Consider the following 86,123-nt stretch of genomic DNA (forward strand, 5'->3'; position numbering starts at 1 on the left):
CCTCGTCGACGAAGCCGTCCCACACGTCGACATAGGTGATGCCGGCCTTGGCCGCGCCCTCACGGTACAGCGAATCCAGGAACAGCGTGTCCGCGGTGCCCTTCGTTCCGCGAACTGCGGGCAGGCCGACCCAGAGCACCGGCACGCCCTTGGCCTTGAGGATGTTGGCGAGCTCCTCGATCTTCTTGCCGTAGAGCTCGACCCAGCGGTCGTCGCGGAATTCGTAGAGGCCGTTCGGGTTGCGCGCGGTCTTCTCCGGCGCGGCCGCGGGCGTGTCGGCATTGTCGGCATCGTCCTGCGGCAGATCGGCATCGGCAGGCTTGTCGTCCGGCTTGGCCGCGGTATCGGTGCCGGGCTTCGTCTCGCCGGGCTTGGCGTCGCCCGGCTTTGCTGGCGGCTTGGCGCGCGCCCCTTTGTCGTTCTTCTTGTCTTTGTCCTTTTCCGCGGCCGCCTTGTCGGCGACGGGCTCGCGGATCGCGGAGCGGTCGTTGAGGCCGAGCATGACGACGATCACGTCGGGCTTCTCGGTCTCGAGAATGCCCCTGGCCGCCGCCGCCCAGTCCGCGGGCTCACCCTTCGGCTGATACTTGATGAGGCCCGACGTGGTCTTGTGCTTGCGGATCACGCCCATGTCGGGCTGCTCGCTGTAGGCGTCTTCCAGGCCGTAAGCGAGCCAGTCGGCCATGGCATCGCCGATCACCAGCACGTTCTTCTCAGGGATGGTGTCGCGTTTCGCCGGCGCCGGTGCGCGCGAAAAATCCTGACGCGGCGCCTGCGGCTGTTGCGGCGGGTACGGTGCGAAGAAGTCGCCGCCGAACCATCCGCCGCCTCCGCCGCCGCCCCGCGGTGGCGGGGCCGCGCGCTGCGGCGGGCCGCCGAAACCGGGGAAGTTGAAGAACTGCGCGGAGGCAGGTCCTGCGACCGAGACCAGGATCGCAAGCGCCGTCCCCAGCGCGATCAACGGGCCGGTCTCGGTCAGCACCTTGAACAGGGACTTCTTCGACATGCGATCTCGGGCGCGCGCGAGGGGATTGGAAGCAGCTTAGTATAATAACGGAATCAGGCCGCAAACGGGCAGATTCTCTTTGCAGATTCTTCTCCATAGGCCGGGGAACAGCCGCCGCCGTCAAGGCTGCCTGCCAAAATCCTGCCTCAGGGTTACTTTCGGCGCGATTTTACCGCCCGCGCAGCCGGTCCAGCACGTCCGATGAGGCAAATCCGTCGGCGGGGACCCCGATCGAGGCCTGGAAGTTGCGCAGGGCTTCCCTTGTCTGGCCGCCGAACTGGCCGTCCGGGGTTCCCTTGTAGAAGCCGCGCTGGGCCAGCAGCTGCTGCAGTTCCAGCCGCTCTGTGCGCGCCAGCTCCCGCTCCTGGCGCGGCCAGGGCTGTACGAAGGGCTGCCCTCCGCGCAGGCGATCGGCGAAATCCATAGGCCTCGGCCGGGTTGTACTTCATGATGACGCGGTAGTTCTGCAGCATCAGGAAGCCCGGTCCTTGCGCGCCGGCCGGTGCCAGCAGATAGGCTTTTTCCGCCGGGTGCGGGAAGGGCTGCCCCGTCGCCCGCTTCAGCCCAAGCTTCTCCCATTGCGCGATCGTCATCGCCTTGGCGCGGTCGGCCAGCATGTAGTTGAAGCCCTGGGGCACGACGACCTCGTAGCCCCAGGTCTGGCCGGACTGCCAGCCGTCCTTCTTCAGGTTGTTGGCGGTGGAGGCGATCAGGTCGGTGGGATTGTCGACGACGTCGCGCCTGCCGTCGCCGTCGCCGTCCACCGCAAAGCGCTTGAAGGCGGTCGGCATGAACTGGGTCGGGCCGAAGGCGCCGGCCCAGGAGCCGCGCAGCTGCTCAGGCCTGAGATCGCCGCGGTTGAGGATCTCCAGCGCGGAGAGGAACTCGTCCTTGAAATAGGCCTGGCGGCGGCCGATGCAGGCGAGCGTCGCGGTCGATTGCAGCACGCTGCGGTCGCCCATCTGCGTCGAGTAATTGGACTCGATGCCCCAGATCGAGGCGATGATGTAGCGGTCGACGCCGGTGGCCCTTTCGGTGGCGTCGAACTGCGCCTTGTACTTGGCGAGAATTTCGCGGCCCTTGGCGAGGCGGTTGTCGTTCACCAGGATGTCGAGATAGTCCCAGATCGACTTGGTGAACTCCGGCTGCGAATCCATGAGGTCCATGATGCGCAGGTCGGGACCAAGGCCTGCGGTGAAGCGCTGAAAATTCTCCTGCGTGATGCCGCGCCGTGCGGCATCGGGCCACATCGCGGCGACGCAATTGCTGAAATTGCCGGCGGCCTCGCGGATCGCGGCGGCCGTCATCAACGGATGGCCCGAGGCGCCGTCCTCGCCGCTCCAGGGTTGAGCGCCGCCGGGGCCGGGAGGCGCTTGCGAAGGTGCCGGATTGGCGCCCGAGAAGATGCCGCCGAACAGGTTGGACAGGCCGTTCTGCGCCTGGGCGTGCGCGCAGGCCGGCAGCAGCGAAGCGGCAGCGACCATCGCTGCGCCGGTCAGAAATCCCGCCCGTTTTGCCAGCCCTGCCATCGTTTGCATCATGTCCCACCCGTCGGCCTGAAAAAATCCGCCACAGGAGGCCCGGTTAGCGTTGCCAATAGCTTAACAAAGGTGAAATTTTGGTGACGGGCTTTTTCTTAACTCTGACCGGGCGAGGCCCCACATCCGCCTTTGTTGCCGGCTGCAAACAGGCTAGCAAGAAGCCATTGCTCCCGTCACATGTGCCCCCAGGTATTCGATCAATCACATGAGAATTCGCAAAGCTGTATTCCCCGTCGCCGGCCTCGGCACCCGCGTCCTGCCTGCCACCAAGGCGATGCCGAAGGAAATGCTGACCATCGTCGACAAGCCGCTGATCCAGTACGTCTATGACGAGGCGAAGGAAGCCGGCATCGAGCACTTCATCTTCGTCACCGGCCGCAACAAAAATGTCATCGAGGATCATTTCGACCGCATGTTCGAGCTCGACACGACGCTGGCCGCGCGCGGCAAGAAGGCCGAGCAGGACATCCTGGCGCAGAACCAGCCGGAAGCCGGCGCCGTCAGCTTCACACGGCAGCAGGCGCCGCTCGGCCTCGGCCACGCCGTCTGGTGCGCGCGCGACATCGTCGGCAACGAGCCGTTTGCCGTGGTGCTGCCCGACGAGCTCGTGCTCAACACGCCCGGCTGCCTGAAGCAGATGATCGAGATGGCATCCTCGCTTGGCGAGAAATCCAATCTGATCGCGGTCGAGGCGGTGCCCGATCACCTGACCCACCAATACGGCATCTGCGGCGTCGGTAAGCGCAACGGCAAGATGTTCGAGGTCGACGGCATGGTCGAGAAGCCGGCCAAGGGCACGGCGCCCTCCAATCTCTCGATCACCGGCCGCTACATCCTCCAGCCGGAGATATTCAAGATCCTGGAGACCCAGGAGCGCGGCGCCGGCGGCGAGATCCAGCTCACTGACGCCATGATCGGGCTCGCCAAGACGCAGAAATTCTACGGCGTCGAGTTCGAGGGCGAGCGCCATGATTGCGGCTCCAAGCCCGGTTTCCTGCGCGCCAACATCGCCTACGGCATGAAGCGTCCGGAATTGCGCGACGGGCTGATCGCCGAGATGAAGAAGTATCTGGGGCAGTAGGCGGCTATACTCCTCGGTGTCGTCCCTGCGAACGCAGGGACCCATACCGCGTGATCCATCGCTCGCGTTCGGTCGAAGTACCGAACGACCGGTCTTCGCCAAACTCTTGCCTGTGGTTATGGATCCCGGCGTTCGCCGGGACGACACCGATGGTGTGGCGGATTGCGTCGCGCCGCACCACAGCCGTGGAGCAGCCTCACGCCACCCGCGACAGCTTCGGAATGCTGGCGACCACCGACTGGTTGCGCCCGGCAGCCTTTGCGGCATAGAGCGCCTTGTCGGCGGCGGCGACCAGGACCGGCCAGTCCATGCCGGCCGCGGGCACGAGGCTGGCGATGCCGCAGGAGACCGTCGAGGCCGCCTGATCGTCGGACCAGCCCTGCACCTTGAGGCGGATCTTCTCGGCGACCTTGAAGGCGTCGTCGGCCGAGGTGTTCGGCAGCAATACGGCGAATTCCTCGCCGCCGTAGCGCGCGGCGCAGTCACCGGCGCGGCTCACGGAATCTGAAATGCAGATGGCGATGCCGACCAGCACCTGGTCGCCCGCCTGATGGCCGAACGTGTCGTTGTAGGCCTTGAAATGATCGGCATCGATCATCAGGAGCGCGAGCGGCGCCTTCTGGCGCATCGCGCGCCGCCATTCGACGTCGATGACGGTATCGAACTTGCGGCGGTTCCTCAGGCCCGTGAGCGCATCCGTCGTCGCCATCTCCTCGAGCTTGCGTTCGGCCTCGGCGCGCCGCCCGATCTCGCGCGCGAGCACGAGCGTCGATCCCAGCACGAACAGCGCGAGTGCCAGCACCACGGCGCCGATGCGCAACGCCTCCCTCTGCCAGAGTGCGAACACTGCGGCCAGGGGCTTGCCTGCCACCACGAACAGCGGTCGGCTGTCGCCGCTGCGGACATAGAGCCGCGGTGTCGGATCGACCGGGCCCTGTCCGGAATAGGAGGCGCCGGCCCGGAGATTGTCGGCCTTCCAGCTCCGGCGGTCGTTCAGGTTCGTGCCGATGACGTCGAGATCGAACGGCCGCCGCATCATGATGGTGCGGTCGCGCTTGAGCACGGTGATGGTGTCTTCAGGGTCCAGGTTCAGCCGTTCGAACAATTCGTGGAAATAGCTGAAGCGGATCGAGCCGGCGACGACGCCGAGGAAGCCGCCGTCGGTATCGCTGATGCGCCGGCTCAGCACGATGGAATAGGCGCCGCGGAACAGCATCGGGCGGCTGATGAAGAGCCCGGCTCCGGGATTGTCGCGGTGGACCGTGAAATAGTCCTCCTCGCTCCGGTTCTCGGTGAGGGGATCGAGCGTGGAAGCATCGATGATCAGCCGGCCCTCGGCATCGAACATCTGGATGGCGCCGAAATGCCGGGCCGTCGTCGCGTGGTCGAACAGGATCAGGTGGCGGATCGTCTTGGAGACCGTCGCGAGCTCGGGCAGCAGCATGTTGCTGGCGACCGCCTTCAGCGACAGGTCGTAGATTTCGATGTTGCGGCCGATGTCGGACTCGATGGTGGTCGCGAGGTTCTCCAGCGTCTGGCGGGCGAGCGCCTCCTCGCCGCGGCGCATGTCCAGCATCACATTGACGCAGACGGCCGAGAAGCCGATCACCGTCACCACGGACGAGATGATCAGCAGCTTCGCCGAAATCCGCCACGGCCGCCGGGCCGTGATTCCGCGCCATCCAAAGGGCATCGTTCGCTCCCGCTACCAGTGGATGCGCCCGAAAAGCTTGCGTAGTGTTTAAGGCAGGACGGCGCTACCGCAATGAGTTAAGAATCGGTGTATGGGTCGAACGGTTTTTGGCAGATCGGACGGGACTTCGGACGAGAGGACGCTTGTGAACGACTACGACGCGTTGCGCGACTATCTGATGCGGCAGAAGCAGGAGGAGTTCGTGCTGAGCTTCGAGCAGATCGAGGAGATCATCGGCGCCGCGCTGCCGCGCGCGGCCCATCGTGCCTCCTGGTGGGACAGCCTGCGCAGCCCCGACATCCAGATGCCGCAACGCGAAGCCTGCCTCGCCGCTGGGTTCGTGGCGACGCGGATGCCGGACGGTGCGAGCGTGCGGTTTACGAAGAAGAAGAACGATCGGCGGCGCTAGAGCATTTCATGTTTTGATAGAAGCGTATCCAGCGTTTTCGAAGTAGTTGCTGCATTCGTTGGGTTGGATGGTTGTGATGAGGTCGCCGATATGGCGGCAAATGTCGTCAACCGTGCGTTTCTGGGCGGAACGCATCCAGTGCTTGATCTTGGCGAAGGTCTGTTCGATCGGATTGAGGTCGGGGGAGTATGGCGGCAGATACCAGAGCCTGGCGCCGGCCGCTTTGATCAGGCTGCGCAGGGCAACAGACTTGTGGCTGCCGAGATTGTCCATGATGACGATGTCGCCCGGCTGAAGCTGCGGGACGAGAACCTGCTGAACATAGGCGCGGAAGCATTCGCCGTTGATTGGGCCGTCGAACAGGCAAGGGGCAGTGAGACGGTCACAGCGCAAGGCGCCAAGGAATGTCAGCGTCCGCCAATGACCATGTGGCGGGAAGCTCCGCACCCGCTCGCCTTTTGGCCCCCATCCGCGTAATGGAGCCATGTTGGTCTTGATCCAGGTCTCGTCGATAAAGACCAGGCGTCGAGGGTCGAGATTGGCCTGCCATGAGCGCCAGCGCTGGCGTCTACGTGCGATGTCGGAGCGAGCCCGCTCGAGCGCGAGCAGCGTTTTTTTTTGAACCGCAGCCCTTCGCGGCGCAGGAACGTCCAAACCGCATTGTGGGAGACCTTGACCCCGCGCGCGGCGAGTTCGTCCTTGAGGGCGTGCAGCGTCAAATGCGGCGTCTGACTGATCCTCTCCTTGATGAAGGCGCGATGCGGCTCAAGAACGGGCTTGCGATGGCCGCCCATCTTGCCAGGGGCCACTGAGCCGGTCGCTCGATAACGTTGCGACCACTTCACAACTGACGACACCGCAACGCCAAACCGCGATGCCACCGAACGGCAGCTCTCGCCCTTTGCAACCGCCGCAACCGCCCGTTTACGCAGATCATTGGATATCGGTCGGACCATCGGATGCTGGCCTCCAGCCCAGCCAGCATCTTGAATCATATTCGTCCGAAATCGGGAATCTGGAGGGTTCTGTGAGGTCGCGCTCACGCGAGGGCGCGGCAAGCGCTTGTAACGCGACCTCATTGAAGCCGGATTGAACGAAGCCGCGGGAGAATATGCACGGTGGTGCGGCTATGGGGATAGTTTGAGATCGCGGGTTGCTATCGGCAGACTGCGGAGCTGACGCGGCGACGTTTTGGTTGCGCAATGGCGGCAACTTGAGACAGAGAGCATTTTACCGGCTGTAGCGATCGATGGCCCGCTGCATCGAACAATTTCCATCGCGCTGTTTGGCCGCACGGATTCGGCAGCGTCTGCGATGATCGAGACGATGGGATCATAATGACGAATGACGATCTTCGTGCACGGTATAAGTTGGCTCACGATGTGTCGCACCGGTACGATTGGGTGGGAGCGCCGGAACAGCTGAAGCTGTGTCGAAAGCGCTCGATGATGCGCATGACGCCACCACAATCAGGGCAGGCGGGAGCCTTGGCCCACGTCAGAGCGTCCGAATCCACAGGCGACGGCTCGCCATCGTTTGGCGGTGTCCGCTCACGATCGAGAAGTTTGCGGCAAAGAGCAAGTTTGGCAGCGCGATGGCCGTTGGCCATGAAGCCGAAGTGGCGGATGCGATGGAAGCCATCGGGCAGCGTGTGAAGAAGGAAGCGGCGGATGAACTCGTCGGGCTTGAGCTTCATGATCTTTGTCGCGCCATTCTGGCGGTAGTCCTTCCAGGTAAAGGCGACGTGATCCTCGTCGAGGGCGACGAGCCGGCTGTTGGCGATTGCAACGCGATGGGTATAGCGGCCGAGATAGGCCAGCACCTGCGCGGGGCCGCCGAACGGCCGTTTGGCGTAGACGACCCAGCTGATGCGCCGCATAGCGACGAGGTGAGCTGCGAAGGCGGCAGGCTCGGCCAGGGATGCGAGATCGCCGAAGAAGTTCAGGGTGCCGGCGTCGAAGGCGGCGGTCAGACGTTCGAGGAACAGGCGTCTGAACAGCCGGGCGAGCGGTTTGACGGCCAGGAAGAAGTTTGGTCGGCTGGCGATCCAGTGCGCGCTATCGGGCGAGAGGCCGCCGCCCGGCACGACGCAGTGGACGTGGGGATGGTGCGTCAGCGCCTGCCCCCAGGTGTGGAGGACGGCGACGACGCCGATCCCGGCGCCGAGCCGGCGTGGATTGGCGGCGAGCGTCGACATTGCCTCGGCGGCGGCTTTGAACAGGATCGCATAAACGATGGCCTTGTTCTGAAAGGCGATCGCGGCGATCGGAGCCGGCAGTGTGAAGACGATGTGGAAATAGGGAACCGGCAGCAGGTCGGCTTCTCGCGCGGCGAGCCACGCGGCTCGGGCTGGCCCCTGACACTTCGGACAGTGCCGGTTGCGACAGGAATTATAGGCGATCCGCGTCATGCCGCAGTCGTCGCAAGCCTCCATGTGGCCGCCGAGCGCCTCGGTCCGGCACGCCACGATCGCGCTCATCACGCGCCGCTCGACCCGACCGAGATGACCGGCATGTACACGGCGATAGGTGTCGCCATGCCGGCGCAGAATATCGGCGATCTCGATGGCGGGCCTGTTGCAGCGGCTGTCGGGGCGGATCATCACCCGCATCCCGCCGCGGCCAGCGACAGGCGATCGAGCGGGCTCTGCGTCGCCCGGATCGTATCGGTGGCGACCTGCGTGTAGCGCGCTGTCGACGACAAATTATTGTGCCCGAGCAAGACCTGGATGATCCGGATATCGGTTCCGTTCTCGAGAAGATGCGTCGCGAAGCTGTGGCGCAGCGTGTGGAGCGTGACGCGCTTGGTCAGGCCCGCAGCCTTCACCGCAGACCGACAGGCGGCGTGCAACACGGTCTGATCGATCGGATGATCTTCGTCACGACCAGGGAACAGATAAAGCCGCGGCCGGGCGAGCCGCCAGTACGTGCGCAGGATACCCAGCAGCTGGGGCGACAGCATCACGTTGCGGTCCTTCGCCCCCTTGCCGTGGCGCACCTGGATGACGCCGCGGGCGCTGTCGATGTCTTCGATCCGCAGTCCCGCGACTTCGGAGGCCCTGAGTCCGGCCGCATAGGCCGTGGTGAGCGCGGCGCGGCTCTTCAGGCTGGACACGGCCTCGAGGAACTGAACCACTTCGTCGGCGCTGAGCACGACCGGCAGCTTGCGCGGTTCTCGCGCATAGGGAATGCGCTCCGGGATCAGTGCCTCGCCGAGCGTGACGCCGTAGAAAAACCGTAGCGCACAGACGATCTGGTTCAGCGCCGGCCATGAGATGCCGGTCGAGACCAGATGCACCTGGAAGGCGCGGACGTCTTCCAGCTCTAACCGGTCAGGCGATCGGCCAAAATAGCGGCTGAACTTCGAAACCGCGCTGATGTAGGATCGTTGCGTCGCCGGCGACAGATTGCGGACGGTCATGTCTTCGATCATGCGGCGGCGAAGAGGGCTCAAATCGGCCATCTCATACTCCTGTCTGAGGGGGTGGGCTCCAACACCCACATCCTCTCAGCCAGGAGGCGATCTACGCCACCTTGCCCCTCACGCCGCGGCAGCGGCTTCGTTCAATCCCTCCCGATTCAATCAAGCCATGAACCGCTCTAGCGCGGCTGGCGACGCTGCCGACCCTCCCCTGGAGGGGAGGGTGAGATAGAGAGCTTCAGCTCGCCGCTTCCAGCCGCACTTCCGTCAGCAGGCGCATCGCCGCGTCCGCGTCCATCGGCTCGCCGAAGGCGAAGCCTTGCGCGTATTCGCAGCCCATCTGGTAGAGCTCGACCGCATCGGAATCGGTCTCGGCGCCCTCCGCCACCACGTCCATGCCGAGATCGTGCGCGAGCGCGATGATCGACTTCAGGATCACCGGGCGGGTGCCACGGCTGGTGGTGCGCACGAAGGACTGGTCGATCTTGATGGTGTCGAGCGGGAAACGCTGGAGATAGGCCAGCGAAGAATGGCCGGTGCCGAAATCGTCGAGCGACAGCCCGGTGCCGAGCTCGCGGATCCGCGTCAGCATCTGCGCCGCGTGCTCCGGATTCTCCATCACCAGCGATTCCGTCAGCTCCAGCTTCAGCGTGCCGCGCGCCACCGAGGAGCGCGACAGCACGGTGCGGATGTCATGGATCAGATCGTGGCGCAGCAATTGCCGCGAGGAGACGTTGACGGAGGCGAAGATCGGGTCGCGCGAGCGCATCGCGCGCTGCCACACCGAGAGCTGCTTTGCCGTCTGGTCGAGCACGAACATGCCGAGGTCGACGATCAGCCCGGTCTCTTCGGCGATGGTGATGAATTCCGAGGGCGCCATGCGGCCGAGCTTCGGGTGATCCCAACGCGCAAGGGCCTCGAAGCCGGCGATCGAACGATCCTCCAGCCGCACGATCGGCTGATAAAGGATGGTGATCTCCTGCCGCTCGATGGCGCGGCGCAATTCGCTCTCCAGCGTCAGCCGGTCCGTCTTCCGCGCACGCATGGCGGGCTTGTAGACGTCGATGCGGTCGCCGCCGATGCGCTTGGAATGGTACATCGCCAGCTCGGCGTCCTTGATGATCTCGTCCGTGAGCTGCGTCTGAGGGTCGGACAAGGCGAGGCCGATCGAGGCGGTGAGAAAGATCTCGCGGTCGTTGAAGGCGATCGGCGCGCGGATGGTCTTGCGGATGGTTTCGGCGAAGGCGGTGATGCGCGCCGGGTCCTGTTCGGACAGCAGGATCAGGCCGAACTGGTCGCCGGCCAGTCGCGCCAGCGTGTCCTGCGGCTTCAGGATGCGGGTGAGGCGGCGGGCCAGCGTCAGCAGGATGGAATCGCCGACCGCGATGCCGACGGAATCGTTGACCTGCTTGAAGCGGTCGAGATCGATCACCATCAGCGTCGGCCGCAGCGTCGGCATGGTCTTGGCGAAGTTGGCGACAGCACCCAGCCGGTCCATGAACAGCTTGCGGTTGGGCAGGCCGGTGAGGTTGTCGTGCACGGAATCGTGCAGCAGGCGTTCCTCGGCGTTGCGGAGCTCGGTGACGTCGGTGAGCGTGCCGACGACGCGCGAGACCTCGCCGTCGGAGCCAACCACGGGGCGGGCCTTCAGCGCGAACCACATGAAATGACCGTCCGGCGTGCGCAGGCGGAAATCCTGCACCAGCCGGCCGCGGCGCTGGTCGAGCACGCTGTCGAGCGCGGCGCGGAAACGGTCCTGGTCGAGCGGATGCAGCACTTCGAGCCAGGACGCCGCGGGGCCTTCCAGCGTGCCGCGCTTGAGCCCGAGCAGGGCCTCGGTCTCGGGGCTGGTGAACACCTTGTCGGCGGACACGTCCCAATCCCAGATCAGATCGCCGGAGCCGGCGAGCGCCAGCGCCCGCCGCTCGATGTCGGAGACGATGCCGGTGGTGGCGCCGCCGCCGGCGAAGGCGTGCTGCATCACCGTGAATCCGATCAGCATCACGATCAGCACGAGGCCGCCGAGCAGGGCCGGGCCGACGATGTCGTTGGTGACGGAGCCTGCGACGGTCATGCCAGCCGCGACCACCCAGACCACCAGCAGGAACCAGGTCGGGATCAAGAGCACCGCGCGGTCGAAGCCGTGGGTGGAGAGATAGACGATCAGCGCAAAGCCGGCGAAGGCGATCAGCACCAGCGAGATGCGCGCGATGCCGGAGGCCACCGCCGGATCGAACAGCGCCAGCGCCACCAGGGACCCGAGGAAGGCGAGCCAGCCGATCGTGATGTGGGAATAGCGCACGTGCCAGCGGCTGAGATTGAGATACGCGAACAGGAACACCAGCAGCGTTGCCGCGAGGATGGCCTCGCCCGCCGCGCGCCAGATGCGCTCGGCGTTGTTCGACATGTCGAGCACCTTGCCCCAGAAGCCGAAATCGACGCCGATATCGACCAGCACCGCCCAGGCCAGCGCCGCGGCGGCCGGGAACATGATGCTGCCCTTGACGACGAACAGGATGGTCAGCACCAGCGCGAGCAGGCCGGAAATGCCGATCACGATGCCCTGGTAGAGCGTGAAGGAATTGACCTTGTCCTTGTAGGATTCCGGCTCCCACAGATAGAGCTGCGGCAGCTTGTCGGTGCGCAGCTCCGCAACGAAGGTGACGACCGCGCCGGGGTCGAGCGTGATGCGGAACACGTCGGCGGTGGCGCTTTCCTGGCGCTCGGGCCGGTCGCCGATCGAGGGCGTGATGGTCGCGATGCGCGACAGGCCGAGGTCAGGCCACAGCAGCCCCGAGGAGACGATGCGATAATGCGGGGCGACGATCAGGCGGTCGAGCTGGTCGTCGGTGTTGTTGGCGAGCGCGAACACCACCCAGTTCTGCCCGCCTTCGCGGGCGCGCACCTCGATGCGGCGAACGATGCCGTCGGTGCCGGGCGCGGTGGAGACCTGGATGCGATCGGCATCGCTGCGCTGATGCTCGAGCACGCCGGTGAGGTCGATCGCGGGCGCGTCGCTGCGGACGCTGACGGCGTCCAGCGCGCGCGCGGGATACGCGGCGACAAGAATCATGAGGCCCAGCGCGAAGGGCGCGAGGCACCTGATCAGACGCAAGGTCAATTCTCCGCGTTCGACGCAAACTCTGAGTGCAAGGCGAATCTAGAAGGCGATTCAAACCGGACCGAAGTGGTTCGGCGCGTCGCGATAGATGCCACGAAAGCGAGGAAAATCAAAGGGTTTCCGGCCTGGCCTGTGGGCCGGCGGCCTAGGCCTCCAACACAATTTTGCCAATATGTGCGCTGGTTTCCATGCGCCGGTGGGCATCCGCCGCCTTTTCCAGCGGGAAAGCGCTGTCCATGACCGGCTTGATGCGGCCTTCGCGCAAAAGCGGCATCACTTTCGCCTCGATCGCGGTCACCATCGCCGCCTTGTCCGCATTAGTACGGGGGCGCAGCGTCGAGCCGGTATGGGTCAGGCGCTTGACCATCACCTTGGCGATGTTGACGCTGACCTTGGGGCCGTTGAGGGTGGCGATCTGGACGATGCGGCCATCGACCGCCGCGGCATCATAGTTGCGGTCGACATAGTCGCCGGCGACCATGTCGAGGATCAGATTGACGCCGACGTTGTTGGTCTCGGCCTTGACCACGGCGACGAAGTCCTCGGTCTTGTAGTTGATGGCACGGTCGGCGCCCAGCTTGAGGCAGGCGTCGATCTTGTCCTGCGATCCCACGGTGACGAACACCTTCGCGCCGAATGCTTTCGCAAGCTGGATCGCCATGGTGCCGATGCCGGAGGAGCCGCCGTGGATCAGCAGCGTCTCGCCGGCCTTGAGGCCGCCGCGCTCGAACACGTTGTGCCAGACCGTCATCAGGGTTTCCGGCAGCGCGCCGGCTTCCTTGATCGACAGTGCTGGCGGCACGCTCATCGCCTGGGCATCCTGGGCGATGCAGTACTGCGCATAGCCGCCGCCGGCGACCAGCGACATCACCTTGTCGCCAACCTTGTGCCGCCTGGCATTGCTGCCCACCGCCACCACTTCGCCCGCAATCTCGAGGCCAGGCAAGTCGCTGGCGCCGGGCGGCGGCGGATAGGCGCCGGAGCGCTGCGCGACGTCAGGCCGGTTCACGCCCGCGGCTTCGACCTTGACCAGGATCTCGTCCGGACCGGGCTGCGGAACGGGGCGTTGTTCCGGCACCAGCACCTCCGGTCCGCCGGGCTTGGAGATGGCGATCACGGTCATTTGCGCGGGCAGCTTGTCCATGATGGGTCCTTGAGCAAAGGTGCGGGATGCAACGAGACCCTTGCTTAGCCAGCGCGGTCCAAGCTGGCAACCGCCTCGGCATTGTGGTCCGTGCGAACGCAGGAGGAACGAGGATGGCGATGGAAGACGACGACCGCCCGCGCAGGAAGATCACGCACGAGATCGGCCAGGATCTTTCGCTGTTGTCGGTCGAGGAACTGACCGAGCGCGTCGCACTGCTCAAGACCGAGATCGCAAGACTGGAGGAAGCCGCCACCAGGAAGCGTGCCTCGCGCGATGCGGCGGATCACTTTTTCAAGAAGTAGTGGTCGCCACACAACGACTGTCGTCCCGGACGCGTGGGCCGAACTTTCTCCGTGTCGTCATTCCGGGGCGGCGCGTCAGCGCCGAGCCCGGAATCCATAGCCACAGGCCGTTGAGACGGGCACGCTGATAGTGGCCGGCTACTCCATCCGCGTGTGGTTATGGATTCCGGGCTCGCGACTTCGTCGCGCCCCGGAATGACGACTTAAGATTGTTCCGCTCCGCACTCGGCCGCTGGCCGACATGGCTAACGAACTCTCAAAAAATTAGCTCGTTTACGGTCGATTAAGCTTTCGGGTTTATGACTGGAACTGTCCTCGTTTGGACACCGAGTGGCTCCTGTCCACTCTGTTTGACGCCTCCCTGTTATCAACTTTCAAAGCCGCCGGTCTCCGGCGGCTCTTTTTTTTGGCGCAAAGCGGAGCGGATGCCGCTTCGCGTCGAGAACACGCGTCGAAACAAGAGTATCCCCTCAGTTGCACTTGCGAGGAATGACCCGCGGAAACCATATCCGCGCTTGTCACTGGACTCCGCGCTCCGCACGCGCAATGATTTGTTCATCATAAGCCGGCGCCAAGCCGGACAGTCAGACAGTTGCGTAAGGGGCGTTAACCATGGAACGTTTGCAGGCCGAAGGCGCTCTCGTTCAGCTCAGTGAGCGGTTCACCAATTCTGCGGCGTTCGGCGTTCTGTTCCGTGAAGGCATGGACCTCGTCGAAGAGACTGCCGCCTATCTCGACGGCGCCGGCCGCGTCGAGGCCAAGGCACTCGATCGCGCCGTCAGCCTCACCTATGCGACCGAGAGCATGCGCCTCACCACGCGCCTGATGCAGCTTGCTTCCTGGCTGCTGCTGCACCGCGCGGTGAAGGAGGGCGAGATGACGCTGAGCCAGGCCAACCGCGAGAAGACCAAGGTCAAGCTCACCGCCGCCGATCCCGGTCCCGCCGACACCGTCGAGAAGCTGCCCGCGCAGCTCCAGGACCTGATTCATCGCTCGATGAGCCTGCAGACCCGCGTGCGCCGCCTCGACAGCACGATCCACACCCCGCCGGCCGAGCACGTGGCGATCGGCAACCCGCTGGTGCCGCACCTTAACGCGCTGAAGGCGGCGTTCGAGCGGTAAGCTATTTCATCGTCGTCCCGGGGCGCGCGAACCCGGAATGACGGTGCGGCAGAAACAAAAACGCCCCCGGCTTGCGGGGGCGTTTTCGTCTCCAGCCTTGCGGCCGGCTCAATCCTTTTTGAGAAAGCCCGAAAACTTCTTCTGGAAGCGCGAAACGCGGCCGCCGCGGTCCATGATCTGCGTGGAGCCGCCGGTCCAGGCCGGATGCGACTTCGGGTCGATGTCGAGGTTCAGCGTGTCGCCTTCCTTGCCCCAGGTCGAGCGGGTCAGGTACTCGGTTCCGTCGGTCATGACGACCTTAATCGTATGATAATCCGGATGAATTTCGGCTTTCATGGCAATTCCTCGGCGCTCCGGCGCCTTCTTGGGTGGTTAGCGAATGACGGATTTGGGGGGCTCTATACCGCACGAACCCCCGCAAAACAAGCCGTGCCGGCCGTCGAACCGGGTTTGCCCCTAGGGGACTTCCCGGATTTGCCACTACCCTTGCACCAGCCTATTGGGAGCAAACCAATGCAATAGGTCGGATATCATGAGCGCAGTGGAACGGCTTGATGACCAGCATGTCGATCGGCCCGCAATGAACGCCGCGGACATCCCGTCGATCGAGGCCGAGCTGATCGAAGAGCCCGCCAAGGGCCGCGCCAAGCTGCGGCCGCTGCTCGCGCTCGCGCCCTATGTGAGCCGCTATCGCGGCCGGGCGGCGCTGGCCTTCGTCGCGCTCACGGTCGCCGCGCTGACGACGCTGCTGGTGCCGATCGCGGTGCGCAGGATGATCGATTTCGGCCTGACGCCTGAAGGCATCGAGCTGATCAACAGCTACTTCTCGGTGATGCTCGCGGTGGTGGGCGTGCTCGCGCTCGCGAGCGCGGCGCGCTACTACCTCGTGATGACGATCGGCGAACGCATCGTCGCCGACCTCAGGCGCGACGTCTTCGCCCATCTGCTCTCGCTCTCCCCCGCCTTCTTCGATTCCGCCCGCAGCGGCGAGCTGATCTCGCGGCTTACCGCCGACACCACCCAGCTCAAATCGGCCGTCGGCGCCTCGGTCTCGATCGCGCTGCGCAACATGATGATGTTCCTGGGCGCCGCGGCGATGATGGTGATCACGAGCCCGAAGCTGTCCGGCTTCGTGCTGCTGGCCATTCCCCTGATCGTGCTGCCGCTGGTGGCCTTCGGGCGCTGGGTGCGGCGCCTGTCGCGCAATGCACAGGATACGCTCGCCGAAGCCTCGGCCTATGCCGGCGAGCTGGTCGGCGCGATCCGCACCGTGCAGGCCTATACCAGCGAGCAATTTGCCGAGAAGCGTTTCGGCGGCGAGGTCGAACAGGCCTATGAGGCCGCTCGAACCTCGACCCAGGCCCGCGCCGTGCTCACGGCCATCATCATCTTCATCGTGTTCGCGAGCGTGGTCGCCATCCTCTGGATCGGCTCGCACGACGTGCTGAGCGGCGCGATCACGCCGGGCCGGCTCGGCCAGTTCGTGCTCTATGCCGTGTTCGCCGCGGCGGGCCTCGGCCAGCTCAGCGAGGTCTGGGGTGAGGTCTCGGCGGCCTCGGGCGCGGCCGAGCGCCTGTTCGAGATCCTGCACGTGAAGCCCGAGATCACCGCGCCCACGGCGCCGCGGGCGCTGCCGGTGCCGGCGCGCGGCGAGGTCGGTTTCGATCAGGTCAGCTTCGCCTATCCGGCGCGGTCCGACGTCAAGGTGCTCGACGCCGTGTCGTTTACCGTGCGCCCCGGCGAGAAGGTCGCGATCGTCGGTCCCTCCGGCGCCGGCAAGAGCACCATCTTTCATCTCTTGCTGCGCTTCTACGACCCGCGCAGCGGGACGATCTCGCTCGACGGCGTGCCGGTCAAGTCCGCCGACCCGCGGGATTTCCGCGCCCGCATCGCGCTGGTGCCGCAGGACTCGGTGGTGTTCGCAGCGACCGCCCGCGAGAACATCCGCTTCGGCCGGCCCGATGCGAGCGATGCCGAGGTCGAGCGCGCCGCCGAACTGGCGCATGCCGCCGAGTTCATCCGCCGCCTGCCCGAAGGTTTCGAGACGGCGCTCGGCGAGCGCGGCGTGACGCTTTCCGGCGGCCAGCGCCAGCGCATCGCGATCGCGCGCGCCATCCTGCGCGATGCGCCGCTGCTGCTGCTGGACGAGGCCACCTCCGCGCTCGACGCCGAGAGCGAAACCCTGGTGCAGACCGCGCTGGAAGAGCTGATGCGCCACCGCACCACGCTGGTGATCGCGCATCGCCTCGCCACCGTGCTCTCCTGCGACCGCATCCTGGTGATGGACCAGGGCCGGATCGTCGAGCAGGGCACGCATGCCGAGCTCGTGGCGGCGAACGGACTTTATGCAAGGCTGGCGCGGTTGCAGTTCGAGGGGGCGTAGAGGGTCAACACTGGAGAGGACGCCTACGGCTTCCATTCCATCTTCAGCACCGGCCGGCCCGAGGTCGGGTTCACGTCGTCGCCGGCATGGGTAAAGCCATTGCGCTCGTAGAAGCGGATGGCGCGGGCATTGTCCTTGTTGACGAGCAGCGTGATTCCTGCCGGCGAGAGACGCTTGGCCTCGTCCACCAGCAGCCGCGCTGCATCCGAGCCCCAATGCTCCGGATCGACCACGAGCTGGTCGAGATAGCCTCCGCCATCGATCGTGACGAAACCGATCGGCGCACCGTCCTGCTCCGCCACCGCGATCGAGGCCTTCGGCACCAGGTCCTTGCGCCAGCGCTCGCGCCACCATTCCAGCCGTGCCGCGAAGTCGATCTGCGGATAGGCCTGCTGCCAGGTGCGATGCCAGAGCTCGATCGCAGCGGTTTCGTCCTCGGGGCGGTAGGGGCGAAGCTGGAGCGCGCTCACTACCGCTCCGTCAGCTTCAGCTCGATGCGGCGGTTGCGCTTGTAGGCCTCCTCGGTGTTGCCGGGATCGAGCGGCTGGAATTCGCCGAAGCCGGCCGCGACGAGACGCTGGGCGGGCACGCCGAGCGAGATCAGGTATTGCACCACCGAGATCGAGCGGGCCGCGGACAGGTCCCAGTTCGACTTGAAGTTCGCGCCGCTGACCGGGCGCACGTCGGTATGGCCGTCGACGCGCAGCACCCAGGGAATCTCGTTCGGGATCTTCTTGTCGAGCTCGATCAGCGCGGTCGCCAGCGTGTCGAGCTCGGCGCGGCCCTCGGGCAGCAAGGTCGCCTGGCCGGTGTCGAAGAACACTTCGGACTGGAACACGAAGCGGTCGCCGACGATGCGGATGTCGGGGCGGTTGCCGAGGATGGCGCGCAGGCGGCCGAAGAATTCGGAGCGGTAGCGCGACAATTCCTGCACGCGCTGCGCCAGGGCAACGTTCAGGCGAGAGCCCAGATCGGCAATTCGATTTTGCGATTCCTTGTCGCGCTTCTCGCTGGCATCCAGCGCCTCTTCCAGGGCCGCCAATTGCCGGCGCAGCGCGCTGATCTGCTGGTTCAACACCTCGATCTGTGCCAGGGCCCGCGCCGAGACGGCCTTCTCCGAGTCCAGCGCCTTGCCGAGTTCGGCGGTCTTGCCTTGCGCGTCGTTGCCGGCGGCAGCAAGGCCGTCATAGAGACCCTTGATGCGGTCGCGCTCGGACTCGGCCGAGGCGAGGCCCGCCTTCAATTGCGAGACCTGGTCGTCGAGGCTGAGCTTGCCGAGCTTCTCCAGCGACAGGAGCTCGTTGAGCTGGGCGATCTTGGCGTTGAGCTGCTCCAGCGCCTTGTCCTTGCCGGTGACCTCCTGCGACAGGAAGAACTGCACGACCAGAAACACCGACAGCAGGAACACGATCGACAGCACCAGCGTCGACAGCGCGTCGACGAAGCCGGGCCAGTAGTTGAAGGCGCCTTCGCTGCGGCGGCCGCGCGCTAGAGCCATTTACGTCTCCGTTTCCCTCGTGTCCCGGACGCGCCGCAACGTGCAACGCTGCTGCGCAGAGCCGGGACCCATTTCCCGTCTCCGGACCCCGGCTCTGCGACGCACCGCTTTCGCGCCGCGCCGCGTCCGGGGCACGCGAGCGTCTAACTCTTCTCCGGCTGACGCGCGATGCGCTCCAGCAGGCGTCGGATCTCGCGGTTCTGCTCGCCCTGGCCGTCGGCCCATTCGCGGATCATCTGCTGCTCGGTGCGCATGTGCGAGACCAGCGCCTGGATCGCCTCGGCAAGGCTCGCCATTGCTGCCGTTGTGCCGCGGCTGGCGCTGCCTTCATCGAACACGGAGCGCAGCCGTTCGACCGCGGCCTGGAGCTCGCCGCTGGCGACGCCGCCGCCTGCCGCAACGGGCGCTTCGCCGTTGCCATATTCGCGCACGGTGGTGGCGAGCCAGTCTTCGAGGTCGGTGTAGAAGCGGTTTTGCGCCTGGCTCGATTGCAGGTCGAGGAAGCCGAGGATCAGGGAGCCGGCGAGGCCGAACAGCGAGCTGGAGAACGAGATCCCCATGCCGCCGAGCGGGGCGGCGAGGCCCTCCTTGAGCGTGTCGAACAGCGAGCCGGCATCGCCGCCGACCTTGAGCCCGTCGATCACCTTGCCGACCGAGCCGACCGTCTCGATCAGGCCCCAGAAGGTGCCGAGCAGGCCGAGGAAGACGAGGAGGCCGGTCATGTAGCGCGAGATGTCGCGGGCCTCGTCGAGGCGCGTCGCGATGGAATCGAGCAAATGCCGCATCGTGGTCTGGGTGATGGTCATTCGCCCGGAGCGCTCGCCGCCGAGGATCGCCGCCATCGGCGCCAGCAGCTTCGGGTGCCGGGCCGGTGCCAGGCCGGGGTCGGCGATGCGGAAATTGTTGACCCAGGAGACTTCGGGATAGAGCCGGATGACCTGGCGGAAGGCCAGCACGATGCCGATGAACAGCACTGCCCCGATCAGGGCATTGAGCCCGGGATTGGCGAAGAAAGCCTGGATGATCTGCTTGTAGAGCACCACGCCTACCAGCGTGCACAGCACCAGGAAGACCAGCATCCGCACCAGGAAGACGCTGGGCGAGGACAGTTTCGTGTACTCGATATCCAAGGTGGAGCGGGAAGTGCCAGACGGCATGGCCGGTATCATCCGTTACGTAAGCTTGCTTGCGGTGCGCACTATGGCACAGCGCCCGCCCAAAAAAAGCGGCGGATGCGCCAATTTCGGGGACAGCCTGGGGAACCCGGACCGGAAGCGGCGCTTTGATGAGCAGGTATCTGCAGAAGCTCGCCATTCGGGAGGCGTATGAGCGTCGTTTCCGCGATCATCGGGAGTGCCGAACACGTGCCGCTGCCGGATGTGGTCATCCGTGCCGCGATCCAGCGCTTGTGCTCCCGCACGGCGAGCCGCCTGTCGGCGCTGGGCGCCGCCGAGGATGCCGCCTTCGCCGGGCGGATGATGCTGCGGCCGGTTGCCGAGGGCGCGGGGGCCCGGCACGACGAGGCGCCTGCTTCCTTCTTCGCCGAAGTGCTCGGCCCCAACCGCAAATTCTCCTCCTGCTTCTACAAGACCGACGCGAGCACCTTGCAGGAGGCGGAGGAGGAGGCGCTGCGCCAGACCGTCGAGCATGCCGGTCTTGCCGACGGCCAGACCATCCTCGAGCTCGGTTGCGGCTGGGGCTCGCTCTCGCTGTGGATGGCGCGGCAGTTTCCGCATGCAAAGGTGACGGCGGTGTCGAGCTCGCAGGCACAGCGCGCTCATGTCGAGGACGAGGCGCGGCTCCGCGGACTCCTGAACCTGCGCGCGGTCACCGCGGACATGAACGTGTTCGCGCCCGAAGGCCAGTTCGACCGCATCGTCTCGGTCGAGATGTTCGGGCAGATGATGAACTGGCGCAAGCTGATGACACGCGTGCAGTCATGGCTCGCATCGGAGGGGCGGTTCTTCATGCACGTCGCCACACATCGCGCAGGCTCGCAGCTGTTCGACCGGCTCGACCGCCACGACTGGATCGCGCAGCACGTCTTCACGGGCGGGCTGATGCCGAGTCATCACCTCGTCAGGCAATTCGACGATATCTTTGCGATCGAGAAGGAATGGTGCTGGAGCGGTACGCATTACCAGCGCACCGCCAACGACTGGCTCGCCAATTTCGAGGCGCATCGCGGGCCCATCGAGGCGTCCTTGCGCAGGGTCTATGGCGAGGAGACTGCTCTTTTGATGCGTCGCTGGCGCTGGTTCCTCCTCGCAACATCCGGCCTGTTCGGCTACGCCGGTGGAACCGAATGGGGAATCAGCCATTATCGGATGAAAGCCGCCGAGTGATTGCGGTGTTCGGTCGCAGCACGCGGCGGTGGAACTGGATTCACAATCAGGTGAGTCGCTAAAAGGCAGCTGAAGTCAACGGGTTAGGTCGTGTGACAATGAGCCGCCTGCAACACGCGTTGCGTCGCAGCAAGTCCATATCTATTTTGAGGCCATCGGCGCGCGAAAGGAGTCCAGGACGGGCCCACGGAGCGTGAGCAGTATCAACAACATCGGGGCACCACATTTCATGTCAGGACTTCGCGCGCGATCGGCATGCGTTGCATTGATGCTCGCGGCCCTTGCGCCGCTCCTTGGTGCTTGCGACGAATCCAGCTCCGCCGTATCCGCCGCCCAGCCGGCCGCCCCTGACGTGAGCGTCGTCGTCGTCAAGCCGCAGCCGCGCGCCGTGGTGCGCGAACTGCCGGGCCGCATCGCGCCGACGCGCGTCTCGGACGTGCGGCCGCGCGTGTCCGGCATCGTGGTCCAGCGTCTGTTCCGCCAGGGCAGCGAGGTGAAGGCAGGCGATCCGCTCTATCGTATCGATCCGCGTCCGTTCGAGGTCGAGGTGATGGCCAACGAGGCCGCGCTTGCCAAGGCCGAAGCGGCGTTGCTGCAGGCCAAACAGCAGGCGCATCGCATCGCCACCCTCACCAAGGATCGCGCTGCCCCGGAAGCCGAGAACGAGAAGGCGATCGCGGCCGAACGCCAGGCCCATGCCGAGGTCGAGGGCCGCAAGGCCGAGCTCGCGCGGGCCAAGCTCAATCTCGACTATGCCACCGTGCGCGCGCCGATCGACGGCGTGGTCGGTGCGGCGCTGGTCAGCGAGGGCGCGCTCGCGGTGCAGAACGAGACCAATCTCGCCACCATCCAGCAGCTCGATCCGATCTATGCCGACTTCACCCAGTCGGTGAATGAACTCAACCAGCTCCGCCGTGCCTTCGAGACCGGCGACCTCGATCGCATCGCCGCCGATGCTGCCAAGGTGCGCCTGGTGCTCGACGACAACACCATCTATTCGCTCGACGGCAAGCTGCTGTTCTCCGACGCCAAGGTCGACGCCCACACCGGGCAGGTGACGTTGCGCGGCGAGTTCCCCAATCCCAGGCGCGAACTGCTGCCGGGCATGTATGTCCGGGTCCGAATCGACCAGGGTCTCGATTCCGACGCGATCGCGGTGCCGCAGCAGGCGGTCCAGCGCAATGGCGGCGGCGGCAGCGAGGTGTTCGTCGTCAAGGACGACAACCACATCGTGGTCCAGCCGGTGCGCACGGGATCGGTGCAGGACGGACTCTGGTTCGTCACCGAAGGCCTGAAGGCCGGTGACAAGGTCGTAGTCGAAGGTTTCCAGAAGTTCGCGGCCGGCGACAAGGTCAAGCCGCAACCCTGGTCGGAGGTGGAAGCGACCGCGGACAACCGGCACGCCCAGCAGCTCACGCGGTAACGCGCTATGCCGAGCTTTTTCATCGACAGGCCGATCTTCGCCTGGGTGGTCGCGCTGTTCATCTGCTTGATCGGCGCGATCGCGGTGCCGCTGCTGCCGATCGCGCAATATCCGATCATCGCGCCGCCCTCGATCTCGATCTCGACCAGTTATCCCGGTGCGTCGCCGGAAAACCTCTACAACAGCGTCACGCGGCTGATCGAGGAGGAGCTCAACGGCGCCTCCGGCATTCTCAATTTCGAATCGACCAGCGACTCGCTCGGCCAGGTGGAGATCATCGCCAATTTCCAGCCCGGCACCGATACCAACGACGCCTCGGTGGAAGTCCAGAACCGCATCAAGCGCGTCGAGGCGCGCCTGCCGCGCGCGGTGATGCAGCAGGGCATCCTGATCGAGGAAGCCTCCAGCGCGGTGCTTCAGATCATCACGCTGAGTTCGACCGACGGCAGCCTGGATGAGGTCGGCCTCGGCGACTTCATGATCCGCAACGTGCTGGGTGAGATCCGCCGCATTCCCGGCGTCGGTCGCGCCACGCTGTACTCGACCGAGCGCAGCTTGCGCGTCTGGGTCGATCCGGCCAGGCTCGTCGGCTATGGGCTGACCGCCGATGACGTCAACAAGGCCATCGCCGCGCAGAACGCGCAGGTGGCCTCCGGCAGCATCGGTGCCGAACCTTCGACGTCCAGCCAACGCACCTCGACGCTGGTGCTGGTCAAGGGGCAACTCTCCTCGCCGGACGAATTCGGCGCCATCATCCTGCGCGCCAATGCCGACGGCTCGACCGTGCGCCTGCGCGATGTCGCGCGCGTCGAGGTCGGCGGGCTCAGCTACCAGTTCAACACGCGCCTCAACGGCAAGCCGACCGCGGGTCTGTCGGTGCTGATGTCGCCGACCGGCAATGCGCTGGCGACCGCGAGCGCGGTCGAAGCGAAGATGAAGGAGCTGTCGCGCTTCTTCCCGGCCAACATCACCTACGAGATCCCCTACAACATCACGCCCGTGGTCGAGGCCTCGATCAAGAAGGTGCTGACGACGCTGGTGGAAGCCGTGGTGCTGGTGTTCGTCGTGATGTTCCTGTTTCTGCAGAACATCCGCTACACCATCATTCCGACCATCGTGGTGCCGGTGGCGCTGTTGGGCGCCTGTTCCACGCTGCTGCTCGCCGGCTACTCCATCAACATGCTTTCGATGTTCGGCATGGTACTTGCGGTCGGCATCCTCGTCGACGACGCCATCGTCGTGGTCGAGAACGTCGAACGCATCATGGCCGAGGAAGGCCTGCCGCCGAAGGAAGCCACGCGCAAGGCGATGTCGCAGATCACCGGCGCCATCATCGGCATCACCTTGGTGCTCATGGCGGTGTTCGTGCCGATGGCGTTCTTCCCGGGCTCGGTCGGCATCATCTACCGCCAGTTCTCCGTCACCATGGTCGCCGCGATCGGCTTCTCCGCCTTCCTCGCGCTGTCGCTGACGCCGGCGCTGTGTGCGACCCTGCTCAAGCCTGTCGCCAAGGGGCACGGTCATTCCAGCAATTTCGTGTTCGGCTGGTTCAATCACATGCTGGAGGCCGCGCGGTTCCGCTACGCGGGTACGGTCGGCTTCTCGCTGAAGCGCACCGGACGCCTGATGCTGGTCTATGCCGCGCTGCTGGTCGGCCTGTCCTGGGCCTTCGTCAGCCTGCCCGGCGGCTTCCTGCCCGTCGACGACCAGGGCTTCGTCACCACCGACGTGCAGACGCCGTCGGATTCGTCCTACGCCCGCACCGAGGCCGTGATCGAGAAGGTCGAAAAATATCTTGCCGCACGGCCGGGAGTCAAAGACGTCACCTTCCTCACGGGCTTCAGCTTCTCCGGCCAGGGCATGAACACCGCGCAGGCCTTCATCACGCTGAAGGACTGGTCGGAGCGCGGGCCCCAGGATTCCGCCGCGGCGATCGTCAACGACATCAACCGCGACCTCTCATCGATCCGCGACGCCAAGATCTCGGCGCTGCAGCCGCCGCCGATCGACAATCTCGGCAACTCCTCCGGCTTCTCGTTCCGCCTTCAGGACCGCGGCCAGAAGGGCTATTCGGCCTTGATGCGCGCTGCCGACCAGCTGATCGCGGCGGCCAATGCGAGCCCGGTGCTCCAGAAGGTCTACATTGAAGGCCTGCCCGAGGCAGGCGTGGTCAATCTCATGATCGACCGCGAGAAGGCCGGCGCCTTCGGCGTCACCTTCGAGGACATCAACAACACGATCTCGACCAATCTCGGCTCGAACTACATCAACGACTTCCCGAACCGCGGCCGCATGCAGCGCGTCGTCGTGCAGGCCGACGCGCGCGACCGCATGCGGACCGAGGACATCCTCAACTACAACGTCAAGAACAGCCGCGGCCAGCTGGTGCCGTTCTCGTCCTTTGCCACGGTGGAATGGGCCCGCGGTCCGACGCAGATCGCCGGTTTCAACTATTATCCGGCGGTGCGCATCTCCGGCGAAGCGAAACCCGGCTTCACCTCGGGCGATGCGATCGCCGAGATGGAGCAGCTTGCCGACAGACTGCCGCGCGGCTTCGGCTATGAATGGACCGGACAATCGCTCCAGGAAAAGCTCTCGGGCTCGCAGGCGCCGTTCCTGCTGGCGCTCTCGGTATTCGTGGTGTTCCTGTGTCTGGCCGCGCTGTACGAGAGCTGGACCATTCCGCTCGCGGTGCTGCTGACCGTGCCGCTCGGCATCGTCGGCGCCGTCGTCGCCGCCATGCTGCGCGGCCTGCCCAACGACGTCTACTTCACCGTCGGCCTGATCACCATCATCGGCCTCGCCGCGAAGGACGCGATCCTGATCATCGAGTTCGCGAAGGATCTGCGCAAGGAAGGCAAGCCGCTGGTGGAAGCCACCATCGAGGCCTGCCGCCTGCGCTTCCGCCCGATCCTGATGACCGGCCTCGCCTTCATCTGCGGCGTGCTGCCGATGGCGATCGCGCATGGTGCCGGCGGCGCCAGCCAGCAGGCGCTGGGCAGCATCGTGATGGGCGGCATGATCGCGGTGGTGATCCTGGCGCTCCTGATGGTGCCTGTGTTCTTCGTCTCGGTGCAGCGCGTGCTGGGCGGGGACCGGGAGCCGGCGGCGGCAAAGGACCATGAGGCCTACGGCCCGCCGGCGCGGGCGCATACCGGGCACTGACAGTTCTTTCCCGTCATTCCGGGGCGCGCGTAGCGCGAATCACGATGCGCAATTGCGCATCTGAGAATCCATCGGGCCGCAATCACAGTCGATGAATGGATTCGGGGCCCGCGCCCAGTGGCGCGCCCCCGGAATGACGGCCGAGTGTGGAGCGCGAGCTCCCGCCTTAGGCCGCCTTCCTCAAGATTTTCACCAGCTCCCCATGCACGAACTCGTTGCCGCACACGACGTGCCCGGTGACCAGCGCATCGCCCGGGGTGTCGATGTCGCTCACCGTACCGCCCGCCTCGCGCACCATGATCTGGCCGGCGGCAATGTCCCACGGCTGCAGGTCGCGCTCCCAATAGCCGTCGAGGCGGCCGGCGGCGACGAAGGCGAGGTCGAGCGAAGCGGCGCCGAAGCGGCGCAGGCCCGCGACGCGATTCTGGATCGCAGTCATCTCGCGGCGGAATTCCTCGTGGTCGCCTCGGCCGATATGGGGCAGGCCGCAGGCCACCACGCATTCGTTGAGCTGGCGGCGGCCGGCCACGCGCAGGCGCTGGTCGTTGAGGAAGGCGCCCTTGCCGCGCTCGGCGATGTAGAGCTCGTCATTGGCGGGGTTGTAGATCACGCCGGCGATGATCGTGCCTTCACGCGCGAGGCCGATCGAGATCGCGAACTGCGGAATGCCGTGCAGGAAGTTGGTGGTGCCGTCGAGCGGATCGACGATCCAGGTGTGGCTCTTGTCGGTGCCTTCGCGGGTGCCGCCCTCTTCGCCGATGAAGCCATAGCCGGGCCTTGCCTTGGCGAGGTCCTGATAGAGGATCTCCTCGGCGCGCTTGTCGGCGAGCGAGACGAAATTCGCCGGCCCCTTCAGCGAGACCTGGAGATGCTCGATCTCGCCGAGATCGCGCTTGAGGCTGCGGCCGGCGCGGCGCGCGGCCTTGACCATGACGTTGATAGTGGCGGAATACAGCATGAGCTCTGGACTTGATCGGGGGCGGGGGATCAGGGGCAGGGACGGGACGTCGCGCCTGTTTGAGGGATTGGGTGCCCTGCGAGGGCGCTTGCGTCAAGTCATTGCGTCAAGTCATTTGGTCCCGAGCCATTTCTTGGCGGCGGCCTCGGCCTTGGCCCGATCCTCTGCGGGCAGATCGGATAATTGCTTGTCGAGTTCAGGGTCGCCCTTGCCGGCCGTTTTGGCCACCAGGTGCCATTTGAAGCCCTCGACCTTGTCCATGGGCGTACCCACGCCGTTGATCAGCACCCATGCCAGCCGGTTCTGCGCGATCGCGCTGCCCTGGCGGGACGCCTTGCGGAGCAACGCGACGGCCGCCGGCTGGTTCTTCGGCGTGCCGGTGCCGTTGAACATCGCGATCGCATATTCGACCTCGGCGTCGACATTGTCGGCGAGCGAGGCGGCCTGGAGCAACCGCACCGCGCGTTCCGGGTCCTTCGGCACACCGGTGCCTTCCTTGTAGAAGGTCGCGAGCGCGTATTGCGCCTCGGGCAGGCCTGCATCAGCGGCCTGGCGCAGCAGTTCCGCCGAGCGCTTGACGTCCTGCGGCAGGGTCTGGCCGTCCAGATAGAGCAAGGCGAGGTTATAGGCGGCCTTGGGCTCGCCGAGCTTGGCGGCGGAGGCCATCAGCTTGACCGCCACGCCCTTGTCGACAGGGCCGCCACGGCCCGACATGCGCAGCATGGCGAGCGCGAACATCGCCTCGCGATCGCCAGAATCGGCGGCGCGCTTGTACCATTCGGCCGCCTTGGCGTAGTCGCGCCGGATGCCCATGGCGTTGGAATAAAGCTCGCCGAGCATGGTCATCGCCTTGGGATCGCCGGCTTGTGCACGGGTGGTGGCGAGCTCGAACGCCGTCTTGTACTGGCCGCGCTGGTAGGCGCCGTAGACAAGATCGACGTTGGGATCGTCGGTCGGCGGTGGGGGGATCACGGTCGCGGCCGGCTTGGGCGAGGGGGACGGCTTGGGGGAGGCCGAAGGTTTCGGCGCGGGAGCGGCCTCCTTCTTCTTGGTGATCGTGTGCGGCCTGGGCTTCTGTTTTTCGGCGGGAGTGCCCGGCGTTGCGGCCGGCGGCGTGATCTGGAGCTGCGCGGCCGCGGGCGCCGTGAGCAACAGCGCGGCCAGCATGGTGATGTGCGGAAGCTTCATGTCGGGCGCTGGCCGTGCTCCTGACCCGCAGGATCCTGGCTCGCCGGCGCCGTCGCATGGGCCTTCTTGATCGCAGCGTCGGCCTCGACCAGCGCGGCCTTGGGCCCGCGCGGATCGGTCCAGATGAAGTCGCCGACCAGCACGAAATCGGCGCCGCTGGCGGCGAAATCGTGGGCCTCTTCCAGCGACGTGGCAAAGCCGACGCAGGGCGGCTCGAACAGCTCGGCCCACCAGTCCAGCCGTTCGGCGATGGCCTGGGATGACGGGCGCTGGCCTTTCTCGTCAGGCTCGCCGAACAGCACATAGTCGGCGCCCATCTCGCCCGCGCTCATGGAATCGTGACGCGTGGCAAGACCGCCGACTCCGGCGATGCGATCGGGCTTGAGCGAGGGCACCGCCTCTTCCAGCGCGGCAAGACCGGTGAGGTGCGCGCCGTCGGCGCCGCCGCGCGCGACGATGTCAGGATGGCCGTCGACGAGGAGGGCTGCGCCTGCCTTCTGCACCGGCGGTGCCAACGCCTTGACGCGCGAGATCATGGTGCGCTGGTCGGTTTCCTTCAGCCGCAGCAGCACGGCCGCGACATCGGCCGAAGCAAGCAGCCCCGGCAATTCGGCGACGAGCCTCGCAGGGTCCTCGACAATAGTCGTCGCGAGGTAGAGACGCGGCGCCGGGCGCGGCGGAGGCGGTTTGTTCGACAAGATCTAGGCTGCCTTCTGTTCCAGGCTGCTTTGCCATTCGCCCTTGGAGGCAAGGCCGTTCATCCGCGCGCGATGGCTGAAGGCGCGCTGTCCGGCCGCGACGTTCTCGGTCTTGCCGGACCAGGCCTTCTGCGGCGCGGCCTGGAGCGCGCGGCCGTAGGAGAAGGTCAGGCCCCAGGGCAGCGGGCCGAGTTTATGCATGGCATTGAGATGCGCGGTCGCCTCCTCGTCGGACTGGCCGCCGGAGAGGAAAGCGATGCCGGGCACGGCTGCGGGCACGCAGGCCTTGAGCAGCCGGATCGTCTTCTCCGCGACCTCCTCGACGGAGGCCTGCTTCGCGCACTTCTTGCCCGAGATTGCCATGTTCGGCTTCAGCACTATGCCTTCGAGCGCGACGCGCTGCACCCGCAACTCCTGGAACGTCTTGTTGAGCACGCGTTGCGTCACCTCATAGCACCGGTCGATGTCGTGATCGCCGTCCATCAGCACTTCCGGCTCGACGATCGGCACGATCTGCGCGGCCTGGCACAGCGCGGCGTAGCGCGCCAGCGCGTGGGCGTTGACGCTGATCGCGGTCATCGAGGGAATGCCGCTGCCGATGTCGATCACCGCGCGCCATTTGGCAAAGCGCGCGCCGCGCTCGTAATATTTCTTCAGCCGCTCGGCGAGCCTGTCGAGCCCGACCGTGACGAGCTCGCCCGGGCACATCGGCAGGGCCTGCGTGCCCTCGTCGACCTTGATGCCGGGAATGGCGCCGCTCTGCTCGATCAGCCTGACCAGCGGCGTGCCGTCCTTGGCATCCTGCCAGATCGTCTCGTCATAGAGGATCACACCGGAGATGTACTGGCTCATGGCGTCCTTGGCGCGAAACAGCATCTCGCGATAGTCGCGGCGGTTCTCTTCCGTCGATTCCACGCCGATGGCGTCGAAGCGCTTCTTGATGGTGCCGGAGGATTCGTCGGCGGCAAGGATGCCCTTGCCTGATACGACCATGGCGGTGGCGATCCTGTTGAGCTCAGTCAGATTCATCGAGAGGTCCTCCCAAATCGATTCTGCCCTTGCCCGCAAAAATAGACCGTTCTCGGGCAATTGCCGAGTTAACGTTCGTCGCAGGGTAAGGGGGGAGGAAGTAACGTACCACAAGAAAACTGTCATTCCGGGATGCGCCGAGAGGCGCAGGCCCGGAATCCATAACTAAAGCGCGATGAGATTTGGATGAATCGTCATCGCGCCTTAGGTCCTTGTTTGAGCATGATCTTTTCGGAAAACCGCTTCGCACTTTTCCGGATCATGCTCTAGGCCGTGGTTATGGATTCCGGGCTCGCCGCTTTGCGGCGCCCCGGAATGACGGAGAAAGTATGTGGCTTACGCCACCGTCGCGATCGCTACGCGGGGATCGCTTACGCCACCTTGGGGTCGAGCTCGCCCTTGGCGTAGCGCTTGGCCATCTCGGCGGTGGTCAGCACCTTCTTGATCTTGGAGGCCTGGCCGGCGGTATTGAACTCCTGGAGCCGCTGCTTGCACAGCTTGGTCATCGCTTCCATCGCCGGCTTCAAATATTTGCGCGGGTCGAACTCTTCCGGATTGTCCTTGAGCACCTTGCGGATCTGGCCGGTCATCGCCATGCGGTTGTCGGTGTCGATATTGATCTTGCGCACGCCGTTCTTGATGCCGCGCTGGATCTCGGCGACAGGCACGCCCCAGGTCGGCTTCATCTTGCCGCCATAGGCGTTGATGATGTCCTGGAGATCCTGAGGCACCGACGAGGAGCCGTGCATGACGAGATGGGTGTTCGGCAGCTTGCGGTGGATCTCCTCGATCACCTTCATGGCGAGGATGTCGCCGTCGGGCTTGCGGGTAAATTTGTAGGCACCGTGAGAAGTCCCCATCGCGATCGCGAGCGCGTCGACCTTGGTCTCCTTGACGAACTTCACGGCCTCGTCCGGATTGGTCAGGAGCTGGTCGTGGCTGAGCTTGCCCTCGGCGCCGTGGCCGTCTTCCTTGTCGCCCATGCCGGTTTCGAGCGAGCCGAGCACCCCGAGCTCGCCTTCGACCGAGATGCCGCCGAGATGGGCCATGTCGGTCACGGTCTTGGTGACGCCGACATTGTAGCCCCAGTCGCCGGGGGTCTTGCCGTCGGCCTTGAGCGAGCCGTCCATCATGACCGAGGTGAAGCCGGCCTGGATCGCGGTCATGCAGGTCGCCGGCTCGTTGCCGTGGTCGAGATGCACGCAGACCGGAATGTGCGGGTAGATCTCGGTCACCGCGTCCATCATGTGCTTGAGCATGACGTCGTTGGCGTAGGAGCGGGCGCCGCGCGAGGCCTGGATGATGACGGGCGCATCGACCTGGTTGGCCGCGTCCATGATCGCCAGCGCCTGCTCCATGTTGTTGATGTTGAAGGCCGGTACGCCGTAATCGTTCTCCGCCGCGTGGTCGAGCAGTTGACGTAACGTGATCCGAGCCATCTGTGTCTTTCTCCCGTTTGGGGCCTGCAAGGCCGCTTGATTACTTGATACGCAGAACCTCGACGCCGGGCAGCGGCTTGCCTTCCATCCATTCGAGGAACGCGCCACCGGCGGTCGACACATAGGTGAAGTCACCGGCCACATGGGCCTGGTTGAGCGCAGCGACAGTGTCGCCGCCGCCCGCGATCGAGACCAGCTTCCTGGCCTTGGTGCGCTCGGCCGCATGCTTGGCGGCCGCGACCGTGCCGCGGTCGAACGGCTGCATCTCGAAGGCGCCCAGCGGCCCGTTCCAGACCAGGGTTGCCGCATCGTCGATCGCCGCGTGGACGCGGGCGACCGATTGCGGGCCGACATCGAGGATCATGCCGTCGGCCGGGATCGCATCGAGCCCATAGGCATGCGACGGCGCGTTGGCCGCGAAATGATAGGCGACGGTCGCATCCACGGGGAGGATGATGGCGCAGTTGGCGGCGTCCGCCTTCTCCATGATGCGCAGCGCGGTCGGCGCGAGGTCCTTCTCGGCCAGCGACTTGCCGATCGCGACGCCCTGGGCGTGCAGGAAGGTGTTGGCCATCCCGCCGCCGATCACGAGCGCGTCGACCTTGGTCACGAGATTTTCGAGCAGGTCGATCTTGGTCGAGACCTTTGCGCCGCCGATGATCGCGATGACGGGCTTGGTCGGGGACCCCAGCGCCTTCTCCAGCGCATCGAGCTCGGCCTGCATGGTGCGGCCGGCATAGGCCGGCAGCTTGTGGCCGAGGCCTTCGGTCGAGGCATGGGCGCGGTGCGCGGCCGAGAACGCGTCATTGACCCAGATGTCGCCGAGCTTTGCGAGCTCCGCGACGAAGGCCGGATCGTTCTTCTCCTCTTCCTTGTGGAAGCGGGTGTTTTCGAGACAGAGGATGTCGCCGTCCTTCAAGCCGGCCACGGCCGTGGCCGCAGGCTCGCCGACGCAGTCGTCCGCGAAGGCGACCGGCTTCTTCACGACCTTCGACAGCGCTTCGGCGACGGGCTTGAGCGAATCCTTGGCATCGCGCCCCTTCGGCCGGCCGAAATGCGCGAGCAGGATGACCTTGCCGCCCTTGTCCGAAATTTCGGTGATGGTCGGCGCCACGCGCTCGAGGCGCGTTGCGTCGGTGACGCGCCCGTTCTCCATGGGCACGTTGAGGTCGACGCGCAGCAATACGCGCTTGCCCTTCACGTCGACGTCGTCGAGGGTGCGGAATTTGTTGGTCATCTCTGGGCTCTCTTGTCCCGGGCGCTGCGCAGCGCGGAGCGGTGCGCTGCAGAACCGGGACCCACATGACAGCGAGTCCCGCGGTTGAATGGTCCCGGTTCTGCGGAGCAGCGCTTAGGCGCTACACCGCGCCCGGGACACGAGAGTAAACGCTCAGATCACCTTCGCGATCGCGACGGCGGTGTCCGCCATGCGGTTCGAGAAGCCCCACTCGTTGTCGTACCAGGACATCACGCGCACCAGCGTGCCGTTCTGCACCTTGGTCTGGTCCTCGTGGAAGGTCGAGGAGTGCGGATCGTGGTTGAAGTCGATCGAGACGTTCGGCGCACTGGTGTAGCCGAGGATGCCCTTGAGCTGCTGCTCGCTGGCGCGCTTCATCGCCGCGTTGATCTCCTTGGCGTCGGTGGCGCGCTTGGCGACGATCTTGAGGTCGACCACCGAGACGTTCGGGGTCGGCACGCGGATCGCGACGCCGTCGAGCTTGCCCTTCAGCTCGGGCAGCACGAGACCGATCGCCTTCGCGGCGCCGGTCGAGGTCGGGATCATCGACATCGCAGCGGCGCGGCCACGGTAGAGATCCTTGTGCAGCGTGTCCAGCGTCGGCTGGTCGCCGGTATAGGCGTGGATCGTGGTCATGAAGCCGGTCTCGATGCCGACGAGATCGTTCAGCACCTTGGCAACCGGCGCGAGGCAGTTGGTGGTGCAGGAGCCGTTGGAGACGACCAGGTGATCCTTGGTGAGGGTGTCGTGGTTGACGCCGTAGACGATGGTGGCGTCGGCGCCGTCGGCCGGCGCGGACACCAGCACGCGCTTCGCGCCGGCGGTCAGATGCGCGGAGGCCTTGTCCTTCGAGGTGAAGATACCGGTGCATTCCAGCGCGATGTCGACGCCGAGATCTTTCCAGGGCAGCTTCGCGGGATCGCGCTCGGCGGTCACCTTGATCTTGCCGCTGCCGAGGTTGATCGAGTCGCCATCGACGGTGACGGTGCCGGTGAAGCGGCCATGGACGCTGTCGAAACGGAGCAGATGGGCATTGGTCTCGACCGGGCCGAGATCGTTGATGCCGACCACCTCGATGTCCTTGCGGCCTGACTCGGCGATAGCCCGCAGGACGTTGCGGCCGATGCGGCCAAAACCGTTGATTCCGACGCGGACTGCCATGTTTCGTCTCCTTCAATGACCGTTGTCATCCCGCACAACGCGCTTTCGTGCGCCTGCGAGGGTTTTTTTAGGGGCGGGCGCCCGGTTCGGCCGGGCGGTGCTTGATCATATGGAAGACTAGGTAGTCCTTTTTTGGGGCAAGCTCAACTCTCAGGAAATGCGCTTCAGCACAGCGTTAACCGCGGCCTCGGCGGTAATCCCGAAATGCTTGTAAAGCTCCTTGGCGGGACCGCTTTCGCCGAAGGAATGCATGCCGATGAATTCGCCGTCCTGGCCGATCACGGCGTCCCAGCCCCAGCGCACGGCGGCCTCGATCGCGAGCTTGACCGGCGCGTTGCCGATGATTGCGGCACGCTTGGCCTCTGGTTGCGCTAACAACAGCTCGAGCGAGGGAACGGAGACAACGCGTGACGCGACGCCGCGTTCCGCGAGCTGCTTCTGGGCCGCGACCGCGATCTCGACTTCGGAGCCGGAGGCAAACAGAGTCGCCTTGGCTTCGCCCTGGGCCGCGACCAGCTCATAGGCGCCGGCTGCGCAGGGATTGTCATTCGGTGCGGTGGTCCGCAGCTGCGGCAGGTTCTGCCGCGTCAGTGCCAGCACGGTCGGACCGTCGAGGCGGTTGAGCGCGAGCTCCCAGCATTCTGCGACCTCAATGGAATCGCAGGGACGGAACACGCGCATGTTGGGAATGGCGCGAAGCGCGGCAAGATGCTCGACCGGCTGATGCGTCGGCCCGTCTTCGCCGAGGCCGATGGAATCGTGCGTCATCACATAGACGACGCCGGTGCCCATCAGCGCGGCCAGGCGCATCGCGGGACGTGCGTAGTCGGTGAACACCAGGAAGGTCGCACCGTTCGGCGCGAAGCCGCCGTGCAGGAAGATGCCGTTCATCGCGGCGGCCATGCCGTGCTCGCGGATGCCGTAATGGATGAAGCGGCCCTTCGGCGTCTTGGCCGAGAAGGCGGTCGCCGACTTCGCCTTGTTGTTGTTGGAGCCGGTGAGATCGGCGGAGCCGGCCAGGAATTCCATCGGCATCGCGGCGGCGATCACTTCGATCGCAGCCTCCGACGATTTGCGCGTCGCCGCCGTCAGCGGCTCCTCCAGCAGCTCCTTCTTGTGCGCCTTCAGCGCCTTGGCCAGTGACGCCGGACGTTCATGGCGCAGGCGGCGCTCGAACTCGGCGCGCTTGCGGCTGCCGAGCTCGCCGAGCCGTGCTTCCCATTCCTGGCGCGCCGCGGCGCCGCGGCTGCCGGCCGCGCGCCACGCCTTCAGCACGTCGTCGGGCACCGAGAACGGCTCGAGCGAGATGCCGAGATTTTCCTTGGCGGCCTTGAGCTCGTCGGCGCCGAGCGCCTCGCCATGCACCTTCGAGGTGCCGGCCTTGTGCGGCGCGCCGAAGCCGATGGTGGTGCGGCAGGCGATCAGCGTCGGCTTGTTCGATTTTTGCGCGCGGGTGATGGCGGCGGCGATCGCTGCCTGATCCTGGCCGTCGATCTTCTCGGCGGCCCAGCCCGCCGACTTGAAGCGCTTCACCTGGTCGACGGAATCGGAGAGCGAGGTCGGGCCGTCGATCGAGATGCCGTTGTCGTCGTAGAGCACGATCAGCTTGTTGAGCTTCCAGTGCCCGGCCATCGCGATCGCTTCCTGCGACACGCCTTCCATCAGGTCGCCGTCGGAGGCGAGCACATAGGTGTGGTGGTCGACGATCTTCTTGCCGAACTCGGCGGCCAGCATCTTCTCGGCGAGCGCCATGCCGACCGCGGTCGAGATGCCCTGGCCGAGCGGCCCGGTGGTGGTCTCGATGCCCTTGGTGCGGAAATTCTCGGGGTGACCGGGAGTGAGCGAGTCGACCTGGCGGAACTGCTTGATCTGGTCCAGCGTCATCTCGGTATTGCCGGTCAGGTACAGCAGCGAATAGAGCAGCATCGAGCCGTGGCCGGCCGAGAGCACGAAGCGGTCGCGGTCCGGCCAGGCCGGCGCGGCGGCGTCGAATTTCAGGAACTGCGTGAACAGCACCGTGGCGATGTCGGCGGCACCCATCGGCAGGCCGGGATGGCCCGATTTCGCCTTCTCGACAGCGTCCATCGAAAGGCCGCGGATCGCGTTGGCCATACGGGTGTGATCGACCTGCGTCATGTCTGAAATCCGTCTGAAATGAGGCGCTTGGCGATGTACGCCCGCGCGGGAGGAGCCTGGCGGCCACTGAAAGGTCGGGGCTGGGATAGCACCTCGGTTCCGGGAGTCCAAGGCACTCAAACGCCGGTTTGACCGTAAAAGTTGCCATGTGGAGATCGGTTTTCCCCCGCGATCATGCCGGACGGAATCGGACGATCGCAGCCGCGTCCCGATTGATCGGTGCATAGTTTTGCGGCGGCGTTGCGCTGGGCTAGCTTGCCACGTAAATTTCTGCTTCTAACCGCTTGCCGAACCGAGTCTTTTGCCGGACGGCAAGCTCCAGGGAAAGGCCACTGGGCAAAGGCCGCCAGGTTCCGCCGCTGACTGCATGAACGATCGCGTGTCCAACAGCTCTGCCATGACGGAATCGTCCGCCGTCGAGATCGAGATTGCGACCCGCAGGCTCACGGCTGCGCTCGACGCACTCGAAAGCGCGGTCGAGCGGCGACGCGATGCCGATCGCGACGAGAACGAGCTCGCGGCGCGGATCCAGGCGCTCGGCGCTGATCGCTCGCGTCTCGCCGACGAGCTCGACGGCGCGCTGGAGAAAGCGCGCAAGCTTGAGCGCACCAATCGCGAGATTTCCGACCGGCTGGATTCCGCAATCGTCACGATACGCTCGGTGCTCGATACCGGAGAGGACGGATGAGCCACATCAACGTCACCATCAACGGCCGGCAATACCGCATGGCCTGCGAGGAGGGCCAGGAGGTGCGGCTGCTCAAGCTCGCCGAGAGCCTGGAGACGCGCATCCAGTCGCTGCGCGGAAAATTCGGCGAGATCGGCGATGCGCGCCTCACGGTGATGGCGGCGCTGACCGTGTGCGACGAGTTGATCGACGCCGGCAACCGCATCCGCACCATGGAGCAGGAGCTGGTCGAGCTCCGGGACTTCCGCAACGCCGCCGTCGAGCGCGCCCGGATGACGCAGACCGCAGTGGTGAACGCGCTCAACGCCGCGGCCGAACGCATCGAGAAGTCGACCCAGGTCCTGAACCGGACCGTCGGAGGCGGCATCGCGATCGGGTAGTGCAGTTCTCCCATTGGGGGACTCCCGAGCGGAGACAGCTTTTCCCAACACAGCGGAAGCGGGGGCGCCTGTGGCTTCACCCCGCCGTCATTCCGGGGCGCGCCCCTTGGCGCGAGCCCGGAATCCATTCATCCGCAGCGCCTGCGGCCCGATGGATTCCGGGTTCGCGCTACGCGCGCCCCGGAATGACTGTGGGGGCGTACTTTGATCCTGGCACACAGCTTCGCACTCTCACCGGGCTGGTTATTCGTCACTATCGTTGTTACATTGCCCAGGCGAGGCTGCGACGTGCGTCAGGAGCCATATATCCCCGGGGCCTTATCGATCCTTTAGGGAACTGTCCCTGGCCGGGCCCGTGGGCCCGGACATATGGTGCCCACCTACTTTCGTAGGGAACTCCGGGATCGAGTGCTTCAACGGCGTTCGCGGCTTCGTACTGTTTTTCTTCCTACTGGTTCGTGTCTGTCGAATTGCGTCCCCGACACACTTGCGGTTCAATTTCGGTGTCATGCCCCGGCTTGACCGGGGCATCCAGTACGCCGCGGCGTCGAGGTTCTAGCACTGGCGTCTCTGGAATACTGGATCACCCGCATTCGCGGGTGATGACAGTGGAGCAAGGCTCTGCCTTCGGGGAAAATGCGCATGTCCGCTTCCAAAGCCGAGCTCCGTGCCAAGGCCCTCGCCAGGCGTGACGCGCTGAGCGACAAGAAGCGCATCGCTGCGGCTGCAAAGCTCGCCAAGCGCGGGTTGCCGTTCGAGCTGCTGCCCGGCAGCATCGTCTCCGGCTATTCGCCGATCCGCAACGAGATCGATCCGATGCCGTTGATGCGAAAGCTCGCCGAGCAGGGCGCGAAGCTGGCGCTGCCTTGCGTCACCGCGCGCGGCCAGTCGCTGATCTTCCGCATCTTCCATCCGAACGACCGCCTGATGCTCGGCCCGCTCGGCATTCCCGAGCCGTCGCCGGCAGCAAGCGAAGTGATCCCGGACATCATGCTGACACCGCTTGCGGCCTTCGACCGTCTCGGCCATCGCATCGGCTATGGCGCCGGGCATTACGATTTCACCTTCGCGCATTTGCGCAAGACCAAGCACATCATCGGCATCGGGCTTGCGTTTGCGGCGCAGGAGATCGAGGCGGTTCCGGCACTATCCCACGACGTCGCGCTGGATTATGTGCTAACGGAATCGGACGTGTTCGATTTCCGGAGTTCTGAAGTTGCGCATTCTCTTCGTGGGTGATGTCGTCGGCCGTAGCGGGCGCGAGGCCATCGCCGAATATCTGCCCGGCATGGTCAAAGACTGGTCGCTCGATTTCGTCGTCGTCAACGGCGAGAATTCCGCCGGCGGCTTCGGCATCACGGAAGCGATCTACCAGGAGTTTCTCGAGGCCGGCGCCGATGCGGTGACGCTCGGCAATCACTCCTGGGACCAGCGCGAGGCGCTGGTGTTCATCGAGCGCGCCGATCGCCTGGTGCGGCCGGCGAACTATCCGCGCGGCACGCCCGGCCGCGGCGCCGCGCTGGTCGAGACCAAGAACGGCAAGCATGCCCTCGTCGTCAACGCTTTGGGCCGCGTCTTCATGACCCCGTTCGACGATCCCTTCGCGGCGCTCGAGCGCGAGCTCGGTGCCTGTCCGCTCGGCGTTGCCGCGGACGCCATCGTCGTCGATTTCCATTGCGAGGCGAGCAGCGAGAAGCAGGGCATCGGCTTCTTCTGCGACGGCCGCGCCAGCCTCGTCGTCGGCACGCACACCCATGTGCCGACCGCCGACCACCAGATCCTCGCAGGCGGTACCGCCTACATGACCGACGCCGGCATGACCGGCGACTACGATTCCATCATCGGCATGCAGAAGGAAGAACCGCTGCGCCGGTTCACCTCGGGGATTCCGTCCGGCCGCTTCGAGCCCGCCGCAGGCGTGGCGACGCTCAGCGGCGTCGCGGTGGAGACGGATGACGCCACGGGGCTCGCGCTACGCGTTGCGCCGGTGCGCGTGGGCGGCCGGCTGGAGCCGACGACGCCAAGATTCTGGCTGAGCTGAAGAACCACGCTCCACCCTAGGTGTCGTCCCCGCGAAGACGGGGACCCATAACCCCAGGGAGAAGTTGTTGCGCGAAGCTGGTAACTGCGAGTCTTCGCCAAACCACATCCTGTGGTTATGGGTCGCGGATCTGCGCTCCGCTTCGCTACGCTTGTCCGGGACGACAACGGAAATTGACGCGCGATCACGCATCAATCTCGCCATACGCTACTCCGCCGCCTGCTCCCTCAACTCCGCGACGTCCTTCGCCGTCAGCTTCGAGCCCTTCGTTAGTGCTGGCTGAGCTGAGTAGCGCGGCATTCGCACTGCCACCCTCCCCCTCCAGGGGAGGGTAAGAGAAACGCTACTCCGCCGTCTGCTCCGCAGCTCCGCGACGTCCTTCGCCGTCAGCTTCGAGCCCTTCGTTAGTTCTGGCTGAGCTGAGTAGCGCGGCATTCGCACTGCCACCCTCCCCTGGAGGGGGAGGGTCGATCGCGCGAAGCGCGAGCGGGGTGGGGTGATCTCTCCACTCGGGCAGCGTTCGATGACGAGAGACCGTCACCCCACCCCGTCTCACATTCCGCTGCGCTCCATGTGAGCCGACCCTCCCCCTCCAGGGGAGGGTAAGAGAAACTCTACTCCGCCGTCTGCTCCCGCAGCTCCGCCATCCTTCGCCGTCAGCTTCGAGCCCTTCGTTAGTTCTGGCTGAGCTGAGTAGCGCGGCATTCGCACTGCCACCCTCCCCTGGAGGGAGGGGGAGGGTCGATCGCGCGAAGCGCGAGCGGGGTGGGGTGATCTCTCCACTCGGGCGGCGTTCGATGACGAGAGACCGTCACCCCACCCCGTCTCACATTCCGCTGCGCTCCATGTGAGCCGACCCTCCCCCTCCAGGGGAGGGTAAGAGAAACGCTACTCCGCCGTCTGCTCCCGCAGCTCCGCCACGTCCTTCGCCGTCAGCTTCGAGCCCTTTGCACCGAACCGCGCCGTGACATAATTCGCCACTGCCGCGATCTCGTCGTCTGTGTAGGCCTTGCCGAACGCCGGCATCGACAACGCGCCGTCGGGCGTGTGGCGCCTGGTGCCTGAGAGCACGATCTGCGCGACATTGGTGGCGGCGGGGTCGTTGACGGCCCAGGTGCCGGTGAGCGTCGCCATCGGCGAGACCGGGCTCTCGCCGCTCCAGCCGTGACAGCTGGCGCAGGCGCTGGCGAACACCTGCTTGCCGCGGGCGTCCGCCGTGACGCCGTCGCGGTGCGAGGCGGGGGCGACCGGTGCCGTGGTGGCGGGCAGGTCGGGCGAAGGCTGCGGCGGCACGCTGCGCAGGTAAGCAACGATGCTGCTGATGTCTTCGGGAGCGAGCTTGCTCAAGCTGTGGTCGACCGCTTCACCCATCGGACCCGAGGCCGAGCCATGACCCGGCGCATGGCCGAGCGACAGATACGAGATCAGATCCTGGTCGCTCCAGTTGCCGAGACCTGTCGCCTTGTCCGAGGAGATGTTGAAGGCGCGCCAGCCCGCCGTGATGGCGCCCGCGAACTTCCTGCGGTTGTCCAGCGCAAAGCCGAGATTGCGCGGGGTATGGCACTCGCCGCAATGCGCCAGCGCCTCGGCGAGATATGCGCCCCTGTTCCATTCCGGGCTCTTCGAGGTGTCGGGCGCAAAGCGCGTGTCCGGATTGAACACTGCCGACCAGAACATCATCGCCCAGCGCTGGTTGAACGGGAACGACAGCGTGTTGTCCGGTGCCTTCGCGCGTACCGCCGGCAGGCTGAACAGATAGGCCTTCACCGCCAGCACGTCCTCGTCGGTCATGAAGGTGTAGGACGTGTAGGGCATCGCCGGATACAGCCGCGCGCCGTCACGGCGCTTGCCGTGCTGGACCGCGTTCAGGAAATCCTGGTCGCTGTAATTGCCGATGCCGGTGTCCTTGTCCGGTGTGATGTTGGTGGAGAGCGTGCCGAACGGCAGCTTGAAGGCGAGACCGCCGGAATATTCCTTCTCGCCGGGCTTGGTGTGGCAGACCATGCAGTCGGCGGCCTTGGTGAGATATTCGCCGCGCTCGACGATGCCGGCTTTCTCGAGCTTCGCCGGCACGCCGGTCGGCTTGCCCGCGCGGTAATCCGCCAGCGCCACTTTCGTGCCGCCTGCGAAGTCGAGCGGACCGGGTCCGCGGATGATGAAGACGCCGAGCGCCACCGCAACGATGGCGATCACAACGATACCTGCGAGGATACGCATCTTGCCGCTCATGCCTTCTTCCCCGCAGCCAGCAGTTTCCGATCGATCGGCAGGCGCCGCAGCGCCACGCCGGTTGTGGCATAGATCGCGTTGCGCAGCGCCGGCGGTCCGGCATTGACGCCGGCTTCGCCGATGCCGCCGGGCGCCTCGCCGCTCTTGACGACGATCACCTCGATCTTCGGCGTCTCGTTGATGCGCATCATGCGGTAGTCGTGGAAGTTCGACTGCTGCACGCGGCCCTTGTCGATGGTGATCTCGCCATAGAGCGCGGCCGTCAGCCCGAAGATCAGCCCGCCCTCGATCTGCGCCTTCACGGTGTCGGGATTGACCGCGATGCCGGTGTCGACCACCGAGGTGATGCGGCGAAGCATGATCTCGCCGAAGTCGTCGATCTCGGCCTCCACCACCGTTGCGATGAAGCTCGCGAATGACGGCTGCACGCAGACGCCGCGGCCGACGCGCGGCGGCAGCTTTTGCCCCCAGCCGGATTTCTCCGCGACCAGGTCGAGCACCGCGAGCATGCGCGGATTCTTCGTCAGCATGGACTTTCGGAATTCGATCGGGTCCTTGCCCGCCTTGCGCGCGAGCTCGTCCATCGCGCATTCGACCGCGAACACGTTGTTGTTCGGGCCGACGCCGCGCCAGAAACCTGTCGGCACCGACAGCGGCTCGGCGCGGACATATTCGACATGGAAGTTGGCGAAGTCGTAGGGAGCATCCACCGCGGCGTCGATCGCGTCGATGTCGATGCCTTTCTGGAACGCCGGCGGCAGCCAGCGCGCCAGCACGGCGGAGCCGGCGACCTTGTACTTCCACCCCGCGACCTTGCCGTCGACCAGCGACGCCGTGATCTCGTCGCGATAGACCGGGCGGTAGACGTCGTGCTGGATGTCCTCCTCGCGGGTCCACACCACCTTCACGGGATAGTCGACCTGCTTGGCGATCTTCACCGCCGCCACCACCATGTCAGGCTCGAGCTTGCGGCCGAAGCCGCCGCCGAGCAGGTGATTGTTGACGATCACCTTGTCGATCGGAAGGCCCGCGGCCTTCGCGGCTTCCGACTGCACGCGCGTCATGATCTGCGTGCCGGTCCAGATCTCGCAGGAGTCGGGCTTCACATGCACCGTGGCGTTGATCGGCTCCATCGAGGCGTGCGCCAGGAAGGGCAGCTCGTAGGCCGCCTCGAACTTGTCGCCGCTCGCGAGCGCCTTGGCGATGTCGCCGTCCGATTTTGCGACTGCGCCGTCCTTCTGGCTGGCCTTGCGCAGGTCGTCCCAGATGTCCTTGGTGGTGATCTCTGCGTTCGGCCCCTCGTCCCACTCGATCTTGAGCGCTTCGAGCCCCTTCTTGGCTGCCCACATGTGATCGCCGATCACGGCGACCATGTCCTCGAGCACGACGACCTTGCGCACGCCGGGAAGCTTCGCCGCGGCGCTGTCGTCGACCTTGCCGACCTTGCCGCCGAATACCGGGCAGGCGGCGACGGTCGCGAACTTCATGCCCGGCAGGATGGCGTCGATGCCGTAGATGGCCTTGCCGTTGACCTTGTCCGGTGTGTCGAGGCGCTTCAAGGGCTGGCCGATGAGGACGAAGTCCTTGGGGTCCTTCAGCGCAGCGTCCTTCGGTGGCGTCTGACCTTGGGCTGCGAGCGCCAGTGTGCCGTAGGCGAGCCTGCGGCCGCTCGCTGCATGCGCGACCTCGCCCTTGGCGGCTGTGCAGCTTGCCGGATCGACGCCCCATTCCGCGGCAGCCGCCTGCACCAGCATCGCGCGCGCGGTGGCGCCGGCCTTGCGCAGCTGCAGCCACCAGGCGCGGATCGAGTTGGAGTTGCCGGTGACCTGCAGGCCGAAGGTTGGGTTGCCGTAGAGCTTGTCGTCAGGCGGCGCGTGCTGGACCTCGACCTTGCTCCAGTCGGCATCCAGCTCCTCGGCGAGCACCGCGGAGATCGAGGTATAGGTGCCCTGGCCCATCTCGACTTGCGGCATCATCAGCACGGTGCGGCCGGTCTCGTCGATGCGGATGAAGGCATTGGGCGCGAACCTGCCCTCGGTGGTGTCGGGCGGCTGCACCGGCTCGTTGACCGCCGCGCGCAGCGGCAGATGGAAGGCGAGCAGGAAGCCGGTGGCGAGACCGCCGGTCAGGACTGCGCGGCGGGAGACGCTGTGATGTGCATTCATGGCGAACCTCAGGACTGGCGGCCGTTGGCGGCCTGCTTGATGGCCTCGCGGATGCGCACATAGGTGCCGCAGCGGCAGATGTTGCCGGCCATCGCGGCGTCGATGTCGGAATCGTCGGGATTTGGCGTTGACGCCAGCAGCGCCGCAGCCGCCATGATCTGGCCGGACTGGCAGTAGCCGCACTGGATCACTGCCGTCGACATGCACCGTGCATGCGCCGCATTGCGCGATGCCGCAGCCGAACTTGGTGCCGGTCATGCCGAGGATGTCGCGCAGCACCCACAGCAGCGGCATGTCAGGTGGCGCGTCGAAGGATTTCGTTTCGCCATTGATGGTGAGAACAGTTGCCATATGCATTCCCTTGCTCGGCGATCGCTTGCGGCAATCGCGTCGACGAATTTTGCGCGACCATAATCATATCGATGCGAAACGATGAAGCGTCGAAATTTCCGGCAATGCATATTTGCGCGAACGAGGCGTGAGGCCATGACATTCACGAATTTGTGCGGCGATCGATGCCAAGGTTTTGGGCCAATTGATATGATAAGCGTCATGTTTTGACGCATTTTCATCGCGTGCGTCATCGGCCGCCGCAGATGATCGTGCGAACGCGCAAAATCATGCAAAGACGAAACTCGTGCGATTGGGAAAGTGGGGCGAGGGGCGGGCACGAGCGAGATCAATCGCAACGGCCGATTGCCTCACCCTTATCCTCGTGGAGAGGGGAATCGCAGATCAAGGAATGTGGCGGACAGCTCGCCCGCAGCCCATCCTTCGAGACGCCCGCCGGTGGCGGGCCCTCAGGATGAGCGCGGACTGCGCGGTAACAATTCCACGGGCGCCGACGCTGCATAGCCTCATCCTGAGGGACCGCTGAAAGCGGTCGTCTCGAAGGACGAGGCGCTTGCTCAGGCGGCGGCCAAGACCCTGCGGTAGTTCCACCTCACTGGAGAGGGTGGGACGAGGATACGTGATTTCGGAATAATAGCATTATGCCCCTGTTTTGCCCGACGAGTCAAAACGCGCCATGGCCTGCCCGCCTAAGCCATTGATTCCGCGCACCCCGGCTACTGTGCATGGGGTTGTTTTCGAACTTTTTGTCTTGGGGAGGCCGGAGCGCGGTCGCGAGAACCGTCAGCCCTGCCGGAATCCCATCCGGAACGCGCCCCAATGCCTGCCGCGGACCACGATCGGCGAGGACAGATCCTTCATCAGCACGAACTGCCCGCCGCCCATGTCGCGGCGGTAGGTCTGCAGCAGGAACGGCTTCGTATTGGCCGCAACCTTCTTCACGGTGCGATCGGTGAACAGGCGGCGGTTGCGGCAATTGGCGTTGTTCCAGACGGGGTCCTTGCCCTGCGGCAGTCGGTAGTTCGGATTGTGGGTCGGCAGATAGCCGCCCCTCGCCCAGGCGACGCAGAACACGATGCGGGGATCGGATTTCTGGATCGGGTCCTGGATCGCCGGCAGCAGGCGGTCGGTGAACTCGACGTAACTGGTGAGGTACTGTTTTGGATCGGTGCCGGGGATCTCGCGGTAGTTTTCGTCCATGAGCTGGTCGAGCGTGATGTCGCCGCGGTCGATCGCAGCTTCGAACTCCATCGAAATCCGCTTCGCGGTGTCGACGACGACGCGGATCAGCGGCGCGTCCGACGTCTCCACGCCGCTGTCGGCGATCAGCGCGATCAGGCCTTCGGAGGCGTCGAGCAGCTTCGCCACCCGCTCGTCGGCATTCTTGAGATCGCGCGATGACAGGTCGACGCCCTTGGCGAGCTCGTTGAGCTCGCTGATGACGGTGTCGCAATGTCCGAGATTGGAGGTCGCCGCGCGCGTGACGCTGCCGATCTCCGCTTCCACGGAGGCGAAGCCCTGCTGCACCCGTGAGATGATGCCGGAGATCTGCTGGGCGCCTTCGCCGGCGGTCTTGGCACGCTGCGAGGCGTCGCTGCTCTCGCCGATCAGACCTTCGATCTGGCCGTCGAGATCGCGCACGGTGTCGGAGATCTCATGCGTGGCCTGGCGGGTGGCCTCCGCGAGATTCTTGACCTCGCTCGCGACCACCGCGAAGCCGCGGCCGGCATTGCCGGCGCGTGCCGCTTCGATGGTTGCGTTCAGTGCGAGCAGATTGGTCTGCTTCGCGATCGCCTCGATCGAGCCGGAGACCTTCGCCACCTGCGCCAGCGCCGAGCCGACGGCGCTCAGGCGCGCCTCGATCCGCTCCACGGCTGCGACCAGTTCGGAGATGTGGCTGACCGCGGTGTCGACGGCGCTGCGCGATTGCGCGATCTCGCCGACTGCCGCGGACGTCGTCGTTTGCACGGCCTGCGATGCGTTGGCGATGTCGTGGTTGGCCGACACCATCGTCTCGGCCGTCCTCTGCAGGTGGTGGAAGCGTTCCGACTGGCTCGCGACGCGGCTTGCGACCTCCTGGACGTTGCCGGCGATGTCGGCGAGTTCCACGCCGAGGCCGCCGATGCGGTCGGCGAGCTGGTCGATCAGCCGCTCGGCGAGGGTGCGGTTGGAGCCGGTGTCCATGACGGCAAGCTGTGCGACGGACATGTTCGATGAGTCCTCCAGTCAGAGCCGTTCATCGGCTCACGGCGGCATTCCCATTCCAAATTCGACCTTAAAGGATGATTCGCCGGCGCCGTCTTGCCTGAGCGTGCACTACAGCTTGTAGGCCGTGCGAAATCCGCCCCAGTGCCGGCCCTGCACGCGGATCGGGACGTCGATCTCGCGCATCATCACGGTGTTGCCATTGCCCATGTCCCGCGCATAGCTCTGGACCAGGTACGAGCGCAGGTTGCGTGCGGCAGCCAGCCCCGCCGGATCGTTGAACATCCGCCGGTTGCGGCTGTTGGCCGTGTTCCAGGCGACGTCGCCTGGCCGCTGCGGATGCGAATAGATCTTGTTGTGCACGGGCAGGAAGCCGTTGCGGTCGACCATGGCGCAGAACGCCATCCGCGGCTCCCTCGCCAGAAAGGCCTCCTGGAACGGCGGCAGGGCGCGGTCGGCCCAGTCCAGATATTTCGTGCGGAATTGCTGCGGATTAGTGCCCGCAATTTCCACGTAGTCCGTGTCGAACAGGTCCTCGATCCTGACCTCGCCGCGCGCAACCGCCTGCTCGAATATCTTCGTCAGCGCATTGCCGGCCTCCATGGCACGGGTGACCAACTCCGTGTTCTCCTCATGGATCGACCAGAGCTTGTCCTCGACCTTCTCGCTGAGCGCGGCGCTGGGACCAACGAATTGCGCGCGGGCGCCGGCCTTGGATTGCTCGACCACGCGCAGGCGGCAGGCGCCGATGTCTTCGAGGATGCCTTCGATCATCGCCTGCGGTGCAAGCCTGCCTGCATCCGCGCCGCCGATCAGCACGCCGTCCATCGCGATCTCATAGACCGGCATCACCCCGCGCGTGGTCTCGAACTTGAGATGGCAGGGCAGCCGCTCGGTCTTGCGGCGGTCGGCGTGCTCGCTCTGGCCGAGCAGCACGGCGCAGCGAGATTTCAGCTTTTGAGCAAAAGTGGTGACGGCCTTGCCGGCGCTCGCGACGCTCTTGCCATGGGTCTCGGCCGCCTTGGTCGCGGCATCGATCTCGGCCGCGCTATCGCCGACCGAGATGATGAACTCCGAAGCGCTGGCGGCATTTCCGGAGACCTCGCTGGTCGTGGCGTTCTGCTCGGCGACCGTGCCGTTGACGGTGTCGAAGACCGGGCGGATCGCCTCGATCGCCTGAGAAATGCGGTGCACGGCATCAGCAGAGCCGGCGGCGTCGCGCTGGAGCGCGTCGATCTTCCTGGTGATTTCTTCGGTCGCGCCCTGGGTCTGGACCGCGAGCGCCTTGACCTCGGTGGCGACGACAGCAAAGCCTCGGCCCGCATCGCCCGCGCGCGCGGCCTCGATGGTGGAGTTGAGCGCGAGCAGCGTCGTCTGCCGCGCGATCTGCGCGATCAGATTGACGACATTGCCGATGGCGGCGGAGGATTCGCGCAGCCGCTCGACATTGGCGCGGGCTTCCTGCGCCGCGGCGCTGGCCTCGTCGGCGAGCTTGCCGGCATTGCGGACCTGCGCGCCGATCCCTTGCGCGGACTGGGTGAACTTGTCGGCGGCATGGGCGAAGGTGGAGGCGGTCGACTGCGCCGCGTTGGTCCGGCCGGTCAGGGCGTCGGTGCGGTCGCGAATGGCGGCAAGCGTCGCGGCGGTCGCCTCGGCGCCTCCGGCCACCGAATTGGCGGCGCGTTCGAGCTGGCGGATCATCGCGCCGAGCTCGAGTTCCAGCAGTTCCAGGATTTCCCGGGCCGAATCACTTTCGGCGGCCGGGGCGGGCGCGGAATCGGCCGCCGGCTGCGGAGCCTCCAGGGCTGTCGCAGGCGCAGCCTGGTCCGGCAGACGCTTCCGAAATAATCCGAACGCCATCGGGCCTCTCTTGTCGGAGAACGGTCGGGCGCTATTTTCGCAGCCCGGAATGAAATCAGGGTTAACGGTGCCTGACCTCTAGGCACGGGCTAGTACGGTGTTACCTTAAAGTCGTAGAGCCTCTTTCATTCCGGTGGGTTGGCGGCCTATAAGGCCGCGCTTCCCACGCTCACCTTGGCGCACGATTCCTTAACGAGACCACGCATGGCCGGACATTCCCAATTCAAGAACATCATGCACCGCAAGGGGCGGCAGGATGCCCAGAAGTCGAAACTGTTCGGCAAGCTGGCGCGGGAAATCACCGTCGCGGCCAAGCTCGGCACGCCCGACCCCGCCATGAACCCGCGCCTGCGCGCCGCCGTGATCGCCGCGCGCCAGGAGAACATGCCGAAGGACAATATCGAACGGGCCATCAAGAAGGCGCTCGGCAGCGACGGCGAGAACTATGACGAGATCCGCTACGAGGGCTATGGCCCGGGCGGCGTCGCCGTCATCGTCGAGGCGCTGACCGACAACCGCAACCGCGCCGCTTCCGACATCCGCTCCTTCTTCACCAAGTCCGGCGGAAATCTCGGAGAAACCGGCTCGGTGTCGTTCATGTTCGACCGTACGGGCGTCATCGAATATGACCGCAGCGTCGCCTCGGACGACGCGATGCTGGATGCCGCGATCGAGGCCGGCGCCGACGACGTGGTCTCGGGCGAGAACGGCCACGAGATCTACGCCTCGACCGAAGGTTACCGCGACGTCGCCAAGGCGCTGGAAGCCAAGTTCGGCGAGCCGCGCAAGGCCGCGCTGATCTGGAAGCCGCAGAACACGGTCGCCGTCGACGACGAGACCGGCGAGAAGCTTCTCAAGCTGATGGACCTGCTCAACGAGCATGACGACGTGCAGCAGGTCTACGCCAATTTCGAGATATCGGACGCGCTGATCGCGAAGATGGGCGGCTGAAGCCGGTAGCCCCGCATTCTGCTGTCGTCGCCCGGCTTGACTGGGCGACCCAGTATTCCAGAGACGTCAGAGGGATGCGGACAAGCCGCGGCGTACTGGATACCCCGCTTTCGCGGGGTATGACGGCGTGCCTTTGTTGCGAGCAGCGCCCGCCCACTTCCCCTGTTACTTCCGTTCTGTTTCTGTTTCCCCCGCGGCGGCCAGCCGCTATCACTGGCCCATGACTGCGCTCCCGATTCGTGGCCCCGTTCGCATCATCGGCATCGACCCCGGCCTGCGCCGCACCGGCTGGGGCGTGATCGAGGCCGAGGGCAACCGGCTGATCTACGTCGCCTGCGGTTCGGTGGAGCCGCCGGACGATTTGCCGCTGTCGAGCCGCCTGCTCGCGATCCATGAGGGGCTCGCGGCCGTTCTCTCCGACCACCGGCCGATGGAAGCTGCGGTCGAGCAGACCTTCGTCAACAAGGACGGCGTTGCGACGCTGAAACTCGGCCAGGCCCGCGGCGTCGCCATGCTGGCGCCCGCAATGTTCGGCATCTCTGTCGCCGAATACGCGCCGAACCAGGTCAAGAAGACCGTGGTCGGCGCCGGTCATGCCGACAAGCAACAGGTCGCGATGATGCTGAAGATCCTGCTGCCGAAAGCCGAGCCCCCGTCCGCGGACGCCGCCGACGCGCTCGCCATCGCCATCACCCACGCCCATCATCGCCAGAGCACCGCGCTGCGGCTGAAGGTGGCGGGTCTCTAATGCGCGTTGTGAGGCACAGATGAGCCGCATGGACGGTGTGCTCCCTCCCCCCTTGTGGGGGAGGGCCGGGGAGAGGGGTAGCCGCAGCGGTGGTGCCGCCGTCGTCAATGAGCTGCGCGCGTCACGCTCGCGCCTTCGAGAGAATCCCCGTGTGGCACCCCCCTTCCTGACCCTCCCCCACAAGGGGGGAGGGAACGGTGAGTCAATGCCGTGCGTCCTTCAAGCGATGGGTGCGCAGCGATGATCGGCAAGCTCAAGGGCCTGATCGATTCCTACGGCGAGGATTTCGTCATCCTCGACGTCGGCGGCGTCGGCTATCAGGTGCATTGCTCCTCGCGCACCTTGCAGCATCTGCCGTCGCCCGGCGAAGCTGCCGTGCTGTCGATCGAGACCTATGTCCGCGAGGACCAGATAAAACTGTTCGGCTTCCGCACCGATCAGGAGCGCGAATGGTTTCGCCTGCTCCAGACCGTGCAGGGCGTCGGCGCCAAGGTCGCGCTCGCCGTGCTCGGCACGCTGTCGCCGGCCGATCTCGCCAACGCCATCGCGCTGCGCGACAAGGCCGCGGTGGCGCGCACGCCCGGCGTCGGCCCCAAAGTCGCCGAGCGCATCGTCACCGAGTTGAAGGACAAGGCGCCGGCCTTCGCCAATGTCGATCCGGCGGTCGTGCATCTCGCCGGCGCCGTCGACGACCAGCGCGCGCCGCGGCCCGTGGCGGATGCGATCTCCGCATTGGTCAATCTCGGCTACGGCCAGCCACAGGCGGCTGCTGCGATTGCGTCGGCTTCGCGTAGCGCGGGTGAAAACGCCGAGACGGCGCAGCTCATCCGGCTGGGCCTCAAGGAGCTCGCGAAGTGAGCGCGTCAATGGTCAATCTCGTAGGGTGGGCAAAGCGAAGCGTGCCCACCATCTTTCGAATGATCGGAGACATGGTGGGCACGGCGCCTAGGGCGCCTTTGCCCACCCTACGAGGAGTTCGCTGAGTGAGCGATCCCAAGGCCAACCGCATGGTCTCGCCCGAGCGCCGCAGCGATGATGTCGGCGACACCGCGCTGCGTCCGCAATCGCTGTCCGACTTCGTCGGCCAGCAGCAGGCGCGCAAGAACCTCTCGATCTTCATCGAGGCGGCGCGCAAGCGTGGCGAGGCGCTGGATCACGTGCTGTTCGTGGGACCACCCGGCCTCGGCAAGACCACGCTGGCGCAGATCGTGGCCAAGGAGCTCGGCGTCGGTTTCCGCGCCACCTCGGGGCCTGTCATCGCCAAGGCCGGCGATCTCGCCGCCCTCCTCACCAATCTCGAAGAGCGCGACGTGCTCTTCATCGACGAGATCCATCGCCTCAGCCCGGCGGTGGAGGAGGTGCTCTATCCTGCGATGGAGGACTTTCAACTCGATCTCATCATCGGCGAGGGCCCGGCGGCGCGCTCGGTAAAGATCGAGCTGTCGAAATTCACGCTCGTCGGCGCCACCACGCGCGCGGGCCTTCTCACCAATCCCTTGCGCGACCGCTTCGGCATTCCGGTGCGGCTGAATTTCTACACGATCGAGGAGTTGGAGAGCATCGTCAGCCGCGGTGCGCGCGTGCTCAATGTCGGCATGAGCGCGGACGGCGCCAACGAGATCGCGCGCCGCGCCCGTGGCACGCCCCGCATCGCAGGCCGGCTGCTGCGGCGCGTCCGCGATTTCGCCTCCGCGGCCGATGCCGCCACGATCGACCGCAAGATTGCCGACCACGCGCTGAGCGCGCTCGAGGTCGACGCGGCCGGGCTCGATGCCATGGACCGCCGCTATCTCTCGACCATCGCGCTCAACTATGGTGGCGGCCCGGTCGGTGTCGAGACGATGGCTGCCGCGCTGTCCGAGCCGCGCGATGCGATCGAGGACATCATCGAGCCCTATCTGATCCAGTGCGGCTATCTGCAGCGCACTCCGCGCGGCCGGCTGCTCACCTCGCATGCCTTCCGCCATCTGGGTCTCGCCGAGCCCAATCGCGATGCGGCCCAGTTCGGCCTGTTCGGCATCGAGCAGTCCGAGGACGACTAACTGCCGCAACCGGTGAACCCGCCGGTTCAATCCCATCACCAATCCGATGCGCGGCGCACGGCATCGCCGCTCTCGCACACGGATTGGAGTGGGAAGAATGGGGCTGACGGATGACGCTGGATTGCTCGAGGTCATCGCGGCTGCGCCGCAGCTGCAGACGCCTGATGAGACCGAGGCGTTCCTGGACCCGATGCCGCTCGGTGAGCTGGCGTCGATGTGGTGCGCGCTTCAACGCGTCAGCCGGCGAGACCAGGTCGGCAGCATCTGGGCCTTGAAACTCTATTTCGATCGTCTGCCGCACCGCCGGCCGCAACAGGCGCTCGATCTCGTGCTGGAGGTGCTCAGGGCCGAGGCCGACAAGCCGACCGTGATGCAGCTCAACGACAAGTTCCTGCTGTCGCTGCTCTACGCACACGGCGAGGAGGTGATAGCGCGCATCGAGCGCGAGGCCGGGCACAATGACCGGTTGCGCTGGCTGCTCGGTGGCGTGCATGTCGACCCCGACGACCCCTTGATGTCGCGTATTGCAGGACTTGCCGATTGCAAAGCCTGGCAGGCCGATCGTCTGGCGCAGCGCACGCCGCGCGAGCCGCTCGATTTCGCCAACATGTCGACCGCCAGGCTCGCGAGCGCCTGGATCGAGCAATATTCCAAATCCGAGCGCGACCAGGACGACAATCTGTTCGCGATCATGGATTTCGAGCGAGACTTGCGCGAGGATGATCCCGACCGAATGATCGACCTGATCCTCGAGATCCTGAAGATCGAAGCCAATCCGGTATTGCTGTCGCTGCTGGCCGCAGGTCCCCTCGAAGATGTGATCAGCGCCGGGACGATCGACCGCATCGAGCGTGAGGCGCGTGTCAATGAACGTTTTCGCGATCTGCTCGGCGGTGTCTGGTACTACCGGGCGTCCGACGAATTGAAGACGCGGCTGGATGCGCTGGTTGGCGAGAGCCGCTGGTGATGCCCATGCAGGCGTCTGCGCGAGGATGCAGACGATCTGCACGAGCGCATCCCAATTCTGCTTCAATCGCATCGCATCGAGAAGCTGCATCAGAAACGAGCTTCCATGATCACGCGCCGTCATCTCATCCGTTCCATCGGCGGTCTGTCCGCCCTCGGCGTCTCGACGGCCGCCTATGGCGTCGGCGTCGAGCCGATGCTGCGGCTCCGCGTCACCCGCTATCATCCAACGCCGCGGCAATGGCCGGCGGATCTTCCGTTGAAGATCGCCGTCATCGCCGACCTCCATGCCTGCGATCCCTGGATGCCGCTGGACCGGGTCGCGGCCATTGTCGACCGCACCAACGCGCTGAACGCCGACCTCATCGTGCTGCTGGGCGATTATGTCGCCGGCCTGCATCAGGTCACGCGCATCATTCCGTGCAGTGAATGGGCACGTGTGCTGGCCGGCCTCAAGGCGCCGCTCGGGGTCCACGCCGTCATGGGCAACCACGATTATTGGGATGACAGGACGGTGCAGCGGGCCGGGCAGGGGGTGACCGTCGCGCACCGCGCGCTGGAAGCGGCCGGTATCCCCGTCTACGAGAACGACGTCGTGCGCCTCACCAAGGACGGCCGCCCGTTCTGGCTCGCCGGACTCGGCGATCAACTCGCGTTCCTGCCGGCGCGCCGGTTTCGCAGCATGGCGCGGTTCGGCGCCGACGATCTCAGCGCGACGCTCGCCAAGGTCACGGACGATGCGCCCGTCATCCTGCTCGCGCATGAGCCCAACATCGCGCCGCGCGTGCCGGCGCGTGTCGCGCTGCAACTGTCCGGCCACACCCATGGCGGCCAGGTCCGCCTGCTCGGCTGGTCCCCTGCGGTGCCGCCGCAGGATGGCGTTCGCCTCGCCTATGGTCATGTCAGGCTGAAATGCGACGTCATCATCTCCGGTGGCCTCGGTTGCAGCATCATGCCGCTCCGCGTCGGGGTGCCGCCGGAGATCGTCGAGGTGAGGCTGGGGCAGACCGCGCCGGTTGTGTCCTAACACGCTTGCGCGGACCGCGGTTTTTGCGCAAAACGGGCCGACAGCGACAAGCGAATAGGCCCACGACGTGACTGCCCATCTGGACGGCGAGATCCGCGACGGCCGCCACCACATGCAGGTCCGCGTCTATTACGAGGACACGGATTTCTCTGACTTGACGCTATCATAGTAGACGAACGCACTGATCTTTCTCGTCTTGCGTCGATTTTCGGGGAAAAGATTCATGCTAGAAAGGGAAGCGCTGTTCAGGTACGGAGTATATTCGTAGGGCATCCGCTTGCGAACCGGATGCACTACGATGCTGTCGATCAAGTTGCGAAAGGCGACGCGGGTTTCGATGGCCTTCGGATTAATCTTCAGCGCGGTGACCAGTCTCTTGGCCTCCGAATGATATCGGTCACCGAACTTTGGATGGTCGAACGGGATCACGTTTTCGCTGCCACTACCCAGCAGCCGCAAGCGCTCGTTAACGGTTTCCCGTTCCACATCGCACTCATCGATCCGCTTGAGCAACTCATCCGGCTTGCGACGGCTGTTTGCGATGGCATATGACAAGCGTTCGATCTCAGTGGTCAACGTACGGAGTCTACGCTCTAAATTTGCGTGTTCGCTGTTCTTTGTCCGATCGTTCTTACGCTCCTCCTTCCAAGCACGCATCGCCTCTTCAATCGCTTTGGGCGAAAGCAATTTTAATTCCATTTTGCTTGAGACATCCTCAAGTAGCACGTCCATGTCAAAACTCCGGGTGTGCTCACACGTGCCTCGTTGATGCGCATTGGCGCATGCGGCGCGCGGAGCGCCATTCCTGGAGGATTGAGCGATTCGCATATTCCCGTTGCAGACACCACACCGGAGGACCCCAGCAAGTGGATGCTCATTATTGCGCGGGATCACAGGACGGCGCCGCGGCTTGCCCGCCGGTCCGAACATATGGATGGCGCGGCCGCTGCGAACCTTCTGCGCCCTGTCCCAAAGCACTTGCGGAACAATCCGCAGCTCGGGCTTCTTGACAATGATGTGCCGGTCTTCCGGATTGCGGCGTTTCTGTTTCTTCTGCGTTTCCGGGTTCAGAATTGTTGATCGAACGTTCCAATGTATTTCGCCGATATACAGCTCGTTGCCGATAATGCCGCGACCGTGGCGACCGCTAGTTATGCACTGATGATTCCAGGTCGTGCGACCAGCCTTGTTCTTGTGACGGGTGGCGCCAGGCGAGGGCAAGCCTTGGCGCGTGAGATCGGCCGCAATATCTCGGGTTGAACGCCCCGATACATATTCGGTGAAGATGCGGACCACGATCTTCGCTTCGTTCTCATCGATCACGCGCTCACCGGGCGCGCCCGGCCTTGGCCGGTAACCGTAAGCGTATGAGCCAGGAATTCTTCCACTAGTACCCGGAATCAGAGCTGAGTGATACGGCGGCCTTTGAAACGGCGTTGACGGACCTTTTTCTTGGTCCAGACGAAGGGCTCGGCTCTGTCGTTGTATGCGTTGACGTAGGCATCGATGTGTTCCTGAAGCTGCTTGAGGCTCGTGAAGGAGGTGCCGCTGAGCGACTGCCCCTGCAAGATGGAAAACCATACTTCGACCTGATTGAGCCATGACGCACTTGTCGGCGTGAAATGAAATTGCACGTTGGGGTGGGCCTTGAGCCAGTCCTCGTTCTTTTTATGGGTGTTGAGGTTGTCGAGGATGACGTGAAGCTTGCGGTTCGGAAAAGTCGCGGTGACGCTGTTCATGAAATCGAGAAACTCGACGCGGCGCCGGCGTTTTGAATGGGTCGCGATGATCTTTCCGGTGGCGACTTCGAGCGCCGCAAACAATGTTGTGGTGCCATGCCGCTTGTAATCGTGGCTTTGGCCGGTTAAGGCGCGGCCATTGGGCAACTTCAGATAACCCTGCGCTCGCTCCAAAGCCTGGATCGAGGGCTTCTCGTCCACGCACAGCACAATGGCCTTCGCCGGCGGCGCGACATAGAGGCCGACAACATCGGCGGCTTTGGCCGTAAAGTTCGGGTCGTTGCTCTCGCACCAGGACTTGCGAGCCACCAGGTCAATCTTGTGGCTGCGCAGGAACCGCCAGACATATTGGACATCGACATCGCCCAGCGCCTCGGCCAGCAGGGGGCCGGTCCAGCGCGCAAACCCTTGCGGTGGCGGCTTATCCAGCAGCTTCAGAATCCGCTTGTCGGTCGTCTTCGTATAGATCGGCTGCTTGCCAGGCCGCGGCTTGTCTTGCAGCCCTTCAAGGCCATGGTCGGCATAGCGATGCCGCCAAAGGCTGACAATCCGCGGCTGGACCCCAACTTCCTTGGCGATCGACCGGGTGCTGCGCCCATCCGCCGCCAACAGAACTATCCGCGCCCGCTTCAAATCGCGCTGCAACGTCACCGGTGAGCGACAGCACGCCTCAAGCACCTTGCGATCTTTCCTCGAAAGGTGGACTTCTCTTGCTTCGGGTATCATCCCGACCTTGAATCACGACTCACGTTCCAAGAAAAGTGGGTACTAGTACCCGGAATCAGAGCTGAGTGATACGGCGGCCTTTGAAACGGCGTTGACGGACCTTTTTCTTGGTCCAGACGAAGGGCTCGGCTCTGTCGTTGTATGCGTTGACGTAGGCATCGATGTGTTCCTGAAGCTGCTTGAGGCTCGTGAAGGAGGTGCCGCTGAGCGACTGCCCCTGCAAGATGGAAAACCATACTTCGACCTGATTGAGCCATGACGCACTTGTCGGCGTGAAATGAAATTGCACGTTGGGGTGGGCCTTGAGCCAGTCCTCGTTCTTTTTATGGGTGTTGAGGTTGTCGAGGATGACGTGAAGCTTGCGGTTCGGAAAAGCCGCGGTGACGCTGTTCATGAAATCGAGAAACTCGACGCGGCGCCGGCGTTTTGAATGGGTCGCGATGATCTTTCCGGTGGCGACTTCGAGCGCCGCAAACAATGTTGTGGTGCCATGCCGCTTGTAATCGTGGCTTTGGCCGGTCAAGGCGCGGCCATTGGGCAACTTCAGATAACCCTGCGCTCGCTCCAAAGCCTGGATCGAGGGCTTCTCGTCCACGCACAGCACAATGGCCTTCGCCGGCGGCGCGACATAGAGGCCGACAACATCGGCGGCTTTGGCCGTAAAGTTCGGGTCGTTGCTCTCGCACCAGGACTTGCGAGCCACCAGGTCAATCTTGTGGCTGCGCAGGAACCGCCAGACATATTGGACATCGACATCGCCCAGCGCCTCGGCCAGCAGGGGGCCGGTCCAGCGCGCAAACCCTTGCGGTGGCGGCTTATCCAGCAGCTTCAGAATCCGCTTGTCGGTCGTCTTCGTATAGATCGGCTGCTTGCCAGGCCGCGGCTTGTCTTGCAGCCCTTCAAGGCCATGGTCGGCATAGCGATGCCGCCAAAGGCTGACAATCCGCGGCTGGACCCCAACTTCCTTGGCGATCGACCGGGTGCTGCGCCCATCCGCCGCCAACAGAACTATCCGCGCCCGCTTCAAATCGCGCTGCAACGTCACCGGTGAGCGACAGCACGCCTCAAGCACCTTGCGATCTTTCCTCGAAAGGTGGACTTCTCTTGCTTCGGGTATCATCCCGACCTTGAATCACGACTCACGTTCCAAGAAAAGTGGGTACTAGCGACAGCATTATCATGGCCACGCCGAACCTTGTCGGCGAGCTGCGGCTTATAAATCGTGTTGTAGAGACTTGCGATGCTGATGTCGGTGGCAGTCGCGTAAACGCCTTTCTGATCCATCAGCTCAACGCCATTGAACTCGAAAACTTGCTTGAGACGCTGGATGGTTGCGGGATCGCGCGACAGGCGATCGAAATGCTCAACGATCACAACATCAAAATCATGGTTTCGCACGCCATTGAGCAATTGCTGATAGCCGTCCCTCGCATTTTCGGTTAGGCCAGACTTCGCGGCATCAACAAATGCACCGATGACATCTAGGTCGTTGCGTGCCGCGATCTTCCGGCAGAGCAATAGCTGACCGTCAATCGAGGTCGCCTTTTGCATGTCGCTCGAATAGCGGGCGTATAACACGGCCCTCTTTTTTGTTGGCCCCGTCATCATGCCCTTCCTCCTTTCGGCTGCTCCAAACCGTCGTTTTCGTCTCGTGCAATCTGCCGTCCGATGGCGCGCGCCAGCTCAAGCCAAACTTCCTCATTGTCAGGATTATCCCAACCCTGAGGGTGGGAAGGATCAAGCGGTTGGATGATCGCCTTCTGCCTCCGAGGCGATCGGATTCGAGTACGCATATGGACCGACCGGCAAACGTTAACGTAAATTGTCGCCCAGCGCGATAGCTGGGCTGTGATCACTTGCGGTGCCTGCTTCTGTTATTCGGAGCGTCGATCGCGCCGGCAGAGACCCCTCGCTGATTTCACAATTTTCGTCGGCGTGGTGTTCAGGTTCAGATCGTCCTTCAGCCACAGCTTTCGTCAGCCTTGGCCGTGCGCCGATAGAAATTACAGAAGGTCCACACTTGACGTTTGCCTCTGGAGTGCTCACGGAAGTCTCGATCTGAGTAATTGTGGGTCCAATCATGTTGACCGCTGCAGCGGTCAATGAAAATGAGAGTTTTCTGGTGTCGCGGTGCTCCACATCGGGCGTTAGCGCATTCCTGCGATAGGGGGCGTAGGCGAGAGAATTCTTGCCAAACAAGGCGGAGTAAAAAAACTTGCGCCTGACGGCGACGAAAGTCCGATGCCCGTGTCCATATTTAGCGGTGCAGTTATCCGCTCCGTCTGATGCCAGCGGTTGCCGCAGACGAGACGGCTTCATTGATCAGTGAAATCCGGCGGTCGGCCGACAAATCGTGGCGCACGACGCTAGATGCGGTTGTCCTGATCTGAGTATACGCACGGAGGAATTGCTGAGACGCCGCCTGTTTTAGCCACTACCTTCGCCGCTTGGGGAGATATGGAAGACCACAAGGGAGGCCTTCTTCGGCCGGTGCCGCAAAATGCGGTGGAGTCTGAAAAGACAATCTTTTTGCAGGAGCCCATCCAATCGCGAAAATTTTCCACGAACCGGCCTCGCAAGCGCTGATCTTCACCGTGGAAACGCGTCTGATGGGCCGATGCGGCGGCTTGTTGCTCCCGGTGGATTGCGTTGCTTCAATCCTTGTCGTCTCCGAGGAAGCGCAGGTCAGCAGATAATCGTTCGCCGCCTTCTGATCGTCGCCCGAACGAAGGAGCCGATTGGCCGACGGCAGGGCACTCACAGCGGTGAGCGAGTAAGCAGTGCCTGCTCTCCATTGTCCCCCACGTCCTCTATACAAGCCTTATTGCCGGCCTGGTCGGCGTGTTCTACTGGGATCTCCCCGGACTCTGACACCATTGATTGGTGTGCTGTTCCCGGAAGTGGTGCGAGTCACTGTCTTCATCGCCTCCGCAATCACGGGCGTCCTGACGCTGCGAGTTGAACCGACTAACGGGTAGTGTCTCAGTTGAAATTTAGCGAGACTTTGTCGGGGGCGCGGATGAAAAAGAGGAACTTTCTCAGTGACCGTCAATCTCGCGCATGAGCAGGTAGCGCCGCAGCACTGCCGCCGCCTCCTGCTCTGAGACTCCGCTCGTTTGCTGGGCTGGCCGTCGATGATCGGCGAGTAGGCTGCCGCCTGCCGTATGACCGCGTGAAGGTGCCGCATCTCGTCATCGGTCATGCGCCGGTTGAAGTAGAAGCAAAGCGTCTTCTCGCTTTCGGCATCGCGGCCGGCGGCGGGGCAGCGGAGCGGCTCCTGTTTCGCGCCGCTGACAAGCCGCAGCGCGGGCCCGGGGTGCGGTGTTCCCGTCTTGGGGGTGTCGGACACGGGACGATCTCTCTCAACGTGTGGGTGAGGCTACGGGCGGAGTTTTGGGCAGGCGGCAGGCGCGGTTCTCCGCATCCACGGCGATCGCCGAAAGCGTTTCGTTCTGATCAATGAGAAGAGAGATCGCCTTCGTCGCCCAGCCCTCGTAGGTCAGGGTTCCGGTTTCCCACAAGAAGACAAGCGCGCGGGCGACCGCGTTATGGCGGGATAGTTCCTGCAGCTTGCAGAAAAGCTCGGCGTTCATTTGTACGCTTTTCGCTGCCTAGCGAGCTGCTTCTGCAGATACGCCATGCTGATCTATGCTCGCTCTGCTTTGTCATCGCGGGCGATCCTGCGCCAATCGTCGGTGTGTGAGCCGAGTATGCGGAGCCGGAGCATCCCCTTCGTTTCTGCCATCGTTTCGGGGCATTTAACACCACAACCGGTTCCATAATCGGCGCCGATGGGCCACCTTTTGCCGTCTTTCTGCATGATCGGCGGAGGGTTAATAAACCCGGGTGGCGAGAGCTGGCCCCGGTTGTTTGGACAGCGCCCCGCTGGATTTAAGTGGATTCCTGCCGGGTTATGCTGAACGCGGGGCTTTACGGTTTTGTCGTTGCGTCGGGAGGGCGTAGCCCGACCAGAGCGACGACAAAACCGTCGGCGACGGTCATGCGGCCATCACCATAGCTTGCGTGCCGAAGTAAGCCTCGTCGGGCGTGCGCCCGTCAAGGCTCGAGTGAGGGCGTCCCTGATTGTAGAAGGCCAGATACTTGGCAATTGACGCTCGCGCCTCGGACACGCTGTCGTAGGCGCGGAGATATACTTCTTCGTATTTGACCGTGCGCCAGAGCCGCTCGACAAACACGTTGTCGCGCCAGGCGCCCTTGCCGCGTCCATGCTGATGGCGATCTTCGCGTCCAGCAGCACATCGGTGAACTCGAGGCTGGTGAACTGGCTGCCCTGATCCGTGTTGAAAATCTCGGGCCTGCCGTGCTTCGCCAACGCCTCCTGGACCGCTTCGACGCAGAAGGCCGCCTCCATTGTGATCGAGACGCGATGGGCCAGGACCCGTCGGCTGAACACATCGACGACCGCCGCGAGATAGACGAAGCCACGCCGCATCGGAATGTAGGTGATGTCCATTGCCCACGCATGGTCGGGCCGCTCGATCTTCAATCCGCGCAACAGGTACGGGTAGATCTTGTGACCCGGAGCCGGCTTGCTCGTGTTCGGGCGACGATAGACCGCCTCGATCCCCATGCGCTTCATCAGCGTCGCGATGTGGCGGCGACCGGCGTATACGCCCTCCCGCCGCAGCAACGATCGCAGCATACGCGCTCCCGCGAAGGGATAATCGAGATGCAGCTCATCGAGCCGACGCATCAAGGCAAGGTCCTCGGCCGAAACTGGCCGAGGTTCATAGTAGACCGTGCTGCGAGCCAGCTTCAGGACCTTCGCCTGGCGCACGATAGAAAGATCATGATCGCGGTCGATCATCGCTTTGCGCTCAGCAGGCCCGCCTTGGTGAGCGCGCCGGACAAAAAATCGTTTTCCAACGCCAGCTCGCCGATCTTGGCATGTAACGCCTTCAAATCGACCGGCGTCTCGGCCGATGTCTTGTCATGCCCAAACACGCCGGCGGCGCCTTCCAGGAGCTGGTTTTTCCAGATCGTGATCTGGTTCGGATGAACATCAAACAGTTGCGCCAGCTCCGCCAGTGTCTTGTCGCCTTTGACCGCAGCCAAAGCAACCTTCGCCTTGAATGCCGGAGAATGCGTCCGGCGGCTCTTCTTCGTCATCTTCGCTCCTGATTCGCAGCAAGAATCCTCGCCGCTGTCAGGCAGAAAATCCACTCAAGCTACTGTCCGAATTTGCGGGGCCAGCTCTCTGGCGCAGTGCGGCGATCTTGAGGCGCGTGGTGAGCCGCCTGGTGTCGCGTTCGGCGGCTTCGCGGTCGACCAACAGGCCGATGCGATCTTCGAACGGCAGGGCTTCGAGATCGGGCGATCGGCGCTGCTCCTCGAAGGCCTTGGCCATTCCGGTCAGTCGGCGCCGTAGCTTTTGACGAGCGCCAGAATGCCAAGGCAGGTTCGAAAGCCTTGTTCTGGATGGGGCCGGGCGTCGATCACGGCCTGGAAAAACGCTGCTGTCGAAGGACCGATCCGCTCGCCGGCGGCGATCACCGCGGCGGGGGTCCATTTGCCGTAGCGGCGATGGGCGCTGGGCATGTGGTCGGCGATGGTGGTGTGTCCGCGTCGGTTGGGCGCGCGGGCATGGCTGGCGATCCGCTGGCCCTTGTGGAAGATCTCGACCGTCCGATCGTCGATACGGGCATCGACCAGCTCGCCAATCAGACGATACGGCGCGGAGTACCAATGGCCGTCGACCTCGACATGATAATCGGGAGCGAGGCGGCAGCGCTTCCAGCGTGCGAAGGCATAAGGCTGATCTGGCAGCGGGGTTAGCTTGGGTTTGTCGAGTTCGGCAAACAGTTCGGCGCGGCTTGAGCCGAAGCCACGCATTTGACGAGCATTGAGTTCGTCGACGAGTGTCTTGATGGCGGCGTTGAGCTCGGCCCGGGAAAAGAAGAGCTATGGCGGAATCTGGGTGATGACGGTGTGAGGAAGGCGGCGTATCGAGGCGGGTGACGAGCCTGCCAGAACCTCTCGAGGAGAGCGATACGCCATGACCGAGACTACCAATGTTCTTGCTTTCCGTCAGCCGTCCGCGGTTGATGATCCACTGACCGATATCGTTCGTGCCGGCGCGCGGGACCTGCTTGCCAGGGCGATCGAGATCGAGGTTGGCGCGTTTCTGGCCAGCACGGCCAATCTGACGCTGCCCGACGGTCGAGCGCGCCTGGTCCGACATGGGCACGGTCCGGTGCGCGAGATTGCGACCGGCATCGGTCCGGTGGAGGTCGCTCGTCCCAAGGTCCGCGACCGCGGAGCGAGCGGGCCAGGCGACCGCCTCCGCTTCAGTTCGGCAATCCTGCCGCTATGGGCGCGGCGGACGAAGAGCCTGGATGCCTTGATCCCGGTCCTCTATTTACGCGGCATCTCGACCGGCGACTTCCAGGAGGCGCTCTCGGCGCTGCTCGGCAAGGATGCGCCGAACCTGTCGCCTTCGGTGATCGCCGGCCTGAAGGCCGATTGGCAGGTCGAGTACGAACGCTGGCAGAGACGCGATCTGTCGGCGCGTCGCTATGTCTACATCTGGGCCGATGGCGTGTACCTGCAGGCCCGCATGGAAGATCACAGCGAATGCATGCTGGTGCTGATTGGCACCACGCCGGAAGGCAAGAAGGAGCTGATCGGCTTCCAGGTCGGCGTGCGCGAGAGCGCGCAGAGCTGGCGCGAACTCCTGATCGACCTGCGGCAACGCGGGTTACGGATTGCCCCGCAACTCGCCATCGGCGACGGCGCCCTCGGCTTCTGGAAGGCACTGGACGAGGCCTTTCCCGGCACGCGGCACCAACGATGCTGGTGCCATAAAGTGAGCAACGTACTCGACAAGGTCGCCAAATCCGTGCAGGGCCCCATGAAGAACGACCTGCGGAACATCTATCTGGCCCCACACCGGGCCGAAGCTGAAACCGCGATCGACGTCTTCGTCGAGAAATACCACGTCAAATACGGACGTGCGGTGGAGTGCCTGATCAAGGATCGCCATGCGCTGCTCGCCTTCTTCGACTTCCCTGCTGAGCACTGGATCCACCTACGCAGCTCGAACCCGATCGAGAGCGTCTTCGCCACGGTGCGCCACCGAACGGTGCGGACCAAGGGATCGCTGTCGCAACAAACTGCGAAGCTGATGGTGTTCAAGCTCATCGACGCCGCATCGAAGACCTGGCGGCGATTGAAGAGCACGAACCAGTTGCCGAAAGTCATCGCCGGTGTAAAGTTCATCGACGGAATCGAAGTCATTCCGAACACTGAAAGCCACGCCGCCTGATCAGGCCGCGTCACCCAAAATCAGCCATAGCTCGGAAAAGAAGCGCTGATTGCGCAGCCGGGCCAGAATCCAGCGCTGGGCGATTTGCACCGCGACCTCGACCTTCGCCTTGTCTTTTGGGCGCCGCGGCCGTGCGGCGAGAATGGCCGTGCCGTAATGGCTCGCCATCTCGGCATAAGTGCGATTGAGGCCGGGATCGTAGCGGTCGGGGTTGCTGACGGCGGCTTTGAGGTTGTCGCAGACCACGAACGTCGGCGTTCCGCTCAAAAACGTGAACAAGTTGACGTGGGCCCGGATCCAGTCGGCCAAGCTCTCGCTGGGGCAGGCCTCGGCGTAGGTGTAGTTCGAAGCGCCCATCGCCGCGACGAACAGCTTCATCGGCTGCACTTCCCCGGTCAGGGGATCGACGATGTCGATGGTGTCGCCGGCGAAATCCACGAACACCTTCTCGCCGCCCAGATGAATCTGCCGCATCGAAGGTCGGACCCGCCCCTTTCAGGCCTCGTAGGTAGTGCAGAACCACGTGTACCCGAAACCGTCGGGATTAACGGCGCGATACTCCTCCCAGAGCAGGCGACGGGTTACGTTGCGCCGGCGGAGCTCTTTATCGATGTAGCTCCAGTCGGGCACCGGCCGCTGCGGGCTCTGAGACGCTGGTCGTGGGGCCGGGAAAAGCAAAAGCTCCAGGTCTTCATCGGTCATTCCCTCCGGAAGCGGCCAGCTCAACCCAGCAGACGGAGCTATGCGGGAAACTGGGTGATGACGGAATGAGATAGGCGGCGTATCGAGGCGGGTGTCGAGCCTGCCAGAACCTCAAGGAGAGCGATACGCCATGAACGAGCATAGCAACATTGTCCCACTGCGTCAGCCCGATGAGATCGACGATCCACTGACGAATATTTTGCGATCTGGTGCTCGGCAGCTGCTTGCGCAGGCTGTCGAGATGGAAGCCGAGGCGTTTCTCGCCGCGATGAAGGGCTTGAAGCGTCCCGATGGCCGCGACCGCCTCGTGCGGCACGGCCATGGTCCAGTGCGGACGATCCAGACGGGGATCGGCGCCGTCGAAGTCGCCCGGGTAAAGATTCGCGATCGCGCGGTGACCAGCGATGGCGAGCGGATCCGCTTCACCTCGGCGATCCTGCCGTTGTGGGCACGGCGCACGAAGAGCTTGGATGCACTTTTGCCGGTTCTGTACCTGCGAGGCATCTCGACGGGCGACTTCCAGGAGGCGCTGGCGGCGCTCTTGGGCAAGGATGCGCCGAATCTTTCTCCGGCGGTGGTTTCCAGACTGACGACGGAGTGGCAGCTCGAGTACGAGCGTTGGCAGAAGCGCGATCTGTCGGCGCGCCGGTACGTATACGTGTGGGCGGACGGCGTCTTCCTGCAGGCTCGCATGGAAGACCACAGCGAATGGAGCTATGGCGGAATCTGGGTGATGACGGTGTGAGGAAGGCGGCGTATCGAGGCGGGTGACGAGCCTGCCAGAACCTCTCGAGGAGAGCGATACGCCATGACCGAGACTACCAATGTTCTTGCTTTCCGTCAGCCGTCCGCGGTTGATGATCCACTGACCGATATCGTTCGTGCCGGCGCGCGGGACCTGCTTGCCAGGGCGATCGAGATCGAGGTTGGCGCGTTTCTGGCCAGCACGGCCAATCTGACGCTGCCCGACGGTCGAGCGCGCCTGGTCCGACATGGGCACGGTCCGGTGCGCGAGATTGCGACCGGCATCGGTCCGGTGGAGGTCGCTCGTCCCAAGGTCCGCGACCGCGGAGCGAGCGGGCCAGGCGACCGCCTCCGCTTCAGTTCGGCAATCCTGCCGCTATGGGCGCGGCGGACGAAGAGCCTGGATGCCTTGATCCCGGTCCTCTATTTGCGCGGCATCTCGACCGGCGACTTCCAGGAGGCGCTCTCGGCGCTGCTCGGCAAGGATGCGCCGAACCTGTCGCCTTCGGTGATCGCCGGCCTGAAGGCCGATTGGCAGGTCGAGTACGAACGCTGGCAGAGACGCGATCTGTCGGCGCGTCGCTATGTCTACATCTGGGCCGATGGCGTGTACCTGCAGGCCCGCATGGAAGATCACAGCGAATGCATGCTGGTGCTGATTGGCACCACGCCGGAAGGCAAGAAGGAGCTGATCGGCTTCCAGGTCGGCGTGCGCGAGAGCGCGCAGAGCTGGCGCGAACTCCTGATCGACCTGCGGCAACGCGGGTTACGGATTGCCCCGCAACTCGCCATCGGCGACGGCGCCCTCGGCTTCTGGAAGGCACTGGACGAGGCCTTTCCCGGCACGCGGCACCAACGATGCTGGTGCCATAAAGTGAGCAACGTACTCGACAAGGTCGCCAAATCCGTGCAGGGCCCCATGAAGAACGACCTGCGGAACATCTATCTGGCCCCACACCGGGCCGAAGCTGAAACCGCGATCGACGTCTTCGTCGAGAAATACCACGTCAAATACGGACGTGCGGTGGAGTGCCTGATCAAGGATCGCCATGCGCTGCTCGCCTTCTTCGACTTCCCTGCTGAGCACTGGATCCACCTACGCAGCTCGAACCCGATCGAGAGCGTCTTCGCCACGGTGCGCCACCGAACGGTGCGGACCAAGGGATCGCTGTCGCAACAAACTGCGAAGCTGATGGTGTTCAAGCTCATCGACGCCGCATCGAAGACCTGGCGGCGATTGAAGAGCACGAACCAGTTGCCGAAAGTCATCGCCGGTGTAAAGTTCATCGACGGAATCGAAGTCATTCCGAACACTGAAAGCCACGCCGCCTGATCAGGCCGCGTCACCCAAAATCAGCCATAGCTCCAGCGAATGCATGCTGGTGCTGATCGGCGCGACGCCGGAAGGCAAGAAGGAACTCATCGGCTTCCAGGTCGGCGTGCGCGAGAGCACGCAGAGCTGGCACGAACTGCTCGTCGAGGCGAAAACCCGAGGGCTGAAGATCGCCCCGGAAATCGCCGTCGGTGACGGCGCGCTCGGCTTCTGGAAGGCGCTCGACGAGGTCTTTCCCGCCACGCGACATCAGCGGTGCTGGGTGCACAAAACCGCGAATATCTTGAACAAAGTCGCAGTGTCGGTACAGGCCAGCATGAAGAAGGATCTGCGCGAGGTCTATTTGGCGTCCAACCGAGCTTCGGCCGAAGTGGCGATCGATGTCTTTGCCGAGAAATACGGAGCGAAGTACGACAAGGCGGTCGAGTGCCTGACGAAAGATCGCGACGCAATGCTTGCGTTCTACGAATTCCCCGCCGAGCATTGGGACCACTTGCGGACGACGAATCCCATCGAAAGCGTGTTCGCGACGGTCCGGCACAGAACGGTGCGCACGAAAGGTTCGTTATCGTCAACGACTGCCAAGTTGATGGTGTTCAAGCTGCTCTGCGCCGCATCAAAGACCTGGCGGCGGCTGAAAGGCACAAATCAGTTGCCGAAGGTCAGCGCAGGTGTCAGATTCGAAAACGGCATCGAGGTCATCCAAGTGCCGGAAAACCACGCCGCCTGATCGCCTCGTCACCCAAAATCCCGCATAGCTCGACGAACTTAGGTTACGTTCTGACACAGGAGACATCAATGCTGTCTCCTCGGTCCTCCTTAGCTTAGCAGTTGCTGACTGATTTGTTTGCCTTAAGAAATTGGGGGCTACAGTACAAACCAGTTGCTGCCGATGCTCGCTGCGGCGAGGACACCTGTGTGATAGCCCGGCCGTGGTGGGGACGTGTTGCGCCGAGCACGTTTGACGGGTTGGACCAGAGGTCTGCCACACATGATGTGGGAGCTTGACGATAGCCGGCGCGCTGGGAATCGATAACGAAGCGGCGGCCCTATAGACAAGTCCAACCCGCACGCGTCAGCGGACGTAACAATTCCTTGGGCTGGGCATCGTTCAAAGCGCTTTCACCGGAAAAGCGGTGACCAAGACATAAGGGGCGTCCTGGCGAAGCTCCATTTCGTCGTCACCGCGGCTGGGCTGAGCACAACCAATCTCGTGCTTGCCGAGCGCTCTCGGGAACCGCTCTGCAATGGAGCATATAGCTTCGCTCCAGGTGGAGTTAAATGCTAGGGGCGCTGATCGCTCTGGGCCGGCATTACTTTGATCACGACCTGGAATGAATCGAGCCGGCGTACCCTCCGTCTCTCGCAAGGTCAAAGGTTGTTTTGCAGCCGACAGTAGCCGGTAATGCTTTGGCGGGCAAGAATTAGCTCCTAATAACGTTAGGGCAGGTCGCGGTTCCGGCCGCAAAGAGGTTGCCCGGTGCGTGATCGTCGTTAGATCGGACAAGAACGCGCAGTTGATCGAATCAGATGCGGCCTCGGTCGCCATATGCCTGCAGTGCGCTGTCGAGACACTTGAGTAACTCTTGTACGCCGAATGGTTTGGCGAGGAAGCCGATCGCTCCGGCGTCCAAGGCTGACGCGCGTACGCGCTCGTTGGGGAAAGCTGTAATGAAAATGAAGGGTGCTTGGTAACCACGCGTCCGCATCTCTGCCAGCAGCTCCAGCCCGCTCATCGCTGCCATCTGCACATCAGTTATGACGCAGGATATCTCGTTCAACCGCGGCGACCGCAGGAGCGCCTCGGCCGAGGCAAATATCTGCACGACGTAGCCACGCGATTTCAAAAGGTTTTCTGTCGCCGCACGGACCGAGGGGTCGTCGTCAACGACGGAAATCAAAGGCGTGGACAAGATGAGCCCTCCCGACGCAGTACAGCGGCTGCCAAACCGTCAGCCACTTTCGCGAAAGTGGGCTTAAGTGATGGAATTGTAAAATCATACTTGGGTTTGTGTGTGATTGGCGCTAATTCCGAGCGTCTCGCTCATTCTGATCAAGTCAGCCAGCGAGCGGGCACGCATCTTTTTCATTACGTGTCCCCGGTAGATCTTGACGGTGATCTCGGCGAGCCCAAGTTCGGCGGCTACCTGCTTGTTCATCAGCCCCGTCGCGACCAGTTTCATCACTGCCTGTTCTCGCGGGCTTAGGGTCTCAAATAGAGATTTCAGGTTCGCCACGGTTCGCTGAGCTTCTCGTCTTTTGCGATCGCGTTCGGTCGCCGCAACGACGGCATCAAGCAGTTCCTGATCGCGGAAGGGCTTGCTGAGGAAATCGACCGCGCCTCCCTTCATGGCCCTGACGGTCATGGGAATGTCGCCATGGCCGGTAATGAAGATGATTGGGATGTGTATGTTCAACCTGGCGAGCTCGGTCTGGTAGTCAAGGCCGCTCAGGCCCGGCAGCCGGACATCAAGAACTAGACAGCTTGTGACGTCCGGCATTGTGCTCTGCAGCATTTCACGGGCCGATCCGAACGCCACGACCTCCAAGCCTACCGATCGAAAAAGGTTCGTAAGCGAGCGACGCATAGAGATGTCATCCTCGACGACAAAGACGATTGCCTTCGTCGAAGCCTCGGTATGTCCGCCTTGGCCTCTCCAGTCAAATCGTCCTGTCACGAGATGGCCTCCTTATGCAGCGGAAGGGCAAACTGGAACGTCGCGCCCGGTCCATTTTTCTGAACCACTGAAATTCGTCCTCCGTGAACTTCCACGATCGACCGGCAGATCGAAAGGCCCATTCCTAGGCCGCTCGATTTGGTGGTGAAGAAGGGGTCCAAGACGCGGTCCGCGTCATTCTCGGCGATCCCGACGCCGCAATCGGTCACGGAAAGCTGCACGTACCCCAGATCGTCCGTAGATGATTGAATCAGAAGTTCACGCGGCCGGTCTGTAACTGCGTCCATGGCCTCGATTCCGTTCATCACCAGATTGATGATCACTTGTTGTAGCTGAATTCGATCACCGAGGACCCTAGGCAGCGCAGACGCCAACTCGCTTCGCAACGTCACTTGGTGGCTCACCAGCTCTCGTGTTACCAGCGCGCTGACGTCCCTAACCACCTGATTAATGTCGAGCGGCACCATCTCGATCTCGCCCTTTTTCGCGAGTGCGCGAATACTACGGATCACCTCGCTTGCCCGGATTGCATCTTCTATGATCCATTCGACTGAAGAGCGCGCGGCTGCAAGATTGGGAACATCGCGAGCCATCCAGCCGAGGCACGCATCGGCGTTGCTGAGGATAGCGGCGAGTGGTTGGGTTATCTCGTGGGCGATAGAAGTTGTCATTTCTCCCAAGGTCGTTACACGCGTCACATGTGCAAGCTCCGCCTGTGCCTTTCGCAGCTCTTGTTCGGCCTGATCAGCGCGAATGGTAGCGGTGATGTCAGTGCTGACGCCGCGATAGCCCAAAAAATTTCCGTTTCCGTCGAAGAAGGGCTTGCCACTAGTGCGGACGTAGATCGGAGATCCCATCCTATTTACGGTACGGTAGATGAGATCCCGGAACGGCAGGTGTGCCTGCAACGTCGCCCGATGCTGACGCCACTTCTCCGGTTCTTCTTCCATGTCGCACGCGATGTCCCAGCGAAGCAGGCCCGTTAACCCTGTCGCCAAAATTCCCGCAGCGCTGGTGTGCTCGGACAAGTGAGTGACCCGATGATCTGGCCCGGTTTCCCAGAGCCAGTCGGAAGCAGTCTCGGCATAGTCGCGAAAGCGCTGTTCGCTCTCGCGCAGCGCTACAAGCGTGTTTTCCAAGCGTTCCCTAGCTGCGTGTTGCTCGGTAACATCCATATGTGTTCCGATCAGCTCGCTGACATTACCATCGCTGCCGACGACAACGTGTGCAACGGAGTGTATGCGCCTTATCCCGCCATCTGGCAGAATAACACGGAAATCATATTCGAACCGTTCGTGCTCCTGGTCAATCGCCTGACGCTGCACCTCCTGCAACCCTGGCAAGTCTTCCGGATGGATGCGCGATCGAATAGTCTCTAGCGAAACCGGCTCTTGTGGGTTAAAGCCAAACAGGCGGTCGACCTCAGCGGAGCGATAAACGAAATCTCGTGTGTGGACGTCCCAGGACCAGCTGCCTGTGTGAGTGAGATGCTGAGCCTCGGCCAGATAGGCCTCGCTTCGGCGCAACTGCTGTTCTGCTCGCCTAGCTGCCGTAATATCGGTGGCTGCCCCAACAAACTCAATTTCACCAGAGGCGGTTCGCGTGACTCGTGCCTGCGCATGGATGTGCTTCACGGAGCCGTCAGGTAGCAGCAGCCGGTACTCGTGCTCGAAATCCCTCAGGTCTCGCATCGCTTCATCGATAATCTCTTTGACAGAAGCCCTATCATCTGGGTGCGTGCGCTCAATGACGAGTTGTGGCGCCGGTGTCGTCTGAAGATCGATTTTGAAAATCCGAAATGTCTCCTTAGACCAGAAGGCCTCGCCGGTAGAGGCGTTCCAGCTGAAGCTGCCTGTATGACTCAACTCCTGCGCGTGAGCCAAATGCGCTTCGCTCCGCTGCAGCGCAAGCTCGGTCTGCTTGCGCTCCGTAATATCTTCGCACGCCATGAGGATGACGGGGCGGTCGCCGGCCCAAAGCATGGCCTTGGCGTTTTCACGCACCCACAATACAGAACCGTCCTTCCTGACTTTCCGGACGTCCCAAGTGCGCGATTGTCCAACATCCTCAAGACACGTCTGAATGCATTTGCGGACGAATGCGCGATCCTCCTCCAGAAATACGTCGAGCACGGATTGGCCCAATAGTTCTGCACAAGCAAATCCCAGTTGTGTCGCGCCCAACGTATTGACGTTGAGGACAATGCCGGCCTCATCGACCATGAAGTACATGGCTGGATTGTGCTCGAAAATTGCGCGCCACCGTTTTTCACGATCCTCCAAATCCGAGGCACTCCGCTGAAGCTTGGCCGCAGCCACACGTGCAGCCTCTCTTTCCTGGCGGAGTTTTCCAATCAGGTACGTTCCGACAACAGAGACAATAAGAAATGCAACAACCACAGGAACATCGCGGGGATCATCGATTCGTAAACTAAACGCCGGCGGCGCAAAGTAGTATGCGAGAGCAGCGATTGCGACGATGCAAAGCGCTGATGAAGCAATGAAGCTGCCCATCAACGAAAATAGTAAGACTACTAACAAATAGGCGAACACCGCGGCGGCGAAATGCGCCTGAAAGTACACGCAAGTCAGTGTAACCGCGGCTAGCGCTATGCTGCCCAAGGTCAACTGAGGGGCTGAACGTTTGAAACTGCTGATCCTATACATTTTGAGACCGTTTGGCCTGTTATCCGGCGGGAGAGCTATAGCATTTTAGGCAAAAATGAGGCAATCTTGAACACTTGGGTCCGCATGCTAGCGTGTGCAAGATCGATCATCGGCTGCCGAACTCAGCACGCGCGGGGAAAAAACGCATTATAAACATACGTATATTTGTCCTAAACCTTTCAGTAGGTGTCGCTGACGCGACTTTAGTCGAAGCTGAAACGTCCGCTTTTGCGCATCGCTCGAGCCTACGGCCAATGCGCCCCATTAGCCCGTCTTATTCGCGAGAGGGCGCCTGAGAGGCTGGCGAGCGTGGTGTAAAGCGCTGATGCGGCGTAGGATTCGGTTGCGAAGCCACCCCATCACCTTCAACCGCGAACGCCACGCCCGCCATGACCGATGATACGATTTCAGACCACTATCGAGAAGCAAGAATTCAACACAAATAAAACCTCTGCCTCGCGCTCGATCTCTTCATGCTTGATAGTCTCGTTTCGGAGGCTGAGCACCTACCGCGTCTAATAGGCCGCTCGCGCCGGTTTCTTTGGACGCGGCACGACCGCGACTCCACGTTTCGGCACAGAAATGATCGGGAGTCACTCAATCTTTCTTCAACTTAACCCGTCTTATTCGTAAGAGTGCGCCTGAGGGGTAAAGCGCTGATGCGGCGTAGGATTCGGTTGCGAAGCCAACCCCATCACCTCCAACCGCGAACGCCACGCCCGCCATGACCGACGATACGATTCCGCCCTTCTCGTTTCCAGCCGTTCACGCCAAGAAAGTCACAGCTGCCTTCGATGGTGGGCGCCTAACCTCGAACGGGGGCGTGATGCTTCTGGCGATGGCCGAGCGGCGTCTCGGTTTGGCCAACAATCTGGCCCGGGTGTTCCCGGATCGGCGCGATCCGACGCGGGTCGTGCACAGCCTGGTCGATATGTTCCGCGCTCGCATGTTCGCGATCTGCTGCGGCTACGAGGACGCCGACGACCTCGATCATCTGAGGTCCGATCCGGCATTCAAACTGGCCTGCGGTCGCCTACCGGACACGGGCCGGGATTTGTGTTCCCAGCCGACGCTGTCGCGGCTGGAGAATGCTCCGCGCCTGCGCGACGTGATCCGGCTGACCTACACTTTGGTCGACGCATGGATGGATAGCTACCCGCGCGAGCCGGCATCCGTCACGCTCGACATCGATGATACCTGCGACGTCGTCCACGGCCATCAGCAGCTCTCGCTGTTCAACGCTCATTATGACGAACGCTGCTTCCTGCCGATCCACGTCTACGACACGGAGAAGAGCCGGCCCGTGGCCGTCGTGCTGCGGCCCGGCAAGACGCCGGGCGGCGTCGAGGTGCGTGCCCATCTGCGCCGCCTGGTACGGCATATCCGGACGCGATGGCACAACACGCAAATTACGTTCCGTGGCGACGGGCACTATGCCCGGCCGGAGGCAATGGCGTGGTGCGAGACCAACGGCATCGACTACATCTTCGGTCTGTCCGGCACCAAGCCTCTCGCCAGAAAAGTCGACGAGGTCGCCGACGACATCCGCACGCGACGCGCCATCGAGAACCTGCCGGTTCTGCGTGGCTATACCGAGACGCGCCACAAGGCAAAGTCCTGGGATCGCGAACGGCGCACTGTCGCCCGTATTGAGGCGACGATGCTCGGCCTCGACATCCGCTTCGTCGTCACCAGCCTCGATGTCGGCTCGGCCGAGTGGATCTACGACAGCCTGTATTGCGCGCGCGGCCAAGCCGAGAATCTGATCAAGCTGCATAAGACGCAGCTCGCCTCCGATCGCACCAGCTGCCGTTCGGCGCTCGCCAACCAGGTCCGTCTCGTGCTCCATACGGCCGCTTATTGGCTGATGCTGACCGTGCGCGACGCCATTCCCAAAGCCCGGGAATTGGCCGCTGCCGAGTTCGCGACGCTGCGTCTTCGGCTCTTGAAAATCGCCGCCCGTGTCGTCGAGACCACGAGCCGCATTCGCCTTGCGTTTGCCGCGGCATGTCCCGAAGCCGACCTGATCTGCGGCTTGCCCGGCGCGCTGCTGCCGCTCGGTCCTTGACCGGCGGGGCGTCCGCCCCCGTTCGCCCAACCCATCCCTCAAGCGCGTTGCAAAGTACCGGTCGTCAGGCGGCGAAAAGCCGAAGGCAATCCTGTGCGCCTCGTCAGACAAGATGTGCGGCCGCATCAATCGGGCCCAAAAGCCGCACTCTCACGAATAGGACGGGTTAGGCCGCGGAATGAGGACAGTGGTTTCAGTTCAGCCGATAGGTTCGAAGGCGCGCCTCCGGACCGGCAAGGATCAGAAAAAAGCTGCCCAATGACTCGTCTCCCCGACACAGCCGCTCCCGCGAAGAAAGCGCAAGTTCGCCTGCCGACACAGAAGCCGGAGTCGCGCGAGTCCTACGCGCGATGATGATTCGTTCCAATCTTATCGCGCTTTAGCTGCGAAAAACTGGTTCCGCTGGAAGCGAGCGGCGTCGCAGAACGCAGGGCAGCCTCGTATGACTCGCCACGGCTTTGTCGAGTGCCATTCACGCTGATCACACCCACCATGCTCTGCTAACGCAGCGCGCATCGTAACGAGAACGACAAGCTGCGTCCGCAGGATCCCTACGTCGTCCTTAATCGCGTGAGGCAAGTGGAGCGACGTGCATATGGATCTTCGTAGGCGGACCAATACCTAGTCCGTCAGTCCCGTCATCGGCTTGGCAAAAATGTTGCACAAGCGTTCAGATGGCCGGTAGCCCTTGAGTGCGAAAGCGAAACCCTGAAAAAGCTCCTGCCTCTTTTCTCGCTAGTACCCACTTTTCTTGGAACGTGAGTCGTGATTCAAGGTCGGGATGATACCCGAAGCAAGAGAAGTCCACCTTTCGAGGAAAGATCGCAAGGTGCTTGAGGCGTGCTGTCGCTCACCGGTGACGTTGCAGCGCGATTTGAAGCGGGCGCGGATAGTTCTGTTGGCGGCGGATGGGCGCAGCACCCGGTCGATCGCCAAGGAAGTTGGGGTCCAGCCGCGGATTGTCGAGCTATGGCTGATTTTGGGTGACGCGGCCTGATCAGGCGGCGTGGCTTTCAGTGTTCGGAATGACTTCGATTCCGTCGATGAACTTTACACCGGCGATGACTTTCGGCAACTGGTTCGTGCTCTTCAATCGCCGCCAGGTCTTCGATGCGGCGTCGATGAGCTTGAACACCATCAGCTTCGCAGTTTGTTGCGACAGCGATCCCTTGGTCCGCACCGTTCGGTGGCGCACCGTGGCGAAGACGCTCTCGATCGGGTTCGAGCTGCGTAGGTGGATCCAGTGCTCAGCAGGGAAGTCGAAGAAGGCGAGCAGCGCATGGCGATCCTTGATCAGGCACTCCACCGCACGTCCGTATTTGACGTGGTATTTCTCGACGAAGACGTCGATCGCGGTTTCAGCTTCGGCCCGGTGTGGGGCCAGATAGATGTTCCGCAGGTCGTTCTTCATGGGGCCCTGCACGGATTTGGCGACCTTGTCGAGTACGTTGCTCACTTTATGGCACCAGCATCGTTGGTGCCGCGTGCCGGGAAAGGCCTCGTCCAGTGCCTTCCAGAAGCCGAGGGCGCCGTCGCCGATGGCGAGTTGCGGGGCAATCCGTAACCCGCGTTGCCGCAGGTCGATCAGGAGTTCGCGCCAGCTCTGCGCGCTCTCGCGCACGCCGACCTGGAAGCCGATCAGCTCCTTCTTGCCTTCCGGCGTGGTGCCAATCAGCACCAGCATGCATTCGCTGTGATCTTCCATGCGGGCCTGCAGGTACACGCCATCGGCCCAGATGTAGACATAGCGACGCGCCGACAGATCGCGTCTCTGCCAGCGTTCGTACTCGACCTGCCAATCGGCCTTCAGGCCGGCGATCACCGAAGGCGACAGGTTCGGCGCATCCTTGCCGAGCAGCGCCGAGAGCGCCTCCTGGAAGTCGCCGGTCGAGATGCCGCGCAAATAGAGGACCGGGATCAAGGCATCCAGGCTCTTCGTCCGCCGCGCCCATAGCGGCAGGATTGCCGAACTGAAGCGGAGGCGGTCGCCTGGCCCGCTCGCTCCGCGGTCGCGGACCTTGGGACGAGCGACCTCCACCGGACCGATGCCGGTCGCAATCTCGCGCACCGGACCGTGCCCATGTCGGACCAGGCGCGCTCGACCGTCGGGCAGCGTCAGATTGGCCGTGCTGGCCAGAAACGCGCCAACCTCGATCTCGATCGCCCTGGCAAGCAGGTCCCGCGCGCCGGCACGAACGATATCGGTCAGTGGATCATCAACCGCGGACGGCTGACGGAAAGCAAGAACATTGGTAGTCTCGGTCATGGCGTATCGCTCTCCTCGAGAGGTTCTGGCAGGCTCGTCACCCGCCTCGATACGCCGCCTTCCTCACACCGTCATCACCCAGATTCCGCCATAGCTCCGGATTGTCAGCCTTTGGCGGCATCGCTATGCCGACCATGGCCTTGAAGGGCTGCAAGACAAGCCGCGGCCTGGCAAGCAGCCGATCTATACGAAGACGACCGACAAGCGGATTCTGAAGCTGCTGGATAAGCCGCCACCGCAAGGGTTTGCGCGCTGGACCGGCCCCCTGCTGGCCGAGGCGCTGGGCGATGTCGATGTCCAATATGTCTGGCGGTTCCTGCGCAGCCACAAGATTGACCTGGTGGCTCGCAAGTCCTGGTGCGAGAGCAACGACCCGAACTTTACGGCCAAAGCCGCCGATGTTGTCGGCCTCTATGTCGCGCCGCCGGCGAAGGCCATTGTGCTGTGCGTGGACGAGAAGCCCTCGATCCAGGCTTTGGAGCGAGCGCAGGGTTATCTGAAGTTGCCCAATGGCCGCGCCTTGACCGGCCAAAGCCACGATTACAAGCGGCATGGCACCACAACATTGTTTGCGGCGCTCGAAGTCGCCACCGGAAAGATCATCGCGACCCATTCAAAACGCCGGCGCCGCGTCGAGTTTCTCGATTTCATGAACAGCGTCACCGCGGCTTTTCCGAACCGCAAGCTTCACGTCATCCTCGACAACCTCAACACCCATAAAAAGAACGAGGACTGGCTCAAGGCCCACCCCAACGTGCAATTTCATTTCACGCCGACAAGTGCGTCATGGCTCAATCAGGTCGGAGTATGGTTTTCCATCTTGCAGGGGCAGTCGCTCAGCGGCACCTCCTTCACGAGCCTCAAGCAGCTTCAGGAACACATCGATGCCTACGTCAACGCATACAACGACAGAGCCGAGCCCTTCGTCTGGACCAAGAAAAAGGTCCGTCAACGCCGTTTCAAAGGCCGCCGTATCACTCAGCTCTGATTCCGGGTACTAGCCTCTCAGGGGCAGCTGCCCTGGCTGCGGCGCGGAATAATGCTGTGCGCCGGAGAGCGCAGGGGGAGTATTCGTGTCCGAATGGCGGCGGTTCAGATCCGGGACCTACCTCATGTGCTTGTAGTGTCGATAGTAGTGGAAGCGGTGGACTTGTTGAGCCGAGTCTGCAGCGTCACGTGATCGAGCTCGCTTTCCCACCAGGATACGAACACAGCCGCGATGCCATTGCCGATGATGTTGGTGAGGGCGCGCACCTCGCTCATGAACTTGTCGATAGAAAACACGATTGCCATGCCCGGCACCAGAGCTGGGTTTACTACCGATAATGTCGCAGCGAGCGTGATAAAGCCTGCGCCGGTGACGCCGCTTGCTCCCTTCGAAGTTAGCATTGCTACTAGCAGGATCGTGAGCTGCTGGCCAAAGCTGAGATCGACACCGAGTGCCTGGGCAATGAACAATGTTGCAAGTGTCATATAGATATTGGTGCCGTCAAGGTTGAAGGAGTAGCCAGTCGGCACCACCAGCCCGACCACCGGCTTGGAGCAGCCCAGCCGCTCGAGCTTCTCCATCAATTGAGGGAGCGCGCTTTCGGAGGATGAAGTACCGAGCACGATCAGAAGCTCGTCTTTAATATAGATAAGGAACTTGAAGATTGAAAAGCCGACGAGGCGGGCGATCAGACCAAGCACGACTACTACGAATAGGGCAGCAGTCACGTAAAACAGCGCGATCAGACCGATCAGATTGCCGAGTGCTGCGGGCCCGAACTTGCCGACTGTGAAAGTCATGGCGCCGAAGGCGCCGATCGGGGCCGCTTTCATTACAATAGCTATTACCCCGAACACCGCGTGCGCGACGTCGTCAATCATGCCGCGCAGACGCTCGCCACGCTTTCCCAACGCCATCAGCGAGAAGCCAAAAAGGATCGCGAACAGGAGAACCTGCAGAACATCGCCGCGAGCGAAGGCGCCGACCACGCTATCGGGAATGATGTTGAGAATAAAGTCGACGGTTTTCGAGGCTTCCGCCTGCTTGACGTAATTGGCGACCGCCGCAGCATCCGGTTTGACCGCAAGGCCATGGCCAATCCGGACCAGATTGCCCATGGCAAGGCCCAACAGCAAGGCAAAGCTGGAGACGATCTCGAAATAGAACAGCGCCTTGACGCCGACGCACCCGACTTTCTTGGCATCTTGAATATGCGCAATGCCAGACGTGACGGTGCAGAAAATAATGGGCGCGATCACCATCTTGATGAGCTTGATGAACCCATCACCGAGCGCCTTGACCCAGTCGTTTGTGGCGACAGACGGCCATAGGCAGCCAACCATGGCGCCAATTAGGATTGCGATCAGCACCTGGACGTAGAGTATCTTATACCAAGCTTGCGACGCGCGCACAGGCGCCGCGGTTGCCATGGTGGTCATGACGCTTCCTTCCCGAATATACTCGAATGTGTGCCGCGGCTCGGTGAGAGGCGACAGTGTCATACGAGACTAATCATTATAGCCTTGCGCGATTGAAGACGCGTCCGAGAGCCGGCGCGTCTTTCCAAAGGCAGGCGTTTAGTTGCGTTGTCCTTTCTCGCTAAGCAAGATATGCACCAAATCCCAAACTGCGGCGGACTAAAAAGTCGCGGACAATGGCCTCCCTTCGGTGGCATCGGCTTGAGTGCTCTTAGCCGTGTTCGCAAGGTCGAACATTAGGCTGCAGAGCTGGCCCCGGTTGTTTGGACAGCGCCCCGCTGGATTTAAGTGGATTCCTGCCGGGTTATGCTGAACGCGGGGCTTTACGGTTTTGTCGTTGCGTCGGGAGGGCGTAGCCCGACCAGAGCGACGACAAAACCGTCGGCGACGGTCATGCGGCCATCACCATAGCTTGCGTGCCGAAGTAAGCCTCGTCGGGCGTGCGCCCGTCAAGGCTCGAGTGAGGGCGTCCCTGATTGTAGAAGGCCAGATACTTGGCAATTGACGCTCGCGCCTCGGACACGCTGTCGTAGGCGCGGAGATATACTTCTTCGTATTTGACCGTGCGCCAGAGCCGCTCGACAAACACGTTGTCGCGCCAGGCGCCCTTGCCGTCCATGCTGATGGCGATCTTCGCGTCCAGCAGCACATCGGTGAACTCGAGGCTGGTGAACTGGCTGCCCTGATCCGTGTTGAAAATCTCGGGCCTGCCGTGCTTCGCCAACGCCTCCTGGACCGCTTCGACGCAGAAGGCCGCCTCCATTGTGATCGAGACGCGATGGGCCAGGACCCGTCGGCTGAACACATCGACGACCGCCGCGAGATAGACGAAGCCACGCCGCATCGGAATGTAGGTGATGTCCATTGCCCACGCATGGTCGGGCCGCTCGATCTTCAATCCGCGCAACAGGTACGGGTAGATCTTGTGACCCGGAGCCGGCTTGCTCGTGTTCGGGCGACGATAGACCGCCTCGATCCCCATGCGCTTCATCAGCGTCGCGATGTGGCGGCGACCGGCGTATACGCCCTCCCGCCGCAGCAACGATCGCAGCATACGCGCTCCCGCGAAGGGATAATCGAGATGCAGCTCATCGAGCCGACGCATCAAGGCAAGGTCCTCGGCCGAAACTGGCCGAGGTTCATAGTAGACCGTGCTGCGAGCCAGCTTCAGGACCTTCGCCTGGCGCACGATAGAAAGATCATGATCGCGGTCGATCATCGCTTTGCGCTCAGCAGGCCCGCCTTGGTGAGCGCGCCGGACACAAAATCGTTTTCCAACGCCAGCTCGCCGATCTTGGCATGTAACGCCTTCAAATCGACCGGCGTCTCGGCCGATGTCTTGTCATGCCCAAACACGCCGGCGGCGCCTTCCAGGAGCTGGTTTTTCCAGATCGTGATCTGGTTCGGATGAACATCAAACAGTTGCGCCAGCTCCGCCAGTGTCTTGTCGCCTTTGACCGCAGCCAAAGCAACCTTCGCCTTGAATGCCGGAGAATGCGTCCGGCGGCTCTTCTTCGTCATCTTCGCTCCTGATTCGCAGCAAGAATCCTCGCCGCTGTCAGGCAGAAAATCCACTCAAGCTACTGTCCGAATTTGCGGGGCCAGCTCTACCTTCCGGTCCCATTGAGTGGAGCCGACAAGATGCGCCGCGGGCGACCTGATACTTGCCCGGACAGCTCCATGATGTCGCGACACATCGATCATAGCCGCGGCAGGCGGCCTTAAGGATCTCGGATCGTTCCCTAATGCTGGAGAAGGTGGTTTACCTGATCGCTGACGGCCGTGACACCGATCATGCGCAAACCACAGGATCGAGATCAGATTGTCATGTTCGTTGTAGGATTTGCGACACCGTATCGGGTCGGCGACCTGCGTTATCGAAATTTCTTCAGATGAATCAAGCTCAAGATGTCTGGCACAAGACTTGATAGCAAGAAACTGTTCCGCACCTTTTGCTTATGGAATAGCACTGATGGCCTACAAGATAATCGCATCCCAATGCACGGTCTGTGGTGCGTGCGAGTTCGAGTGTCCCAATGCCGCGATTAGCCTGAAGAACGACATCTATGTGATCAATCCGTCCCAGTGTACCCAATGTGAGGGGCATTCTGACGCGCCAAAGTGCGCCGTGGTTTGCCCCGTGCCAGATACTTGCGTGCCCGCATAGGAGCGGCAGCCGATGAGAGGGGCTCCTGCACGAAGCATGATCAAGATAATATCCAAAACAGCCGCCTTTGCGACCCGTCTCCCGTTTTCCTCGCTCGCTAGCCCCGTGTTCGAAGAGAGCTGGCCCCGCAAATTCGGACAGTAGCTTGAGTGGATTTTCTGCCTGACAGCGGCGAGGATTCTTGCTGCGAATCAGGAGCGAAGATGACGAAGAAGAGCCGCCGGACGCATTCTCCGGCATTCAAGGCGAAGGTTGCTTTGGCTGCGGTCAAAGGCGACAAGACACTGGCGGAGCTGGCGCAACTGTTTGATGTTCATCCGAACCAGATCACGATCTGGAAAAACCAGCTCCTGGAAGGCGCCGCCGGCGTGTTTGGGCATGACAAGACATCGGCCGAGACGCCGGTCGATTTGAAGGCGTTACATGCCAAGATCGGCGAGCTGGCGTTGGAAAACGATTTTTTGTCCGGCGCGCTCACCAAGGCGGGCCTGCTGAGCGCAAAGCGATGATCGACCGCGGTCATGATCTTTCTATCGTGCGCCAGGCGAAGGTCCTGAAGCTGGCTCGCAGCACGGTCTACTATGAACCTCGGCCAGTTTCGGCCGAGGACCTTGCCTTGATGCGTCGGCTCGATGAGCTGCATCTCGATTATCCCTTCGCGGGAGCGCGTATGCTGCGATCGTTGCTGCGGCGGGAGGGCGTATACGCCGGTCGCCGCCACATCGCGACGCTGATGAAGCGCATGGGGATCGAGGCGGTCTATCGTCGCCCGAACACGAGCAAGCCGGCTCCGGGTCACAAGATCTACCCGTACCTGTTGCGCGGATTGAAGATCGAGCGGCCCGACCATGCGTGGGCAATGGACATCACCTACATTCCGATGCGGCGTGGCTTCGTCTATCTCGCGGCGGTCGTCGATGTGTTCAGCCGACGGGTCCTGGCCCATCGCGTCTCGATCACAATGGAGGCGGCCTTCTGCGTCGAAGCGGTCCAGGAGGCGTTGGCGAAGCACGGCAGGCCCGAGATTTTCAACACGGATCAGGGCAGCCAGTTCACCAGCCTCGAGTTCACCGATGTGCTGCTGGACGCGAAGATCGCCATCAGCATGGACGGCAAGGGCGCCTGGCGCGACAACGTGTTTGTCGAGCGGCTCTGGCGCACGGTCAAATACGAAGAAGTATATCTCCGCGCCTACGACAGCGTGTCCGAGGCGCGAGCGTCAATTGCCAAGTATCTGGCCTTCTACAATCAGGGACGCCCTCACTCGAGCCTTGACGGGCGCACGCCCGACGAGGCTTACTTCGGCACGCAAGCTATGGTGATGGCCGCATGACCGTCGCCGACGGTTTTGTCGTCGCTCTGGTCGGGCTACGCCCTCCCGACGCAACGACAAAACCGTAAAGCCCCGCGTTCAGCATAACCCGGCAGGAATCCACTTAAATCCAGCGGGGCGCTGTCCAAACAACCGGGGCCAGCTCTCTGAGATGTCCGGCATAGCCGCCACCGCCGTGCACGCCAATATAATTCCCGGTCCAGCTCCACAGTGTCGGATGAAACCTTCACCGCTGGATCGAGATCCGCCGAATTCGCGCCACCGCAAGCGGCAAGCGTAACTGCTGCCGCGCCCCGTATAAGAACTCCAGGTCGCATATCACCTCACGAACAACACATGTGCGCGCCATCCGCAACGACGTTCGATGTCGTGGCGTCGCTTCTACGCCCCTGGTGGTGAGCAGACTCCATGCCAGCGAAGCGATGCGCATTCCCGACGGCTTCCGATAGCTATGTCGCTGACGCGACAAGGCTAGCGATTGTTGAGGCAAGCCGTATGTCTGACCGAGCTATGGCGGAATCTGGGTGATGACGGTGTGAGGAAGGCGGCGTATCGAGGCGGGTGACGAGCCTGCCAGAACCTCTCGAGGAGAGCGATACGCCATGACCGAGACTACCAATGTTCTTGCTTTCCGTCAGCCGTCCGCGGTTGATGATCCACTGACCGATATCGTTCGTGCCGGCGCGCGGGACCTGCTTGCCAGGGCGATCGAGATCGAGGTTGGCGCGTTTCTGGCCAGCACGGCCAATCTGACGCTGCCCGACGGTCGAGCGCGCCTGGTCCGACATGGGCACGGTCCGGTGCGCGAGATTGCGACCGGCATCGGTCCGGTGGAGGTCGCTCGTCCCAAGGTCCGCGACCGCGGAGCGAGCGGGCCAGGCGACCGCCTCCGCTTCAGTTCGGCAATCCTGCCGCTATGGGCGCGGCGGACGAAGAGCCTGGATGCCTTGATCCCGGTCCTCTATTTGCGCGGCATCTCGACCGGCGACTTCCAGGAGGCGCTCTCGGCGCTGCTCGGCAAGGATGCGCCGAACCTGTCGCCTTCGGTGATCGCCGGCCTGAAGGCCGATTGGCAGGTCGAGTACGAACGCTGGCAGAGACGCGATCTGTCGGCGCGTCGCTATGTCTACATCTGGGCCGATGGCGTGTACCTGCAGGCCCGCATGGAAGATCACAGCGAATGCATGCTGGTGCTGATTGGCACCACGCCGGAAGGCAAGAAGGAGCTGATCGGCTTCCAGGTCGGCGTGCGCGAGAGCGCGCAGAGCTGGCGCGAACTCCTGATCGACCTGCGGCAACGCGGGTTACGGATTGCCCCGCAACTCGCCATCGGCGACGGCGCCCTCGGCTTCTGGAAGGCACTGGACGAGGCCTTTCCCGGCACGCGGCACCAACGATGCTGGTGCCATAAAGTGAGCAACGTACTCGACAAGGTCGCCAAATCCGTGCAGGGCCCCATGAAGAACGACCTGCGGAACATCTATCTGGCCCCACACCGGGCCGAAGCTGAAACCGCGATCGACGTCTTCGTCGAGAAATACCACGTCAAATACGGACGTGCGGTGGAGTGCCTGATCAAGGATCGCCATGCGCTGCTCGCCTTCTTCGACTTCCCTGCTGAGCACTGGATCCACCTACGCAGCTCGAACCCGATCGAGAGCGTCTTCGCCACGGTGCGCCACCGAACGGTGCGGACCAAGGGATCGCTGTCGCAACAAACTGCGAAGCTGATGGTGTTCAAGCTCATCGACGCCGCATCGAAGACCTGGCGGCGATTGAAGAGCACGAACCAGTTGCCGAAAGTCATCGCCGGTGTAAAGTTCATCGACGGAATCGAAGTCATTCCGAACACTGAAAGCCACGCCGCCTGATCAGGCCGCGTCACCCAAAATCAGCCATAGCTCTGTCTGACCTCGAACACACCAGAACGTCCTGCCGTAGCGACCGATCAGCTTTGCGGGCTGCATCTCGGTCTTCGTCGGCCATGATGCAAGAAGGCCAAGGAAGAACGTGTGGGCGACGCATGGATGGCATCGTCAACTTAATCGACCGCCGAGACGAAGGAGGCGATTTTCAAAGGTCCGAGATTCGGCGATAGCGCTTGTCGCGGAGATTTCGCGCCAAGTCGCAAAGGCTCGTTCGCGCGAAGCACGACGGAGGTCGGCGGCGACAGCTCCGAGATAGGGGATGCGGAAACGTTCGCGACCTGATCGTGAACTGACTAAAACCGTTGAGCCTGATGGGGCGATTTGAAACGCTTCATGATCCGCTCGCGTCGCCGCGTCTGCCGATGAGAATTCTCGGCGCGATTGTTGAGAGTGTTGTGCGGGCGATGTCCGACGTGAAAGCCCATGCTCGCCCTCGCAGCGCCGTACGAACGGAGCTTGTCCGTGATCATCACGCGCAGCGGCGTGCCGGCGGATTCAAGCGCTTCTTCATGAGCCGCTGCGCAGCGCGCGAGTCTCTTCGGGGCTGGATCAAGACGTCGAGAACGAAGCCATTCTGGTCGACAGCGCGCCAGAGCCAATGTTGTTCGCCCGCGATCGAAATAACGACCTCGTCCAGATGCCATTTGTAACCGCGAGCGGAAGCGCGCTGGCGGATGCGATCGGAGAACGCCTTTGCCATGGTCGGTGTTGTAAATCTCCGGCGTGCCGTACGTCGCCGCGCCTCGTCCAGAGCCGCCACGCAGAATGAGACGTCCATCGTATTCGACAGCCGCCACGCCAGAACCGCACGGCTCGCTCAGTCGATGATGGCGACGAGATAGAGAAAGCCGCGGCCGATGGGCAGATACGTGATGTCGGCCGCCCACACCTGGTTCGGCCGGTCGATCGTTCATGTTGCGCAGCAGATCGGGACAGAGATCTTGTGGCCCGGCGCCGGCTTTGTCGTGTTCGGCTTCGGTCCCAGCGCGGCGATGCCCATCTTGCGCATCAACTGTTGCACGCGCTTGCGATTGACCGCAAGCCCCTCAGCCTCAGCATCGCGGTCATTCGCCGCGAGCCCAGGAATGGCCAGGCGGTGATCAGCTCGTCGATCCGCTGCATCAGGGCAAGGTCGTTGAATTGGCCGGCTGTAGCGGCCGGTAGACGCTAGAACGGGCGATGCCGAGCAACATGCATTGCCGACGGATCGACAGCGCCTGGTCGACGCGCTCGAGCATTCCTCGACGGTCCGGCGTGCTCATCTTCCGGACCTCCGCGCTAAAAACTCGCGCTCGACCGTCAGTTTGTCCGATCTTGGCGTGCAGCTTCTCGATCTCGCGTTCGCGCGTTTCCTTCGCTCTCGCGCCCGACACCCACGTCAAAAGCCGGGCCGCCTGGTCCAGCAGCTACTTCTTCCAAGCATAGATCTGGTTCGGTGAACCTCATAGCGCTGGGCCAGATCGGCAGCCGTCGCCTGCTCCCGCACCGCTTCCAGTGCGATCTTTGCCTTTGGTCTGAGCCCCGCAAACTCCTCCAAGAATGGGTAGAGTCCGTCACCTCTGAGGAGATGGACCATGAAGCCAAGTCGGTTCACGGAAGAGCAGATCATCGGGATTTTGCGGGAGCAGGAGGCGGGTGTGGCGACGGCTGATGTCTGCCGCAAACACGGGATCTCGAGCGCAACATTCTACAAATGGAAGGCCAAGTACGGTGGCCTGGAGGTATCCGATGCCAAGCGGCTGAAGGCATTGGAGGACGAGAACGCCAAGCTGAAGAAGCTCCTGGCCGAGGCAATGCTCGACAACGCCATGCTCAAGGACGTTGCGTCAAAAAAATGGTGACGCCCGCCGCGAGGCGAGAGGCCGTCGCTCATCTGCGGACCAACTTCGAAGTGAGCGAACGGCGGGCGTGCAAAGCCTTGGGGGCAGATCGCGCATCGGTGCGCTATCGCAACGGGCGAGCCGATGATGCGGCCGTACGCGCCCGCCTGCGCGAGCTGGCGGCCATCCGCCGCCGGTTCGGCTACCGTCGTCTGCTGGTGCTGATGCGCCGCGAGGGGCTGGTCATGAACCACAAGAAGTTTCGACGTCTGTATCGCGAGGAACGGCTGCAAGTCCGCCGGCGTGGCGGCCGTAAACGGGCGCTCGGCAGCAGGGCGCCAATGGCGATCCCGCAAGGCGCCAACCAGCGCTGGAGTCTCGACTTTCTGTCGGATGCGTTCGCCGATGGCCGACGGTTCCGGATTCTGGCTGTGGTCGACGACTTCACTCGCGAATGCCTGGCGCTCGTCGCCGATACTTCGCTGTCGGGCCTGCGGGTCACACGCGAGCTCGATGTCATCATTGCCTGGCGCGGCCGGCCGGCGATGTGCCTGTCCGACAACGGCACTGAGCTGACCGGAATGGCCGTGCTGCGCTTCAGCCAAGAGAGGCAGATCGAGTGGCACTACATCGCGCCCGGCAAACCGACCCAGAATGCCTTCATCGAGAGCTTTAACGCCCGCCTGCGCGATGAACTTCTCAATGAGACGCTGTTCACTTCGCTCGCACAGGCGCGAGCCGTGCTGGCGGCCTGGAAAGACGACTACAACAACGCCCGGCCGCACAGCGCCCTGGGCAACCTCACGCCGACCGAATACGCCAAACGCAACGCTCTTGGGCCGCAACGGGACGGGACGCTGCGCTATGCCGAGGGCTCCGCGCCCCGCCCCGTTGCTTCACCGAGCCCCTTGGGCTCATATTCAACCGGGACTCTTTCCATTGCTGGATGAAGCGAGGGGCTCAGACCACCTTCAACACCGCGTCGATCTTCCGTCGCGTCTTCTTCGTCATCATGCCCTCCGTCGATCAAACGATAGCGGTACGACG

Annotated in this window: 60 protein-coding genes, 1 other RNA gene and 12 pseudogenes (1 of these 73 only partly in view); 31 read left to right on the forward strand and 42 right to left on the reverse strand. The window is 63.4% G+C overall.

The window, feature by feature from the left end; translation table 11 throughout:
* Both ABIF91_RS21355 and ABIF91_RS21360 read right to left on the reverse strand, forming a co-directional pair.
* Nucleotides 1–1,006, reverse strand: partial view of a DUF459 domain-containing protein gene (locus ABIF91_RS21355; protein ID WP_424579347.1) — the 5' portion only. Its footprint begins 710 nt before the window's first position; only the first 1,006 of its 1,716 coding nucleotides appear in the window; it begins with the start codon at nucleotides 1,004–1,006; the stop codon falls past the left edge of the window.
* A gap of 169 nt (nucleotides 1,007–1,175) precedes the next feature.
* Nucleotides 1,176–2,547, reverse strand: a pseudogene (locus ABIF91_RS21360) (lytic murein transglycosylase).
* 205 nt (nucleotides 2,548–2,752) lie between these two features.
* Here ABIF91_RS21360 and galU point away from each other — a divergent pair.
* The gene (gene galU / locus ABIF91_RS21365; protein WP_028178389.1) at nucleotides 2,753–3,628 is read left to right on the forward strand and encodes a UTP--glucose-1-phosphate uridylyltransferase GalU; all 876 of its coding nucleotides are present in this window, start codon (nucleotides 2,753–2,755) and stop codon (nucleotides 3,626–3,628) included.
* A 196-nt stretch (nucleotides 3,629–3,824) separates the two neighbouring features.
* Here galU and ABIF91_RS21370 read toward each other — a convergent pair whose 3' ends face one another.
* Entirely contained in the window at nucleotides 3,825–5,321 is a 1,497-nt protein-coding gene (locus ABIF91_RS21370; protein WP_284279387.1) for a sensor domain-containing diguanylate cyclase, read from the reverse strand.
* 145 nt (nucleotides 5,322–5,466) lie between these two features.
* Here ABIF91_RS21370 and ABIF91_RS21375 point away from each other — a divergent pair, with 145 nt between their 5' ends.
* The gene (locus tag ABIF91_RS21375; RefSeq protein ID WP_028178388.1) at nucleotides 5,467–5,730 is read left to right on the forward strand and encodes a DUF7662 domain-containing protein; all 264 of its coding nucleotides are present in this window, start codon (nucleotides 5,467–5,469) and stop codon (nucleotides 5,728–5,730) included.
* Between the two features lie 6 nt (nucleotides 5,731–5,736).
* On the opposite strand, the gene ABIF91_RS21380 is transcribed toward ABIF91_RS21375, so the two are convergent.
* The 5 genes from ABIF91_RS21380 to ABIF91_RS21400 all read right to left on the reverse strand — a co-directional run bounded on the left by ABIF91_RS21380 (nucleotide 5,737) and on the right by ABIF91_RS21400 (nucleotide 13,415).
* Nucleotides 5,737–6,686 (reverse strand): IS630 family transposase gene (locus tag ABIF91_RS21380; RefSeq protein ID WP_424579348.1). Its coding sequence is split into 2 segments (ribosomal slippage): nucleotides 5,737–6,348 and nucleotides 6,351–6,686, totalling 948 coding nucleotides; the frame shifts between segments, so codons are not numbered across the junction.
* Between the two features lie 419 nt (nucleotides 6,687–7,105).
* Nucleotides 7,106–8,332, reverse strand: a complete 1,227-nt coding sequence (locus tag ABIF91_RS21385) for an IS91 family transposase (protein ID WP_424579164.1) — start codon at nucleotides 8,330–8,332, stop codon at nucleotides 7,106–7,108.
* Nucleotides 8,332–9,192 (reverse strand): tyrosine-type recombinase/integrase, encoded by an 861-nt coding sequence (locus tag ABIF91_RS21390; RefSeq protein ID WP_035695117.1) that lies wholly within the window; start codon nucleotides 9,190–9,192, stop codon nucleotides 8,332–8,334. Before ABIF91_RS21390 ends, ABIF91_RS21385 begins: the two co-directional genes overlap by 1 nt.
* A gap of 196 nt (nucleotides 9,193–9,388) precedes the next feature.
* Nucleotides 9,389–12,265 carry an EAL domain-containing protein gene (locus ABIF91_RS21395; protein ID WP_028182501.1) on the reverse strand — a complete coding sequence of 959 codons (2,877 nt, stop codon included), beginning with the start codon at nucleotides 12,263–12,265 and terminating at the stop codon, nucleotides 9,389–9,391.
* Nucleotides 12,266–12,416: 151 nt separating this feature from the next.
* Nucleotides 12,417–13,415 carry an NAD(P)H-quinone oxidoreductase gene (locus ABIF91_RS21400; protein WP_028182500.1) on the reverse strand — a complete coding sequence of 333 codons (999 nt, stop codon included), beginning with the start codon at nucleotides 13,413–13,415 and terminating at the stop codon, nucleotides 12,417–12,419.
* Nucleotides 13,416–13,528: 113 nt separating this feature from the next.
* Here ABIF91_RS21400 and ABIF91_RS21405 point away from each other — a divergent pair, with 113 nt between their 5' ends.
* The gene (locus ABIF91_RS21405) at nucleotides 13,529–13,720 is read left to right on the forward strand and encodes a DUF1192 domain-containing protein (protein WP_028182499.1); all 192 of its coding nucleotides are present in this window, start codon (nucleotides 13,529–13,531) and stop codon (nucleotides 13,718–13,720) included.
* A gap of 612 nt (nucleotides 13,721–14,332) precedes the next feature.
* Nucleotides 14,333–14,842 (forward strand): DUF1465 family protein, encoded by a 510-nt coding sequence (locus ABIF91_RS21410; RefSeq protein WP_028182498.1) that lies wholly within the window; start codon nucleotides 14,333–14,335, stop codon nucleotides 14,840–14,842.
* Between the two features lie 108 nt (nucleotides 14,843–14,950).
* On the opposite strand, the gene rpmE is transcribed toward ABIF91_RS21410, so the two are convergent.
* Complete coding sequence (rpmE, locus tag ABIF91_RS21415) at nucleotides 14,951–15,178, reverse strand: 50S ribosomal protein L31 (RefSeq protein ID WP_028182497.1); 228 nt, start codon at nucleotides 15,176–15,178, stop codon at nucleotides 14,951–14,953.
* A 196-nt stretch (nucleotides 15,179–15,374) separates the two neighbouring features.
* Between rpmE and ABIF91_RS21420 the strand changes: the two genes are divergently transcribed.
* Entirely contained in the window at nucleotides 15,375–17,225 is a 1,851-nt protein-coding gene (locus ABIF91_RS21420) for an ABC transporter ATP-binding protein/permease (protein ID WP_028182496.1), read from the forward strand.
* Nucleotides 17,226–17,248: 23 nt separating this feature from the next.
* Here ABIF91_RS21420 and ABIF91_RS21425 read toward each other — a convergent pair whose 3' ends face one another.
* The 3 genes from ABIF91_RS21425 to ABIF91_RS21435 all read right to left on the reverse strand — a co-directional run bounded on the left by ABIF91_RS21425 (nucleotide 17,249) and on the right by ABIF91_RS21435 (nucleotide 19,880).
* Entirely contained in the window at nucleotides 17,249–17,695 is a 447-nt protein-coding gene (locus ABIF91_RS21425) for a GNAT family N-acetyltransferase (RefSeq protein WP_028182495.1), read from the reverse strand.
* A complete protein-coding gene (locus ABIF91_RS21430) occupies nucleotides 17,695–18,723 on the reverse strand; it encodes a peptidoglycan -binding protein (protein ID WP_028182494.1) in 1,029 nt (342 codons plus the stop codon). Before ABIF91_RS21430 ends, ABIF91_RS21425 begins: the two co-directional genes overlap by 1 nt.
* 143 nt (nucleotides 18,724–18,866) lie before the next feature.
* A complete protein-coding gene (locus ABIF91_RS21435) occupies nucleotides 18,867–19,880 on the reverse strand; it encodes a hypothetical protein (protein WP_028182493.1) in 1,014 nt (337 codons plus the stop codon).
* A 168-nt stretch (nucleotides 19,881–20,048) separates the two neighbouring features.
* On the opposite strand from ABIF91_RS21435, the gene ABIF91_RS21440 reads away from it, so the two are divergent.
* From ABIF91_RS21440 to ABIF91_RS21450, 3 genes are all read left to right on the forward strand, one after another.
* The gene (locus ABIF91_RS21440) at nucleotides 20,049–21,068 is read left to right on the forward strand and encodes an SAM-dependent methyltransferase (RefSeq protein WP_028182492.1); all 1,020 of its coding nucleotides are present in this window, start codon (nucleotides 20,049–20,051) and stop codon (nucleotides 21,066–21,068) included.
* A gap of 229 nt (nucleotides 21,069–21,297) precedes the next feature.
* Nucleotides 21,298–22,491, forward strand: a complete 1,194-nt coding sequence (locus tag ABIF91_RS21445) for an efflux RND transporter periplasmic adaptor subunit (protein WP_424579349.1) — start codon at nucleotides 21,298–21,300, stop codon at nucleotides 22,489–22,491.
* 6 nt (nucleotides 22,492–22,497) lie between these two features.
* Nucleotides 22,498–25,656, forward strand: a complete 3,159-nt coding sequence (locus ABIF91_RS21450) for a multidrug efflux RND transporter permease subunit (RefSeq protein ID WP_424579350.1) — start codon at nucleotides 22,498–22,500, stop codon at nucleotides 25,654–25,656.
* Between the two features lie 166 nt (nucleotides 25,657–25,822).
* On the opposite strand, the gene ABIF91_RS21455 is transcribed toward ABIF91_RS21450, so the two are convergent.
* The 8 genes from ABIF91_RS21455 to tkt all read right to left on the reverse strand — a co-directional run bounded on the left by ABIF91_RS21455 (nucleotide 25,823) and on the right by tkt (nucleotide 35,502).
* A complete protein-coding gene (locus ABIF91_RS21455) occupies nucleotides 25,823–26,614 on the reverse strand; it encodes an inositol monophosphatase family protein (RefSeq protein WP_028182489.1) in 792 nt (263 codons plus the stop codon).
* Between the two features lie 111 nt (nucleotides 26,615–26,725).
* Nucleotides 26,726–27,802 carry a tetratricopeptide repeat protein gene (locus ABIF91_RS21460; RefSeq protein ID WP_028182488.1) on the reverse strand — a complete coding sequence of 359 codons (1,077 nt, stop codon included), beginning with the start codon at nucleotides 27,800–27,802 and terminating at the stop codon, nucleotides 26,726–26,728.
* Nucleotides 27,799–28,500, reverse strand: coding sequence for a thiamine phosphate synthase (locus ABIF91_RS21465; RefSeq protein WP_028182487.1), 702 nt, complete (start codon nucleotides 28,498–28,500; stop codon nucleotides 27,799–27,801). Before ABIF91_RS21465 ends, ABIF91_RS21460 begins: the two co-directional genes overlap by 4 nt.
* Before the next feature lie 3 nt (nucleotides 28,501–28,503).
* Nucleotides 28,504–29,529, reverse strand: a complete 1,026-nt coding sequence (locus tag ABIF91_RS21470) for a class I fructose-bisphosphate aldolase (RefSeq protein WP_028182486.1) — start codon at nucleotides 29,527–29,529, stop codon at nucleotides 28,504–28,506.
* Nucleotides 29,530–29,900: 371 nt separating this feature from the next.
* Nucleotides 29,901–30,968, reverse strand: coding sequence for a class II fructose-bisphosphate aldolase (gene fba / locus ABIF91_RS21475; RefSeq protein ID WP_028182485.1), 1,068 nt, complete (start codon nucleotides 30,966–30,968; stop codon nucleotides 29,901–29,903).
* 40 nt (nucleotides 30,969–31,008) lie between these two features.
* Nucleotides 31,009–32,205, reverse strand: a complete 1,197-nt coding sequence (locus ABIF91_RS21480) for a phosphoglycerate kinase (protein ID WP_028182484.1) — start codon at nucleotides 32,203–32,205, stop codon at nucleotides 31,009–31,011.
* A gap of 153 nt (nucleotides 32,206–32,358) precedes the next feature.
* A complete protein-coding gene (gene gap / locus ABIF91_RS21485; RefSeq protein ID WP_028182483.1) occupies nucleotides 32,359–33,366 on the reverse strand; it encodes a type I glyceraldehyde-3-phosphate dehydrogenase in 1,008 nt (335 codons plus the stop codon).
* 150 nt (nucleotides 33,367–33,516) lie between these two features.
* On the reverse strand, nucleotides 33,517–35,502 hold the full coding sequence (gene tkt / locus ABIF91_RS21490) for a transketolase (RefSeq protein WP_028182482.1): 1,986 nt from the start codon (nucleotides 35,500–35,502) through the stop codon (nucleotides 33,517–33,519).
* A gap of 367 nt (nucleotides 35,503–35,869) precedes the next feature.
* Here tkt and ABIF91_RS21495 point away from each other — a divergent pair, with 367 nt between their 5' ends.
* The 5 genes from ABIF91_RS21495 to ABIF91_RS21515 all read left to right on the forward strand — a co-directional run bounded on the left by ABIF91_RS21495 (nucleotide 35,870) and on the right by ABIF91_RS21515 (nucleotide 38,611).
* A complete protein-coding gene (locus ABIF91_RS21495; protein ID WP_028182481.1) occupies nucleotides 35,870–36,190 on the forward strand; it encodes a DUF4164 domain-containing protein in 321 nt (106 codons plus the stop codon).
* Entirely contained in the window at nucleotides 36,187–36,570 is a 384-nt protein-coding gene (locus ABIF91_RS21500; protein ID WP_028182480.1) for a cell division protein ZapA, read from the forward strand. Before ABIF91_RS21495 ends, ABIF91_RS21500 begins: the two co-directional genes overlap by 4 nt.
* A 275-nt stretch (nucleotides 36,571–36,845) precedes the next feature.
* A non-coding RNA gene (gene ssrS / locus ABIF91_RS21505) (6S RNA) lies at nucleotides 36,846–37,006 on the forward strand.
* A 206-nt stretch (nucleotides 37,007–37,212) separates the two neighbouring features.
* Nucleotides 37,213–37,809, forward strand: a complete 597-nt coding sequence (locus ABIF91_RS21510) for a 5-formyltetrahydrofolate cyclo-ligase (protein ID WP_028182479.1) — start codon at nucleotides 37,213–37,215, stop codon at nucleotides 37,807–37,809.
* A complete protein-coding gene (locus ABIF91_RS21515) occupies nucleotides 37,787–38,611 on the forward strand; it encodes a TIGR00282 family metallophosphoesterase (RefSeq protein WP_028182478.1) in 825 nt (274 codons plus the stop codon). Before ABIF91_RS21510 ends, ABIF91_RS21515 begins: the two co-directional genes overlap by 23 nt.
* Nucleotides 38,612–39,499: 888 nt before the next feature.
* Here ABIF91_RS21515 and ABIF91_RS21520 read toward each other — a convergent pair.
* From ABIF91_RS21520 to ABIF91_RS21540, 5 genes and pseudogenes are all read right to left on the reverse strand, one after another.
* Nucleotides 39,500–40,840: a c-type cytochrome gene (locus ABIF91_RS21520; RefSeq protein WP_028182477.1), complete on the reverse strand. Its 1,341-nt coding sequence runs from the start codon at nucleotides 40,838–40,840 to the stop codon at nucleotides 39,500–39,502.
* The gene (locus tag ABIF91_RS21525) at nucleotides 40,837–43,005 is read right to left on the reverse strand and encodes a xanthine dehydrogenase family protein molybdopterin-binding subunit (protein WP_028182476.1); all 2,169 of its coding nucleotides are present in this window, start codon (nucleotides 43,003–43,005) and stop codon (nucleotides 40,837–40,839) included. Before ABIF91_RS21525 ends, ABIF91_RS21520 begins: the two co-directional genes overlap by 4 nt.
* An 8-nt stretch (nucleotides 43,006–43,013) precedes the next feature.
* Nucleotides 43,014–43,356: pseudogene (locus ABIF91_RS21530) on the reverse strand ((2Fe-2S)-binding protein).
* A gap of 783 nt (nucleotides 43,357–44,139) precedes the next feature.
* Nucleotides 44,140–45,564: a methyl-accepting chemotaxis protein gene (locus ABIF91_RS21535; RefSeq protein WP_035677011.1), complete on the reverse strand. Its 1,425-nt coding sequence runs from the start codon at nucleotides 45,562–45,564 to the stop codon at nucleotides 44,140–44,142.
* Between the two features lie 108 nt (nucleotides 45,565–45,672).
* On the reverse strand, nucleotides 45,673–47,421 hold the full coding sequence (locus tag ABIF91_RS21540) for a methyl-accepting chemotaxis protein (protein WP_424579351.1): 1,749 nt from the start codon (nucleotides 47,419–47,421) through the stop codon (nucleotides 45,673–45,675).
* A 204-nt stretch (nucleotides 47,422–47,625) separates the two neighbouring features.
* Between ABIF91_RS21540 and ABIF91_RS21545 the strand changes: the two genes are divergently transcribed.
* The 7 genes and pseudogenes from ABIF91_RS21545 to ABIF91_RS21575 all read left to right on the forward strand — a co-directional run.
* The gene (locus tag ABIF91_RS21545; protein ID WP_028182472.1) at nucleotides 47,626–48,372 is read left to right on the forward strand and encodes a YebC/PmpR family DNA-binding transcriptional regulator; all 747 of its coding nucleotides are present in this window, start codon (nucleotides 47,626–47,628) and stop codon (nucleotides 48,370–48,372) included.
* 220 nt (nucleotides 48,373–48,592) lie between these two features.
* The gene (gene ruvC, locus ABIF91_RS21550) at nucleotides 48,593–49,120 is read left to right on the forward strand and encodes a crossover junction endodeoxyribonuclease RuvC (protein ID WP_028182471.1); all 528 of its coding nucleotides are present in this window, start codon (nucleotides 48,593–48,595) and stop codon (nucleotides 49,118–49,120) included.
* A gap of 240 nt (nucleotides 49,121–49,360) precedes the next feature.
* Complete coding sequence (gene ruvA, locus ABIF91_RS21555) at nucleotides 49,361–49,978, forward strand: Holliday junction branch migration protein RuvA (RefSeq protein ID WP_028182470.1); 618 nt, start codon at nucleotides 49,361–49,363, stop codon at nucleotides 49,976–49,978.
* 149 nt (nucleotides 49,979–50,127) lie between these two features.
* The gene (gene ruvB / locus ABIF91_RS21560) at nucleotides 50,128–51,162 is read left to right on the forward strand and encodes a Holliday junction branch migration DNA helicase RuvB (protein ID WP_193374356.1); all 1,035 of its coding nucleotides are present in this window, start codon (nucleotides 50,128–50,130) and stop codon (nucleotides 51,160–51,162) included.
* A gap of 97 nt (nucleotides 51,163–51,259) precedes the next feature.
* Nucleotides 51,260–52,129 (forward strand): DUF6869 domain-containing protein, encoded by an 870-nt coding sequence (locus tag ABIF91_RS21565; protein ID WP_028182468.1) that lies wholly within the window; start codon nucleotides 51,260–51,262, stop codon nucleotides 52,127–52,129.
* Between the two features lie 105 nt (nucleotides 52,130–52,234).
* Entirely contained in the window at nucleotides 52,235–53,155 is a 921-nt protein-coding gene (locus ABIF91_RS21570) for a metallophosphoesterase (protein WP_028182467.1), read from the forward strand.
* 67 nt (nucleotides 53,156–53,222) lie between these two features.
* Nucleotides 53,223–53,312 (forward strand): annotated as a pseudogene (locus ABIF91_RS21575) (acyl-CoA thioester hydrolase); the annotation flags it as partial.
* On the opposite strand, the gene ABIF91_RS21580 reads toward ABIF91_RS21575, so the two are convergent.
* From ABIF91_RS21580 to ABIF91_RS21615, 8 genes and pseudogenes are all read right to left on the reverse strand, one after another.
* Entirely contained in the window at nucleotides 53,285–54,478 is a 1,194-nt protein-coding gene (locus ABIF91_RS21580; protein ID WP_424579352.1) for a recombinase family protein, read from the reverse strand. The pseudogene ABIF91_RS21575 and the gene ABIF91_RS21580 overlap by 28 nt on opposite strands.
* A 77-nt stretch (nucleotides 54,479–54,555) precedes the next feature.
* Complete coding sequence (locus tag ABIF91_RS21585; protein WP_011084514.1) at nucleotides 54,556–55,620, reverse strand: IS630-like element ISRj1 family transposase; 1,065 nt, start codon at nucleotides 55,618–55,620, stop codon at nucleotides 54,556–54,558.
* Between the two features lie 55 nt (nucleotides 55,621–55,675).
* A complete protein-coding gene (locus ABIF91_RS21590) occupies nucleotides 55,676–56,740 on the reverse strand; it encodes an IS630-like element ISRj1 family transposase (RefSeq protein ID WP_026192128.1) in 1,065 nt (354 codons plus the stop codon).
* Entirely contained in the window at nucleotides 56,737–57,228 is a 492-nt protein-coding gene (locus tag ABIF91_RS21595; RefSeq protein ID WP_424579353.1) for a recombinase family protein, read from the reverse strand. Before ABIF91_RS21595 ends, ABIF91_RS21590 begins: the two co-directional genes overlap by 4 nt.
* 1,754 nt (nucleotides 57,229–58,982) lie before the next feature.
* Nucleotides 58,983–59,213, reverse strand: a complete 231-nt coding sequence (locus ABIF91_RS21600; RefSeq protein ID WP_225005524.1) for a hypothetical protein — start codon at nucleotides 59,211–59,213, stop codon at nucleotides 58,983–58,985.
* A gap of 405 nt (nucleotides 59,214–59,618) precedes the next feature.
* Nucleotides 59,619–60,750: pseudogene (locus tag ABIF91_RS21605) on the reverse strand (IS3-like element ISRj2 family transposase).
* 82 nt (nucleotides 60,751–60,832) lie between these two features.
* Nucleotides 60,833–60,988, reverse strand: a pseudogene (locus ABIF91_RS21610) (ATP-binding protein); the annotation flags it as partial.
* A gap of 8 nt (nucleotides 60,989–60,996) precedes the next feature.
* Nucleotides 60,997–61,539 (reverse strand): annotated as a pseudogene (locus ABIF91_RS21615) (Mu transposase domain-containing protein); the annotation flags it as partial.
* Nucleotides 61,540–61,636: 97 nt separating this feature from the next.
* Here ABIF91_RS21615 and ABIF91_RS21620 point away from each other — a divergent pair.
* Nucleotides 61,637–62,905: an IS256 family transposase gene (locus ABIF91_RS21620; RefSeq protein WP_038952271.1), complete on the forward strand. Its 1,269-nt coding sequence runs from the start codon at nucleotides 61,637–61,639 to the stop codon at nucleotides 62,903–62,905.
* 33 nt (nucleotides 62,906–62,938) lie between these two features.
* On the opposite strand, the pseudogene istA reads toward ABIF91_RS21620, so the two are convergent.
* Nucleotides 62,939–63,667 (reverse strand): annotated as a pseudogene (gene istA / locus ABIF91_RS21625) (IS21 family transposase); the annotation flags it as partial.
* Nucleotides 63,668–63,737: 70 nt separating this feature from the next.
* Here istA and ABIF91_RS21630 point away from each other — a divergent pair.
* The 3 genes and pseudogenes from ABIF91_RS21630 to ABIF91_RS21640 form a co-directional block, all read left to right on the forward strand.
* Nucleotides 63,738–64,316 (forward strand): annotated as a pseudogene (locus tag ABIF91_RS21630) (transposase); the annotation flags it as partial.
* Nucleotides 64,317–64,415: 99 nt separating this feature from the next.
* A complete protein-coding gene (locus ABIF91_RS21635) occupies nucleotides 64,416–65,684 on the forward strand; it encodes an IS256 family transposase (protein WP_038952271.1) in 1,269 nt (422 codons plus the stop codon).
* A gap of 34 nt (nucleotides 65,685–65,718) precedes the next feature.
* Nucleotides 65,719–66,414, forward strand: a pseudogene (locus ABIF91_RS21640) (IS256 family transposase); the annotation flags it as partial.
* A gap of 796 nt (nucleotides 66,415–67,210) precedes the next feature.
* On the opposite strand, the gene ABIF91_RS21645 reads toward ABIF91_RS21640, so the two are convergent.
* The 3 genes from ABIF91_RS21645 to ABIF91_RS21655 all read right to left on the reverse strand — a co-directional run bounded on the left by ABIF91_RS21645 (nucleotide 67,211) and on the right by ABIF91_RS21655 (nucleotide 71,028).
* Nucleotides 67,211–67,597: a response regulator transcription factor gene (locus ABIF91_RS21645; RefSeq protein WP_014497989.1), complete on the reverse strand. Its 387-nt coding sequence runs from the start codon at nucleotides 67,595–67,597 to the stop codon at nucleotides 67,211–67,213.
* Between the two features lie 84 nt (nucleotides 67,598–67,681).
* Nucleotides 67,682–68,362, reverse strand: a complete 681-nt coding sequence (locus tag ABIF91_RS21650) for a response regulator transcription factor (protein WP_028182137.1) — start codon at nucleotides 68,360–68,362, stop codon at nucleotides 67,682–67,684.
* Nucleotides 68,359–71,028 (reverse strand): PAS domain-containing protein, encoded by a 2,670-nt coding sequence (locus ABIF91_RS21655; RefSeq protein WP_028182136.1) that lies wholly within the window; start codon nucleotides 71,026–71,028, stop codon nucleotides 68,359–68,361. Before ABIF91_RS21655 ends, ABIF91_RS21650 begins: the two co-directional genes overlap by 4 nt.
* A gap of 724 nt (nucleotides 71,029–71,752) precedes the next feature.
* On the opposite strand from ABIF91_RS21655, the gene ABIF91_RS21660 reads away from it, so the two are divergent.
* Together ABIF91_RS21660 and ABIF91_RS21665 are read left to right on the forward strand one after the other, a co-directional pair.
* Complete coding sequence (locus tag ABIF91_RS21660; RefSeq protein ID WP_208086440.1) at nucleotides 71,753–73,096, forward strand: IS1380-like element ISBdi2 family transposase; 1,344 nt, start codon at nucleotides 71,753–71,755, stop codon at nucleotides 73,094–73,096.
* Nucleotides 73,097–73,877: 781 nt separating this feature from the next.
* Nucleotides 73,878–74,069: pseudogene (locus ABIF91_RS21665) on the forward strand (helix-turn-helix domain-containing protein); the annotation flags it as partial.
* Nucleotides 74,070–74,093: 24 nt separating this feature from the next.
* Here the strand turns inward: ABIF91_RS21665 and ABIF91_RS21670 are convergent.
* Nucleotides 74,094–75,362: an IS256 family transposase gene (locus ABIF91_RS21670; RefSeq protein ID WP_038952271.1), complete on the reverse strand. Its 1,269-nt coding sequence runs from the start codon at nucleotides 75,360–75,362 to the stop codon at nucleotides 74,094–74,096.
* Nucleotides 75,363–75,459: 97 nt separating this feature from the next.
* Here ABIF91_RS21670 and ABIF91_RS21675 point away from each other — a divergent pair.
* Nucleotides 75,460–76,350, forward strand: a pseudogene (locus tag ABIF91_RS21675) (IS630-like element ISRj1 family transposase); the annotation flags it as partial.
* Nucleotides 76,351–76,472: 122 nt separating this feature from the next.
* On the opposite strand, the gene dctA reads toward ABIF91_RS21675, so the two are convergent.
* On the reverse strand, nucleotides 76,473–77,789 hold the full coding sequence (gene dctA / locus ABIF91_RS21680; protein WP_028182411.1) for a C4-dicarboxylate transporter DctA: 1,317 nt from the start codon (nucleotides 77,787–77,789) through the stop codon (nucleotides 76,473–76,475).
* Between the two features lie 430 nt (nucleotides 77,790–78,219).
* A protein-coding gene (locus ABIF91_RS21685) for an IS3-like element ISRj2 family transposase (RefSeq protein WP_424578686.1) occupies nucleotides 78,220–79,349 on the reverse strand; the annotation gives its coding sequence in 2 pieces (ribosomal slippage) (nucleotides 78,220–79,091 and nucleotides 79,091–79,349; 1,131 coding nt in all).
* Nucleotides 79,350–79,800: 451 nt separating this feature from the next.
* Between ABIF91_RS21685 and ABIF91_RS21690 the strand changes: the two genes are divergently transcribed.
* From ABIF91_RS21690 to ABIF91_RS21700, 3 genes are all read left to right on the forward strand, one after another.
* A complete protein-coding gene (locus tag ABIF91_RS21690; protein WP_011084548.1) occupies nucleotides 79,801–79,995 on the forward strand; it encodes a 4Fe-4S binding protein in 195 nt (64 codons plus the stop codon).
* A gap of 203 nt (nucleotides 79,996–80,198) precedes the next feature.
* Nucleotides 80,199–81,328, forward strand: a protein-coding gene (locus tag ABIF91_RS21695) for an IS3-like element ISRj2 family transposase (protein ID WP_086023025.1) whose coding sequence is annotated in 2 segments (ribosomal slippage) — nucleotides 80,199–80,451 and nucleotides 80,451–81,328 — 1,131 coding nt in all. Because the reading frame shifts where the segments join, the coding sequence is not laid out codon by codon here.
* 602 nt (nucleotides 81,329–81,930) lie between these two features.
* On the forward strand, nucleotides 81,931–83,199 hold the full coding sequence (locus tag ABIF91_RS21700; protein WP_038952271.1) for an IS256 family transposase: 1,269 nt from the start codon (nucleotides 81,931–81,933) through the stop codon (nucleotides 83,197–83,199).
* A 170-nt stretch (nucleotides 83,200–83,369) separates the two neighbouring features.
* Here ABIF91_RS21700 and ABIF91_RS21705 read toward each other — a convergent pair.
* Both ABIF91_RS21705 and ABIF91_RS21710 read right to left on the reverse strand, forming a co-directional pair.
* A pseudogene (locus ABIF91_RS21705) lies at nucleotides 83,370–83,950 on the reverse strand (IS6 family transposase); the annotation flags it as partial.
* Between the two features lie 427 nt (nucleotides 83,951–84,377).
* A complete protein-coding gene (locus ABIF91_RS21710; protein WP_154694111.1) occupies nucleotides 84,378–84,518 on the reverse strand; it encodes a hypothetical protein in 141 nt (46 codons plus the stop codon).
* A gap of 312 nt (nucleotides 84,519–84,830) precedes the next feature.
* Between ABIF91_RS21710 and ABIF91_RS21715 the strand changes: the two genes are divergently transcribed.
* Nucleotides 84,831–86,026, forward strand: a protein-coding gene (locus tag ABIF91_RS21715) for an IS3 family transposase (protein WP_424578816.1) whose coding sequence is annotated in 2 segments (ribosomal slippage) — nucleotides 84,831–85,079 and nucleotides 85,082–86,026 — 1,194 coding nt in all. Because the reading frame shifts where the segments join, the coding sequence is not laid out codon by codon here.
* Nucleotides 86,027–86,123 lie beyond the last annotated feature (97 nt).

Origin of the sequence: Bradyrhizobium sp. USDA 241 (genome assembly GCF_049739505.1) — a bacterium.
Classification (GTDB): Bacteria; Pseudomonadota; Alphaproteobacteria; order Rhizobiales; family Xanthobacteraceae; genus Bradyrhizobium; species Bradyrhizobium liaoningense.

Excerpts from the sequence above, each read along its gene's own strand:
- ABIF91_RS21500 (WP_028182480.1), top strand. The coding sequence starts at position 36,187 with ATGAGCCACATCAACGTCACCATCAACGGCCGGCAATACCGCATGGCC.
- ABIF91_RS21405 (WP_028182499.1), top strand. The coding sequence starts at position 13,529 with ATGGCGATGGAAGACGACGACCGCCCGCGCAGGAAGATCACGCACGAG.
- ruvC (WP_028182471.1), top strand. The coding sequence starts at position 48,593 with ATGACTGCGCTCCCGATTCGTGGCCCCGTTCGCATCATCGGCATCGAC.
- ABIF91_RS21460 (WP_028182488.1), bottom strand. The coding sequence starts at position 27,802 with ATGAAGCTTCCGCACATCACCATGCTGGCCGCGCTGTTGCTCACGGCG.
- ABIF91_RS21410 (WP_028182498.1), top strand. The coding sequence starts at position 14,333 with ATGGAACGTTTGCAGGCCGAAGGCGCTCTCGTTCAGCTCAGTGAGCGG.
- ABIF91_RS21590 (WP_026192128.1), bottom strand. The coding sequence starts at position 56,740 with ATGATACCCGAAGCAAGAGAAGTCCACCTTTCGAGGAAAGATCGCAAG.
- ABIF91_RS21670 (WP_038952271.1), bottom strand. The coding sequence starts at position 75,362 with ATGACCGAGACTACCAATGTTCTTGCTTTCCGTCAGCCGTCCGCGGTT.
- dctA (WP_028182411.1), bottom strand. The coding sequence starts at position 77,789 with ATGACCACCATGGCAACCGCGGCGCCTGTGCGCGCGTCGCAAGCTTGG.
- ABIF91_RS21390 (WP_035695117.1), bottom strand. The coding sequence starts at position 9,192 with ATGGCCGATTTGAGCCCTCTTCGCCGCCGCATGATCGAAGACATGACC.
- ABIF91_RS21370 (WP_284279387.1), bottom strand. The coding sequence starts at position 5,321 with ATGCCCTTTGGATGGCGCGGAATCACGGCCCGGCGGCCGTGGCGGATT.
- ABIF91_RS21525 (WP_028182476.1), bottom strand. The coding sequence starts at position 43,005 with ATGAATGCACATCACAGCGTCTCCCGCCGCGCAGTCCTGACCGGCGGT.
- ABIF91_RS21655 (WP_028182136.1), bottom strand. The coding sequence starts at position 71,028 with ATGTATAGGATCAGCAGTTTCAAACGTTCAGCCCCTCAGTTGACCTTG.
- ABIF91_RS21690 (WP_011084548.1), top strand. The coding sequence starts at position 79,801 with ATGGCCTACAAGATAATCGCATCCCAATGCACGGTCTGTGGTGCGTGC.
- rpmE (WP_028182497.1), bottom strand. The coding sequence starts at position 15,178 with ATGAAAGCCGAAATTCATCCGGATTATCATACGATTAAGGTCGTCATG.
- ABIF91_RS21585 (WP_011084514.1), bottom strand. The coding sequence starts at position 55,620 with ATGATACCCGAAGCAAGAGAAGTCCACCTTTCGAGGAAAGATCGCAAG.
- fba (WP_028182485.1), bottom strand. The coding sequence starts at position 30,968 with ATGGCTCGGATCACGTTACGTCAACTGCTCGACCACGCGGCGGAGAAC.
- ABIF91_RS21430 (WP_028182494.1), bottom strand. The coding sequence starts at position 18,723 with ATGGCTCTAGCGCGCGGCCGCCGCAGCGAAGGCGCCTTCAACTACTGG.
- ABIF91_RS21535 (WP_035677011.1), bottom strand. The coding sequence starts at position 45,564 with ATGTCCGTCGCACAGCTTGCCGTCATGGACACCGGCTCCAACCGCACC.
- ABIF91_RS21385 (WP_424579164.1), bottom strand. The coding sequence starts at position 8,332 with ATGATCCGCCCCGACAGCCGCTGCAACAGGCCCGCCATCGAGATCGCC.
- ABIF91_RS21600 (WP_225005524.1), bottom strand. The coding sequence starts at position 59,213 with ATGAACGCCGAGCTTTTCTGCAAGCTGCAGGAACTATCCCGCCATAAC.
- ABIF91_RS21545 (WP_028182472.1), top strand. The coding sequence starts at position 47,626 with ATGGCCGGACATTCCCAATTCAAGAACATCATGCACCGCAAGGGGCGG.
- ABIF91_RS21660 (WP_208086440.1), top strand. The coding sequence starts at position 71,753 with ATGACCGACGATACGATTCCGCCCTTCTCGTTTCCAGCCGTTCACGCC.
- ABIF91_RS21450 (WP_424579350.1), top strand. The coding sequence starts at position 22,498 with ATGCCGAGCTTTTTCATCGACAGGCCGATCTTCGCCTGGGTGGTCGCG.
- galU (WP_028178389.1), top strand. The coding sequence starts at position 2,753 with ATGAGAATTCGCAAAGCTGTATTCCCCGTCGCCGGCCTCGGCACCCGC.
- ABIF91_RS21445 (WP_424579349.1), top strand. The coding sequence starts at position 21,298 with ATGTCAGGACTTCGCGCGCGATCGGCATGCGTTGCATTGATGCTCGCG.
- gap (WP_028182483.1), bottom strand. The coding sequence starts at position 33,366 with ATGGCAGTCCGCGTCGGAATCAACGGTTTTGGCCGCATCGGCCGCAAC.
- ABIF91_RS21635 (WP_038952271.1), top strand. The coding sequence starts at position 64,416 with ATGACCGAGACTACCAATGTTCTTGCTTTCCGTCAGCCGTCCGCGGTT.
- ABIF91_RS21510 (WP_028182479.1), top strand. The coding sequence starts at position 37,213 with ATGTCCGCTTCCAAAGCCGAGCTCCGTGCCAAGGCCCTCGCCAGGCGT.
- ABIF91_RS21440 (WP_028182492.1), top strand. The coding sequence starts at position 20,049 with ATGAGCGTCGTTTCCGCGATCATCGGGAGTGCCGAACACGTGCCGCTG.
- ruvA (WP_028182470.1), top strand. The coding sequence starts at position 49,361 with ATGATCGGCAAGCTCAAGGGCCTGATCGATTCCTACGGCGAGGATTTC.
- ABIF91_RS21520 (WP_028182477.1), bottom strand. The coding sequence starts at position 40,840 with ATGAGCGGCAAGATGCGTATCCTCGCAGGTATCGTTGTGATCGCCATC.
- ABIF91_RS21620 (WP_038952271.1), top strand. The coding sequence starts at position 61,637 with ATGACCGAGACTACCAATGTTCTTGCTTTCCGTCAGCCGTCCGCGGTT.
- ABIF91_RS21455 (WP_028182489.1), bottom strand. The coding sequence starts at position 26,614 with ATGCTGTATTCCGCCACTATCAACGTCATGGTCAAGGCCGCGCGCCGC.
- ABIF91_RS21470 (WP_028182486.1), bottom strand. The coding sequence starts at position 29,529 with ATGAATCTGACTGAGCTCAACAGGATCGCCACCGCCATGGTCGTATCA.
- tkt (WP_028182482.1), bottom strand. The coding sequence starts at position 35,502 with ATGACGCAGGTCGATCACACCCGTATGGCCAACGCGATCCGCGGCCTT.
- ABIF91_RS21435 (WP_028182493.1), bottom strand. The coding sequence starts at position 19,880 with ATGCCGTCTGGCACTTCCCGCTCCACCTTGGATATCGAGTACACGAAA.
- ABIF91_RS21595 (WP_424579353.1), bottom strand. The coding sequence starts at position 57,228 with ATGATGACGGGGCCAACAAAAAAGAGGGCCGTGTTATACGCCCGCTAT.
- ABIF91_RS21565 (WP_028182468.1), top strand. The coding sequence starts at position 51,260 with ATGGGGCTGACGGATGACGCTGGATTGCTCGAGGTCATCGCGGCTGCG.
- ABIF91_RS21420 (WP_028182496.1), top strand. The coding sequence starts at position 15,375 with ATGAGCGCAGTGGAACGGCTTGATGACCAGCATGTCGATCGGCCCGCA.
- ABIF91_RS21570 (WP_028182467.1), top strand. The coding sequence starts at position 52,235 with ATGATCACGCGCCGTCATCTCATCCGTTCCATCGGCGGTCTGTCCGCC.
- ABIF91_RS21710 (WP_154694111.1), bottom strand. The coding sequence starts at position 84,518 with ATGAGCACGCCGGACCGTCGAGGAATGCTCGAGCGCGTCGACCAGGCG.
- ruvB (WP_193374356.1), top strand. The coding sequence starts at position 50,128 with ATGGTCTCGCCCGAGCGCCGCAGCGATGATGTCGGCGACACCGCGCTG.
- ABIF91_RS21495 (WP_028182481.1), top strand. The coding sequence starts at position 35,870 with ATGAACGATCGCGTGTCCAACAGCTCTGCCATGACGGAATCGTCCGCC.
- ABIF91_RS21480 (WP_028182484.1), bottom strand. The coding sequence starts at position 32,205 with ATGACCAACAAATTCCGCACCCTCGACGACGTCGACGTGAAGGGCAAG.
- ABIF91_RS21700 (WP_038952271.1), top strand. The coding sequence starts at position 81,931 with ATGACCGAGACTACCAATGTTCTTGCTTTCCGTCAGCCGTCCGCGGTT.
- ABIF91_RS21540 (WP_424579351.1), bottom strand. The coding sequence starts at position 47,421 with ATGGCGTTCGGATTATTTCGGAAGCGTCTGCCGGACCAGGCTGCGCCT.
- ABIF91_RS21400 (WP_028182500.1), bottom strand. The coding sequence starts at position 13,415 with ATGGACAAGCTGCCCGCGCAAATGACCGTGATCGCCATCTCCAAGCCC.